The following is a 113,585-nucleotide window of genomic DNA, read 5'->3' as shown; positions in this document are numbered from 1 at the left end:
TGTTGCGAGCATACCATCCATCATGCACCACGCGACCCGCGAACTGGCCGAGGAGGCGGGTCTGGCGACGTGCCGAAGCCGGCTGGTGACCACGCATGAAACCTGCCTGCATGGTGCGACCAACCGTGTGCATCTGGTCGAGATCGGCACCAGCGGTGATCCGCAGCCTGATCGGCGGGAAATCGACGAAGCGCAGTTCTTCGCCTTGACCAGCCTGCCGGAACCGCTGGACCCGACCACTGACCGCATGCTCGCCCTGTGGCGGCAGGGGAGTGAAGATCTGGCGCTGGCAACAGGAAAATAGCCTTCATTTTCCGGCAAACTGCCTGCTTGCAAGTCGACTGTTTACAACAAGGTAAGTTGAGCCGGCGAAGCGCCCTCGGATTCCGCGATGTCGCCAAGCCGCGACAGGGTCAGCCCCATCAAACGAATGGGACGCGGCAAAGGCTGCATTTCGCACAGCAACGCATGACCGATCCTGGCGAACTCCGCTTTATCATTGACCACCCGCGGCAGGGAACACGCGCGGCTGCGGATCGTGAAATCATTGTATTTGAGCTTTATTGTAACGGTTCTGCCCACTGCGGCCGCACGCTCGATCCGCTCCCACACGACATCGATGATCGCATCCATCGCGCTTGTCAGCTGTGCTGGCGCAGACAGGTCTGCAAGGAACGTCCGCTCTCCGCCTATGGATTTGCGCACGCGGTGGGCGCGGACCTGCCGATGGTCGACGCCCCGTGCCGCGCCGAACAGATATTCCGCAAAGCTGCCAAAATGCGTGGCCAGGAACGGCAGATCACGGGCTGCCAGATCGGCGCCCGTCACGATCCCCAGTGCCGCCATCTTGCGGGCACCCACCGGCCCGATCCCATGGAATCGCGACACTGGCAGCCCGGCGACAAAGGCGGCGCCCTCTCCTGGCCGGATGACGCACATGCCATCAGGCTTGTTCTGGTCGGACGCCAGCTTGGCAAGGAATTTGTTGTAGGAAACTCCGGCGCTGGCCGTAAGCCCGGTGCGGGCAGCGATGTTCGCGCGGATCTCGCGCGCGATCCGCGTGGCTGACCCGATACGCTGCGGGTCTGCCGTGACATCCAGATAGGCTTCGTCGAGCGATAGCGGCTCCACCAACGGTGTGAAACTATAGAAAACCTCGCGGATCTGCTGCGATACCTCGCGATAGACGTCGAACCGCGCCTTGCAGAAGACCAGATCGGGGCACAGCCGCTGCGCCGTGACAGATGGCATGGCCGATCGGACACCAAAGGCCCGCGCTTCGTAACTTGCCGCTGCGACCACACCACGTCCTGTCGAACCACCGACCGCAACCGGCTTGCCGCGTAGCGCCGGATCATCGCGCTGTTCGACACTGGCGAAGAACGCATCCATATCGACGTGAATGATCTTGCGATGAGCAGGGGCTGTCCCGGCCTGACCCGCTGCCTGTTTGCGTGTGCGATCTGATGTCTGTTCTTCGCTGGGGTCCCGCGCCCGTTTCTCTGCCGTTTCGCCATGTCCGTGCGCGCCAGGTCTCATGCCCTGCCTTATGCCAGTTGCAACGCGCCGGCGAAAGCCGATGCATGATCCGATTGCCCGCTTTTACAGATAAACACCGCAGGGATGCGCGCCTTTGCAGATGGAAGGTTGTAGAGCAGGGCCGACATAGCCATTGACGGCAGGGTGAACAGATCCAGACGCAAGCCGGTTACGCTCGGCGACTTCGAATTCGTTACCATGCTGGCCATGCTGATGGCGCTGCAGGCGCTTGGCATCGACACCATGCTGCCGGCGCTTGGCGAGATCGCCGGCGATCTGGGTGCGGCCAATCCGAACGACCGGCAGCTCATCATTGGCACCTACATGATCGGCATGGGGATCGGCGCGCTGGCCTTTGGTTTCCTTGCCGACCGGTTCGGGCGCAAGCCAGTCCTCATGGCCGGCATCGGCATGTATTGCCTGTTCAGCCTTGCCTGCATGCTGGTGCAGGATTTTACCGTCATGCTGGTCCTGCGCTTTTTTCATGGCGTTGTCGCCTCTGCCGGCGCAGTGGTCGCCAATGCCGTGGTGCGCGACAGGTTCGAGGGGGACCGCATGGCGCGCACCATTTCGCTCATCGCCATGGTGTTCATGATCGTGCCGGTGCTGGCCCCCACCATTGGGCAGGCAATTCTCTTTGTGGCCGGATGGCACGTGATCTTCGGACTGCTGGCTTTTCTTTCTGCAGTCATGCTGGTGTGGACAGGGTTGAGGCTGTCGGAAACACTGCATCCCGAGGATCGGCAGACGTTGCAGCCAGGCCGCATCATGCTGAATTTCCGGCTGGTGCTGACGAACCGCGATGCGCTTGGCTATGTTCTCGGCGCTGCGCTGGTTTTCGGCGGGCTATATGCCTTCATCAATATGTCTGAACAGTTGATCGGCGGGCATTTTGCCCAGGGAGACAGGTTCCCGCTGATCTTCGGGCTGCTTGCCATTTCCATGGCGGCCACCAATTTCATCAACTCTCGCATCGTGGAACGGTTCGGCGCCCGGCCGGTCAGCCATGCAGCGCTGTTGGTGTTTGTGGCAGCAGGCGCGGGGCAATGGGCAGTATCGACGATCTATCCCGATTCGCTGCTGCTGTTCCTGCCTTTCATGATGGTGAACATGGCGCTGATTGGCTTTCTGGGAGCGAATTTCAGCTCGATCTCGCTTCAGCCATTTGCCCGCATTGCTGGCTCTGCATCTTCATTGCAGACTTCCATCAGGGTGGGCGGCGGCGCCGCGCTGGGAAGTCTTGTGGGGGCGCTTTACGATGGCACGGCGCAACCGCTTGGCGCAGCGCTGTTCCTGATGGGTTTTTCGGGGTTGATCCTGGTGATGTTCAGCGAAAAAGGACGTCTGTTTCGCCGGCGCAGCAGTACCATACCGCTGGTCTAGCGGCGCGTCGCTGATTTCATCCCAGGCATGATCCCGTAGCGGATTCAGCGCTGCGATCGAAAGCGAATATACACCGTTGAGCACCCGACCGCAGCTGGTTGCAAAGCACGTCCTTACATGTTGTCTGGCTACATTGCGCACTAAGTCACAGCCGCAATGCCAGAGCACTCCGCGCTTTTTCAGATCGATGGTCAAGACTGCCGCAGGTTCGAACAGAATGGCGATAGGGCCTCGACGAAGAACATGGCGATCAGCCGACCAGCAAGGTCATTTTTGCGCAGCAGCATTTGTGCAGAAGATGACAGCCATTCGCCATGTTTGACGAAGACCCCGCGCTAAAAGAACGATCCACATCGTCCCGAAACTCCGCTCGATACCGCACGCAAAGCTCCGGTTGTGCACGCTATTCCCCGCACCCCGTCACCGTGCAGAACCGGGTGATCTTTTCCTGCCTGACGGTGCGAAGGTGGGCGCCGCCATGCACGAAAGCATCGCCTGCGCCAGAGATCAGGCTATATCGCGCAGCGGTATGCTGACTGTTGTAACAATCAGCGCGTTGTCACTGCTACGCCGCCTTCAGCGGGCACAAAAGACATCATGGAACCCGACCGGCACGCCCGATGACAGCGCCGCAGCAGACATCCAGCTAGGCAAGAGCGCGAGGCGGCCCCAGCCCGGACCACAAAGCGGTGTCAGTCGGGTTCAGCGCCACCCCAGGTTCTTTAACCCGAAGGAGAACAGCACGGTATTGCCGCCAACGATATCGCCGGCATCGAAATTGTCATTCCGCCAGGTGACGGCAAACTCGAGGCAATCATCTTCGTACGCGACTCCTACTCGCGTACGCAGCGGTTCAAAACCGTCGGACATCTGGCTTGGATCTTCCGACGCGTCGGTAAGGTTGATCACCGTTGACCCGAACACCGACCAGAATCGTGCAAACGCATAGCGGCCGGCGAGGCGCAGTTCCTCACGATCGTTGAGATCCTCAAGCACCAGCGGCACATCGCGGTCCAGTTTTAGATAGCTTGCTTCTGCATAGGTTTCGCGTGTGCCGACGGCAATGTCGAACTCGTTGCGGCGAAAAGCCAGCTCATCCTTGTCGATGCGGAACCTGTGCGTGAAGCTGACGAAATCCTCCCACCGGATTTCGGCCCGGCCGACCACATCAGAGGTGCGGTCAGTCAGGCCCGTGCCGTCCGGCAGCAGCGTATTGTCGTCTGTGACCCGATAGCTTTGCCCGATATTGGCATCCACCCGCCAGCCCGGTGCCTGCCAGCGCCAGTCCAGCCCGTAGGTAAAGCGCACCCCGTCCTCCACCCGATCGTGGCCAGCAAAGCGGTTGAGCGCGAACAGGTTGCTGTCCTCCAGGTCGACAGAGCGCGAATCCTCGTTCGGAATGACAAGGTTGCGAATCTGTGGGCTGGCGACGAACTGCACGCGCGGGGTCAGCACCTGCGTGCCGCCCAGAAAGCTGCCCGTCAGCGGCCATTTCACGTCGACCGCGCCGATTGCCACTCCGCGCGTCTGCCAGCCTGGCTCCCCCCGATACTGGTCAATGCCCGTCAGGACATTTTCATCCGAATGGTAGAGGTCGCCGCGCACCATCGCGGTTGTGGTGATCTCCTGTCCCCACGACGTCAGCGTCCGCCGACTCCAGGTGGCACCCGCCAGCGCGCGCTGCGTATCCTGCCCCTCTGACCGGGCGAGCAGCAGCGTATTGGCTTCGAGCATGATTCGCCCGCCCAGCAGCGGATCATCGATCCGCCGGCGATATTCGACCAGCGGCAAGGCAAAAGGCACCAACCCCTGATCCTCCCCGGTCCGCAAGGTCTGGAACCCCCAGCCAGTGAAGCTGAAGAAAGTGTCATCATCTATATGCCGTATCGACAGCATCGAGCGCAGCCGATCGTCACGGCTGATATCATAGCGGCGCAGGAAGGTGCGGTCGCTCGCCAGCCGCAGCGAGCCGATGATGCTGAGCGTCGGGCTGAGATTATATTGCCCGTTGGTATCGAGATAGCCGCGGAACGCTTCCTGCTCTGTCTGCACCGTGCTGCTGCCGATCGGGATCCGCTTGCTGCTCGTGGCATAGCCGGTGATCTGATAAGCGCCCTGCGCAGTCAGGGAACGGTAGCGAGCAGTGACCATGGGCAGCACGTCGGTGAAGACACTGGCGCCCAGCGTCAGTTCGCGGTTTTGCGCAATGCGCCAGTAGTATTCGGCCGACAGTTCCACGCCATTGGCTTGACTTACGCGAATATCCGGGCTGGTGAGGCCAGATACAGCACGCCCGTCGGCAAAGATTGCAAGACCAGGCAATGGCACGGCAATCTTACCGAACAGTTCCAGCCGCGCCCCTGAAAACCGTACCTTTTGCGTGTCGGGGTTGTACAATACCTCGTGTGCGGTGACCCGCCACGTCGGTGTCTTGGGGCATCCGGCAGCAGTTTCGATGGCACAGGCGGAATACGCCCCGTCCTCAAGCCTGATCTGCCCATCATCGTCACGCGCTGCCCCCATGGCTGCCAGCCGCCCGCCTTGGGAGAGTACCAGCAGCAGATTTTCCAGCGCTCCTGCGCGCAGTTCCTCGGTCAGAGTGATCCGGTCGGTATAAAGGATGTTGCCCGCATCATCGACCAACCGCACATTGCCGCTGGCGACGATCTCACCACTGGTGCGGTTCCAGCTGACCCGGTCGGCGCGCACCTCCTGCGCTTCGCGACGTAACAGGACATTGCCAGTTGCCGCGACAGCCTGCGCTCCTGTGTCGTATTCCACCTCGTCGGCTGCAAAGCCGATGGTGCCGGAGGGTGGTTCGTCCAGCTGGAACGGGTCCGGCACCTCCCCTGCGCCATCGGGCCTGCTTTCCACTCCTTCAGGCGCGTTGTCAGGGTCGCCATCATCCCAGAACAGCGGAGCATCAGGCCCGGTCGCCTGCGCGGCAACCTGGCCGGGGAGCAGTGCCAGCAGCGGCCATGCGCAAGCCGCCATGGTACGACTGGCGACCATCAGGAAGCGCCGTGCAGGATGCCTTGGCGGACATGCTGCTCGCGCAACGGGCAGGATTGACAGCAAGCAGGCGCTGGGCGGCAGGATCAGGCGGGGCGGCATGCCTTGCCTATCGCACCGGCCATCCTTAACTGCAATCCACCATGATGCGGCCGTGACAGGAGCAATCCCTGACGCATCGTTCCATCAATTGCCGACCCGCAAGAGTGCCAAGCTTGCGGAAACCTACGTCTCTCGCTTGCAGGAGCAGCCATGAAGATCCGTTTCGAAACCAGCCTTGCCGCCGATATCCGCACCGTTGTCCGCATCGTCGATGAAGGAGCATTGCCTGGCGACATGTCGGCTGCGCAGCGCGAGGGCGCACGGGCCAGCCGCTTTACCGGCAAGGCGGGGCAGGTCTTCGAAGGATTCGAGGAGATCGATGGCACCGTGCGCCGCACCGTGCTTGCCGGCGCCGGCAAGCCTGCCGCCGACGATCGCCTGCCCGCACTGGAAAAAGCGGGCGCTGCGGTTGTCGCACGATATCTGTCGTCGGGAGAGACGGCGCTCGCCATTGATTTTGCACAATCGAACCTCGATGCAGCCGCGGTGGCAGCAGTGCTCATGGGTGCGCGGCTCCGGGCGTTCCGCTGGGACAATTACCGCACGACGCAAAAGGACGAGCAGAAGGCGACACTTGAAACAGTCGTGGCGCTGAACGCGTCCGATGGCAGCGAAGCTGCCTGGCAGGATGCCGCCGCAGTCGCCGCAGGTGTCGAATTCACCCGCGAACTGGTCACCGAACCTGCGAACATCATCTATCCCGAGAGCTTTGTCCAACGTTGTCAGGCCCGGCTTGAAGGAACAGGCGTCGAGATCACCGTCCTCAGCCCTGAAGAAATGCACAAGATGGGGATGGGTGCGCTGCTTGGCGTGGCGCAGGGTTCGGAAAAGCCGGCGCGGATCATCGCCATGCACTGGAACGGCGGCGGCGATGAAGCGCCGATCGCCTTTGTCGGCAAGGGCGTCACGTTCGATTCCGGCGGCATCTCGATCAAGCCCGGCGCGGGCATGGAAGACATGAAGTGGGACATGGGCGGTGCAGGCGCAGTGGCCGGCACCATGCTGGCGCTCGCCGGGCGCAAGGCCAAGGCCAATGTCGTGGGCATTTGCGGGCTGGCGGAAAACATGCCCGACGGCAAGGCGCAGCGCCCCGGCGATGTCGTCACCACCATGTCGGGCCAGACAGTGGAGGTGATCAACACCGACGCCGAAGGGCGGCTGGTGTTGTGCGACGCGCTGACCTGGACGCAGCAGCGCTTCAAGCCGCGCCGGATCGTTGATCTTGCCACGCTGACAGGTGCGATCATCATTTCGCTCGGCAACGAACATGCCGGGCTGTTCAGCAATGACGACACGCTCGCCGCCGAACTGACGAACGCGGGCAAGGCGGTCGGTGACAAAGTGTGGCGCATGCCGGTGGGTGCTGCCTACGACAAGCTCATCGATTCGCCCATTGCCGATATCCGCAATGTCGGCCCGCGCGGGGCAGGCTCCATCACGGCGGCACAGTTCCTCCTGCGCTTCATCGAGAACGAGACACCCTGGGCGCATATCGATATCGCCGGCATGGTCTGGGCAGACAAGCCGGGCGCAACTTGGGACAAGGGTGCAACGGGTTACGCCGTCCGCCTCCTCGACCGGTTCGTGCGCGACACCGAAGAAGCGTGAACGGCAGCGGGGCCATGCGGGTGGATTTCTACCATCTGACGCGTGACCCCGCGCCCGTCGCCATCGCCGAAATCGCTCGCAAGGCCCTGGCTGCGGGGCACCGCATGCTGGTCGTCAGTGACGACAAGGCGCAGCGGCGCGCTATTTCGGATGCGCTCTGGCAGGCAGAAGGCTTCCTTGCGCATGGCGAGGCTGCATGCCCTGAGGCGGGAGATGGTGGGGCGGGAGATCACAAGGCTGCAAATGATCATGATGGTGAGGCCGCGACAGACGCACGCCAGTCGCTTCTGATCGCCGGCGACACTAGGGCTGTCAACAACGCCTCGGTTGTCGTATTCGCCGATGGTATCTGGCGCGAGGATGCGGTGCGCTTCACGCGAGCCTTGCTGTTCTTCGATGAAAGCCGCATCGCTGCTGCCCGACAATGCTGGAGCCTGCTGAAACGGCAACAGGATGGCGAGCTCCACTATTGGAAGCAGGCCCAGAATGGCTGGAAGGAAGGGCCGTGAACCTGCTGCAGGGGCCTTTGACTGCAATGGTTGATACTTGCCGCACGCCCGCTGCACGGCTAAGGGCGCGCGCAAGCCCAGAAATGCATTTGCATACGTTCAAAGGATCGACATGGCCGTTTCCCGCACCTTTTCCATCATCAAGCCCGATGCCACCCGCCGCAACCTGACAGGAGCGGTCACCAAGATGCTTGAAGACGCAGGACTGCGCGTCGTTGCGTCCAGACGCATCCAGATGAGCCGGGAACAGGCCGAAGAATTTTATGGTGTTCATAAAGAACGTCCGTTCTTCGGCGAGCTTGTCTCCTTCATGATCAGCGGTCCGGTGGTGGTCCAGGTGCTTGAGGGTGAAGATGCGGTAAAGCGCAACCGTGACATCATGGGCGCCACCAATCCAGCCGATGCGCAGGATGGTACGATCCGCAAGAATTATGCTGAATCAATCGAGGCCAACACGGTGCACGGTTCAGACAGTGAGGATAATGCCCGCACTGAAATCGCGTTTTTCTTCACGCCCGAAGATATCGTCGGCTGACATCTGCATCAGGGTCGCTGTCACCAGGCAGCGCCCTTTTTGCTCGTTCCTGTCAATACTGGACGAGTGAGGCAGAGCATCGTTGCGGTCGGGTAACAACTCTGATCAGTTCAACCCGAACGCTGCGGGATTATGGCGTGCGCGCTGCTGCTGATCGGGCGATCGTTCCATGAGACGGCCCATCGATTGCAGCGCCTCCCTGCTACAGGGCAGGTCAATTTCGCGATAACAGCGGCGGATTGTTCCCTGCCAGTCGCGGTCGAACTCGTCGTAATCCACCTTGCTTAGGCGGCCTTGCCACTTCGTGAGCGCTGCCGACACCCGATCATCGCGCAGCTTCAACTTGCGACGGCATTCCGTGCCGATCCAGCGCGGGTCGACACTGTCGGACTGCACCGTCATCTGGTTGGCAATCAGTGAGGCCGCGCTTGCCAGCACTTCGTGATCGATACGGCTGATGACTACCACTCGCGCATCGGGAAACGCTTGCAGCAGCGTCGGCAGATCTTCCGCAAACTGCGGCACCTTCATCGCCCGCGGCGAAGCAGCGTTGCCATGATGTGCAGCATCGGTCGCCAGAATGCGGGCATATTCTCGATAGACAGGCGCTGCGTCACGTTCCTCGCTCCATGCGGTATAGGAAGGAATGTGCCACTGCACTTCCAGCGCGCAATGCGACAGCGCCGCCGTCAGCCAGCCAAGTTCCTCATCGGGCTGCGTCGCGCCGAACGGATGCAGCGCATCGAGCCGCGGGTGCAGCCGCCGGGCAATTGCCAGCCCGACCGCGCCGGAAGCCGGGCGCAGGTCGACGCCCACCGGCAGGGGGTTCCAGCTGTCGCAAAACCGGGTGGAACACAGCGCCGGATCCGCGGCCAGCAGCCGATGCAGTCGCGTCGTGCCGGCGCGCATCTGCCCAACGACCAGAACGGGCGCTGTAACCTGCGTGCGCGGCAGGCGCGGATTGTTCTTCCACAACAAGCCGAGCGAAAGATGCTGGCGGATCACCCGCACCAGCAGACCATGCGCGATTGTGCGGCCAAGCGGGTTCAGCCTCGCCTCTTCCTGAAGGGATGTGCACAGCACCTCCACCCGTTCTGCAAAATCCGCAACATCGGCTGAACTGCGACCACCGAACTCGCAACCTGAAGGGAAGCTCTTGCGCGCCTTGCGCCACAGGGCTTCGGGCGCAAGCGACGGGCGCTCCAGCCACCCCCTGGACCAGGATTTCGTCAGGCAGGCATTGATCCACCCGACCAGGCGTGTCCGGGTGAGCGGATCATGAAAGTCATTCGACATCGGACACTGAATGCATGATTACCAAGGCGGTTTCCCCCAACCTGCAAAAAATCTTCAGCCGACGGCCTCGCCACGCACCAGCTCGGCAAGGCATGCCGGGTACAATTGATGCTCCGCGATCAGAACGCGTGCCGCAAGGCTGACGGGCGTGTCGCCGGGCATGACGGCAATCCTGGTCTGCCCGAGCACCGGTCCATCGTCCAGTTCAGGCGTCACCAGATGCACCGAGCAGCCGGCTTGGCTATCCCCTGCTTCCAGCGCCCGGGCATGCGTGTCGAGGCCCTTGTGGCGCGGCAGGAGGGAGGGATGGATGTTCACCATCCGCCCTTCCCACGACTGGACGAAGGCGGCGGTCAGAATGCGCATGTATCCCGCCAACGCAACATATTGCACGTCCTGAGCACGCAGACGGGCATCCATTGCGGCATCATGCTCAGCCCGGCTCAGCCCTTTGTGCGCAATGGAAAAAGCCGTCACCCCTTCTGCCGCCGCCAGCTTCAGCCCGGCGGCATCCGGCTGGTTGGAGCCGACCAGCACGATTTCATAGGGGCAGTCGTGGCGCCGGCTGGCAAAGAGCAGCGCGGCCATGTTGGTGCCGCTGCCTGAGATCAGCACGGCAACCCGGGCTCGTGGGCGAGTGGAACCATTCATCGTCACAGCAGCCCCAACAGGATGGATCAGTCCGTTAACTCATGCGTCGCAGACCAGGCCTTGCGCGCCGACCATGCATGCTGCCCGCGCACGGTGCAGCCGCGCGTACCCTTATTAACAGTGCCGATTTGCCACACAGTCTCTCCTGCGGCCTTGAGCTCCTGCTGCAATGCATCTGCCTTGTCCGGGCTGACCACCAGCACCATGCCGATGCCACAATTAAAGGTGCGCGCCATTTCTTCGGGCTCGATATTGCCTTGCGCCTGCAGGAACGCCATCAGTCGCGTCTGCGGCCAGGCATCGGCGTCCACGGTCGCATGCTGACCGCAAGGCAGGACCCGCGGGATGTTTTCCAGCAATCCACCGCCTGTAATGTGCGCACAGACCTTGATGCGCCCGGCACGGATCGGATCGAGCAGGCTTTGCACATAGATCCGTGTCGGCGCCATGAGCAGGTCGACAAGCAGCGCATCCTGGTCGAACAGAGCAGGCCGATCCAGCCGCCAGCCTTTGTCGGCCGCCAGCTTGCGCACCAGCGAATAGCCGTTGGAATGCACGCCGGAGGAGGCGAGCCCCAGCAGGACATCGTCTGCGGCCACCTTGTCGCCGGTAAGCTGCCCGCCACGTTCCACCGCGCCCACGGCAAAGCCGGCAAGATCGTATTCGCCTTCCCTGTACATGCCGGGCATCTCTGCAGTTTCGCCGCCAATGAGCGCGCAGCCAGCTTGTCGGCAACCCTCGGCAATGCCTGCGACGACCCGCTGCGCAACATCATTGTCAAGCCGGCCGGTCGCGTAATAATCCAGAAAGAACAATGGTTCAGCGCCCTGCACGATCAGATCGTTGACACACATCGCAACCAGATCAATGCCGATGGTGTCGTGGCGGTCGTACTCTGTCGCCAGCTTCACCTTGGTGCCAACCCCATCGTTGGATGCGACCAGCAGCGGATCAACATAGCCGGCCGCCTTGAGGTCGAAAAAGCCGCCGAACCCGCCGAGTTCGGAAGTGGCGCCTGGTCGGGCGGTCGACTTTGCCAGGGGGCCGATCGCCTTCACCAGCGCGTTGCCTGCCGCCACCGACACGCCGGCACCTGCATAGCTGTAACCATTGCCGTCACCTTGCCGGCCGGAACTGCGGGAATCATCTTTGTCGCTCATCGACAGGCGCCTACTGCTTTCGCACTTGGATTTCCACGAGTGATTGGGCAAGGGAGCATCTGTGATTTTCCGATCATCCGAAATGCGCCCGACGCAACTGGCGGCAGGGCCTGCACAGCAAAGCATCCGGCAGGTGCTGACGCAAGCCACCTGTCAGGGTGGAGCAATGCGTGGATTGCAGCGCTTGGCAGGTTGGCGGCATACCCGCCTTCGCGTGATCCTGACAGCGGGGCTTGTCACTCTGCTGGCACTTGGCGGCTGGCGTCTTGCCGCGCAGGTTGAAGGCGACCGCGGCATCGCGCCGATTGCCAGCACCGGTGACTTCGAAGTGAGCGGCATTGCGGTAAACGCCAGCGGCGATACAGCCGAAGAAGCGCGGCAGAATGGCTGGCGCGAAGCCCAGCGCAAGGGATGGGAGCAGCTCTACGCCCGCACCAACGGCGGTGCCAAACCACCCGAACTGCCCGACAGCAGCATTGCGTCGATGGTGTCGGCCGTGGTGGTGGAACGCGAACACATCGGGCCTCGCCGCTATGTGGCGCGGCTTGGCGTCATCTATGACCGCACGCGCGCGGGGAACATCCTTGGCAGCACCGGCCAGCGCGCGCGTTCGGCCCCGATGCTGGTACTGCCGATCGTCTTTTCGGCAGGCGTTGAACAGCTCTACGAGACACGCACTCCGTGGCAGCGCGCCTGGGCCCAGTTCCGCGTATCGGAAAGCCCGATCGATTATGTCCGGCCCAGCGGGAGCGGGTGGGAGTCGCTGCTGCTCAATTCTGGTCAGATGCAACGACGAAGCCGCAGTTGGTGGCGGATCGTGCTTGATGAATTTGGCGCCTCCAACGTCGTCTATCCGGTAGCACGGCTCGAACGGCAATATCCCGGCGGTCCGGTCAGCGGCACTTTCACCGCGCGATTCGGTCCGGACAACACCTATCTGGATCAGTTCGCCTTGACTGCGCAGAACGAGGAAGCGCTGCCGGTGATGCTCGAGCAGGCCACATTGCGGCTGGACGCCATCTTTGCCCGTGCGCTGGCGCAGGGCAGGCTTGGCACTGATACCACGCTCGACTTCAAGGAAGAAGGGTTTGATGCCAATCTCCTGCGCACCCTTGCCCGTGAGATGGCTCCTGTGCGGCAGCCTGCTGCACCTGCCGTGCAGCCGCCTGCGCCGCCCGCCCAGCAAACCCAGACCCCAGCCGATCCGGTAGCACCTGCCGTCAGCTATGCGGTGCAGGTCGCCACGCCCGATGCACAGGCGATTGACAGCGCCCTGGCTGCTCTGCGGCAGGTCACCGGGGTGCAGAACGTCACCGTCGGATCGCTGGCAATCGGCGGCACCTCGGTCATGCGCATCGCTTATGCCGGAAGCCTTGCCGAACTGGGCGCAGCACTGTCGGCACGCGGCTGGCAGGTAACGCAAGGGACAGGCGCATTGTCCATTTCACGGTGAGCGCCCTGGCAAAGCAGATCGCGTTGCCCCTGCTGGTTGACAAGCCTGCCTCCGGGCTGCTGGTTGGTGCAGCCAACGCAAACGTCATCCGCAGCTGTGACGCCGCCGGACAATGGCCGTTTCACACCGCAGTGCTGGTGGGGCCGCAACGATCGGGTCGCTCCACGATCGCCCGCTGGTTCAGCGACAGTGGCCGGGGCATTGCCATGGACGACGCTGCGTTGATCGATGCTCATGAGCTGTTCCACGTCTGGAACCGTGCGCAGCAGACCGGCACGCCCTTGCTGCTCGTGGGTCCGTCGGCCGGTCAGGAGTGGTCGGTCGGACTGCCCGATCTTGCCAGCCGGATAGGCGCTGCGGCCAGGCTGGTCATCGATCAGCCTGATGAAGCCATGCTGGCGCAATTGCTCGACCTTCATGCGCGCAAACGCGGGCTGGTGCTGAGCATGGCGGCAGTCGATTACCTCGTGCCGCGCTGCACACGCAGCTTTGCCGCGGTAGAGGAACTGGTTGCAACGCTCGACCGTCTTGGACTTGAACGCAAGATGCCTGCCAATCTGTCCATCTGGCGCGATGCCCTTTCTGCATGTGCCATGTCCGACGCTGGCGGTTGACGATTGACCCGGCCGAACCGATGTGCAGCCGGTTACAGAATGTAAGACCGCCCCGGCAAGACGATTGCAGATTCCATTGCGACAGAGCCATTACCTGGCTTGCATCCGGCAATGGCAAGTGAAAGTATGTATGATGTTCGACAATCTTGTCGCCTATCTTGATTCAATCCGGGCCCGCGATCCGGCGCCGCGCTCGCGCTGGGAAATCCTCATCTATCCCGGTGTGCTTGCCCTGGGGTTGCACCGTGTCGCGCATTGGCTGTTTTGCGGCGGGCTGTTCCTTCTTGCCCGCTTTGTGAACCATTTCTCCCGCTTTCTTACAGCCATCGACATTCACCCGGGTGCACAGATTGGCCGCAATCTGTTCATTGATCACGGCTTTACCGTCATCGGGGAAACGGCCGAGATCGGCGATGACGTGACGATCTACCAATGCGTCACGCTGGGCGGCACCAATCCGACCAATGGCAAACCGGGCAAGCGGCATCCCACCTTGCTTGACGGCGCAATCATCGGATCGGGAGCGCAGATCCTGGGTCCGGTAACAATCGGCCGGCGTGCACGGATCGGTGCTGCTGCCGTTGTCACAGAAGATGTCCCCGACGGCGCCACCATGGTGGGAGTAAAGGCGCGTTCGACCCTGGTTCCGGTGGAAACCTACCAGCGACCGTTCATGCCCTACGGCACGCCGTGCCGCGATCAGGCTGAGGCACCTGCGTGCGACCGCGACATGGCAGCACGGCTGACGGCACTCGAAGATGAGCTGCGCTTGCTGCGCAGGCAGGCGGCTGCAAATCCTGCTGCGACACCTGATGACGCGGCACTGCGCCGCCGTGACGAAGCCGGTGGAGCATGATGGTCCGGTCGCACCGATTTTTCGCAGATAAGAAGCGGTAGAACATTGCCTGCATCATCAAATATCCTGCCTCTGCCCGGTACGCGGGCCATGCAGACCGGGTTCGAGCGCGGCGAACTTGCGCGGATCATGGACCTTTATGGCCGCATGGTCGCTGCTGGACATTGGCGTGATTACGCCATGAATTTCGAGCGCGATGCGGCAAGCTTCTGTGCGTTCAGCCGCGCGGCTGAACGACCGCAGATACGCGTTGAAAAGCGCCCTGCCCTGCGCAACCGGCAAGGCATGTGGACGCTGTTCGGTGAGCAAGGTCAAATTCTGAAACGCGGTCACGAACTGCCCGGCGTGCTGTCCGTGCTGGAGCGGCGCCTCCTGAAGCTGGTCGATTGATATCCAGTACTTTATGGCCTTGGGTACTGGCTCCGGCCAACCACTCGCAATGCGTGAAGATCCCGATCCGCCATACTCATAGACCGGGTGGATCGTCGGCGTGTCACAGGGCTGTCACTGGGCTGTCACTGGGCTGTCACAAATCCGGCATAGCTTTACGCCAGTCATCCTGCCAATTTCTACCCCGCCCCGCCCCATATTCTTGCAAGGCGGGGCAGCATGAAAGCGCTGCTCTTGATCTGTTTCCGACATGCCATTGCATTTGCCCTCTGCTGCGCCGCAGGATTGCTCACGCTGCCCGCGCATGCGCAGGAGACGGACGCCTCATCTGACGAGACTGCGGTACTGCGCGCCGAAATGAACGAATTGCAGGCGCAGTTGCGGCTGCTGGAGGCACGCGCGCGATCGTTGGAGGACAGGATCGACAACGTCGAAACCGCGGCGCTGGATGATCAATCCGACGCAGCACAACGAACCGACTTTGCCGTCGGAGCTCCTGCTGCGGCATCTTTCCTTGCCGGCTCTCCCGCCGTGCCGGACCCGCTCCTGGTCCTGCCCCCTCCTGCTGACCCGGGCGACACGAACTTGGCCGCAATAACGTGGAAAGGCGCGCCAGAACTTACCGCGCCAGGCGGCTGGAGCTTCAAGCCGCGGGGGCGCATCATGCTGGATGCCGGCACTGTGCTGGCGCCCGATGGGGTCGAGGACACGGCCCTTGGGTTCACCAGCGAAGCACGCCGGATCAGGCTGGGTGTGGAAGGCAACCTGCCGGGCAATTTTGCTTACCGCGCCGATTTCGACATTGCAGATGGTCTTCAACCTATCGACATCTATATCGATTACACTGCTGGCAACTTCAGGGCGCGCCTTGGCCAGCACAATCATTTCCAGGGACTGGAGGAGATGACCTCCAGCCTGTTTGCCAGCTTTCTTGAACGCGCGGCCTTCAGTGATGCTTTTGGTTTCGAGCGCCGCCTTGGCGTGTCGGGCGAATATGGCGCAGGCGATCTGCTGCTGCAGGGCGGTGTGTTCACAGACGACATCGATGCGCTTGGTGACGATGGCAACAACGCCTACAGCCTTGATGCACGCGCCGTGTTCATGCCGAAACTGGGATCAGCACAGCTCCATCTGGGCGGGTCTGCACATTGGCGTGATACAGGCGATGCGTTGGACACCGTACGCTACCGCGTGCGGCCTTTGTTCCACGGCAGCGATGTTCGTTTCATCGATACGCAGGCGATTACCGCCGAGAGCGAAACCGGTCTGGGGCTGGAGCTTGCCGCGATTTCCGGCCCGTTTCACCTGGCGGCGGAGAGCTTCTGGCAGAAGGTGTCGCGCCCTGCCTTGGTCGACCCTGTCTTCTTCGGTGCAATGGTCGAAGCAGGCTTGTTCCTGACCCGTGGAGACAGCCGCGCTTACAAGCAGGGCGCCTTTGCGCGCATCGTGCCTGCCAACGGGCTACAGGATGGCGGTCCGGGCGCATGGCAGGCAAATGTGCGTTACGAACGGCTTGACCTCAATGATCAGGGCATATCCGGCGGCACGCAGGATGCTGCCATGCTGTCGCTGATCTGGACACCCACCACCTACACGCGGCTTATGGCGAATTATGCTCATATCCGCTATGAGGATGCGGCGCTTCTGGCTGGTCCTGCAGGAGCTGCGGATGCGACGCGCAATTACAGCGTGGATGTCATGGCCATGCGCGCGCAACTGGACTTCTGATCCTGCGCGTCAGAGCACGCGCAGCGCCGGCAGCAATTGCGCGTAGCTGTCGATGACGCGATCAGCGCCCAGTTCCTCGGCCGGCCGATCACGATAGCCGAAGCTTACCGCAATAGCCGTCTGCCCTGCCGCGCGTGCAGCACGGGTGTCGTAAATGGAATCGCCGACAAAAGCTGCCGGCTCACCTGCGCCGCAGGAGCGGACAAGCTGATGCAGCATGTCAGGCTTGGGCTTGGCCCGATCCGGTCCCAGCGTGTCCCCGCCGATGACACAGGCAAACCGGTCCGCAAGCCCGATGCTGTCGAGCAATTTTCTTGCCAGATGTTCCAGCTTGTTGGTGGCCACGCCAAGCATGATCCCCTGCCGGGCAAGAGCATCGAGCGCCGGCCCGACCCCGGGATAGATGCGTGATGCAACACAGATGTTCATCGAATAATGGTCGAGCAAAGCTGCATACAATGGGTCAAGCACGGCAGCGTCAACTCTTTCCTCCGTACCCTCTGCAAGCGCCTGTGCGAGCAGGCGTTTTGCGCCGCCGCCCACGAGCGCGCGCACCTTGTGCAGTTCAAGCTGGGGACGGCCGGCGAGCAGCAGCGCATGATTAAGCGCATTGGCAATATCGGGCACGGTGTCGATCAAGGTCCCGTCCAGATCGAAGCCGATCGTGCGAAAGCGGATTGCAGGTAAATCTGTCATGAAGAGGGCCATGGCGCAAAACCGCCGCGTGTGACAGCAGGAGATTGTCAGGCCAGCGTCCCTTGCTGTCAGGTGACATGCAGCTTGCGGACAAGAGGCATGACGCCTGCGGCTTGCTATGGAAACGGCAGCGTTTTGCTGGCAAGGGCGCATGGATGACACAACTTGCCACCATTATCCTTGCTGCCGGCAGAGGCACCCGCATGCACAGCGCCCTGCACAAGGTGCTGCACCCCATAGCGGGACGGCCGATGATCCTGCATCTGATGGACAGGGCCGCTGTCCTGTCTCCGCAGCGCACAGTGCTGATCGTGGGCGACGGCGCACAGCAGGTCCGCGACGTTCTGGGCAAGGAGGTGGAGTATGCAGTGCAGGACCGGCAGCTTGGCACCGGGCATGCCGTGTCGCAGGCCAGGGACATGCTGCGCGACTTTTCCGGCGACGTGCTGGTTCTGTATGGCGACGTGCCGTTTGTCCGCGCAGATACGCTGACGCGCCTGCGCAAGCGGCTGCATGCGCCTGATCAACCAGCGGTGGCAGTGCTGGGTTTCCGGCCGGCAGATACGCGTGGCTACGGGCGGATCATTGCCGATGGTGCCGGACACATCGAGCAGATGGTAGAGCACAAGGACGCCGATGATGCACAGCGGGCCTGCACGCTGTGCAATTCAGGCGTCTTGGCAGCGCGGGCTACCGATCTGTTCGCTCTGCTTGACCGCATCGGCAATGACAACGCACAGGGTGAATATTACCTCACCGACATCGTGAACCTTGCAACGTCCGATGGACGGGCATGCGCTGTAGTAGAGACAGCCGATGCGGCCGAGGTTGCAGGCATCAATGATCGTGCCGAGCTTGCCAGGGCAGAAGCGCAATGGCAGGAAACCAGCCGGCAGGAGGCGATGGCAGCAGGCGTGACGATGCGCGCGTGCGAGACCGTGTTCCTGAGCTGGGACACAAGGTTCGGGCGTGACGTGACCATCGAGCCTCATGTCGTATTTGGCCCGGGTGTTCATATCGCGGACAATGTCACCATCCGCGCCTTTTCGCACATCGAAGGTGCCCGCATCGAAAGCGGCGTCGAAGTGGGGCCGTTTGCGCGGCTGCGGCCAGGATCGGTTCTTGAAGAAGGATCGCGCCTGGGTAATTTTGTCGAGATGAAGCAGGCAGTGCTCGGCAAGGGGGCAAAGGCCAACCATCTATCCTACCTCGGCGACGCGCACATAGGCGCCAATGCCAATATCGGCGCGGGCACGATAACCTGCAATTACGATGGCTATTTCAAACATCGCACGACGATCGGCGAGCGGGCGTTCATCGGCTCCAACAGCGCGCTTGTCGCGCCGCTGACAATCGGAGCCGATGCGATCGTTGCGGCCGGCAGCACCGTCAGCCGCGATGTGGCCGATGGCGAACTGCGCATGGTACGCGCCGACCAGCTGATCAAGCCGGGTTGGGCGGACCGTTTCCACGACCTCATGCGCAAGAAGAAGCAGGCGAGAAACAAGTGAACCGCACCAGAACGGGAAAGCATGCCGCATGTGCGGGATAATCGCGATCGTAGGACAGACAGCAGTTGCAGACCGGCTCATCGACGGGCTGCGCCGCATGGAATATCGCGGCTATGACAGCGCGGGGCTGTGCACCCTCACGACAGAAGATACCCACGGCGGATCACCCGGTCCGCAGCTGATCCGCCGGCGCGCCGAAGGAAAGCTTGCCAATCTGGTGGCCGAGGTCGCACGCGATCCTGCGCCCGGCAACACCGGCATTGCGCATACCCGCTGGGCGACCCATGGGGCGCCGACCCGGGCGAACGCCCATCCCCACGCCACGCCTGAAGTGGCGCTGGTCCACAATGGCATAATCGAGAACTACCGCAGCTTGCGTGCCGAACTTGCTGCCCGCGGCCGGATCTTTCAGAGCGAAACCGACAGCGAAGTGGTGGCGCATCTCGTCTCCGAACAGGTCGAGTGCGGCGCAACGCCCTGGCAAGCAGTGCAAACCGTGCTGCCGCTCCTGCGCGGTGCATTCGCGCTGGCCATCGTCTTTCGCATGCACCCTGGCCTGGTCATCGGCGCGCGGCAGGGATCGCCGCTGGTCGTGGGCTTTGGTGACAGGGAGGCCTATCTGGGTTCCGACGCTCTGGCACTTGCGGCGCTCACCCAGAAGGTCGCTTATCTGGAAGAAGGCGACCGGGTGATGATGACCCCGGACGAGGTGAAGATCTACGACAGCGAGAACCGCCCCGTCAGTCGGCCAATCACCTTCTCGGGAGTGTCCGCTGCCGCGACGGAAAAAGGCAACTACCGCCATTTCATGCAGAAGGAGATTTTCGAACAGCCGATCGTGGTCGCACAGACCCTGACGTCCTACATCCGCCAGATCGATCGAACCGTGGCCCTGCCGCAGCTGGATTTCGACCTGTCGGGCGTCAAGCGCATCACCATCGTGGCATGCGGCACCAGCTATTATGCTGGTATGGTCGCCAAATACTGGTTCGAACATTTTGCGCATGTGCCGGTCGATGTCGATGTGGCAAGCGAATTTCGTTACCGCGACCCGGTGCTTGAGCCCGGCGGACTGGCGTTGTTCGTGTCACAAAGTGGCGAGACCGCCGATACGCTGGCAGCGCTGCGCCACTGCCGCGCTGCGGGGCAGGTGATCGCAGTGGTCGTGAACGTGCCGACAAGCTCCATGGCGCGGGAAGCCGACCTCGTCCTGCCGACTCACGCCGGACCTGAAATCGGCGTTGCCAGCACGAAGGCGTTTACCTGCCAGCTTGCGGTGCTCGCTGCGTTGGCGGCTCGTCTGGCACGCGTAAAAGGCAGGCTGGATGCCGATGGAGAAGCCGACATCGTGCGCCATTTGCTGGAAGCACCTGCCTGTCTTACAGCGGCGCTGGACAGCGACGAGGCCATTGCCAGTGTCGCGCAACTGATCGCCCCTGCCCGCGATGTGCTGTACATGGGGCGCGGTCCCGATTACCCGCTCGCGCTTGAAGGTGCGCTCAAGCTGAAGGAAATCAGCTACATTCATGCCGAAGGCTACGCGAGCGGCGAGATGAAGCATGGTCCCATCGCGCTGGTGGATGACCAGGTGCCGATCGTCGTCATCGCGCCATCAGGGCCGCTGTTCGACAAGACCATCTCCAACATGCATGAAATGCAGGCGCGCGGTGGCAGGATCATCCTCGTTTCCGACGCGCAGGGTATTGCCGAGGCTGGCGAAGGCTGCGTCGCGACGCTTGCCATGCCCCGCGTCCATCCGCTGATCGCACCGCTGGTCTATGCCGTGCCGGTGCAATTGCTGGCATATCACACCGCCTGCATCAAAGGGACCGATGTGGATCAGCCGCGCAATCTGGCAAAATCGGTAACGGTAGAATAGCCGGCGGTTTTCATGCCGCCGGCATCATTGCCTGAGGCGTTGCCGATCGCGGTAAGCGATGGGCGATCAGGAGGGCGGCGCCACCGAGGTGTCGAACGGGGTCTGCTGATGCTGGACGACTTTCCATTCCTCGTGGGACAGCCGCCTCAGCGTGCTGGTGCAAAGCGCGTGATAATGCTCTTTGCCGCGTGATGCCTTGGCGCGATAGGCTATCACGATCAGTCCTTCCTCAGGCCGAGCGACGGCCTTGTCAGCAAAGATCACCTCGTCCCACTGCGGAGTGTTCTTGACCCCTTCCTTCGCCGCAGTGCCGGTGAACACATAAGGTCGTTCGGGCAGTGCCATCAGGCAATCATCGCTGACCTTGCGATCGTAAGCATCCTTTCCTCCGACCCAGAGTTCCTCTTCGAAGTTCCAGATGCGCGCATCATCCATGATCAAGACCTTTGCTGTAAAACCGTTCTCACGACATAATGCGGACAGAAGCGATAGTTTCCCTGAAATGCAGCCTGCCCGCCAATGGCAATGCCAAGCGACACCATAGCCTTGGCACCTGTGCTGGCGCTGGCGGCCACGTGGGACGGCGGCAATATGGACAATGATCGACGGGCCAAATGGCGAACTTGGCGGCAGCATGGCGATGCAGGTCAGCTGCGGATCTTGCTCATGCCCTTCATGGCAAGTCAAATGCCTTCATCACCAAGACCCGCGTCCTTCACCCCCGCCATCAGGCATGCAGTCGACCCGGTATAACGGCACATCGTTGACCACGACGCCACCGATTCCCAGTCTATCCCATGCCGAGAGCACCAAGGGCAGATCGCGTATGATTGTGCCGGCTTGATGACCGCCGCGTTCCCGCCAAACTCGAAGACCATCTTCTTTCTGCCGGCGATTGCCTTCAGCGCCCTACCTGCCTGCGGGCTTCCGGTAAACGAAAGCAGCTTGAGCCAGTCATCCCGGCTTAGCAGGGCCGCTGCAGCGCGCGACGCCGGCAGAATGGAAAAAGCTCCTGGACAAGCAGGTTCCCGCCAGCAGCTGGCCACTAAGCAGCGCGCCAAGCGGTGCGCGCGACGCCGGCTTCAGCACGAACGGGCAAATCATGGCACCGGCAGGCGCAATCTTGCGCGCGGCAGGATTGAGCGGAACGTTGAACGGGCTGATGAAACTGCGTGGCTCTACAGGCATCCGTTTCCAGATGCCGGACGCGCCTTTCGTCCGCTTGGCAATGTCAAGCGGCTGCATCTCGCCAGACATGCAGGTTCCTTCTGCTGCGATGCGAAAGGTGTCGATCAGACGGGTCACTTCCCTTCAGCGTCGTTGATCGGCTTGCCTGCCTCCACACACAGGACATGGACCAGATCGTCGAACCTTTGCCTGAACTGTTCGACGCCTTTTCCGAGCACCTCTCTATGAACGTTGGCGCCAAGCTAGACCATGGGTGCTCTTGCCGTGACCGCCCCTAAGCCGCCCCTGCAACCGCCCTGCAGCCGCCTTGTCGATCATCGTCTCTTCGACGAGTGCGGGTTTCAAAGGCTGTGTTACCCGTGTGTTTATCAGTCACCTCCACCGCCGCGCTGGCAAATTACACGCGATTGTTCAGGTAAAAGCGGGTTGATGCAAGTAGGGCCCGGATCCTCCTTGCCTCATCTTTTGCCATTCCGGTCGCCGTCATGACGCACGACCTTGGCCGCAGGTGCCCCCGACGCATTCATGTGTCTATGCCTGCTCATGTGACGCGGCAGCGCTCTCTTACTTGACGAACGCTGCAACAGCGGCAATTTGGCGGTCGGTTCTTCTGCCATGTGCAAAAGCCGGATGGGGAAAAAGGCCAGGTCGAGAAGAAGCCGGGTCGAGAAGAGGATGGATAATGCCAAAGCGCAGATCACTGGCCGTCAAAGTCACAGGGGCACTGGGCCTTGCCCTTGGCCTGCCTCTTGCCGGATGCGCAGGCACGGGCAACCTCGATGGTGCCCGCACTGCCGCCGGCACAGGCATTCCTTACGCGTCCACCTACGCTGCTTACCCGGGAGTTGCCACCGCGTTGGTCGGTGCGACGATTTTCGACGGTAACGGCGGGCGGATAGACGATGGTGTCGTCCTGTTCGAAGATGGCAGGATCGTGGCAACAGGCGAGCGCGCCATGGCGATTCCGGATCAATATCAGCGGATCGACGGCACGGGTAAATTCGTGACCCCGGGCATCATCGACGTCCATTCGCATCTGGGCGATTATCCGTCTCCTTCCGTCGATGCCCATTCTGACGGCAACGAGGCGACGTCGCCCACCACCCCCGAAGTGTGGGCCGAGCATTCGGTATGGCCGCAGGATCCTGGCTTTTCACGCGCTCTTGCCAATGGCGGGGTGACCAGCCTGCAGATCCTGCCCGGATCTGCCAATCTGATGGGGGGGCGTTCCGTCACATTGAAAAACGTGCCGTCGCGCACCGTGCAAGGCATGAAGTTTCCCGGCGCACCTTACGGCATGAAGATGGCATGTGGCGAAAATCCCAAGCGGGTTTATGGCAGCCGCAACACCATGCCATCCACACGGATGGGCAATTTTGCTGTCAATCGACAGACCTGGATCGACGCGCGCGCCTATGCCGATGGCGACATGAAAAAACGCGATCTGGGCAAGGAAACCCTGGCCGGTGTCCTAAACGGCGACATTCTGGTGCACAATCACTGCTACCGTGCCGATGAGATGGCGCTCGTCCTCGATATGGCCAAGGAGTTCGGCTACCGCGTGACGGCTTTTCACCATGCGGTCGAAAGTTACAAGATCGCCGATCTGCTGCGTGAAAACGACGTGTGTTCGGCAATCTGGGCTGATTGGTGGGGCTTCAAAATGGAATCCTACGATGGCATCCCCGAAAACGCGGCGCTGGTGCACAACGGCGGAGCCTGTGTCATTATCCATTCCGACGACGCCAACGGAATTCAGCGGCTCAATCAGGAAGCAGCCAAGGCACAGGCCGCCGGCCGCCGCATGGGTGTGGAGATATCCGACGCCGAGGTTGTCCGCTGGCTGACCGGCAATGCGGCCAAGGCGCTGGGTGTCGCCGATCAGACCGGAACGCTACAAAGCGGCAAGATGGCAGATGTGGTCTTGTGGAATGCCAATCCGCTGTCGGTTTATGCCCGTCCTGAGAAGGTCTGGATCGACGGGTCGCTGATGTACGATGCAACCGATCCGCGCCGCCGTCCGGTCAGCGATTTCGAACTGGGTCAGCCCGGCGAGGGAGACACGAAATGAGCAAGTTCACACGTCGGCTGACGCTCACACTTGCCGCTGCGACCGCTCTTGCAAGCGCGGCAACGCCGCTCGTTGCGCAGGATTTCGCCGTCACCGGAGCAACGGTTGCTACTGGCGACGCGCGCGATCGGGTCGGTCCCGGCACGGTGGTGGTGCGCTCCGGCAGGATCGTGGCAGTGGGACCGGATGTCGCGGTTCCCGCTGGCGTCACCGTCATCGACGGGACAGGCATGTGGATTACACCGGGGCTGTTTGCGCCTCTTACCGATCTTGGCCTGTTCGATGTAGGCGGTGTGCAGGAAAGCAACGATCGGGCAGCGAGAAACTCGACCTTTTCCGCAGCTCTTGACTATTCGGTCGCGGTCAATCCCATCAACCAGCACATCATGACCAGCCGCGCAGGGGGCGTAACCCGTGCTTCGGTAGTCGGTTACCCCGCCGGGTCCATCTTTGCAGGACAAGGCGCGCTTATCGATCTTGGTGCCGATCCGGACGTTGTGACGCGCGCACGCGCATTCCAGATGATCGCCATCGGCGAGACAGGTGCAAGGCTCGCCGGCGGCAGCCGCGTTGCTGTTCATGCGTTGTTGCGCAACGCTTTACGCGAAGCGCGGGAGTTCGGCGACCGCGCGCAGATCGCAGGCTCTGCCTCCCGGCCTGCGGAGATCCGCCGTGGCGACGATCTTCCTCTGGACCCACGTCTTGTCGACGATCTTGCGGAACGTGGCGATGATGTCGAGTTGAGCCGGTTTGATGCAGCCGCGCTCAGGCCGGTGGTCCAGGGCACGCAACCGCTCTATGTCGTCGCCGACCGCAGCGCCGATATCCTGCAGGCACTCGCCCTGCGGCAGGAATTTCCGAAACTGGACCTTGTGCTTGTCGGCGCGGCCGAAGGCTGGATGGTGGCTGATCGCATCGCTGCTGCCGGTGTGCCGGTCATCGCGCCGCCGCTGATCGACCTGCCCGAGCGGTTCGAACAGCTTGCAGCGACGCAGAGCAACATTGGCCGCATGGTCGATGCAGGCGTGACAGTGGCGCTCGGCCCGTTCATGGACATGGAGCAGCCGCGCAATGCCCCTCAATATGCAGGCAATCTCGTGGGTCTGCAGAACGTGCCTGGCGCAACCGGACTGACCTGGTCAGAAGCGTTCGCCGCCATCACCTCTGTTCCTGCGCAGATTTCGGGCATGGGTGGCCAGGCCGGCGTGCTTGCACCCGGGGCCCTTGGCGATGTGGTGATATGGGATGGTGACCCGCTGGAAGTGTCATCGACACCGGTACGGGTGTTCGTCGACGGCGTTGAACAACCGCTCACGAACCATCAGACCCGCCTTCGCGAACGTTACCGCGATCTCGACGAACAGACGCTGCCCAAGGCTTATAGCCACTGATCCGTCTGCACCCGCAGTGCGGGCGTCGGCCTTTTAGCATGCCGCAAGCTTTCAAAGGCCTGCGGCATGCGCGAAGGCCGGTTCAGACCCGCATCGGCATCAATACGTAAAGCGCAGGATTGTCGGAGCTCTGGCGGATGAGCGTGGGCGCGCCTGCATCGGCCAGGTGAAGCTCCACATTGTCACCCTCGATCTGCCCGAGGATATCTTTCAGATAATTGGCGTTGAAGCCGATCTCCAGTCCTTCTGCACCATAATCGGCGGCAATCTCCTCAGCCGCGGTGCCGTTGTCCGGGCTGGTGACCGACAGAGTTACGCGATCCTTGTCCAGCGTCATCTTGACCGCGCGGGTCTTTTCAGTGGCAATCGTCGCCACGCGATCAACGCCGGAAAAGAAGCTTTTGGGATCAAGCCTGAGCAATTTGTCGTTCGCGGTGGGAATGACCCGGCTGTAATCGGGAAATGTGCCATCGATCAGCTTGCTGGTAAGCACGATGCCGGCCTTGCCACTTGTGCGCGTCTGTTCACTCTCGTTATTTACAGCTTCGCCATCAACGCCGGTTGCGTTCGCGTTCGCACCATCGTGGCCAAGCACGAACCGGATCTTTGCTGCCGACAGGTCGATCCGCACGTCGCTGTCCTGCCATTCGTCAAGCAGCTTGCGCAATTCCAGCACGCATTTTCGCGGTATGATGATATCGGGCATGCCTTCTGCGCCATCGGGCCGCGGCAGGGTGAACCGCGCAAGCCGGTGCCCGTCAGTCGCGGCGGCTTTCAAGGCCGGCTGTCCGTCAGCGCCATCGTCAGTGACATGAAGGAAAATGCCATTGAGGTAGTACCGCGTCTCTTCTGTCGAAATGGCAAAGCGCGTCCGGTCGATCAATTGCGCCAGAACCGTCGTCGGCATGCGGAAGGAGGTCGGCAGATCGCCTTCGACGATGCTGGGAAAATCGTCTCGCGGCAATGTGGGCAGCTGGAAACGGCTGCGGTTTGCCTTGACTGTCATGCGGCTGTCGACATTGTCCAGACTGACCTGCGATCCATCCGGCAATTTGCGTATGATATCGAACAGCAGATGCGCTGAAACGGTAATCGCGCCGGGGTTTTCCACTTGGGCATCGCTCACCATCTCCACCACCTGCAGGTCAAGATCGGTCGCGGTGAGGCGCACGCCGCCATCAGCCGACGCCTCGATGAGCACGTTGGACAGGATCGGTATGGTATTGCGCCGTTCCACCACCGACTGCACATGGCTGAGGCTGTGGAGCAGGGTTGCGCGTTCTATCCTGGCCTTCATCAATCAGATCCCCTTTCGCCCGCATCATCCTGAGATGCGCAGCAAGTTCATTGCGGCCAGACTTTCTTAGCGGGCGGCCCGGGCGGAACAAGGCAAACATACCGGGAACACCGCGAACAGGAGGGGATAAAAGCTGCAAACACCACCGCTGCGTTCCCGGTCAACGAAGCATGTCGTCTTCCTGGCAACAGCCACAACAGCACCTTTGATGGCTGCGACTGTTCGGCTGATCTTGTTTGAACAGGATCAGGGCGGTGTTCTGCCCGATCAGTCGCATAAGATGGTTCAGAAGCTGTTGCGCACGCTCAAAGCTCACCGAGCCGTAACCGGATGCCGCCGTTCAAGGTAAATCCGTCAAGCGGCTGCCAGGCATCTACCGTCCATCTGCCGCTTGGGTCGCGTTGTGGCAGCAACAGCGGGTCGAATCTGGTCTGGCGGTTATTGAGCAGGTTCTCCGCATTGACGAACAGGCTGACGCGGCCAAGCACGATTTCACCCAGAATGCCCAGATGAACATAAGGACGGCTGCGCGTGCGATATGGGTTGTCGTCCAGCGTCTGCCTGCCTGTGTAATATGCCTCTATGCCGATGCGGCCCTTGCCATGTTCCTCCCACATGCCGACGAGCCCAGCCGTGTGGCGCGGGGTCAAAGGCACTTCGCGCCGGCCGATACCGGACGGATCGGGTTCGCTGGAATCCACAAAGACGTAGCTACCGGTGACAGTGAACCCGTCCTCTTTGTAACGCAGGAGAACCTCCGACCCGCGCACACGCGTGGTTCCGTCCACATTGACGAGACGCACACGGTCAGCGGCGGTTTCCACCAGTCGCGTGGCGTTTTCGATATTCGCCCCGAACCCAGTGACGCTGACTTCGAAGGGGCCGCGTGCATAGCCGACATCGAGCGAGGCTGTTGCCGCAGTTTCTGCCTCGAGCGCGCCCAGCGGTTCAAGGCGCGACAATCCTGCGGCCTCGATCTCGTCTACAAATGGCGTCGGAGCATAGAACCCGCCGCCAAGCGACCCGCGAACAGTCCAGAAACCCGGTCGGTAAAGCGCGGAAAGGCGCGGGCTGAACTGCGTGCCGAATTGGTCATGAAAATCAATGCGGCCGCTGCCGGCCAGGGTCAGATTGGGTGTGACCTCGCGCTCTACCTGCCCGAAAATGCCCGGAACATCATAGCTGTAATTGAAAGCCGGAAAAGTATCTGAATAAAAGCGGTCGGATTGAAACGCAACGCCGCCGACCCAGGCCGTTGCTCCGTCAGCACCGGAAACAGAGGTTTCTGCAAACAGGTTTTCATGCCGGTCATCTTCGACGACCGAGCCAAACCGATGAAGATGATCCTGACGCATTGCGGACGCGCGCAGATGCAGGATGACATCTTCGGCCACGGGCATTTCTGCAACCACGCCGGCATCGAAACGATCCGTATCCTGCGTCTGTGCAAAGGGAGTGCCGTCAGGAACGGTACCACCTGGTGCGGTGCCGCCAATGCGTTCTTCCATCATCGCGCCGAGCGTCAGGTAGACCGAACTGCCATCATCGCCGTCCCACTGCAGGCGCGGACGGGCCGTCAACCGATCATAGGCGGCAAGATCATACCACCCGTCACCATCTATATCCTGCCCCGTCTGGCGATGCGCCCCTGCGGTAAGCGACACCCCCATGTTGGTGTTAAGCGGCGCGGCGACATATCCGGTCAGATCCTGCCCGTCGCGCGTGGTCGCATTGGCCAGCACTTCGGCTTCGAAAATATCGCCGGGACGTTTCGACACCAGATTGATGACGCCGCCAAGCGCCGAAGGCCCATACAGTGCCGAGGCTGCACCCTTGATGATTTCCACCTGTCCCAGATCGGTTGGCGGGATCTGCAACAGCCCGAGCGATGCGGCCTGCCCGCCATAAAGTGGCAGCCCGTCGGCCAGCAATTGCGTGTAGCGCCCCTCCAGCCCTTGAATACGGATGTTTGCCGCACCCAGCGCAGGCGAGGTGACCTGCACCCTTACACCGCCTGTTTCGGCAACCAGCATGGCGATGTTGCCGGGGCGCATGATCGCCTTTTCCTCGATCTCCTCCCTGACGATCACTTCCACGCGGATCGGTTCGTCCTGCACGCGCCTGCGCGTGCGGGTGCCCTGGACGATGATGATCTCTTCGGCCTCATCATCTTGGTGAAGACCGGCGCCGTGCTCCTCATCGGCGACACCGATGGCAAGGCCCTGACCCAAGGCTGTCCCTGTGCAAAGCGGCGCGGCGAACAGTGCCGCAGCCGAACCGGCGAGTGCAACACGCAAAGCAGCGCAAGTCATGTGTTATCCTTAAGACCGACCTTGTGATTGGATCCGTCAGCCGTCGACGTCAGCTCCTTTCGAGCCTGCGCAAACACGTCGATGCTTCCCCAGACCGCCAGCCCCGCCATGATGCACGCAACCAGCAGATCGGGAACGGCGCTGCCTGTTCCAAACACGCCAAGCGCCGCCACCAGCACGGCGATATTGCCAATCGCATCGTTGCGCGAACAGATCCAGGCCGAGCGCATGTTGGCATCGCCATGCCGGAACCGCAGCAGCAGAAGCGCAACCACGATGTTGACGACCAGCGCGAGCGTGCCGATCAGCCCCATCGTCTGCGGTTCGGGGTCGGAACCGACGAAAAAGCCATAGATTGCGTAGCCGATCACCCACAGCCCGAAAGCCAGCATGGTCGCGCCCTTGAGCAGTGCAGCACGCGATCGCCAGTGCAACGCCATGCCGGCGACAAACAGGCTGATCGCATAATTGGCTGAATCGCCAAAGAAATCCAGCGCGTCCGCTTGCAGAGCGCGGGAATCGGCAGCAACACCAGCCACGATCTCGACCCCGAACATCGCTGCGTTTGCGAACAAGGCGAACCACAGCACCCGGCGCCATTGCGGATCATTGTTGCTCTCGCCTGTTGCTTCGGGGACTTCGCAGCAGGATTTCGCCATCATCAAGACTCTTGCAGTGGTGAACTGCTACGCCATATGAACCCTCTAGCAACTACAGGGTCAAGCGATGCGTATCGGCAAATTGGCAAAGGCCACCAACACCAAGGTTGAAACGATCCGGTTCTATGAACGCGAAGGCATTCTGCCTCCTGCCGATCGGACTGATGCGAACTACCGCGACTATTCCCCGTCGCATCTGGCGAAACTGACTTTCATCCGCCGCTCACGAAATCTGGGATTCAGCATGGCGCAGGTTCGATCGCTGCTGAAACTGTCCGACAACGACAATCATCCATGCGCGCAGGTGGACGCCATGGCGCGTGACCATCTTGAGGAAATCGATCGCAAGATCGCGGACTTGACCGCGTTGCGTGCCGAACTGGCGCATCTGCTCGGTTCGTGCAACAGCGACCGCATTGGCGAGTGCCGCATCGTCGAAGCACTGGGCTCGGCATGATGAGTTCAGTGGGCGAGGCAAGAGTATCAAAGAAAGCGCATAAACGGTGAGCGCGGCAGCCCAGACACAGACCTACACCATGGCCATCCCGCCGTTCACGTGCAGCGTTTGCCCGGTGATGTAGCCTGCCTCCTTCGACGCCAGGAATGCGACAGCGGCGCCGATGTCCGTGCCTTCTCCCATGCGGCCTGCAGGAATGCGGCGGTTCAGATCGTCCTTCTGCGCTTCCGGCAGATCCCGGGTCATGGCCGAGCGGATGAAGCCCGGTGCGACACAATTGGCCGTGATGCCGCGCGTGGCGAGTTCCTGCGCCAGGCTTTTGGTCATGCCTGTCAGTCCTGCCTTGGCTGCCGCGTAATTCATCTGCCCCGGATTGCCAGTAGTGCCGACCACACTGGTGATCGAGATGATGCGGCCAAATCGCGCCTTCATCATGGGTCGGGTGGCGGCGCGCATCAGACGGAAGGCCGCTGTCAGATTGATTTGCAGCACCGCGTCCCAATCCTCGTCCTTCATCCGCATCATCAACCCGTCACGGGTGATCCCGGCATTGTTGACCAGAATATCGATGCCGCCCAGCGTGTCGATGGTGGCAGGCACCAGCCGTTCCACGCTGTCACTGTCCGACAGGTCGCAGGTGATTTCGACATGATCGCCGCCATCCTCGTTCAACTCCTCGCGAAAGGTGCGCAGCTTGTCTGCATTCGATCCCGACAGCGCCAGCCGCGCGCCCTGAACAGCCAGGGCACGGGCAATTGCAGAGCCTATCGCGCCAGAGGCGCCAGTCACCAGCGCATTCATCCCGGTAAGATCGAACATCGTCAAAGCTCCTTTGCCAGCGTTTCGCAATCCTGCATCGTCACGATGCTGCGGGACTCGCAATCCTGCGTCGAGCGCGCAATCATCGGCGACAGCACCTTGCCGCCCAGTTCGACGAAATGTGTTACACCGGCAGCCGCCATACCCATTGCGCTTTCGCGCCAGCGAACCCTTCCTGTGACCTGTTCGACCAGGAGCCGGCGGATCTGGTCAGCATCGGCGACAGGCTGGGCAGTGACATTTGCAAACAATGGCAGATGCGGTGGCGCTGGCGCGGCAATCGCCAGCGCGTCTTCCATGGCGCGCGCCGCCGGTGCCATGAGCTCGCAATGAAATGGCGCAGAAACCGGCAGCAGCACGGCCCGGCGCGCGCCGAACTCCTTTGCCATGCCGATCGCCCGTTCGATGGCGGACACGTGGCCGGACAGGACGACCTGCGTGGGATCATTGTCATTGGCGACGGTGCAGACCTCGCCCTGCGCCGCAGCATCGGCAAGCTTTCCGGCGGTATCGACGTTTGTGCCGAGCAAGGCGCACATTGCGCCGATACCCACCGGCACAGCTGCCTGCATGGCCTGGCCGCGCAAACGCAGCAGCCGGGCAGTTTCGGCAAGGCTGAAAGCGCCTGTTGCGCAAAGTGCGCTGTATTCGCCCAGGCTGTGCCCGGCGACATATTCGCCCTTTTCCACCAGCGAAACACCAAATTCGTCTTGCAGCACCCGGACGATCGCCAGCGAATTTGCCATGATGGCAGGCTGGGCATTCTGCGTCAGCGTCAGTTGATCTTCTGGGCCGTTGCGCATGATCGCTGACAGCTTTTCTCCCAGGGCGTCGTCGACCTCTTCGAAAACATCGCGCGCGGCGCTGCTTGCCTCCGCCAGATCGGACCCCATACCGATTTTCTGGCTGCCCTGCCCTGGAAAAACGAATGCTCTCATTATCGTCTCCTGTATTCTTGCCGGGATTTTTGCCCGGTTATGGCGCGTCGCCTGTCGGAGCAAGCCCCCAAACATCACGCGCGCCGAACGGTACGATGCGATTGGCGCAGTCATGGCCGATATTCGCCCGGCCCAGGAACGGAACGCCGGCACGCCCGCACCAATATCGCGCGATGTCTTCCGCGTCCGCGCCGAACGGGCGGTCATTGTGGGGCACCTCGCTCACCCGGCCGAGCCGCAGTCCGGCAAGCTTCATCGCCGGCATCGCCGCGGCAAGGTGAAAGAACAGGCGGTCGATGGCGTAAAGATGTTCGCTCACCTCCTCCACCATGACGACATGTCCCGCCAAGTCCGGCATCAGCGGCGTGCCCACCAGCATGGCCAGCGTCGTCAGGTTGAACGCCGCCGCCGGACGCCCATCAAGCGTGGGTTCCAGCGTCGTGCAGTCCCCCGCCAAGAACGCAAACACCCGGCTAATTGCCGCGTTGCCATCGGCCCGTTCGACGTCGACCGGCATTGGCGCGTGGACCGGACGGCCGATGCCGTTGCGATACAGCCCCGCCAGCAGGTAACCCGCGTCCGAGCAGCCCAGATAGGCCTTGCCCCGCGCCGTCTCATCCATGCGGGCCAGCGCCTGTTCGGCAATGCGGCAGGCGCCATATCCGCCGCGGGCGAACCACACCGCATCATAGTCAGGGTCATTGGCGCAGGCGACCAGCGCGGCGACACGTTGCGCATCCGTGCCGGCGAAATGCCCCGCCCGCGCGAAGCATTGTTCATGGAATACAAGCGTGATGCCGGGTTGATCGCGTGCGAAATGTTCGACTTTGGCCGCGCTGCTGCGTTCGAACGGTCCCGATGGTGCGCAGACGACGATTTTTGTCATGTCGCCGGTGCTACTGCGCCGCTGCACGATTGCCAAGCGGCAGTGGAGGCAATAGCGCAGCGGTCATGACAGATGATGCCGACACTGACGCCCTCTTGTCCCGACCGCTGTTCCTGTGCGGGATAGGCGGATCAGGGATGTTGCCGCTTGCCATGATCCTTAAAGGGATAGGAGCCGACGTCGCAGGATCGGACCGTGGTTTCGACCAGGGGCGCGACGCTGCCAAATTCGCCTGGCTGGAAAGTCAGGGGATCATGCTGTTTCCGCAGGACGGCAGCGGCATTCGCGACCCGCGCCAGATCCTGGTGGCAAGCGCCGCGGTCGAGGACACTGTTCCCGAAGTCGTCCGTGCGCAAAAGCTTGGCTGCACGCGGCATTCCCGTGCAGAATTGCTGGCCCGATTGTTCAATGCCGCGCCGGAGCGGATCGGGATCGGCGGCACCAGCGGCAAATCGACCGTAACCGGCATGATCGGCTGGATCCTCGACCAGGCGGGACGCGACCCCACGGTCATGAACGGCGCGGTCATGAAGAACTTCGTCTCTGACCAGGCGCCATTTGCCAGTGCCCGCGTCGGCAAAGGCGATGCATTCGTTTCCGAAGTGGACGAAAGCGACGGCTCCATCGTGCTGTACCGCCCGTCAGTCGCCGTGCTGCTCAACATCAGCCATGACCACAAGAGCATGGCCGAATTGCGCGATCTGTTTGCGCGCTTTGTCACTGGCGCTGCAAAGGTTGTGATAAACGCCGATGATGACGAGATTGCGGCGCTGCCTCTTGCCGGGACGCAGGCCACGCGTTTCGCCATTGCCGATGCCGGGGCGGAGATCGGAATTGCCGCCGGGTCGATCGTTCACGAGCCTGCCGGCATCACAGCGACGGTGGAAGATCGGCGCACCGGCACCCGTCATGCCCTCCGCCTGCGCGTGCCCGGCATGCACAACCTTGCCAATGCGCTGGCTGCCATTGCGGCGGCAGATGCCACAGGCGTTGCAGTGAACGCATCTGTTGCAGCGCTTGCCGGTTTTACAGGGCTGCGGCGGCGGTTCGACATCATCGGCACATCGCCTGGCGGCATCACCGTCATCGATGATTTCGGCCATAATCCGGAAAAATGCGCGGCAACGTTGCGGACATTGAAAACGCATGAAGGCCGGGTACTCGCGTTCTTCCAGCCGCACGGGTTTGGTCCGCTGAAGCAGATGGGGCGCGAATTGGCATGCGTGTTCGCGCATGAGCTTGGCAAGGATGATACCGTGTTCCTGTGCGATCCTGTCTATTATGGCGGCACGGTGGACCGCTCCTGCGGTTCAGCGCAAGTGGTCGCCGCCATCAACCAACAAGGCGGCTGCGGCGAATATCTGCCTGACCGCAACGCCTGTGCAGACCGGATCGTGGCTCTGGCCCGACCGGGCGATCGGATCGTGGTAATGGGCGCACGCGATGATACGCTTGGCCGCTTTGCACAAGAGTTGCTGGACAGGTGCGCCTGAGCCGCCATAGGCATGCGCGTCTTGTCTGAAAAAGGAACGAAAGCTTGGCAACCGGCCTTGTAGCACTGCTTGACGATATATCGGTAATCGCAAGGGCGGCGGCGGCATCTGTCGACGATGTCGGCGTTGCGGCATCCCGCGCCGGGGCCAAGGCCGCCGGCGTGGTCATCGACGATGCCGCCGTTACGCCATCATACGTGACGGGGCTTACACCAGACCGCGAACTGCCGATCATCGCGCGGATCACGCGCGGCAGCCTCATCAACAAGCTGCTGATCCTGTTGCCCGCCGCGTTGCTGCTGAGCGAATTCTTCCCCTGGGCGATCACGCCGGTGCTGATGCTGGGCGGGTGCTATTTGAGCTATGAAGGCGCGGAAAAGGTGCTGGAAAAGCTCAGCGGCGTGCAGCACGGCGAAACGCTGAGTGGCCCTATCGAGGATGTCGCAGCCTTTGAAGAACAGCGCACCAAATCCGCGATCCGCACCGATCTCATCCTCTCGGCCGAAATCATGGCCATCACGCTGAATACGGTGGCCGCGGAAACGCTGTTTGCGCGTGCTGCGGTACTCGCCATCGTCGGCGTGGGCATTACCGTGCTTGTCTACGGGGTGGTCGCGATCATCGTGAAGATGGACGACATCGGCCTTTACCTTGCCCGCAAGAGCAGCGCTGCGGCCCAGCGTGTCGGCCGCTTCCTCTTGTCGGCAATGCCCCGCTTGCTGGTGGCGCTGTCCGTCATCGGCACCATCGCCATGTTGTGGGTGGGCGGGGGCATCATCCTGCACGGGCTGGAGGATCTTGGCCTGACTGCCATTCCCGATGTCGTCCACAATGTGCAGCATCATGTGCAGATGACCACCGGATCGTTGAGCGGCGTGCTGGGCTGGGTTACCTTTGCCGTGATCAGCGGGCTTGTCGGACTGCTGCTGGGCACGGTGATCTTCGTTATTCTGCACAAGGTGCTGCGTATCGGCGCGCATTGAGGCGATGCGCCTTGTATTTTGCACGTTGGCCTGTATGGCCGCGACAGCTTCTGCGACGCAGGGCTGATGAAGAAAGCCGGAGGGGTCCCGCAATCGTGCGGCAAGACCAGCGATCGGTTACAGTGACAAGGACAAGCGCATGCCGCTTTACGAGCATGTGTTCCTCGCGCGTCAGGATCTGAGCCAGGCTCAGGTCGACACGCTTGCGAACACCGCCACCGAAATTGTCGAGGCGAACAAGGGCAAGGTCACCAGGACCGAGACCTGGGGCCTCAAGAATCTAGCCTACAAGATCCAGCGCAACCGCAAGGCGCATTTCGTCATGTTGAACATCGATGCCCCGGCGGGTGTCGTCGCGGAACTGGAACGCCAGACCCGCATCAACGAGGATGTGATCCGCTACATGACGGTCCGCGTCGACGAGCATGAAAGCGAACCATCTGTCATGATGCGCAAGAACGATCGCGACCGCCGTGGTGGCAGTGGCGGCAACCGGAGGGAGAACCGCTGATGGCACGCCCGTTTTTCCGCCGCCGCAAGAGCTGCCCGTTTTCCGCAAAGAACGCACCGCCGATCGATTACAAGGACGTGCGCCTGCTGCAGGGCTTCATGTCCGAGCGTGGCAAGATCGTGCCGTCTCGCATCACCGCCGTCTCGGCAAAGAAGCAGCGCGAATTGTCCAGGGCGATCAAGCGCGCGCGTCACCTGGGCCTGTTGCCCTACATCGTGAAGTGAGGAGGACCGGCACATGAATATCATCCTCCTCGAACGTATCGAGAAGCTTGGCGGGATCGGCGATGTCGTCACCGTCAAGGACGGCTACGCACGCAATTTCCTGCTGCCCAACAAGAAGGCCTTGCGTGCCAATGACGCCAACAAGAAGGTGTTCGAGGCCAATCGCGAACGGCTGGAACAGGAAAACGCCGAAAAGCGGACGGAAGCCACGGCAAGCGCGTCCGGGATCGAAGGCGCAGAGATCGTCCTGATCCGTGCGTCGTCCAATTCGGGCCAGTTGTATGGTTCTGTCAGCGTGCGCGACATCGCCGCTGCGCTCACTGACAAGGGGCACGAGGTCAACAAGTCGCAGATCGTGCTGGACCGCCCGATCAAGACATTGGGCGTGTTCGACGTGCGTGTCGTGCTGCACCCGGAAGTCAGCGTCACGATCAAGGCCAATGTGGCCCGTTCTGACGATGAAGCCGAGTTGCAGGCACAGGGCGTCGACGTTATGGCGCAGATGTTCGACGAAGAAGCACGCGATGTGGGCGGCTTTACTGAAGAACGCGATCCCAACGCGGAACCGGGCGAGCTTCCCACCGAAGCGGAGCCGGAGGAAGACGCAGGCGAGACCACGGTCGAGAACGACGCGCAGGGCTGAACGCCTGCGCATACATCGTCGCGAACCGAAAAAGGGCGCGGGTGCAGGATTGGTCCTGTGCCCGCGCCTTTTTCTTTGAGCCATCGGGCGCAAAATCGCCCGACATGCGATCAGATGGGCGGTAGGAGCGGCGTCGCCACCGCCCCTCTGCCGCGTTTGTTACCAGCCGGCGGTCTGACCCCGGTTCTGCTCATCCAGCCATTGCTTGAGCGGCGCGAAATAATCGACCAGCGGCTGCGCGCTCATCCGGCTGCTGCCGGTAAAAGTCTGCAACGTCTGCGGCCAAGGCTGCGATGCGCCCTGCTCCAGCATCGCGTTCAGCTTCTGCCCGACCTGCTTGTTGCCGTAAAAGCTGCAGCGGTGCAGCGGCCCGGTCCAGCCCGCCTGTTCGCAGGCCGCCTTGTAGAACTGAAACTGCAAGATGCGGGCCAGGAAGTAACGGGTGTAAGGCGTATTGCCGGGAATGTGATATTTCGCGCCCGGATCGAAGGCGTCTGCCGGGCGATCGACAGGCGGGGTGATGCCTTGATATTCCTGTCGCAGGCCGGTCCATGCCGTGTTGTAGTCAGCAGGGCTGATCGAGCCGTCGAACACACCCCAACGCCAGCGGTCCACCAGAAGGCCGAAGGGCAGGAACGCGATCTTGTCCATGGCCTGGCGCAGCAGCAGGCCGATGTCCTTGTCGGCACTCGGCACCTTGTCGCGATCGAGCAGCCCGATCTGCACCAGATATTCAGGCGTGATGGAGAGGGCGACGAAATCACCGATCGCTTCGTGGAAGCCATCATTGGCGCCGTTCAGGTAGAGGAGCGGCTGCGCATTATAAGCCCGCTGGTAGTAATTGTGGCCAAGCTCGTGATGAATGGTGACGAAATCGTCGGCGTTGACCTTGATGCACATCTTGATGCGGATATCGTCCACATTGTCGATGTTCCACGCGCTGGCATGGCACACGACTTCGCGATCGGCGGGCTTGGTGAACAGGCTGCGCTGCCAGAATGTTTCGGGCAATGGCTTCAGACCGAGCGAGGAATAGAACCCCTCGCCGATCCGCACCATGTCGATCGGGCCCTTGCCCTGCGCCTTCAGCAGGTCGCCGATGTCGTAGCCCACGTCCCCTGCACCTTCGGGCGCGACAAGCGGGTAGATGCCGCCCCACTCCTGCGCCCACACATTGCCCAGGAGATCAGCGCGGATCGGTCCCGTCGCCGGTTGTACCGCAGCACCATATTTCTGGTTGAGCCGATTGCGCACGTAGGTGTGCAGCGACACGTAAAGCGGCTTGACTTCCTGCCACAGCCGTTCGGTTTCAGCCGCGAACTGGTCGGGCGTCATGTCGTAGCCCGACCGCCACATCGCGCCGACGTCGGCAAAGCCCAGTTCCTTCGCGCCTTCGTTGCCGATCGCGACCATGCGGGCGTAATCGTCCTTCATCGGCGCACCGACATTGTCGTGCCAGCTTGCCCACATCTCGGCGAACTGTGCCGGGGTGTGATCGAGGTTGCTCATTTCGGCCTCGATATCGCTGCCCGATATCGGCTGCCCGTTCAGCATGCCCCGGCCCTTGCCGTATTGCGAGTTGAGGTCAGTGGCGATCTCGTTCAGCTCCGTCGCGGCGCCAGCTGTCGTCGGCGCAGGCAGGACAATGCCGTTGCGCATCATGTCAAGCTTGCGGGCGACATCAGGATCGAGCCCCGGAACACGGGCATATTGCGCCGCTGCAAGCGCGTAGCGCACCTGCTTTTCCGTTCCGATCGCGCCGCTTTGCGCGGCCAGCGCATCGGTATCGGGTGTGATATAGGTCGCGTTGACCCACGCGATCCGGCTGGCATCGACCGTGTAATCAAACAGGTCCGCTTCTGCTGTAGCGACGAACTGCGCCGCTCCCTGCGCTGTCATGGGAAATCGCGCGGCTTCCTGAGCGTCGGTCGTGACAGGATCGCTGTCGAGTGCCGTTTGCGCCATGGCCTGTCCGGCAAGGCCCGTCGCCAACGCAACAGCCGCCGCGGTCGTGAGAAGTTTCATCGACATTTTTCCTTGCATCCCGTTCCAGTTGCAACCGTTCTGACGTGCTGCCGCCCGTTTTTCAAGTGGCGAGGAAGCGGACCAGCGCGTCGCCGAGCGCACCTTCGGCAACGCTGCTCATATGCGTGCCGGGGATCGTGGCGCGTCGCGCATCCGGCAGCGCACGCACCAACGCATCGGGCGAGCCGTTGTCATCGTCCTTGTCGCCGCACATGACGAGCGTGGGCATGGTCACCGCCTCGAGCGCTGCGGGAGCGATATCAGTCATCGTGCCAAGCAGCAGCCGTGCGGCGACGCGGTCGATCTTCATCGTCTTCATGAACGACACCGCCATGAAAGCGCGGTCGCCCATGCGCACATTATCGAAGCGGTCGATGGCGTCGAAGAAGAATTCAGCACGCCGGTTCCAGTCCGACAAACCTTCAAGCCCCATGCCGATGATGGCAAGTCGGCGCGGCGCAATACCGCCAACAACCGCTCTGAGCGCGGTACGCGCACCGAGCGAGAAGCCAGCCAGATCATATTCGCCATTGCTCTCTGTCAGCCCGAACTGGCCGATCATATCTTCCAGATCCGTCATCAGCACGTCTGCGTGATAGCATGATGGATCATGCGGTGCCTCGCTGTCGCCATGCGCGCGCAGATCGGGCATCAGCACCTGAAACCCCGCCTTGGCAAGCTTTGCAGCATGACCAAACTTGATCCAGTTGGTGTAAGCGTTCGAAAACACGCCGTGGAGCAGAATGACTGGCGCCCCCTCCCCCATCAGATGCACCACAAGCCTTGTTCCGTCACGGGCGGCAAATGTCTGCGTGGTGTCTTGTGTCATCGTGAAAATCTCCTGGTCGTGCCCCGATAGAGGGATTTGGCGCCCGCTGCATGTTCATGTGCAACTGCGCTCTTGAACATCGTAAGGTTGCTTACCATAAGGGCATCTGTAATGAACAACATCGGCTATCTTCTTTCCGACTGCGCACGCAGCATGCGGCGCGTTTTTGACGAACGCATGCGCAGCAGCGGGATCACCGGAGCGCAGGCACGTCTCCTCCTGCTCGTGCAGCATGATGAGGGGCAACAGCAATCCCATTATGCAAGCAAGCTCGATGTGGAGCCGATCACGCTTTGCCGCATGGTCGACCGCCTCGAAGATGCGCAATTGCTGGAACGCAGGTCAGATCCTGTCGACCGTCGCGCCAGGCTGACGTTCTGCACGCCCAAGGGTCGCGCGCTGGCGGGCGGGCTGACGCAGCAGGTCGATCAGTTTATTGCCGATCTGAATGCCGGGCTTACCGGGATGCAACGTGACGCGCTGCACGACGGCCTGATCGGCTTGTCGGTGCGGCTTGCCGAAATGGAACTGGTCGCAGGTCAGGCGCAAAAGGATTTGGAAAATCATGGCTGAAGCTGATCTGATGATGGAAAGACCGGCAACAGAAGCATTGCATGCGCCTGTACCCCGGCGATCAGGGGTCACGCGCGTACTGATGTTTGCAGTGCCGCTGATCATCGTGGCGATTGCAGCCTTCCTTTACTGGCAAGGCCAGCAGGGTAAGGTCTCGACCGACAATGCTTATCTGAAGCAGTATTCGGTGGGCGTTACCACTGAAGTGGCAGGGCCGATCGCGGAAGTATTCGTGCAGGAGGGTGATGAGGTTGCCAAGGGCGACCTGCTCCTTCGCATCGACCAGGAGCCGTTCCGGCTGGCGTTGCAGCAGGCCAACGCACGGCTGGCGAGCGCGCAGGCCAACGTCACAGCGCTCAGCAACGATGCCAATCTATCGGGTAGCGATATTGGCGCAGCGCGCGAGAATATTTCCTTCGCGCAGAGCCGGCTCGACCGCCAGGAAGCCTTGTGGCAGCGTGGGTTTACCACCAAGGCCGATTACGAAGCTGCCCAGCACTCGGTCGAACAGGCGCGTGACGAATTGCGCAGCGCCGAGGCACGCCAACGCGAAGCCCGGTCGCGTCTTGCAACCGGAACAGCGGTGCCTGGAGTAAACCCCCAAGTGGCCAGTGCACTGGCGCAGCGGGCCGAAGCCGAGTTGAACTTGCGCCGCACCGAAATTCGCGCGCCTGCTGCTGGCCAGATCGCAGAAGCGGATCGCCTGCTGGTAGGGGAGATGGCGGTAACAGGCCTCCCGCTGCTCCAGATCGTGAGCCGGCAAGGCACCTATGTCGAGGCCAATTTCAAGGAAACCGAACTTGACCACATCCAGGTCGGACAGCCGGTGGAAATTCGCATCGATGCCTATCAGGATGTAAGGCTGAAAGGGCGCGTCGTGACCATTGGCGCAGGCACCGGCTCTGAATTTTCCGTGTTGCCGGCTCAGAATGCAAGCGGCAATTGGGTCAAGGTGACGCAGCGGGTGCCGGTCCGGATTGCCATCGACAGCCAAAGTCCGCGCAAGCTGATTGCCGGCCTGTCTGCTTCTGTCACCATTTTCACCGGGAACTGAGCCTGTGGCCAGCAGCGTGGACGCTGGATCGAGGACGCGGTCAGGAGCCGTGGCAAGCGGGTCGCCTGCTAAGGAGCCGGGCGTCGGTAAAGCGGGCAGCGGTGGGGTTGGTGGGGCCGATATCGCGCACGTCGTGGTCCCCAACCGCGGCATTGTGTTTTTCGCTGTCATGCTGGCCGCCATGCTGCAGGTGCTCGACACGACCATTGCCAATGTCGCGCTGCCGCACATGCAGGCATCACTTGGCGCGACAAGCGATTCCATTACCTGGGTGCTGACCAGCTACATCGTTGCTTCTGCGATCGCGCTCCCGATCACCGGTTTTCTGGCGGCGCGTTTTGGCACACGCCGGCTGTTCATCGTGTCGGTGGCGGCTTTTGTCTTGTTCTCCATGCTGTGTGGCCTGTCGACCAGCCTGCCGGCGATGGTGATGTTCCGAATTGGACAGGGTATTGCCGGCGCTTTCATCATTCCGCTCAGCCAGTCGATCATGCTCGACATCAGCAAGCCATCCAAACACGCTCTTTCCATGTCGATCTGGGGGTTAGGCGTGATGATTGGCCCCATCCTTGGACCGATCATCGGCGGCTGGCTGACGGAAAGCTACAATTGGCGGTGGGTGTTTTTCGTCAATGTGCCACTCGGCGCGTTGGCTCTCTTCCTGCTTGTCACCCAATTGCCGCACTGGCCGGCGCGGCGCCCCCGGTTTGACATTACAGGGTTTCTTCTCGTCGGCCTTGCCATTGCCAGCCTTCAGTTATTGCTCGACCGTGGCCAGCATGTCGACTGGTTCGACTCGCCAGAGGTGTGGATCTATACCGTCGTCGTCCTGTGCGCCGGATGGGCAGGCGTGATCCACCTTGCCACGGCCCACAATCCGATGTTCGACCGGGAGCTGTTCGCGGATCGCAATCTGGTGGTGGCCATGATCATCATGATCATTGTCGGTGTCGGCATCTTTGCGACACTGGCACTGCTTCCCCCGCTGCTGCAGAACCTCATGGGCTATTCTGTCCTGCAGACCGGTTTTGTCCTTGCCCCGCGCGGCGTCGGCGTGTTGCTTTCCATGCAATTGGCAGGACTGCTGGTGCGCAAGGGGCTTGATGCGCGCATATTGGTCGGCACCGGCTTCATCGTAACTGCTGCGTCCATGTTCGAAATGGCGCACTGGTCCCTTGGCGTCGACAGTTTCCACATCGTCAGTTCCGGAGTGGTTCAGGGCGTCGGGCTGGGGTTGATCTTCATCCCGCTCAATACAGTCGCCTTTGCCACTCTGCGCCCGCAACTGCGGACCGATGGGTCAAGCATTCTCAACCTCTCCCGGTCGATCGGTGCTTCGCTGGGCATCTCCATCGTCACCACGCTTCTGGCGCGTAACATTCAGATAAGTCATAGCGAGGTTGGTGCCAATCTCACCGCTGCAACCCTGCCGATCTTCAACATCGGCGCACTCGATCGTTACGGCCAGGTTGGTGAAGCTGCGTTGCGCATGATCGACGCAGAAGTGAACCGGCAAGCTGCGATGATTGCCTACATCAACGATTTCTGGCTCATGGGCTGGATTTGCCTGCTCGCCACTCCGCTGGTGCTCCTTATCAGGCCGCCACGCGGAAATGCCCGCGATCTGCCGCCGCCCGACCTTGGACATTGATGGCTTTACGCGCGACAATCTGCGCAAGTTCAAACAACGCGCGCCGGTGGTTACCCCTTTTTCAGCAGTCGTCGGCCCAGCAGTTCGGCGATCTGCACCGCGTTGAGCGCCGCACCCTTGCGCAGATTGTCAGACACGCACCATAGCGCCAGACCATTTTCCACCGTCGGATCGTCGCGGACGCGGCTGATGTAAGTCGCACCGTCCCCTGCCGCTTCGACCGGCGTGACGTATCCACCGTCCTCCCGCTTGTCCACCAGCATGCAGCCCGGCGCCTCGCGCAGGATATCCTGTGCCTGCTCGGCCGACAATTCATGCTCGAACTCGATGTTGATGGATTCGGCGTGGCCGACAAACACCGGCACCCGTACGCAGGTTGCCTGCACCTTGATCTTGGGGTCGAGGATCTTTTTCGTCTCGACCACCATCTTCCATTCCTCTTTCGTCGATCCGTCGTCGAGGAATACGTCGATATGGGGAATGACATTGAATGCAATCTGCTTGGTAAACGTTTTGGTTGCCACCTGGTCGCCAACAAAGATCGCGCGGCTCTGCTCGAACAGTTCGTCCATGCCTGCCTTGCCTGCACCCGATACCGATTGGTAGGTCGAGACCACCACGCGCCGGATCGTCGCTGCGTCGTGCAGCGGCTTCAAGGCTACGACCATCTGCGCTGTCGAACAATTGGGGTTGGCGATGATCTTGCGCTTCGTGGCCTCTAAAATCGCCTCCGGATTTACTTCGGGCACGATAAGCGGAACATCCGGATCCATGCGATACAGCGAGGAATTGTCGATGACCATGCAGCCTGCCGCCGCAGCCTTGGGCGCATAGTTTTTCGCGGCATCCGATCCTGCGGCAAACAAGGCAATGTCCCAGCCGGCAAAATCAAAATGTTCAAGGTTGCGGCACTTGGTCGTGCGACCCGTTTCTCCGATCTCGACTTCGGTGCCGACTGATCGCGACGATGCCACAGCGGCAAGCTCATCATAAGGGAACTCGCGTTCCGCCAGGATGTTCAGCATTTCTCGTCCGACATTGCCGGTCGCACCAATTACGGCGACACGATAGCCCATTGCCCAACTCCCCATTCCAACAGCAAGACGTCGATCTGCCCGCCGCAGCGCACGACTAACGCTGCATCAATGCCCTGACAAGCGGTGCAGCCAGTGATTGTTGCCTCGTCACGGCGCCGTGCGCAACGGGCTTGCTTCGGCCAGGATCACCATGAAACGTTCATCACCGTCGGTCCAGCGGGTGATCGGCGTCCAGCCGCCGGCCAGCAGGAGAGCTGCCGCGCTGCGCCGATCGTATTTGTGGCTGTTTTCCGTGTGGATTGTTTCGCCCTTGGCCATGAAGAACGACTGCTCGCAAATGGAAAACTGCAACGGTTCAACTGCCTCCAGGTGCATTTCAATCCGCGCGATGTCATCGTTCCACACGGCGCGGTGCACGAATTTGTCGACTGGCAAATCACCGCCCAGTTCATTGTTGATGCGGGTCAGAAGATTGCGGTTGAAGGCGGCCGTGACGCCGCCTTTGTCGTCATATGCTGCGATCAAGATGTCGGGGTCCTTGATCCGGTCCATGCCGATCAACAGCTGTGCACAGGCTTGTCCGCTCCCGTCATTGCCAAGCGTGTCGCGCATCTGGCGCAGCAGATCGACCGCAGTGCGCGGAACCAGATTGCCAATGGTGGAGCCGGGGAAAAAGCCAAGACGCGGCATCCCGGCAACGGCAGCCGGCAAAGTGACCGGCTTGGTAAAATCCGCCTCGATCGGAAACGTCGCCAGATCGGGAAACGCCTGCGCCAGGCTTTCAGCGGATTCGCGCAGGAAATCACCCGAAATGTCTATTGGCACATAAGCGGCAGGTGCTATGGCCTCAAGCAGCAGCGGTGTCTTGGCTGAACTGCCGGAGCCAAACTCGACCACTGCCCGGCCGGCGCCTACCCGCGACAGAAACTCCACTCCCGCAGCGCGCAGGATCTCGGTTTCGGCACGGGTCGGGTAATATTCCGGTGTTCGCGTGATATCCTCGAACAGACGGGAGCCTCGCGCATCGTAAAACCATCGCGCGGGCACGGCCTTCTGCACCTGCGACAACCCTTTCAGGACGTCGTCGCGAAATGCGCGATCGATGCCGCTTGCGTCTTCATCGACAATGCGGACTGCCTGCTCCAATGCCATTGCCGTTCCTTCAGATATCCCTGGCGAGCCGCAGCCCGGTAAACTGCCAGCGCATGTGCGGGTAGAAAAAATTGCGGTAACTGGCTCGCAGATGTCCTCGCACGGTTGCGCAGCTGCCGCCTTTCAGCACGAGTTGTCCTGACATGAACTTGCCGTTGTATTCGCCCACTGCACCAGCAGCCGGCTTAAATCCCGAGTAAGGCAGATAAGCAGAGCGCGTCCACTGCCAGCATGAGCCGAACATGCCGCCAGACTGCACCGGGTGGACAGCGCAGGCGGTGTCGAGCTGCTGCCCCGACGATGGGTCATCGCCCGCTGCGGCAGTTTCCCACTCCGCTTCAGTAGGCAGCCGTGCGCCTGCCCAGGCTGCATAGGCATCAGCTTCGTAGTAGGAGATATGCGTGACGGGCGCATCGGGATCACGGGGCAGATATCCTGCCAATGTGAACGCTTTGTCATCACGCCAGTACAGAGGCGCAGCAATGCTGTTTTTGCATACCCACGCCCAACCATCGGACAGCCAGTGCGCAGGATCACGATAGCCCCCTGCGGCGATGAACGTTTCCCATTGCCGATTGGTGATTAAGCGGCGCAAGATGGCGAAAGGCTCCAGCCAATGGCGGTGACGCGGAGTCTCACAATCGAACGCAAAGCCATCGCCTGCATGGCCAATGTCCACCAGACCGCCGGCATGTTCAGTCCAGCCGGACGCATCGCCATCAGCGTCGCTATCATGCGTGCAATTCAAGGTGTCGCTTTCAAACAGTGCCGGCCCAAGCGGATTGAGCGACAATGCATGCTTGATGTCGGTAAGCAGCAATTCCTGATGCTGCTGTTCGTGGGCAATGCCGAGTTCGATCAGCCTTGCACAATCCGCTCGGTCGAGCAGTGCTTCCATGGCAGCATCGACGAACCGACGGTAGCCCAACACATCGTCAAGCGGCGGACGCGACAGCATGCCACGCGAAAAACGGGCAATTCGCTCGCCCTCGGCTTCGTAGTAGGAATTGAACAGGAAGGGATAGACAGGATCATAAAGCGCGTGATCGTCACAGAAATCGCGCAGTAGGAAGGTTTCGAAAAACCAGGTCGTATGCGCAAGATGCCATTTGGCAGGGCTGGCATCCTCCATCGACTGGATGGTCGCATCGGCGTCCGAAAGGTGTCTTGCCAAATCCAGACTGAGCTTGCGTGTACGCCGGAACTGCTGCGCAAGATCATCGGGCAATGGCTGCACCACGGCTGGCTCATCGGCGGACGAGGCAGGCTGCGGCTGACGGGAAAGCAGGTTCATATCCTGGTACAATGCTCATGAAGGCAAGAAGTGCCAGCGTTGGACATCCATGCAGCTGCGTACCCGTACGCTATCGCGGCAAGGTAGCAGCTCAGGCGGCCTGCGCCTTGGCGGTGCCGCTTTCCAGGTTCAGCATTTCAGCCAGCAGAAAAGCAAGCTCGATTGACTGCGCGGCGTTGAGGCGCGGATCGCAATGGGTGCGATAACGATCGCCCAGCGCCTCGTCCGTTATGGCGACCGCGCCACCGGTGCATTCGGTCACATCCTGCCCCGTCATCTCGACATGGATGCCGCCGGCGTGCGTGCCTTCTGCCCGGTGGACGGCGAAGAACCCCTTTACCTCGGCCAGGATGCGATCGAAGGGACGCGTCTTCAATCCGCTTGGCGATTTCACGACATTGCCGTGCATCGGATCACAGGACCACACGACCGGGTGCCCTTCCCGTTTGACCGCACGCACGAGCGGGGCGAGTCCCTCCTCCACCTTGTCGGAACCGAACCGGCTGATCAGTGTAATGCGGCCGGCTTCGCGCGCAGGGTTCAGCGTGTCGAGCAGATCAAGCAGCGCATCGGGCGCAAGCGATGGGCCGCACTTCATGCCGATCGGATTATCCACGCCGCGCAAGTACTCGACGTGCGCCGATCCTGCAAAACGCGTCCGGTCGCCGATCCACAGCATATGCGCCGAAGTATCGTACCAATCACCGGTCAGCGAATCGCGCCGGGTCAGCGCCTGCTCATAGGGCAGCAATAAGGCCTCATGGCTGGTGTAGAAGCTGGTTCCCTGCAATTGCGGCACCGTGCGTGGGTCAACTCCGCAAGCCGCCATGAAGTCCAAGGCTTCCGAGATGCGGTCTGCCATTTCGGTAAACCGCGCACCCCAGGGCGAACTGCCGATATGGTCGAGCGTCCATTGATGCACCTGCCGCAGATTGGCATAACCACCGCCTGCAAAGGCACGCAGCAGATTGAGGGTTGCAGCATTCTGGCTGTAGGCGCGAACCATGCGTTCCGGGTCCGGCCGCCGCCCGGCATCGTCAAACGCTATGTCGTTGATGATGTCGCCAAAATAGCTTGGCAGCTCCCGATCGCCCTGGTTTTCCACCGACGCGGAGCGCGGCTTGGCAAACTGCCCCGCCATGCGGCCGACTTTTACCACCTTCTGCTTGCTGGCAAAGGTCAGCACCACCGCCATCTGCAGGATGACGCGAAACGTGTCGCGAATATTGTCAGGATGAAATTCGGCGAAGCTTTCCGCGCAATCGCCACCCTGCAGCAGGAAACCGCGCCCGCTTGCCACCTCGGCAAGATCAGCCTTGAGCGCGCGGGCCTCGCCGGCAAAGACCAGCGGCGGAAAATTGGACAGGCGATGCTCCACCTCGGCCAGAGCAGCGCTGTCGTCGTAGACGGGCAGATGCCGGCCTTCGTATTTTTTCCAGCTTTGCGGATCCCAGTTGCTTGCCACTTGAATACTCCAGGCTTCAATCATGTCGCCAGTCATCAGAACCGGGAAACCTGCGATCCCGTTGTTCACAAGGACCCGGCATCTCGTCGTCTGTTAAAGCTTCTGCCAGACCGCACGCCCCTGCACGGCCTGTCGCGTTAGCCAGTTCATCCCCGCTTTGCAAAGGTTACAGATGCAAGCTTCAGAGGCAGGCCCAGTCCGCCTCGAGCGCCTTTCGCTTACCCGGCGACGTCGGAAGCACCACTCTGGCCCTGTGGCAGGACGCTCAGCTTGAACGTCTTGCCATCCCCCAGAAAACGTCGCGCCAGCGTCTGCATCATTTCAGGCGTGGTGCGCGAATAATCGGTGAGGATGGAGCGCACCTGCTCGAACCGCGCAGGATCGCGGGCCGCGCCGCCAAGCTGGTTGAGCCAGAAGCCATTGCCGCTGGCCGAGCGGCTGACAAGCTGGCGCAGCGGCTCCGTGACCCGAGCGATCTCGATTTCTGCAGGTGCGGTTTGCGCAAGATCGGCGGCAATCCGCTCTGCCTCTTCGTAAAAGGCCGGCACGTCCTTTGGCTGCAATTGCGCCATGGCCACGATCATTCCACCCTCTTCGCGGTCGAGCGGCCATTGCGCCCGCACTCCGGGTGCATAGCTTGCGCCCAGCCGTTCGCGCATTGCATCGAACAGCCGGTTGTTGAACAGCTGCGCCAGGATCTCGACCTGTCGTGACAGGCGGATCTGCTCGCGTCCGCCGCCGGTCGGCCAGCCGATCACGGCCGCTGCCTGATTGGCGTCGCCACGATGAGCCAGCACAACAGGCGGTCCCCCGGTCACCGGCAGCACGGACAATTGCGGCAGCGCCGGCGTGCTGCTCCGCTTGTCCATCGCACCGAACGTGCGTTCCAGCGCCGCCATGGCTTGGGCACGATCGAAATCACCGAAGATTTCTACCGACACCGGACCGCTGGCCAGGATGGGCTCCCAGACATTCTGCAATCCCTGAGGAGTAAGCGCATCGAGTTGCGCGGTCGTGCTGCGCTGGAAGCGCGGATCGCGGCCGCGCAGCAGATATTCCAGATCGCGCTCGATCACCCCTTGGGGGCTGGTCGCAAAGGCGGGATAGCTCAGGCCCAGTGCCGCGCGGGCGCGTAGAACCGGGTTTTCATCCCAGCGCGGCTGCACAAGCTTGGCTGCAAACAGATAAAGCTGATCCTCCAGATCGGCAGCGCGCGTCTCTGCGCTCATCAGGAAACTGTTCTCCTCGATCCTGAACCCCAGGCCCAGCTTGCGTCCCGTCGCCAGCCGGTCGAGCGCATCCTGCCCAAGATCGCCGATCCCCATTCCCATGATCGCCGCTTCGCCAAGATCCGCATAGGCAGCGCTGTCGGCATCAAAGGCGCCATAGCCGTTGCCAAAGCGCACCCGCACGCTGACCCGCCCTGCTTCGGCATCATTGGCCCACAACATCGCTCGCACACCGTTCGACAAGGTCAGCGTCTCGATCCCGAGCAAGCCGGCCGCACCGGCTTCGACGACCTTGCCTGGCTTACCGAGCGGCGGCAGGTCGGCAAAGGAGGGCAGCGGCTTTGCTTCCGCATTGGCGGCGGCGGCATCGACCGGCGCAAGCATGGCCGTGCGCAGGGTGGCTGCATCAGCTTGGGAAGCCTGCGGAACTGTCATGAGCGCTCGCAGCACTGTTCCTGCAAACAGGGCGCGGGTATGGCGCAGAACCGCGTCGGGTGTCACTTTGGGTCTCATGCCGCGCAGCACATTGAGCACTGTGTCGGGAGCCGCGACCGTTTCGCGGATGTCGACCGCCTCGACAATGTTGTTGGCCAGATCGGTTGCCTGCTGCACCGCACTGGTTTCGACGCCGATGGCAAAGGCGTTTTCAAACTCGGCCAGTTCACGCGCGATCTCGTCGTCGCGCGGCGGATTGTCGAGCGCGGCGGCGATGGTGGCGCGCACGTCAGCAAGAGCAGCCTGCCAATCTTCAGTGAGCGGGGTGATGGAAACAAAGGTCACATCGGCGGAACGGTTGATATCGTCCTGCCCCACCTGGGCTGCGAGGTAATCGGCACCAGCCCGCGCCCGCGCCTCCAGCCGGCGATTGAGCACCGACAGGGCCAGCTGGTCGAGCAGCAGGGCTTCATTGTAGGCGATGGTGTCGGCAACCTGTTGCCATGGGCGCAGCACGGCATAGCTGATGTTGCGCGGCAGGTCCGGTTCGACGAGGATCCGTACCTCGCCCACAGGTGCCAGCGCACCTTGCGCCATCAGTGCATCTGGGCTGGCAGCAGGCTTGCCGAAATCAGGGGCACGCACCGGCTTGCCTCGCACTTTCCAGCCGCCGAAATGGGTTTCCAGCATCTGTTCAAGCACAGCAGGGTCAACGTCGCCCGCTATGGAGATCACGGTATTTTGCGGACGATACCAGCGCTGGTGAAAGGCCCGGACCTTGTCCCTGGTAGCTGCCTGCAGGGTTTCTTCAGTACCGATCGGTGCTCGCACCGCCAGCTTCTGTCCGGCAAAAAACGTCTGGCGCGTGGCTTCTGCGACCCGCAGTGCAGCGCCGCCCCGTTCGCGCTTTTCCGCAAGCACGATCGGCACCTCGGCACGGACCCCCTCCTGCGACAGGGTTGGTGCAGTGATCATGCCCGACAGCAGCCTGAAAACTTCTGCGATCTTGGCACTGTCCACGTCAGGCACATCAAGCTTGTAAACCGTTTGCGTGGGGGTGGTCTCGGCGTTGGTGTCGCTGCCGAACGTCGCGCCAAGCTGTTCCCAGCGCGGGATTGTCTCGCCTTCTGCCAGATATTTCGATTGCCGGAACGTCAGATGCTCCAGCAGATGGGCATAGCCTTGCTCGTCGTCGCGTTCATGCAAGGAACCTGCATCGATCCGCACCCGGATGGAAAGCTGGTCCTGCGGGACTTCATTGAAACGCACCGCATAACGCAAACCATTGGCAAGCTCGCCAAAGCGCCATTCAGGATCGGGCGGCACGTCGCTGCCGCGATAGATCCAGGGCCGGTCGAGCTCCACCTGCGGCCAGTCACGCGCTGCTTCGGCAGCAGGAGCGGGCTGCGCAGCGGCGGCCGGCAGAAATATTGCAGGCAAGCCAAGGGCGATCAGCAAAGTCGCGCCAAATTGCCCGATGCGGACCGGAACGAAAGGAGGATGGATCATCGCATGTCTATACGAAGCAGCCGCATGAAGCGCCACTGAATAGCGCCAGCTGCAGCCACCTGTCTGCATGACGGAAGCTGCACGACGGAAAATCATGGAGCCAGAAGCCGGCCAGCGTTTCGCGCACAGACGCTTGCGGCGGCAATAGCGCTTGAACGAACAGCCGACGCGCCTTATTTCAAACCGATGTTCATAGAAACCGAAACCACCCCGAATCCGGCCACACTGAAGTTCCTGCCAGGACAGCAGGTGATGACCGCCGGCACACGCGAGTTTACCGACTGGGAAGCGGCAGAGGCGTCACCGCTTGCCACTGCGCTGTTCTCGCTCGGCGATGTTACCGGCGTGTTTTTCGGCACCGATTTCGTTGCAGTAACGGCGGCAACGGGAAGCGACTGGTCCGCGCTCAAGCCGCAGGTCGTTGCGGTGCTGCTTGATCATTTCGTTTCACAGACGCCGCTGTTCGCAGGTGGGGAAGCGTCGGACATTTCCGTTCCTGCCGACGAGCTGCTCATGGAAGACGATCCGCAGGATGCCGACATTGTCCTGCAGATCAAGGATCTGCTTGAAACGCGCGTTCGGCCCGCAGTCGCTTCTGACGGCGGGGACATTGTGTACAGGGGGTTCAGCGAGGGTGTGGTTTATCTTTCCATGCATGGTGCCTGCGCCGGCTGCCCCTCGTCGACAGCAACGCTCAAGCATGGCATCGAGGGATTGCTGAAGCATTACGTTCCCGAGGTGCGTGAAGTTCGCGCTGCGTGAGTGTTGGGACCTGAATACCGGGGCCTGAAGACTGGTGCCCTTGACAGCGGCCCCTCGCACTGGCGCCCGGCCGGCGTGTCAGCACCTCAGCCTGTCTTGTGGGCCACATTTTCATCTGATGATAAAGGTTTTGGCCATGACTGATCCGGATCTGCCCCAGCCGCTTGACGAGCGGGCGCTTGATCGATTGTTCCACAAGGCGCGGACCATGAACGGCTATCTCGACCGGCCAGTGGACGAGGCAATCCTGCACCGCATCTGGGATCTGGTGCGGATGGGGCCAACATCTGCAAACCAGCTTCCCGCGCGGCTGATATGGTGCCGGACGCGTGATGCACGTGATCGGCTGGCCGATTGTGTCAGCGCAGGCAATGCCGACAAGATCAGGAACGCACCGGTCAGTGTCATCATCGCGATGGATCTCGATTTTCATGAGCAGCTGCCCTGGCTGTTCCCGCATGATGATGCACGATCGTGGTTTGCTGATGACGAGGAAGCGCGGGCGCAGAGCGCTTTTCGCAATTCGACGCTGCAGGGCGGGTACTTCATCATGGCAGCGCGGGCGTTGGGGCTCGACTGCGGACCGATGTCCGGCTTCGACGCCGACAAGATATGCGCACAGTTCCTGGCCGATCAGCCGCGCTGGCATCCAAACTTTATTTCCACGCTGGGTTATGGCGACATGTCGAGCACCTTTGCTCGCAGCCCGAGACCCGATTTCGATGTGTTCAACACAATCCTGTGAGAGCATTTTTATCGCCGGACCGGCTTGAACAGCGTGGCAGCCGCAGATGAGAACGCTCGCCATCGACAGTGCGACAGAAGCCTGTTCCGTTGCATTGTTCGACGATGACCGGCTGATTGCCGGAGACTATGAACTGCTTGGGCGCGGGCATGCCGAACGGCTCGTGCCAATGATCGCCGCACTCCCTTCCAAAGGTCGTGCGGATCGCATTGCGGTGGCGCTTGGTCCCGGCAGCTTTACCGGCATTCGCGTCGGTGTTGCAGCAGCGCGGGCGCTGGCTCTCGCCTGGCGGGCGGAACTTGCCGGCTATCGCACCCACGACCTGCTCGCGGCGATGACGTTTGACAAGGCTCGCCAGCGGGGCCGGGCCGATGAAATTGCAGGGGTTGCCGAGGCGGATCTGATGCAAGGCATCGCGGTTTGCAACACCGCCGGGCACGGCCAATGGTATGTGCAGCAGTTCTCGTCATCCGGTGAACCGATCGGCGATGTCGCCGCACTGGATCCTGATCAGGCTGCGACATCAGTCCAGGCGCATCTTGTCGTTGGCAGCGCGGCCGAGGCTCTGATCGGCAGGCGCGGGTTTGGTATAGCTTCCCCATCATGGCCGGACGCACGGCTTTTCATGAGCATGAACCCTCTACGGTTGACCGGCGACGTCAGTCCCGTTTACGGCCGCCCACCCGATGCAAAGGTAGCGGCGCCCAAGACCTATCACAGGTGAAGATCATCCGAATGAACGAAGTTGCGGTTGGCCAGATGATGGAGATCATGAAGGCCGGTTTTGATCCCCTGTTCGGTGAGGCCTGGAACCGCCGGCAACTTTCGTCGGCGCTGGCGATGCCCGGCACGCAACATGCCCTTATCGATGTAGACGGCTTCATTGCGCAAATCGTGCAGCGCCCTGCGGCAGGTTTCTGCCTTTCGCGCAGAGTGGTCGACGAGGAAGAACTGCTGCTGATCGCGGTCCGGCCGGATCAGCGGCGGCGCGGCTTTGGCGGCCGCCTGCTCGCCCATCTGCTGCGCACCGCCAGCGAGGCAGGGGTAACAGACCTGCACCTCGAGATGCGCGCGGACAATCCGGCGGCCAGCCTCTACCGCGCTTTCGGCTTTGTTCCTGTCGGCGGACGCAGCGGTTATTACAGAGGCAGCGACGGTATCATGCGCGATGCGGTGACATTCTCCCGCTTTCTGCGTTTCGGCCAAGACGAGATGCCGCAGCATTGACTGGGTGTCCCGCACATGATTTGCTGATCCAGGGCTAGAGTAAAACCGCGCATTAGCTACCTTTTTGCAGCTATGTTCTTGTATGGTCACCGACAGGACCTATTTGCACTAACAACAGACCGGATTGTGCATGAATTGCAACCGGTTAATTTTTAATCACATTGCAGTGCAGGAGCACATGATGGAAACGTCCGATATGGGCATCAATGAAACGCTGGTGACACTTACTTCCGATATTGTCGCGGCCCATGTCAGCAACAATGCGGTCGATGTCGATCAGATGCCGGCTTTGATTACAAAGGTGTATTCGGCCCTGGCAGGTCTTGGCGACGAACTCGCGGAAGAGGAAGTGCCACCTGAACCTGCCGTTCCGATCCGCTCGTCCGTCAAGCCCGACTACATTGTCTGTCTTGAAGATGGCAAGAAGCTGAAGATGCTCAAACGCCATCTGATGACGCATTACGGCATGACCCCTGATGATTATCGTCAGCGGTGGGGGCTCGCTTCCGACTACCCGATGGTGGCACCAAATTATGCAGAACGCCGCCGCGAACTGGCCAAGAAGATCGGCCTTGGTCGCAAGCCTGGCAGCGGCAAGAAGGGCTGATCCTCAGCCCGGCCATTGCCACCGCGATTACATGGTGCGTGAACGACGGCACCGCGGCGATATGCCAGGTGCGTGGCGCTGGCCGGTTCCGCTACCCGGTTCCGCTACCCGGTTCCGCTACCCGGTTCCGCTGGCCGGTTGCGTTGGCCGGCAGGTAGACTATGCTGGTTTGGCGACATCTTCGAACGAGAGTTGAGCCTTGCCCCACACCATCGACATTGAAGCCATCTGTGCCGAGCGCGGCCTTCGCATCACCGAACAAAGACGGGTGATTGCCAAAGTCCTGTCGGACAGCACCGATCATCCCGACGTGGAAAAAGTTCATGAACGTGTTGCCGAGATAGATCCGCGCATATCGATCGCGACGGTCTACCGCACGGTGCGCCTGTTCGAAGAGGCAGGCATTCTGGACCGGCACGATTTCGGCAATGGCCGTGCCCGGTACGAAGCCACTCCGGAAGCGCACCACGATCATCTGATCGACGTGGAAACCGGCAAGGTGGTCGAATTTGTCGATCCCGAACTGGAAGCGCTGCAAAAGGAAATCGCCCAGCGACTGGGCTTCCGACTGGTCGATCACCGCATGGAGCTTTACGGCGTCAGGTTGGAACGGGACTAGAGCCCGCGATGCGGCAGGCCTGATATAGACGTGGTCTGATGGCCCTGGTGCGCATCATCATGCGATTGGCTGCAATGGCCGGCTGGCTGGCGATATGCCTGCCGATGCATATCGTTTGTACCGTGCTGGCCCGCCGCCTTGCCATTTCCAACCTATTCATTTCCCGCCTGTTTCTGGGTGGCATTGCCCGGATCGCAGGCGTGCGTATTCACACGCTGGGTCAGCCCGCAACCGGACGGCGCATCATCCTTGCCAATCATATGAGCTGGATCGACATACCGGTTCTGGCCCGCACTTGCGGGGCGGCATTTGTCGCCCACGAGGGGCTGGCCGCGCATCCGCTACTCAAGATCCTGTGCGAGATGAACGACACTGTGTTTATCGCGCGCTCCCGGAGGTCCTCTGTTACACAACAGATCCGGCAGCTCCGCGATGCCATGCGGGCCACTGAAACGCTGGTCCTGTTCCCTGAAGGCACTACCGGCGACGGCACGGCTTTCCTGCCGTTGAAATCCGCGCTGCTGTGCGCAATGGATCCTCCGCCTGCCGAAGTGGCCGTGCAGCCGGTGCTGCTTGATTACGGCAGCGATGCGTCAGCCATTGCCTGGACAAATGGCGAGCCGGGTCCGACCAATTTTCTCAGGCTTCTTGCCCGTGCCAAACCGATCGAGGTCGCCGTGCACTTTCTCGCCCCTCTCGAACCCGACAAGCTGCAAGGCCGCAAGGCCATTGCAGATGCGGTGCTGGCGCGATGGCAGCGACGGATGCACGATGTGCGTGCGGGTTCCATTTCGGCGCCCGATCGCCTAGATGCCGGAGCATGACCGCACCTCAGAGTTTCCGCATCAAGAACTACGGCTGCCAGATGAACGTCTATGACGGTGAACGCATGGCCGAAATGCTGGATGCGCAGGGCCTTGTTGCCGCACCTGACGGCGAGGAGCCTGATCTGGTGGTGCTCAACACCTGCCACATCCGCGAAAAAGCAGCGGAAAAGATGTATTCCGACATCGGTCGTATGCACAAGAAGTCTGCCAAGCCGCCGATGATCGCGGTGGCCGGCTGTGTGGCGCAGGCAGAGGGTGAAGAGATCATCCGGCGCAGTGCTGCTGTTTCGATGGTCGTGGGACCGCAAGCCTATCACCGGCTGCCGGAAATGATCGAACAGGCACGCAAAGGGCGTCCGGTGATCGACACCGACATGCCTGCCAATGCAAAGTTTGGCGCTCTTCCTGCCCGCCGGAAGCAGGCTGCTTCGGCATTTCTCACAGTGCAGGAGGGATGCGACAAGTTCTGCACCTATTGCGTGGTGCCCTATACCAGAGGAGCGGAGATCAGCCGTCCGTTTCGGGACCTTGTCGATGAGGCGATGCGCCTGGTGGATGGCGGCGCGCGAGAAATCACTCTGCTTGGCCAGAATGTAAATGCATGGAGCGGCGAGGATCAAAAAGGGCGGTGGGTTGGCCTCGCTGGACTGATCCGGGAACTTGCCAGGCTGCCCGATCTGGTCCGCATCCGCTACACCACCAGCCATCCCAATGATGTCGAGCCCGGCCTTATTGCCGCACATGGCGAAGTGGCGAAACTCATGCCGTATCTGCACTTGCCTGTTCAATCGGGCAGCAATCGCATCCTGGCCGCCATGAACCGCAACCACACCGCCGAAAGCTATCTGGCGATCATCGACCGGTTCCGCGAGGCGCAACCCGATATTGCGATCTCCGGTGACTTCATTGTCGGCTTCCCTGGCGAAACCGACGCAGAGTTCGAGGCGACCATCGCGATGGTGAAGGCGGTTGGCTATTCTGCGGCCTACAGCTTCAGGTACAGTCCGCGCCCCGGCACACCGGCCGCGCTGATGGAAGGACAGGTTGCCGCTCCGGTCGCTGACGATCGTCTGCAAAGGCTGCAGGAAGCACTGCTGCAACAATCGCAGGCGTTCAATGAACGGCTGGTCGGTCGTCAGTGTGATGTCCTGGTGGAGCGAACTGGCCGCCGCGCGGGTCAATGGCTCGGCAAGACGCCTTGGTTGCAATCGGCATATTTTTCTGGCGATGCGGCAATTGGCGATCTGGTTCGTGTTGCTTTGGACACCGCCGGACCCAACAGCCTCGCCGCCCGGCGGGTCGATGGGGACGCAACCGAACCGTCGGCCTGCTAAACGAGCTGAGAAGACGGGAAGTCACCAACAATAGATTGCCGCACGAGCAACAGACGCATCCGCTTGCCAGTGCGGCAATCGCTCTTATCTTGGATACGACACGACTCGAACGGGATGGCCGTGCGGGCAAAAGACAAGGAAATTGAGTGAGCCGAAAGCAGGCGCGCAGTCCAACTGTCGACACTACAGGTGCAATACCGCCGACGCCGATGCGATCCCGTACGGAGCTGGAATTCGCCGATGCCGGGACACTGGCGGCCCTGTTCGGCCAGTTTGATGCCAATCTGGTCCTTATCGAAGACCGGCTGAACGTACACATTTCCGCCAGAGGAAACCGCGTGCAGATCGAGGGCAGTGAGGATGCGGTCAGCCATGCTCGGGATGTGCTGCAACAGATGAATGAACGGCTGCGCAACGGATTTGACCTTGACCGTGGATCACTGGAAGCATTGATCACCATGACCGGACAACCCATGCTCAAGGACATCGTGCGCGGCGATGGCGTGCGCGGGGATGCCGGTCACCCGCCGATCATGATCCGCACGCGCAAGAAAACCATTGCGCCGCGTTCTGCCATGCAGATCGATTACATGCGGGCACTGGCTTCAAACGAGATCATCTTCGCGCTTGGTCCGGCAGGTACCGGCAAGACCTACCTTGCAGTGGCACAGGCCGTCGCGCAGCTGATCACAGGGAGTGTGCAGCGGCTTATCCTGTCACGCCCCGCAGTCGAGGCAGGCGAACGGCTCGGCTTCCTGCCAGGCGACATGAAGGAAAAGGTCGATCCTTATCTGCGCCCGCTTTACGATGCCTTGTATGACTGCATGCCGCCTGAACAGGTCGACAGGCGGCTTGCCAGTGGCGAAATAGAGATCGCGCCCATCGCCTTCATGCGCGGGCGGACGTTGAGTGATGCTTTTGTCATCCTTGACGAGGCACAGAACACCACACCCGCGCAAATGAAGATGTTTCTCACTCGCTTTGGCCAGAACAGCCGCATGGTCGTGTGCGGGGACCCGCGTCAGGTGGATATCCCTGGCGGTGATGAGCGTAGCGGCCTTGCCGACGCAGTGAACCGGTTGGAGGATGTGGGCGGCATCGCCATGATCCGCTTCACTTCGGCGGATGTCGTGCGCCACCCGCTCGTCGGGCGGATCGTCGATGCTTACGAAGGGACGCAGCAGGGCTGATGCATATGCCGACCCTGGAGCTGGATGTCGATCCCGAGTGGGGACAGCATGTGGATTGGGAGGCGCTTGCTGCCCACGCGGCAGGCGCGGCTGCGAGCGTCGCGCCGGAGCTTGCCCGCTCCGAACTGCTGGTCAGCGTCGTGTTGTCAAACGATGACGAGGTGCAGGCACTCAACCGGCAATGGCGAGCGAAGGACCGCCCGACAAATGTGCTGAGCTTCCCGATGATCAGCCGCGAAGAACTCCTGAAAGCAGAGCAAAGTCCCGGTCAGCCGGTGATGCTGGGCGATGTCATCATGGCGTTTGGCGTTTGCTCTGCCGAGGCGGCGGACAAAGGCGTTGTGCTTGCAGAACATGCAACCCATCTGCTCGTGCATGGCCTGCTGCACCTGGCCGGTTACGATCACGAAACCGGCGCATCAGAGGCAGAATCGATGGAAAAACTCGAGATTGCTGCATTGGCCACGATCGGCATCAGCGATCCTTATGCCGACCATGACCCAACTTGCCGCGACGCGGCCGAACACAAGAGGTAGAAGGCACCATCATGCCGGACGACAGCAACGCAGGCGACGCCAGCAACCCGGAGCCTGACCGAAGACCGGAGCCTGATCACCGGAGCAGGAGTGAGACGGAACGGCCGGACCGCAAGGCACTCTGGCATCGGATCCGCGCCTATTTCGATCCGGAAGCCGAACGTTCCCTGCGCGAGCAGATCGAAGAGGCGCTCGACGAACACGAGGATGGCGAAGAGTGCGACGGTGCACCTGTCGAGAACGGCGATCTTTCGTCAACCGAGCGGCAGATGCTGCGCAACCTTCTTCATTTCAGCGAACATGATGCCGATGATGTCGCGATCCCGCGGCGCAGCATCATTGCGGTCGAACGTGGCGCGAGTTGGGCCGACCTGGTTGCGCTGTTTGCAGAACACGGCCATTCGCGGCTGCCGGTGTATTCAGGAACACTTGATCATGTGATCGGCATGATGCTGATCAAGGATGTGTTTCCCTTTCTGGCGACAGGCAAGCCGCCGCCGTCCGACTGGACCGTGCTGATGCGTCAACCTGTCTACGTGCCGCAGGCTCGCGGCGCGCTCGATGTCCTTGCCGACATGCGTGCACACAGGGTTCATCTTGCCATCGTGGTGGATGAATATTCCGGCACTGACGGGATTATCACCATCGAGGATCTGGTCGAGGAAATCATCGGGGAAATAGAGGACGAGCATGACGATGCACCGGTAGACCGCTTGGTCGCGATTGATGGCGGCATGTGGGATGCCGATGCCGGGGCCGAGCTTGATGAAGTTGCGCGCCGGATTGACCCTGCTCTTGCCGAAGTCGAGGAGGCAGTGGACACGCTGGGTGGGTTGGCGTTTGTTCTCGCTGAAGAAGTGCCCGCGGTTGGCGCCATTCTCGAACACCGCAGTGGCTGGCGTCTTGAGGTAATCGCCGGTGACGACCGCCATGTAGAACGACTGCGCCTGCACCCGCCTGCACCTGCCGGACCACACGTTTCTGCCGGAGCAGGTTGACAGATGCGCCGCCTCCCTCCCCTGCGATCGCTCGAGGCATTCATCCGGATCGTGCGACTGGGCTCTGCCAAGGCTGCGGCGGCCGAGCTCGCCTTGTCACCTTCGGCTCTGTCGCGCCGGGTTTCAGCGCTTGAGGATCACATCGCCAAAAAGCTGTTCCTGCGCCAGCATCAGGCCATGAAGCTCACTGAGGATGGTCAGGCCCTGTTCGATGCAGTGGCTCCGGTGCTCGACGAACTTGTCGAACAGCTCGAGGCGCAGACGGGTGACAACCGGTTGCTGCGTCTGCGACTGGCGGTGATGCCGCTGTTTGGTGAACAACGGCTCGTCCCGCGTCTGGCGGAATTGCGCCGGCTGCATCCGACGCTGCACATCGACATGGACTCCTCCGCCAATCCGGTGCCCAAGCTGGGCGATACGCTGGATGCCGCGATCATCCTTTCCATGGAGCCTGACCCCTCGCTTCACTGCGTGCAGCTCGATCAGAACTTCGTGCATGCGATCACATCGCGCGCGCTGGCCGACGAACTTGGCGCAGAGCCAAAGACCGATCTGCTTGCCCGGCAGAATTTCTTTGTCCATTCCGGCATGGAAGGCAGTTTCGAAGCGTGGCGCGAATCTGTCGGACTGACGACGAAGTACCGACCGATCGTCGACCATTACGACAGCGGAGCACTCATGCTGGAAGCTGCTGCGCAAGGGCTGGGGATCGCGATCATGCATGCCGATCATCTGGCGCGGTCAGGCGATGACCGCCTGTCTCCGCTCTACCCGCAGATCAAGGTTGCGAGCCCGTACAGCTACTGGTTCGTCTGCCGCCCGCGTGCGCTGGAAAACCGGCCGGTCCGCATGTTCATGAACTGGCTGATGGCTGCCCAGCTGTAGAAAAGCTGCCCGGCACACGCTGACGCGAGCCGGGCGCTCCTGCCTCAGGCGTGGGTCAGCCCACCACCGCCTTCACGATCTTGCCTGGTTGGGCCGGCGGCTCTCCTTTGGGCAGCGCATCGACATGATCCATGCCGCTTTCGACCTCGCCCCAGACGGTGTATTGCCGATCGAGGAACCGGGCATCATCGAAACAGATGAAGAACTGGCTGTTGGCGCTGTCAGGATCCTGCGTTCTTGCCATGGAACACGTGCCGCGCACATGCGGATGGTCGTTGAACTCGGCCTTGAGGTTAGCCTTGTCCGAGCCGCCCATGCCGGTGCCGTTGGGGCATCCGCCCTGCGCCATGAAGCCGGGAATGACACGGTGGAATTTCACCCCATCGTAAAACCCTTCGCCTGCGAGCTGCTTGATGCGTGCGACGTGATCCGGCGCAAGATCCGCTCGCAGCTTGATGACGACATCGCCGCCCTCGCCATTGCCGGTATCCAGCGTCAGTGTCAGTGTTTCGTCTGCCATATCATCTCCAACATCTTTGCGGGCCAGTCAGATCACCCTCCTGGCCCCGCGACGCTGCCGATATAGGCGATCCACTCGCAAAGTCATCCCCGCCTGAGATTGCGGCCTGCGATCTTCGGCATGTGATCTTCGGCCTGCGATCTTCGACCTGCCATCATCGGCTTCCGTCCGGTATCTTGCAAAGCAAGGCTGGCGTGCTCGGCGGTTGCTTTCACCGTCATGCCTTCTAGAGCGTGAACCCAATGGATGCACATGACGATAATCTGGCCACCGGAACCCTGCTTGAGGAGCAGCGCGAAGCAAGGCTGGACGAAGACGACCGCCTGAGGCCGCAGTTTGTCGAAGCAGTTCGTGACGCGCTGGAAGCGGGCGATGACACCCTCGCGCATGATCTGGTCGAACCGCTTCACCCGGCCGACATTGCCGATCTGTTCGAATTGTTCGGCAGGGATGAACGCCCGGCTCTGGGCCTTGCCATTGCCGAACTGATGAGCGGCGAAGTCATTGCCGAACTCAACGAGCATGTGCGCGACGAACTGCTTGAGGATCTGTCACCCGACGCTGTGGCGCAGATCGCCGGGCAGCTGGAAACCGACGATGCCGTCGCTCTCATCGAGGATCTGGACAACGCCGACCGCGATGCCGTCCTTGCCGGAATGGCGGCAGGCGACCGCGCAGCCATTGAAAATGCACTTTCCTTCCCCGAGGAATCGGCGGGCCGTTTGATGCAGCGCGATTTCGTGGCCGTGCCCGAACACATCACGGTTGGCGACCTCATTGATTTCCTGCGCGAAAACACCGGACTTGCGACTGATTTCTGGGAAGTGTTCGTTGTTGATCCGGCGATGCGGCCAATCGGCACCTGCCAGCTTTCGTGGATCCTGCGCACCCCACGCAATATCGCCATTGCCGATGTCATGAAGCGGGACCAGACCTTGATCCCGGCCGAAATGGATCAGGAAGAAGTCGGCCTGCGGTTTCAGAAATATGCGCTGATTTCCGCTGCGGTCGTGGACCGGTCTGGCAGGCTCATTGGCCAGATTACCGCAGATGACGTCGTGCACATCATGTCGGAAGAGGCCGGCGAGGACGCTTTGTTGATGTCCGGTGCAGGCGAAGGCGACATCAACCAGCCGATCCGCCAATCCTACCACGAGCGCGTGCGGTGGCTGATTGCCAATCTTGGCACCGCGCTTCTCGCTTCCTTCATCATCGCAATGTTCGAAGATGCGATCAAGACGCTGGTGGCGCTGGCCGTTCTGATGCCGATTGTTGCTTCCATCGGCGGCAATGCCGGCACCCAGACAATGGCCGTGACTGTGCGGGCGCTTGCAACCAACCAGATAACCAAGTCCAACACCAGACGTGTGTTGTGGCGCGAAATGCGGGTAGCCCTTCTGAACGGGGTGACGGTCGCCATTCTTGTTGGCATCGGCACCGCGCTTGTTTTCACCCCCTTGCTGGGGCTGGTCATTGCCATCGCAGTGGTGGTCAACATCATCACTGCCGGGATCATCGGCATGGTGGTCCCGGTAATCTTCGACAGGCTTGATCAGGATCCCGCGGTCGCTTCATCAGTGTTCGTGACGATGATGACCGATTCCATGGGGTTCTTCGCATTTCTGGGGTTGGCCGTTGCAAGCGGCATAACCGGCTGACGCGAAGACCTGCGATGGTGCAGCAGCCAGTTCACCACTGGCAAGAAGAGCTTCCAATCCCCAGCTTGTGACCATGCCGCTCAACATGACGAAGATCGCTTTTCGCGCACAAGGCGTCGAAGACCTGCGCAAGCGTATCGCCGCGCATTCTGCCGAGTTCAGGATCAACACCCGCTACATCCCACGCCGGCATGAGGAGATGATTGGCGGATCGCTGTTCTGGATCATCGACCATGTGATTATCGGGCGCTCTGCCATCCGGGCGTTCGAAAAGCGGGAAGATGGCCGTTGGGACGTGGTGCTCGCTCCTGAACTGGTGCTTGTGGCCGGGCGGCCCAAGCGCGCGCATCAAGGATGGCGCTACCTTGCCGAAGCGGATGCCCCGCCCGATCTGCCGCCGGGACAGGAAGCAGGAGAGGTTATGCCGGGTCATCTGTACATGCGGCTGTCAAAACTCGGGTTGGTCTGAAAAATCCTGCTCACGTTACTTGAAGCGGCAGGTATCGAGACCGATCAAAAGGTTGCATGGAACGCAAGGCTCATCTCGCCCGTTGAACGGGAAAGGAGATAATTATGCCCGAACGTCAATCACGCCATCCCGACAACGACATCATCGATGCCGCAGCAGAGCAGAGCACCCCCAGCCAGCAAGGGTCTGCCGGTGGCAATCTGGAGCGCAAGGTCGGCAAACGTGCTGAAGAGCACAATTTCGCTGCCGAAAACGAAGTGGAGCGCGTCCTTGGGCACGACCAGCCGGCGCAGGATGCCAAGAAAGGCCCTAAGACTCTGGCGAAGATCCAGGCCGACCGGGAAAGCTGACCGGTATTGTCACTGCGGCGCGCAAGTGCCGGTTGCCGCCAGCCATCGGGCAATCAGCCAATGAGCGATTGCGTAGGTTGGCGGCACGCTGACAGGTCCGGGGCCATTACCCAGCATCGCCTCTGACACCTGCGATCGGGAAAACCAGCGCGCATCCTCGAGTTCGTCAGAGTTGGTCGTGATTGCGCCGTCGTCGCATATGGCATGGCAACCGATCATCAATTGTGAGGGGAACGGCCACGACTGACTGCTGATGTAGCGGACATCCCGAACCGCAAGACCCGCTTCCTCATGCACTTCGCGCGCCACCGCAGCTTCGATCGTTTCGCCAGGCTCGACAAATCCTGCCAGCGCGGAATACATGCCGGGCGGGAAACCTGCCTGCCGGCCGAGCAGCAACTGCGGCTCACCCCCTTCTCCTGCCCATTCGACGGTCATGATCACCACTGGGTCGGTGCGCGGATAATGCACGGCAGCACATTTGCTGTTGGCGCAATTGCGTTGCCAACCGCCTTTGGCGACGGTCGTGGTAAAGCCGCAGCGGGAGCAGAAACGCTGCCGGACATGCCAGTCTAGCAGGCTGCGCGCCATGCTGTAGGCGCTGAAATCTCCTGCATCCAATTGTCCGGCAAGATCACGCACCGATCGCATTGACGCGCCATCGCTGGTTTGGGGGATGAGCGCAAAGCAGCCCCTGCCGCCATCCATTCCCAGGAACACCCGTTCGGCGTCGGCAGGAGCATTGGAAAGCCTGCTCCACGCAATCCGTCCGGCGGCATCGAACCGAGGCGTCAATCCATCGAGCAGCAGGAAAATGGCGCCATCCGAAGCGGCGGCTGCCAACAAGGAAGGATCGTTGCGGACATGATCTGCCCTGTCGAGACGCAGAACCTTGATGTCAGTCATCTGCTTTGCACTTCCTTTCCTCGGCGGCCGTTCATGACAAGACGAGCCGCTTTTGCATACAGCGTCGGCAGTCCCGCATCGTCGATCCTGACCAATGGCCACCACTGCGCCGCACTGTCGATTCGTGCGTGTACCAGCGACGGATCTGCGCCTTTATAGGATGCGATGCGCAGGTCGAGCCGCAGATGGGTAAACACATGCGCCACCCTCTCCTTGTGTAGTTGCCAAGGACCGGTTGCAGGCAGTTCACCCGACCCGTCGCTACGCGCGCTCCAGCCGTCATCCGGCAGTCCGCGCATTCCAGCCAGTATTCCACTGCCGCTACGCCGGACAAGAAGCACATGTCCATCCCGCTCAACCCAGAAGGCTGTTCCCGAGCGCTGCGGCTTCGGCGGCTTCACTTGCTTGCGTGGCAGGTCACCGGCCACATCGGACCTGTACGCCATGCACTCACCGGATAACGGACATTGCCCACACATAGGCGCGCGGGGTGTGCAAATCATGGACCCCAGATCCATCATCGCCTGCGCATGATCACCGGCGCGCATGTCTGGCGTGATGCTCTCGGCAAGGGTGCGGATCCTGCTGCGGGCACCGGGCAGCGGCTCCGCCACGGCAAAGAGTCGGGCGACCACCCGTTCCACATTCGCGTCCACGACCACGGCACGGCGTCCGAACGCAATGGCGGCGATGGCAGCAGCGGTATAGGCGCCGATACCGGGTAAGGCGCGCAAGGTTTCCTCATTGTCGGGAAACAAGCCACCTGATGCAGCGACCAGGCGCGCACATCGCACCAGGTTTCGCGCCCGGGCGTAGTAACCAAGACCCGCCCAGGCTGCCATGACATCCGCTTCATCAGTCGCAGCAAGTGCGCCGACATCAGACCATCGCTCAATAAACCTTTGAAAATAGGGGATTGCAGCTGCGACCGTGGTCTGCTGCAGCATGATTTCGGACAGCCAGACATGATAAGGATCAGGCAACGATTGGCTATGCGGTGGTACGCGCCATGGCAACGTCCGGGCATTGACCTTGTACCAATCATACAAAGCACTCGGCACCGCGCTTCTTAAGGCAGCATCTGTAGGCAAGCGGATCGAACTGGTCATCACCGACCGACCTATGCCATGGGACACAACCAGATGAAAAGCGACTCGTCCATGCCGCCCGAACACAAAGGGCCGTCCGCTCCCAGGCGTGCTGCCAAGCCTGCGGCAATCGGCGAAACCAGAGGCAGGGCTCGGGGCGGTTCAGCACAGCGCATTGCCGATCTCATGCCGGATATCGGCCGCACGGCGTTCCGTAAGTTCGGTTTTGTTCAAAGCAGCGTCGTGACGCGCTGGACCGAGATTGTCGGTGACCGGCACGCCAGCATCAGCGCGCCTGAATCTATTCGCTTTGCCGCCGGGCAGAAGGCGGATGGCGTTCTCAACCTGGTGGTGCTGCCGGCGCATGCACCGATGATGCAGCACGTCTGCCCTGAACTTATCGAGCGGGTGAACCGTTTTTTCGGATATCGTGCAATCATTCGTATAAAGATGCGCCAGGGAGCCATTCAGCCACGCGCAAGCGTTGCTGACACAAAGCCGGACCGGATCCGAGCATCGCAAGGCGCAAAAATTTCTGCAGAGATGGGCGATTGCCTGCGCGATGTTGCGGATCCTGAGCTGCGAAAGGTGCTGGAATCCCTTGCGCAATCCATGTGCAATGCGGCCAGCAATGACAGGGACAAAGATGATGCGTAGCAGGACCTTTCACTTCTTTGCGGCCTGCGCTGTTGTGCTCGGAGGCGCTTTGCCGCCTGTTATCGCTACAGCCGATACCAGCGTCAGCGAGGCGGCGCGCACTTCTTTTCAGGCGGGCGAAGCTGCGCCGCTGCCGGGGCATCTCGTTGGCAGGGAAGACGCGCCGGTAAGGCTGGTCGAATATGTCAGCTATACCTGCTCGCACTGCGCAGCGTTCGAGGCTGAAGCAGGCTCGGTGCTCAAGCAGGACTTCGCCGGTCAAGGCAGGATCTCGGTGGAGATCCGCCACCTTGTCCGCGATCCGATCGACCTTACCGTGGCGATGCTTGCAAATTGCGGCCCTTCGACACGCTTCATCATGAACCACTCCCGATTGCTGCAGGCTCAGGATCTTTGGGTCGGGAAGATCCGCGCGACTACGCCGGACCAGCGCGCACGCTATGATACCGGCAGTGCAGCAACCCAGCGGCAGGCGATCGCACGCGATGCAGGTCTGTATGATCTGATGCAGCAGTGGGGGTATGACGCCGCAGCGCTCGATCAATGCCTTGCCGACGAGGCGATGGCGCGCACGCTTGCCGAGCGTACGATCAACCACATGGCTGACGGGGTGACCGGAACACCCAGCTTTGCCATCAATGGCGAATTACTCCCTTCGACCCACGGTTGGCAGGCTCTGCAACCGCAACTGGAAGCACGGCTTGACGACTGACCGAGCCGGTCAGGAAACCGGAGCGTTTTGCGCAACTTTGCACATTGCCTGATGATCGCGTATGGCGCGGCACATTATCTAGAACGAGGATTGCGAAAAGAGGATGAGTGTCACTACTTCTGCCATGCGCCTGTCGATCAGTCTGCCGCTTGCGCTTGTTCTCGCCTCATGCGGATCTGACGTGGAAGCGCCAGCTGCAGGACAGGTGAGCGCGCAGCCGCTTGCCAACGTTCCCGCGCCGCAGGGCCAGAGATGGTCCGAGATGGTGACGCAAACCGCTGACGGAGGATATCTGGTCGGCAATCCTGATGCACCGGTCAAGCTCCTGGAATTTGGTGCAATGAGCTGCCCGCATTGTGCCGACTTCGTCGAAAACAGCTTCGAGCCGCTGATGAACACCTATGTTGACAGCGGCAGGGTAAGCTATGAGTTGCGTTTCTTCCTTCTGAACGCGCTCGACATGCCGGCCACCCTGCTGGCGACCTGCTCCACGCCGGAGACCACCCTTCCGCTGGCCAAGGAGATCTGGGCGAACCTGCCGCAGTTCTTCGATGCCGCAACGACAGCGGGTGATCCTGCTCTGCAGCAGGCAATGGCGTTGCCTGCACAACAACGTTTTACCCGGCTGGGCGATCTGCTCGGCATGACGCAGTTTGTCACCGCCCGCGGTATCTCTCGCGATCAGGCTGTTTCATGCCTCTCGAACGAAGCAAAAGCAGAAGAACTCGCCAACCGGGTAGAGGCCGAAGCGGCACGTTACGATATTACAGGCACACCCACTTTCCTCCTGAACGGCAGCAAGATTGATGCGCTAACCTGGCCGCAGGTTGAGACCGCGCTTCAAAACGCCGGCGCGCGCTGACGGCGCGCTTCATGCTGAGCCAGATGACAGTTACCGGTGTGCTCGACCTTCGCTGACAGTCGAAGCAGCGCGTCGACACTCGTCGCGGCTTGTAGGCCAACAAAGCGATGGTGCGTCGTTGAAGTTCATACGAGACGCCGAGTTGTGCAAGGTTGCTTCTGACGTCGCGCCGACGCCCCTCTTGCGGGAACATAGTTGTAAACAATGCTGGTCAGTTGCGGTTTTGGCCAACTCTCCGCAAACAATTAGCTGAACTATAATGTTTACGGATGAGTGCGCCGAACGCATGCGTCTTGAGTCTTGCGAAGAGGCAAGTCACGGACTGTCTGTTACAGCCACCTGAGCCTCTCTGGTGCACGGCACAGAGAAGATGCTGAGATGAACAAACCAGACGAATACGTCAGGAAGCAAAGCAGCATATATCCCGGCTTCTTTACCTTCCGCTAGGATACGGCGCAGTCACATACAACAACGCCATAACGAAAACAGGCGCCCGCATCACACGAGCGCCTGTCAGCTATTTGTATGCCGGTATGACTAAATCAGCAGACGCTGCAAGTCTCATTCCGATCAATCATACATTGGCAAAATCCCGCAATCAGTCGACGATCGCAACGAGATGCGGCAATTTGGCAATGGCGCCACGCACTTCCGGAGTATCGGTCAGTTCGACCACCCGGTGCATTTTGCCGAGGCCTAGGCCAACCAGCGTCTGGCGCTGGTGCTTGGGGCGGCGGATCGGCGATCCGATCTGCTTAACCCGCAGTGTCTTGCGTTCAGCCATAGTCGTTTACTCCACCACCGCCGCAGCTTCGGCTTCGGCTTCGGCGACATTGGCACCACCGCGACCGAGCAGGTCTGCTATCTTCTTGCCACGCCGCTGCGCCACTGATTTGGGCGACGACTGGCTGATCAACGCCTGGAATGTTGCGCGCACCATGTTGTAAGGATTGGAAGATCCTATCGACTTGGTCACGACATCAGAAACACCCAGACTTTCGAACACGGCACGCATCGGACCGCCAGCGATAATCCCGGTACCGGCTGGTGCAGTGCGCACATTCACCTTGCCGGCGCCGAAACGACCCTTGCCATCATGATGCAGCGTCCGGCCTTCCTTGAGCGGAACGCGAACCATTGCCTTCTTGGCCGCCGCAGTGGCCTTGTTGATCGCTTCTGGAACCTCACGTGCCTTGCCCTTGCCGAACCCGGCCCGGCCCTTGCCATCGCCAACAACAACCAAAGCTGCAAAGCCGAAGCGCTTGCCGCCTTTTACCGTTTTGGAGACACGGTTGATGTGCACTAGCTTCTCGATCAGCTCTTCACCATCGTCATTGGCGCGCCCGCCACGACGATCGTCACGGCCACCACGTCCCCGACCGCGCCCGCCACGGTCGTTGCCGCCGCGATCATTGCCGCGTCCGCGCCGCTGCTGCTCACGCGGCTGCGACGGATCGCCTGCTGCGGGAGACTGGTTATCTGCCGCTTCGGTGCTTGCCGGCGTAGACACCGGCGTGCTGCCAGCATTATCAAGGCTTGCACCTGCGCCATCAGCGCTGGTGCCGGCGTTGGGTGTGCTTGTATCATCCGCCATCATCAAAACTCCAGCCCACCTTCGCGTGCGGCATCAGCCAGCGCCTTGACGCGGCCATGAAAAAGAAAACCGCCGCGATCAAAAACAACGCTGGTCACGCCGGCGTCACGTGCCGCCGCGGCAATATCCCTACCGACCTGAGCGGCGGCATCGACATTGGCTCCGGTTGTTTCCCGGCCGAGAGTGGAAGCCGCCGCAATCGTCCGACCCTGTACGTCGTCGATGACTTGCACGTAGATGTGCCGGCCAGTTCGGTGAACCGAAAGGCGCGGCCGGCCCGATCCACGAGATCGGAGTGCAGTCCGTACCCGCTGGCGGCGGCGTTCGAATAGTGAAAGCTTTGCCATCCTACTTCTTCTTCCCTTCCTTGCGGAAGATATACTCGCCGCGATACTTTATGCCCTTGCCCTTATAAGGCTCCGGCTTGCGCCACTGGCGCACCACTGCGGCAAATTGTCCGACCGCCTGCTTGTCGATGCCACTGATCTCGACAGTTGTCTGATCCGGTGTTTTGACTTCCAGACCTTCGGGCACATCGAGATCGACATCATGGCTGAAACCAAGCTGCAACTTCAGCTTTCTGCCCTGCGCCTGTGCACGATAACCAACGCCTGTAATCTCAAGAACCTTGGTGTAGCCCTGGGTCACCCCCTCCACCAGATTTGAGACCAGCGTCCGCTGCATGCCCCAGAAGGCTTTCGCCTGCTTGCTGTCATTGGCAGGCTGCACGAAAATTCCGCCGTCCTTCACTTCGTAACGAACATCGTCCGCCAACCCCAGCGACAGCGTCCCCTTGGGTCCCTTCACCGACAGGACATCGCCGGCAATGTTCGCCTCGACATTGTCGGGGATGGCCACCGGCCGTTTGCCTATGCGACTCATCAGAACACCTCCGCGAGAACTTCGCCGCCGACATTTTCGTTGCGCGCCTCGGCATCCGAGAGCACGCCCCGGGGGGTCGACACGATCGTAATGCCCAGGCCGCCACGGACACTCGGCAATTCCTTGCTGCCGGAATATACCCGACGGCCAGGCTTTGACACGCGAGCGAGATGCTTGATCGCAGGCTCACCTTCAAAATATTTCAGCTCAATACGCAACGCTTTGTGCTTGCCGCTCTCATCCTCGGCGTAGCCGCGAATGTAACCCTCACGTTCAAGAACAGACAAAACATTGGCACGCAGCCTGGATGCCGGCGACAGGACGGAATCCTTCTTCGCTTGCTGGCCGTTGCGGATGCGGGTGAGCATGTCACCCAAGGGATCAGTCATTGCCATCTTCTAGATCCTCACCAGCTCGACTTTGTAATGCCAGGGATCAGGCCCTTGTTGGCCAAATCACGCAACTCGATCCGGTTGAGACCGAATTTCCGGTAATAGCCGCGTGGCCGCCCCGTCGTCGTACACCGGTTGCGGATGCGCGTCGGATTACCGTTGCGTGGAATTTCTGCCATCTGCAGGCGCGCAATCCAACGCTCTGACTCATCCTTTGTCTCGTCATCGGCAATCGCTTTCAGCCGCGCGTATTTCGCCGCATACTTCAGCGAAAGCTTCTTGCGACGTTCGTTCTTGTTTATGGAACTCAGTTTCGCCATGGACTTAAGCTCTCTTCTTCAAGCGGATCATGCCGCTGCTTTCTCTTCCTGTGCCTCTTCACCTTCGGGCACAGGAAACGGGAAACCGAACAGACGCAGCAGTTCACGCGCCTCATCATCGGTCTTAGCGGTCGTGGTCACGATAACATCCATGCCACGGACCTGGTCGATCTGATCGTAACTGATCTCGGGAAAGATAATCTGCTCTTTGAGACCCATTGCGTAATTGCCGCGGCCATCGAAGCTCTTGGGATTGAGACCGCGAAAGTCACGGATGCGCGGCATGGCAATCGTTACCAACCGGTCTACGAACTCATACATACGCTCACGGCGCAGAGTGACCTTGCAGCCGATCGGCATGCCTTCACGCAGCTTGAACTGAGCAATGGACTTCTTTGCCTTGGAGATCACCGGCTTTTGCCCAGCGATCAGCTCCATCTCGGCCGCTGCTGTTTGTACCTTCTTCTTGTCCTGGCTTGCCTCGCCCACACCCATGTTAAGCGTGACCTTGAGGAGCCGGGGGACTTCGAGCCGGTTCTTGTATCCGAACTTCTCGGTCATCGCCGGCACGATTTCTGAATCGTACATGGCGCGCATGCGTGGAACGTAATCAGCCATCGATTGTCTCTCCGGATCTTGCAGCAACCCGCACCTTGCTGCCGTCACGCTCTTCGAAGCGCACGCGGGTCGGCTTGCCGTCTTTCGGGTCGGCTACCGCGATCTTGGCTATCGCCATCGGCGCGGGGCGACGGTCAATGCCGCCCTGTGGATTGGCCTGGGTTGGCTTGCGATGACGTGTGGCAATATTGACACCGTCTACCAGCACCTTGCCGTCCTTGGGCATCACCTGCAGGACAGTTCCAACGGCTCCCTTGTCCTTTCCGGACAGGACTACGACGTTGTCGCCCTTCTTGATCTTTGCCGAAGCCATTACAAAACCTCCGGCGCAAGCGAAACGATCTTCATGAACCCGCGCGCGCGCAGTTCACGCACAACAGGGCCGAAGATCCGGGTGCCCAAAGGCTCCTCGTTTTTGTTCACAAGAACAGCAGCATTGCCGTCAAACCGGATTACGCTGCCATCAGCCCGCCGCACATCCTTGCGCGTGCGAACGATGACTGCGCGGTGAACATCACCCTTCTTGACCTTGGCGCGTGGCTGCGCTTCCTTCACAGAGACAACGATGATGTCCCCAACGCCAGCGGTCCGCCGCTTCGATCCGCCCAGCACCTTGATGCACTGGACGCGCTTTGCGCCACTGTTGTCTGCTACGTCCAAATTGGACTGCATCTGGATCATGGATCCAATTCCTTCTCGCTAGGCTTGCCGGAACATATGTCCGGCAGTTCCGAAAAATCCGCTCAGGCGGTTTCGCTGAGATCGGCCTCGATCGCAGTACCCTTGCCCGCAACCACCCGATCGATAACGCGCCATGTCTTCAGCTTGGACATTGGCCGGATCTCTTCGATCCGCACGACTTCACCAGGACGGTAAGCGTTCTGCTCGTCATGCGCATGATACTTCTTCGAGCGCCTGATGATCTTGCCGTAAAGCGGATGCTTCACCTTGCGCTCTACCTTTACGACCACAGTCTTCTCGGTCTTGTCAGACACCACTGTGCCTGTCAGGATTCGTTTAGGCATCAGGCGTTCCTTATGCGTTTGCCGCAACAGAACGCTCGCGCTCCGTCTGCAGGGTCTTGATACGGGCGATATCCCGACGGACTTCCTTGATCCTTGCCGGACGTTCGATCTGATTTGTCGCAGCCTGGAAACGCAGGTTGAACGCCTCCCGCTTCAGCTCGACCAGATCGGACGTAAGCTGATCATCGCTCTTTGCACGAAGATCCTCGATTTTTGCCATGATCCTACCTCCTATTCGCCACCAAGATGGGAACTATCGCCGAGGCGTGCCACCACCTTCGTCTTGATCGGCAGTTTCATTGCTGCACGCTCAAAAGCCTCCGCGGCCAGCGGGCCTGTCACACCGTCGAGTTCGAACAGGATGCGCCCTGGCTTCACCCGCGCCGCCCAATATTCAATTGATCCCTTGCCTTTACCCTGGCGGACTTCCGCAGGCTTTTTCGATACGGGTAGGTCGGGAAAAATGCGGATCCAGAGGCGACCCTGACGCTTGATGTGACGAGTGATCGCACGACGTGCGGCTTCGATCTGACGGGCTGTGATCCGCTCCGGCTCGAGTGCCTTCAGCCCGTAAGAGCCGAAGTTCAGCGTTGTGCCACCCTTTGCCTCGCCATGTATACGGCCTTTAAAGGCTTTGCGGAACTTGGTTTTCTTCGGTTGCAGCATGTTATCTACTCAGCTCCCAAGCTCTCAACGCGCCGGACGCACGCCGGAGGTCTGGGCTTCCATCATCAGGCGGTCCTGCGCCATTGGATCGTGGCCAAGGATCTCGCCCTTGAAGATCCAGCACTTTATACCAATGATCCCGTACGCTGTAAGCGCCTCGGCTTCGGCATAATCAACATTGGCCCGCAAGGTGTGAAGCGGAACCCGCCCTTCACGATACCATTCGACACGAGCGATTTCCGCGCCACCGAGCCGGCCGCCACACGTGATCTTGATGCCTTCTGCACCCAGACGCAGCGCAGATTGCACCGCACGCTTCATGGCGCGACGAAAGGCGATCCGCCGGATCAACTGATCCGCCACGCCCTGCGCCACCAGCTTGGCATCGATTTCAGGCTTGCGGATCTCGACGATGTTGAGCTTCACATCGCTCTTGGTCATTGAAGCAAGCTTGGTGCGCAGCTTTTCTATATCTGCACCCTTCTTGCCGATGATCACGCCAGGACGTGCGGCATAGATGGAAATGCGGCAAAGCTTCGCAGGACGCTCGATGACGATTTTCGAGATCGCCGCCTGTGGCAGAGTGTCCACAATATACTTGCGGATCTCAATGTCTTCCTTGAGCAGCTGCCGGTAGTCACGCCCTTCAGCGTACCAGCGGCTGTCCCACGTACGGTTGATCTGCAGCCTAAGGCCGATCGGATTGCTCTTCTGACCCATGGTTCAGGCCTCCTCCTCGACTTCGCGGACAACGATGCGCAAGCGGCTGAATGGCTTCAGAATACGCGTGCTCTTGCCGCGGCCACGGGTGTGAAACCGCTTCATGGTGATGGCCTTGCCCACACTGGCTTCGGCAACAACGAGCGCATCCACATCAAGGTTGTGGTTGTTCTCGGCATTTGCGATCGCAGATGCGAGCACCTTCTGCGCATCGCGCGCCATTGCCTTGTTTGAGAACGCCAGAATGTTCAGCGCTTCCTCGGCCTTGCGGCCACGGATCAGCCCAGCAACGAGGTTGAGCTTCTGCGCGGAACCCCTGATCGTGGTTCCCACCGCCAGAGCCTCATTGTCGCCAACCCGGCGGGGAGCGGATTGCTTACCCATCAGCGCTTGCCTTTCTTGTCAGCGGCATGACCGGGGAAGCTGCGCGTGGGCGCAAATTCGCCGAGCTTGTGGCCAACCATGTCTTCGTTGACGGAGACCGGGATGAACTTGTGACCATTATAGACGCTGAACGTCAGACCGACGAACTGCGGCAGAATCGTCGAACGCCGCGACCAGGTCTTGATGGCGCCACGTGTGGCACCATCCTGGGCAGCTTCCGCCTTCTTCAGAAGGTGCAGATCGACAAACGGGCCTTTCCAGACAGAACGGGCCATGGCTTACCTCTTCTTCTTCGCGTGGCGAGAACGGATGATCATCTTGTCCGTCTGCTTGTTCTTGCGGGTACGGGCGCCCTTGGTCGGCTTGCCCCATGGCGTAACGGGATGGCGACCACCGGACGTGCGACCTTCGCCGCCGCCGTGCGGGTGATCCACCGGGTTCTTTGCCACGCCGCGGGTCAGCGGTCGGCGTCCCATCCACCGCTTGCGCCCCGCCTTGGCAAGGGTCTGGTTCGAGTTGTCAGGGTTTGACACCGCACCGACAGTACCCATGCAGTCGCCGCGTAGGTAACGCTGCTCACCGGAGTTAAGCCGCACAATCACCAGTCCTCTATCGCGGCCGACGACCTGTGCGTAGGTGCCTGCCGAGCGGGCGATCTGCCCACCCTTGCCTGGCTTCATCTCGAGATTATGGCAGATCGTGCCAACCGGCATGGTCGACAGCAGCATGGCATTGCCAGGTTTAGTATCCGCCTTTTCAGAGGCAACAACCGTGTCGCCAATGGCAAGACGCTGAGGCGCGAGGATGTATGCCTGTTCGCCGTCCGCATATTTCACCAGGGCGATGAATGCCGTACGATTGGGATCGTACTCGAGCCGCTCGACCGTCGCCGGCGAGTCCCACTTGCGCCGCTTGAAATCGACGTAACGATACTTCTGCTTGTGACCACCCGCGATGCCGCGTGATGTCACATGACCCTTGTTGTTGCGGCCGCCGGTCTTGTGCTTGCCTTCGGTCAGCGCCTTGACCGGCTTGCCTTTCCACAGGCCTGACTTGTCGACCAGCACCAGACCGCGTCGGGCCGGACTGGTTGGCTTGTAATTCTTAAGTGCCATTGTTCGCGCCTCAGATCCCGCTGGTCACGTCGATGGACTGGCCCTGCGCCAGCGTCACCACGGCCTTCTTCATATCGGTACGGCGGTAGGGCTTGCCCTTCCAACGCTTGGTCTTACCCTTCTGCACCAGCGTGTTAACGCCTGTCACTTTCACGGAGAACAGCGCCTCGACCGCTTCCTTGATCTGCGGCTTTGTAGCCTCGCCGCTAACCTTGAAAACAACCGCGTTGTGCTCCGAAAGCAGCGTCGCCTTCTCTGTAATATGCGGCGCCAGAATTACATCATAGTGCCGAATATCTATGTTCTGCTGCTTAGCCATTGAACCGCGCCTCCAGCTTTTCGACTGCGGCGCGGGTGAGCACCAAAGTGTCATGGTTAAGTATATCGTAGACGTTGGCACCCACTGCCGGCAGCACGTCCATGTTCATCAGATTGCCAGACGCCAACCGGAAGTTGGTATCAACAGCATCGCCATCAATAAACAGAACCTTGCGGCCCAGCGTCATGCCGGACAGGACTGCCAGAAGCGCCTTGGTCTTCGCAGCTTCCACAGCAAGGCTGTCAACAACGATCACGCCGTCATTCTGGGCCTTGGAGGACAGGGCCATCTTCAGCCCAAGCGACCTGATCTTCTTAGGCAGAGATGGGTTGAAATCACGCTTGCGCGCACCGTGAGCCTTACCACCGCCAATAAAGATTGGGGCAGCGCGATCACCGTGCCGTGCCGTGCCGCCACCTTTTTGCCGTCCGAATTTCTTGCCGGTACGCGCAACGTCCGAACGCTCACGCGTCGGCCGCGCAGTGCCGCGTCGGTTTTCAAGCTGCCAGGTCACCACGCGGTGAAGAATATCGGCGCGTGGGGTGATACCGAAAACCGCATCGGCAAGCTCTACCTCGCCACCGGTCGTACCGTCGAGCGATGTTACATTGACCTTCACGCTCCGGTCTCCTTGCCAATCTGATCTGCTTCGCTTTCAGCCGATTCAGCCTGTGGATCAGCATCCACGCCGGCCTGCTGTTGGGCGAGCAGCGCTTCTGCCTCTGCTGCGGTCGGACCAGTGTTCATCTCGTGTTCTGCAGCACTATCGACCATGCCAGCGGGCGCACCACCCTGCTCGTCACGTCCATCGTTGCCTTGGAGGAGAGCGCCGGGGAACGGAGCACCTTCAGGAAGCGGCAGCTTGACAGCGTCCGTAACCATCAACCAACCGTTCTTAGCACCAGGAACCGACCCGCGCACGAACAGCAATCCACGCGCAGCGTCGGTGCGCACGATCTCCAGATTTTGCTGTGTGCGCTGGCGATCGCCCATGTGGCCCGCCATCTTCTTGTTCTTGAAAACCTTACCAGGATCCTGCCGCTGCCCTGTCGATCCATGCGACCGATGGGATACCGACACACCGTGCGACGCGCGCAAACCGCCGAAGCCCCAGCGCTTCATCGCGCCTGCAAAGCCCTTGCCCTGCGTGTGTCCGGTGACGTCTACCATCTGACCGGCAACGAAATGCTCGGCAGAAATCGCTGATCCGACAGGCAGCAACGCGCTCTCGTCATCAAGACGGAACTCGGCAACCTTCATCTTGAGCGAAACCTGTGCCTTGGCAAAGTGCTCGCGCTGCGGCTTGGCAACATTCTTCTGCTTGGCTTCACCCGCACCGAGCTGAACCGCGACGTATCCGTCACGCTCCATCGTACGCTGGGCGACAACCTGGCAATTCTCCAGCGCCAGAACGGTTACCGGAACATGCCGGCCGTCCTCCTGGAACAGGCGGGTCATTCCCACCTTCTTGGCGATCACACCACTACGCATGATCAATCTCCCGACAGAGGCCCACCAGACTATCCGGCAGGCGTGCTCGGCCCTTTCATCATACGTCGCCCCGCCCGGGCCAAAGCGCCTTCTTGCGAAGACAAGACGGGGGACGCAGCCCGGGCGATCGCCCGGCGGTATCCCGTTCCCCTCCCGAAGGAGAGACAGTCAATCAAGCAAGCTTGATCTCGACATTGACTCCAGCTGCCAGATCGAGCTTCATGAGAGCATCAACCGTCGCCGCGTTGGGCTGTACGATATCGAGCAACCGCTTGTAAGTGCGAACTTCGAACTGCTCACGTGACTTCTTGTCGATGTGAGGGCCGCGGTTCACGGTGAACTTTTCAATACGCGTCGGAAGCGGAATGGGGCCCCGCAGAAGTGCGCCGGTACGCCGGGCAGTTTCCGCGATCTCACCAGTCGCCTGGTCGAGAACACGATGATCAAACGCCTTGAGGCGAATGCGGATATTCTGAGCTTCCATTTCCAACTACCGATGCGAAAGAGCCAGACACGACAGCCGCCGCGCCAAAAAGAAACCGCCCCTTGTCTGCTGCCGAAGCCGGCATGCCGAGGGGCGGCATTCCTGAAAATTCCATCGGCCGAATCTCAGGGACCCGGCCGATGGAGCGCCTATATTACTTCGTGATCTTGCTGACAACCCCTGAACCGACGGTGCGACCACCTTCGCGGATGGCGAAGCGCAGACCATCGTCCATCGCGATCGGTGCAATCAGCTTGACCGAGAGCGTCACATTATCGCCGGGCATGACCATCTCGGTGCCTTCGGGCAGAACCACTTCGCCGGTCACATCCGTCGTGCGGAAGTAGAACTGCGGCCTGTAGTTGGCAAAGAACGGCGTGTGACGGCCACCCTCTTCCTTCGACAGAACATACACCTCCGCATCGAAATCGGTGTGAGGCGTGATGGAACCGGGCTTGCAGAGCACCTGGCCCCGTTCCACGTCCTCACGTGCGACGCCGCGAACCAGCGCACCGATGTTATCACCCGCTTCGCCCTGGTCGAGCAGCTTGCGGAACATCTCCACACCGGTGACCGTCGTTTTCTTGGTGTCCTTCAAGCCAACGATCTCGACTTCCTCGCCAACCTTCACGACGCCGGTTTCAACACGGCCGGTCACGACGGTACCACGACCGGAGATTGAGAACACGTCTTCCACCGGCATCAGGAACGGACGGTCGACCGGGCGAGCGGGCTGCGGAATATAGTCGTCAACCGCCTTCATCAGCTCGAGGATCTTTTCCTTGCCGATGTTGTCGTCACGACCTTCAAGGGCGGCAAGCGCCGATCCTGCGACGACGGGGATGTCATCGCCTGGATAGTCGTAGCTCGACAGCAGTTCGCGGATCTCGAGCTCCACCAATTCAAGCAGCTCATCATCGTCGACCTGGTCAACCTTGTTCATGAACACCACGAGAGCGGGCACGCCGACCTGACGGGCAAGCAGGATGTGCTCGCGGGTCTGCGGCATAGGACCATCAGCAGCGTTCACCACCAGAATGGCGCCATCCATCTGCGCAGCGCCAGTGATCATGTTCTTCACATAATCAGCGTGGCCCGGGCAATCGACGTGCGCATAATGGCGCGCTTCGGTTTCGTACTCCACGTGCGATGTCGAAATGGTGATGCCACGCTCACGCTCTTCGGGAGCCTTGTCGATGTTTGCAAAGCTGACCGCTTCGCCGGTGCCTGATTCGGCAAGCACCTTGGTGATTGCGGCGGTCAGGGTCGTCTTGCCATGGTCAACGTGACCAATAGTGCCGATGTTGCAGTGCGGCTTGTTCCGCTCAAATTTAGCTTTCGCCATGTTCAAAACCTTCTGTTCAGAATTGTGTTATTGGCTGCGGGCGGCCAGCGCCGGGGAAACGGGCGCCGACCAATCTGGCGCCGGCAAATCTGGCGCCGCCACTATACCGATCTTGCCGGTTAGGCAAGCTTCTCCTTGACCTCCGCCGCGACATTTGCCGGCACCTCGTCGTAATGCGAGAATTGCATTGAGTATTGCGCCCTTCCCTGGGTGAAAGACCGCAGTTCGTTTACATAGCCGAACATATTGGCGAGCGGCACGAATGCATCGACCGATTGCGCAATACCACGCGTGTCCGTGCCCTGGATCTGCCCACGACGGGAGTTGAGGTCGCCAATCACGTCGCCGAGATAATCGTCAGGCGTAATGACCTCGACGCGCATGATCGGCTCAAGCAGTTTGATGCCAGCCTTCTGCGCGACTTCACGCATTGCACCACGTCCGGCAATTTCAAAGGCAATCGTCGAGGAGTCGACATCATGATATGCGCCATCAACGAGCTTGATGGTGAAGTCGATAATAGGAAACCCGACCAGATAGCCGCTTGCCGCCTGCTCGCGGAAACCCTTCTCGACCGACGGAATATACTCGCGTGGGATATTTCCGCCCTTGATGTCGTCATCAAAGATCACGCCCTGTCCGCGCTCACCCGGAGTGACGGAAACTTTCACGCGTCCGAACTGACCCGAACCGCCCGACTGCTTCTTGTGCGTGTAATCAACATCGACCGCCTTAGCCAGCGATTCACGATAGGCAACCTGCGGCGCACCGACATTCGCCTCAACCTTGAATTCGCGCTTCATGCGGTCAACCAGGATGTCGAGGTGAAGCTCGCCCATGCCCTTGATGATCGTCTGACCCGATTCATGATCGGTGGTGACCCGGAATGACGGATCCTCGGCAGCAAGCCGGTTGAGCGCAACGCCCATCTTCTCCTGATCGGCCTTGGTCTTGGGTTCCACGGACAGTTCGATGACCGGCTCGGGGAACTCCATGCGTTCCAGGATGATAGGCGCCGATGCCGCGCACAACGTATCGCCCGTCGTGGTTTCCTTCAGACCAGCGATTGCAACGATGTCACCGGCGAAGGCCTCATCGATGTCTTCCCGATTGTTGGAATGCATCAGCAGCATGCGGCCGATCTTTTCCTTCTTGTCCTTAACTGAATTGAGCACCGATCCCTTGGCGAGTTGGCCGGAATAGATGCGTGTGAACGTCAGGGAACCCACAAAAGGATCGTTCATGATCTTGAACGCCAGTGCAGAAAACGGCGCATCGTCGCTGGACGGGCGCGTTTCTTCCTTGTCGCTGTCCGGCAGCACACCCTTGATCGCCGGCACGTCAACCGGGCTGGGCAGATAATCCACCACGGCGTCAAGCAGCGGCTGTACACCCTTGTTCTTGAAAGCGGAGCCGCAGACCACAGGCACGAACGCCTGCGCCAGCGTGCCCTTGCGGATGAGCCGCTTTATGGTTGCGACATCGGGGATCTCCCCTTCAAGGTAGCTTTCCATCACCGCATCATCCTGATCAACGGCAAGCTCGATCAACTTTTCGCGGTATTCTGCCGCCTTGTCAGCCATGTCGGCCGGGATGTCGGTATAGTGGAAATTCGCACCAAGGTTTTCATCTTCCCAGACGATCGCACGGTTGTTTACAAGGTCGACCAGGCCCTTGAGATCGGCTTCGACGCCAATCGGAAGATAAAGAACCAGCGGGACAGCGCCGAGCCGCTCGACGATGGAATCAACGCAATAATAGAAATTGGCACCGGTGCGATCGAGCTTGTTGACAAAGCACATCCGCGGAACCTTGTACTTGTCAGCCTGCCGCCAGACGGTTTCAGACTGCGGCTCCACGCCCGCCACACCGTCGAACACAGCGACAGCACCGTCGAGCACGCGCAGACTGCGCTCCACCTCGATCGTGAAATCAACGTGGCCCGGCGTGTCGATGATATTGATCCGATGCTTGGGGCCCTTGCCGTCTTCGGCAGCCCAGAACGTGGTGGTCGCCGCAGAGGTGATCGTGATGCCACGCTCCTGCTCCTGCTCCATCCAGTCCATCGTGGCGGCGCCATCGTGCGTTTCGCCGATCTTGTAGGATTTGCCGGTATAGAACAGAATGCGTTCGGTTGTCGTGGTTTTCCCGGCGTCGATATGCGCCATGATGCCAATGTTGCGATAGCGTTCCAGCGGATATTCGCGAGCCATGGAAATTCCTCAAATTAGCAAAAGCGGGAGCCCGACCGACTCAGGCCGCTTGCCTGAAAATTCAGCCAAGGATGGTGAGGCAGCACAAGATTGCACCGCCCCCATCGTCAGCTTACCAGCGGTAGTGGCTGAACGCGCGGTTCGCGTCTGCCATGCGATGTGTGTCTTCGCGCTTCTTGACAGCGTTGCCGCGATTGTTCGAAGCGTCCATCAGTTCACCCGACAGACGCGCCGCCATGGTGGTTTCGGGTCGATTGCGCGCGGCAGTGATCAGCCAGCGGATCGCCAGCGCCTGCGCCCGCTCCGGACGGACTTCAACCGGAACCTGGTAGGTCGCGCCGCCGACGCGGCGGCTGCGCACCTCGATCTGCGGCATGATGTTGTTGAGCGCATCATGGAACAGCTGCACCGGATCCGCCTTGGCGCGGGTTTCCACCGTCTGCAACGCACCATAGACGATCCGCTCGGCAGTGGACTTCTTCCCATCAAGCATGAGGTTGTTCATGAACTTGGAAAGGATCTGATCCCCGAACTTGGGGTCGGGCAGGATGATCCGCTTTTCGGGACGACGACGACGTGACATGTTCTTACCTCCAGGGGTAGCAGATGATCAGGGCAAGACGCCGCGTGACGATCATCCACAATGTGTATCTGCATCAAGGAGCCGCATCTGGCGCGGACCCCACGCCATCACTTGGGACGCTTTGCCCCGTATTTGGACCGGCTCTGCTTGCGATCCTTGACACCCTGCGTGTCGAGCACGCCACGAAGCACATGGTACCGCACACCCGGCAGGTCGCGCACGCGTCCGCCACGGATCAGCACCACGGAGTGCTCCTGCAGATTATGGCCTTCGCCAGGTATGTAGGAGATCACCTCGCGGCCGTTGGTAAGGCGCACCTTGGCCACCTTGCGCAATGCCGAGTTCGGCTTTTTTGGAGTGGTGGTATAGACGCGCGTGCAAACACCCCGCTTCTGCGGGTTCTGTTCCATCGCCGGCACCTTCGAATTCGCCTTCTGCGGAACGCGACCCATGCGCACCAGCTGATTGATTGTCGGCATCAAATTTGCTCCTGACTTCCGGAGCCGGGCTCCGGGAAAACTCTCATGCGGACAGGTCATCTACCAAATCAGCACATCTTCTTGACCACACAGGCGCCAAAGCCGCATCGCAGCGTCACATCGCACAAGGACGATGTGCCACAAAGCCAGGATCAGAAGCGAAGGTCACATTCCATATCGTCAGTAACACGCAGCACGCGTGGCATCTGTACCATACAGTCAGTGAGCCGAAACACTCCACCCTGCCGAGGGCAATGGTTACTTTGCCGGATAACCGGGCAGATGGTCATCTTCATGATCCATCCCGCCAATCGACTCACCGCCAATGTTCAGCTCTGAATGCGCAGGCCGGACGGATCCGGCCACTTGCCGCGCCCATGTACGCGCACGCGGCCAGACAGTCAAGCCAGCCTGCTGCCGACCATTACTGCGGCGCCGCAGGGGAAAAATCCGTCCAATGCGCCAGAAAGCCCAGAATATCGGAGAACTCCTCGATGATCTTTGACACAGGCTTGCCGCTGCCATGGCCGGCGTTGGTTTCAATACGGATAAGATGCGGCTTTTCACCGATGTCAGCGTGTTGCAGGGCAGCAGCATATTTGAAACTGTGTCCGGGCACCACCCGATCGTCAGTATCCGCAGTGGTCGTCAGCACCGCGGGATATTCCAGTCCGGAGCGGATGTTGTGATAAGGCGAATAGCCGCGCAATACGCGCCAATCCGCTTCCCTGTCCGGGTATCCGTAATCATCGACCCAGTACCGGCCGGCAGTCCAGCGGTCGAACCGCAACATGTCCATCACGCCTACTGCCGCATGCACTGCATCGAACAGATCAGGACGCTGGTTGGTCACGGCTCCCATCAGCAGTCCGCCGTTGGACCGCCCGTCGATTGCCAGCTGGTTTTCGCCGGTGATGCCATTGCTTTTCAGCCATTCGCCAGCAGCAATGAAGTCGTCAAACACGTTCTGCTTGTTCGCGCCACGACCGGCATCGTGCCATTCGGCACCATATTCGCCGCCGCCACGCAAATTGGCGAGTGCATAAACGCCACCGCCGCGAAGCCAGGCCATCCGACTTGCACTGTAAGATGGTGTCAGTGAAATATTGAACCCACCATAGCCGTAAAGAAGCGTGGGCGCCGGCCCGGTGACATCCTTGCGCTTTACGATGAACATCGGAACCCGGGTTCCGTCTTTCGACGAATAAAATACCTGCTCCGTTGCAAAATCATCCGGATCGAAGCTTGCTGCCACCGCGGCGAAATCCTGTACCCGCCCGCTGTTCGTGTCGAGCTTCAGAACGGTCTGGGGCTGAGTGAAAGAGGAATATGAAATCCACGCATCCTCATCGCCGGGTTCTCCGCTGATGCCGCCAGCTGTGCCAAACCCGCCGAGTTGCACCATGCCTTGCGGCTCACCATCCAGCGAGAACAGACGCAATCGCGAGGCGGCATCCTGCAAGTAGCTCGTGACGATCCGGTCCCCGACGATAGCGGCGCTTTCGAGATTTTCCTGCGCTTGCGGCACAACATCCGTAATCACGGGCGCATCACCCGACAGATCGACCAGCACGATTTTCTTGAGCGGCGCGTTTTTGCTGGTGACGAACCACAGCCGATCTCCGATGCCGTCGACAAGATCCCACTGGTCGGCCTGTTCGGCAACCAACGTGATCGGCGTCCAGCTCCCGCGCCCAATCGGCAGCAGTGTGACAATGCTTGCAGGATCAGTGCCTTCATTGCTGTTGATGACAACCCAGCGGCCGTCACTTGTCACCGACGCACCATGCCCGAGCTTCTGTGCATCTGGTGTTGCATAAACCTGCCGGTCAGACGATTGGGGCGTGCCAAGCTTGTGGTAGAACACTGCCTGATTGTAGTTCAGCGCCTGGAAGTCCTGGCCTGCGGCCGGTTCCGGGAAACGGGAATAGAGCACCGCGTCATTTCCGACCCAGGAGATCCCGGTAAACTTGGCCCAGTCCAGTTTGTCTTCAAGGACCTGCCCGTCGGCCGTGCTGACGAACCGCAAGGTACGCCAATCGCTCCCGCCTTTCTGCACCTGATAGGCAACAATCCCGCCATCCGGCGACGCTTTCCATCCGGCGAGCGCAGTGGTGCCATCGTCAGACCACTGATTGGGGTCGATGAGCGTGCGTCCAAGGCCATCGATGGTTGCCACATCAGCATCGACTATCTTCAGGACGTTCTGGTTCTGCAGCCCGTCGTTGTGCTCGAACAGCAAACGATCGCCAGCTTTTACAGGCGTGCCAAACCGCTCGTAATCCAGCAGTTCGGATAATGCCTGTTCGAAGAATGCCCTCTCCGGCAAGGTTTTCAGATATGTGTCGGCAAAGCTGCTTTGGCGTTTCACCCAGTCAGCAACTTTCGCGTCATTGCGGACATCCGCCTCGAGCCAGCGATAGGGATCGGCGATGCGCTCTCCGAACTGCTCCTCCACGACATTGTCCCGGCGGGTTTGCGGATAGGATTGCCGATCAAAGCCGGTCATCTGACGCTGCTCCCCGGGTTGGTGGTGGTCCGCTTGTGCAGGCACAGCTGCAAGCGAAAGAATTGAAGCAGCGGCAAGCAGCCCGGCGGCACGTTTGGCCATGATCATGTTCCTTACAAACCAGCAAGTTTTCTGCGCGGGATCTGCCCAAAGTGCCGGCGCTTTGCAAGGTTGCATATGCAACGACCCTGCCTCAGACAAAAGAAGGCGCCATGAACAAAGCCATGGCGCCTTCCTGTTACCAACACCCTGCTTCAGGCCGCTTCGAGCTCTTCTTCGCTTTCGACGCGCCCTGAATCCTGCCCGCGCGCCGCAACATCGCGGTCGACCAGTTCAATGATCGCCATGGGCGCCGCATCGGAAGCACGGAAGCCCGCCTTGATGATCCGCGTATAGCCGCCTTCACGTGTCGCATAACGTTCGGCCAACACGGTGAACAGCTTTACCAGTTGTGCATCATCGAGCAGGCGCGATTGCGCCAGTCGGCGATTGGACAGGCCGCCACGCTTTGCAAGCGTGATCAGCTTTTCGACATAGGGGCGCAGTTCGCGTGCCTTGGGCGTGGTCGTCTTGATCTGCTCATGCTTGATAAGCGCTGCGGCCATATTGCGCAGGAGGGCGGTACGATGACCGCTCTTGCGCTGGAGCTTGCGGCCGGAATGTCTGTGACGCATTGTATTTACCCTTCGTTCGTAAAGGGGCCGTATAGCCGGCAAGATCGCCGTCGCTGGTACCCCGGTACCGGCTGTTAACGGTCAGCCGCAAACCGATCCGGGCTGCACAAGCAGCGCAGCCCGTAAATCATCAGCCGAGCAGTTCCTGCTCCAGCTTCTTGGCCATGTCCTCGATGTTTTCCGGCGGCCAGCCAGGAATGTCCATGCCGAGCCGCAATCCCATGCTCGACAGCACTTCCTTGATCTCGTTGAGCGACTTGCGGCCAAAATTCGGCGTGCGCAACATCTCGGCCTCGGTCTTCTGAACCAGATCGCCGATATAGATGATGTTGTCGTTCTTGAGGCAATTGGCAGAGCGCACCGAAAGCTCCAGCTCGTCCACCTTCTTGAGCAGGTAGCGATTGAGCTGGTTTGCATCCGACTCCTCGGGCTGTGCCGACACACCCGAGGACTGCTGCACCGCCTGCGGAATGCCTTCCTCGAAGTGCACGAACAGCGAGAGCTGATCCTGGAGGATGCGCGCGGCATAGGCAACGGCATCGTCCGGCGTCACAGTGCCATCGGTCTCGATGGTGAGGTTCAGCCGATCATAATCGAGCTCCTGGCCGACGCGCGCGTTCTCCACCTTGTAAGAGACCTGCCGCACGGGCGAGAACAGCGCATCGACCGGGATCAGCCCGATCGGCGCATCCGCAGGACGGTTCTGCACGGCAGGAACGTACCCCTTGCCTGCCTCTGCCGTCAGTTCCATGTTCAGTGTCGCGCCCTCGTCGAGATGGCAGAGCACCAGGCTCTTGTTCAGCACCTCGATGTCGCCGCTTACCGCAATGTCCCCAGCGGTGACCTGCGCCGGACCTGTGGCGGAAAGGTTCAGCCGCTTTGCGCCTTCACCTTCCATCTTGAGCGCAATTTGCTTTATGTTGAGAACAATGTCGGTGACGTCCTCGCGCACGCCTGCAAGCGACGAAAACTCGTGGAGCACATTGTCAATCTTGATCGACGTGATCGCCGCTCCCTGCAGGGAGGACAACAGCACCCGACGCAGCGCATTGCCAAGCGTCAGCCCGAAACCGCGCTCCAGCGGTTCGGCGACGAAAGTGGCGCGCCGCTTGGCATCGCCACCGCTCTTGACTTCCAGGCTGTTGGGCTTCTTCAGTTCCTGCCAGTTCTTGTTGTTGACGGACATGGACTTCCCCTAGGGTTGAATAATGATGGCGGACGTCATGCACATGACGCCCGCTCTGCATTCGAGCCGAAGAGGAAGCGGACGATCCGGCCAGTACCTCTTCGTGCGGCAATCAGACGCGGCGCCGCTTGGACGGGCGCACGCCATTGTGCGGGATCGCCGTCACATCGCGAATGGAGGTAATGGTGAAGCCCACCGCCTGCAATGCACGCAGCGCACTTTCTCGGCCCGAACCAGGACCTTTTACCTCGACCTCGAGTGTGCGCACGCCATGCTCTGCCGCCTTCTTGCCGGCGTCATCGGCTGCGACCTGCGCTGCATAAGGCGTCGATTTGCGGCTGCCCTTGAAGCCCATCATGCCAGCCGAGGACCAGCTGATCGCATTGCCCTGCGCGTCGGTGATGGTGATCATGGTGTTGTTGAAGCTGGCGTTGACATGCGCCACGCCGCTGGAGATGTTCTTGCGCTCGCGCCGCTTTATGCGCTGGGGTTCGCGTGCCATGATGATATTCCTGTCGTAAGGTGGGAAAAGAAAGCTGCCAGGTGGCGCTTACTTCTTCTTGCCGGCAATCGGCTTTGCCTTGCCTTTGCGGGTGCGCGCATTGGTATGCGTGCGCTGACCGCGAACCGGCAGCCCCTTGCGATGACGCAGCCCGCGGTAGCAGGCCAAGTCCATCAAGCGCTTGATGTTCATGGCAGTCTCGCGGCGCAGATCGCCTTCGACGGTGTAATCCCCGTCAATCGCCTCGCGGATCTGCACAATCTCCTGATCGGTGAGATCCTGAACCCGCCGCGCATGATCGATTCCGATCCGGTCAGCGATGTCCTCGGCGGTCTTGGGACCAATGCCATGGATATAGGTAAGCGCCACAATGACGCGCTTGTTAGTGGGGATGTTCACCCCGGCGATACGAGCCAATTTTTTCTCCTGCTCCACAGACGCGGAACGACGTTATCCAGCTTCAGGTGATTTCCTTGCCGCAGGAACGCCGGTTGCGCCTATCTCATAGCGATGAAGCCTGGCAAATTCCGTTCTTCATGCGTGCTGGACGAAGCGCCAGACTGCGCAATTCGGGCCGGTTTCTGTCATGGCAAGCGGTGCGCATAGAAAGATTCGAAGCATTTGTCAATTGGCGACTGACGATCGCGGAAAGTGACCTGCGTCAGCTTTGCCCGTCTGCAGCAAGGACAAACTTGCACTGAGGCCCTATCACGCAGGGGTCCGACCCTGTCACCTGTTCAGGACAGCAGCGCTTCAATCTGTCGTGTGACTTCATCGATGTCAGCCATTCCGTCAATGCGGCTCACGATGCCACGCTGCTCGTAAATCGGCAGGATCGGCGCTGTCTTGGCCCGGTACTCGGCCATGCGGGTGCGGACTGTCGCCTCTGTATCATCAGGTCGGCGCTTGAACTGCCTGGCCCCACACACATCGCAAACACCGGCCACGGAAGGCCGTTCGAATGTCTCATGATACCCCTTGCCACACGCAGCGCAGGAATAGCGTCCGGTGATCCGCTCCACCAGCGCGTCTTCATCGACTTCAAGCTCGACGACATGGTGAAGCCTGCGCCCGTGCTCGGCCAGGATGTCGTCCAAGGCGCGGGCCTGCTCCGCCGTGCGGGGATAACCATCGAAGATCACTCCTGCATCGTTGCCGATGGCGAGCAGTTCCGCCGAGATCAGCGCAGAGACGATATCGTCGGATACCAGCCCGCCTGCTTCCATGACCGTCTTGGCCTGCATTCCCACAGGTGTCTGCGCCTTGACGGCGCCGCGCAGCATGTCGCCTGTCGACAATTGGCGCATGCCATGCCGAGCCTCGAGCCGCTGCGACTGGGTTCCCTTGCCTGCACCGGGAGGTCCAAGAAGAATGATGTTCAAGCCTGCCGCCTGCCTGGCGCCCTGATCCTGACTGTTCAACGTGGTCGCCCCCTGCCCTTGAGCTTCGCCTTCTTGATCAGATCGCCGTATTGATGGGCAAGAAGATGGCTTTGTATCTGTGCGATGGTGTCAACCGTGACGTTGACCACGATGAGCAGGCTGGTGCCACCAAGAAAGAACGGCAATCCTGTCTGCGCAATCACATATTCAGGCAATACGCAGACCAGCGTCAGATACATTGCGCCAATGACAGTGATCCGGGTCAGCACGTAATCGAGATAATTGGCCGTGTTGCGCCCCGGACGGATGCCCGGAATGAACCCGCCGTTCTTCTTCAGATTGTCTGCTGTTTCTTCAGGATTGAATACAACCGCAGTGTAGAAGAAGCAGAAGAAGATGATACCGGCGGCGTAAAGCAGCATGTAAAGCGGTGCGCCATGCTGGAGATACTGGTTGAGCGTCACCAGAACACCACCCGTCGCACTATCCGGAGTGACCGAATTGCCCGCAAATTGCGTTATGGTCAGTGGCAGCAGCAGGAGCGAACTTGCAAAAATGGGGGGAATAACTCCCGCCGTATTAAGCTTGAGCGGAAGATGGCTTCGGTCCGCCTGCATCATGCCTCGTTGCCCCGCCCGCTTGGGATATTGCACGAGCAGCCGCCGACTGGCGCGCTCCACAAAACAGATGAAGAGGATAAGCCCGACAATCACCAGGATCAGCGCGATGATGAGAAACGGCGAAATAGATCCTGAACGTCCGCCTTCGAACAATTGTGCCGTTATCGTGGGAAACTGCGCGACGATGCCGGCCATGATGATGAGCGACACGCCATTGCCGATCCCGCGTGAGGTGATCTGCTCACCGAGCCAGAGGAGGAACATGGTCCCGCCTACCAGACTGATAACTGCGCCGATCCGGAACAGCAGGCCAGGGTCCACGACCGCCTGCAACCCGCTGGCAGCGGCATAGCTTTCCAGACCAACAGCAAGGAAATAGCCCTGCACCGCCGTCAATCCAACGGTGCCGTAACGGGTGTACTGATTGAGCTTCTTGCGCCCGCTCTCGCCTTCTTTCTTCAAGGCCGCAAGCGCGGGATGCAGCGATGCGCCAAGCTGGATGACGATGGAGGCGGTAATGTAAGGCATCACGCCAAGCGCGATGAGGCTCATCCGCTCGAGGCTGCCGCCCGAAAAAGTGTTGAACAGGTCAAGCACGCCGCCGCGCGTCTGTGCATACAGATCCTGCAGGATCAGCGGATTGACGCCAGGCAGCGGCACGAAGCTGAGGAACCGGAACACCACCAAGGCGCCGATGGTGAACCAGATGCGGTTCTTGAGCTCGGTAGCCTTGGAGAAATTCGCCAGGCTCAGATTGCTTGCAAGATTATCGGCGCGTGATGCCATGATCGATCAGATGCCCTGCTGGGGCGCGGCGTGGCCGGTCACCCGTCATGCGACTGTCCTGTCAACAAGACAGGCTGGGAACGATCCGGACCGGAATGTCGCATTCCGCTCCGGATGCATTTTGTTCAGGCCGGCACGTCTGCCCGCTTTGCCGTTGCAACCTCAAGCGACCCGCCGAGCTTTTCAACAGCCTCGCGCGCACCTTTGGATGCGCCTGCAACCTTGAACGAGACCTTGGACGTCAGTGCACCCTTGCCGAGCAGGCGCACACCGTGCTTGCCGCCGCGCGCCAGACCTGCTGCTTTCAAAGCAGCGTGATCAATCGTGCCGCTTGCATCAAGCTTGCCAGCGTCGATGAACTTCTGGATCATGCCGAGGTTCACTTCTGCGTAATCCTTGCCGAACGGATTGTTGAACCCGCGTTTCGGCAACCGCATGTGCAGCGGCATCTGACCGCCTTCGAAGCCTTTTACCGCGACGCCGGACCGGCTCTTCTGACCTTTTTGGCCGCGGCCGGCAGTCTTGCCCTTGCCAGAACCGATGCCTCTGCCGACCCGCATACGTGATTTGCGGGCGCCGTCGTTGTCTCTAAGATCGTTAAGGTTCATTATCTGCACTCGCTTTCGCTTTGATTCGCGCGTTTCCGGGAAACGATGCCCCTAGCGATTGCACAAGCGGCTGTCACCCCCTCCCCAGCAACCTCGCTTGTCGCTGCGTGATCCGACCTCGTATGGCACTGAAGCCCGCACATCGCCGGAAACCGGGTGCCGACGAGAACAGCACGGTGCGCGAGCAGCTTTTGCTATTGACGAGCACTTGCAATAAGTTCAGGCGGCGGCAGACCAGAACAAGCCGGACCTTGCCGTGACCGCCAATCCCTCGCAAAAATCGTTTGAAGGCGCTGTCCGCGAGCGACGGCGGCCAGGCTTCTCCGCTTTCTGGGTCAAGCAGTTCCATAACTGGCACTGGATCAGTAGCGGCATGTGCCTTGTCGGTATGATTTTGTTCGCAATCACCGGGATCACCCTCAACCACGCCGCGGATATCGAGGCGCAGCCTTCCACCATTACCCGTGAAGCGCAACTGCCCGCAGAGATGCTGGTCTTGCTGCGCGAACCTGATACTGAAGCTGGCAACACCACGCCCACACTGGGTCAACCCGTCACTCAATGGTTGCGACAGGAACTGGCGGTGAACGTGACCCGCGCCGACGCGGAGTGGAGCGGGGATGAAGTCTATTTCGAATTGCCCGCGCCGGGGCTGGATGCATGGCTGTCCATCGACCTTGCGACAGGCGCGGTCGTGCATGAGAAGACCGACAGGGGCTGGATTGCCTACTTCAATGATTTGCACAAGGGCCGGGACGCCGGCGCTGCCTGGACATGGTTCATCGACATTTTTGCCGCTGCCTGCATCGTGTTCTGCCTGACCGGGCTCCTCCTTCTTCAGGTGCACGCCCGCAAACGCCCGGCGACCTGGCCGATTGTCGCGGGCGGCCTTATTGTCCCTGCACTGGTTCTCCTCCTTACCGTTCACCGATAGGCGAAAGCTTGCTCATGAAAAAGATACTGGCCCTTGCCGCTGCTGGAATGCTGGCCGTTCCTGCCCATGCAGAGGAACTGGAAGTAGCGCTGGAAATCCCGCGGCTCCGGATTGCGGAGTATCATCGTCCGTATGTGGCCATGTGGGTGGAGACAGAAAGCGGAAAGACCGCAGCGACCCTGAACGTCTGGTACGATACCGATGCAAAGGGAGAGGACGGTCGCAAATGGTTGCCGGACCTGCGTACCTGGTGGCGCCGGGCTGGCCGCGCAATGACCATGCCCGCCGACGGAATCAGCGGACCGACCAGGGCTCCCGGGCAATACCGCGTCCGCCACGCCTCAGGTTCGAAGCCGCTGAGCGCGCTTGCACCCGGAAATTACCGGCTGCAGGTCGAAGCTGCGCGCGAAGTCGGCGGCCGCGAACTGGTCACCATTCCTTTCCAATGGCCACCCAGACGCGCCGCTACTGCCTCGGCCCGCGGCACGACGGAGCTTGGCACCGTGCGCCTCATCACCAGACCCTGACAGGAAGTTTGACCATGCCGTTTACACATCATCTGTTCGTTCGCTCCTGCCTTGTTGCTGCCATTGCCGGTGCAGGGCTTGCCACACTGATGCCGCAATCAGCAGAAGCCCATCGGCGCTGGCTCCTTCCCTCCGCAACGGTGCTCGCCGGGGAGGATGGCATGGTCAGCGTCGATGCTGCAGCATCAAACGGCCTGTTCGTGTTCGAACACCGGCCTCTCCCGCTCGACACCCTTGTCATTACTGGTCCTGCGGGCGACACGGTCGAGCCGACCGTCATCGGCACCGGAGCGTATCGCAGCGTCTTCGACGTACCTCTGAAGCAGCAGGGCACTTACCGCATCGCACTCGCCAGCGACGGTTGGGCCGGCACTTATCAGCACGCAGGCGAACAGCACCGCTGGCGCGGAACACAGGCGGATATCGCTACTTCGATCCCTGCCGACGCAACCAATGTGGTGCTTGGTGAGACAAGCAGCCGAACCGAAACCTTTGTCACGCTGGGATTGCCCGACGCGCGCGCGCTTGCCTTGACTGGCAGCGGGATCGAGATGATTCCCGTCACGCACCCCAATGATCTGGTCGCAGGCGAGCCGGCACAGATGCGCATGATCGTTGACGGACAGCCCGCGCCGGGCTTGAAGGTCGAATTTGTACAAGGCGGAACGCGCTACCGCGACAATGCCGGTGTAGAGGAACTCACCACCGACGCTGACGGGATGCTGACGCTTACTGCGCCGCAACCAGGACTGTTCTATATGGAAACCGCGCATGAAGGTGTCAGTCAGAGCGGATCGCCGCGCCGGATGTCCTATACTGCGGTTCTGGAATTCCTGCCGCTTTGATTGCCTGCCCACCCGGCGGCGAAACTGAACGCCCACTCGACCTGCTGCTTGCGCCCGGGCAGCAGAGCGGGCCTGCGCCACCGATGCCGTTGCGCAATGAGTTGCGGCTTTCGGGCGAGACAATGGGCACGTGCTGGTCGCTGTGCGCCGCCTTGGTTCCTGGGGTCAACGCCGACCATGTGGAGGATCGGCTGCACACCGCGCTTGCCAGTATCATTGCGCAGATGAGCCAATGGGAACCTGCCTCGCAGCTCAGCCTCTTCAACGCCGCCGCGCAGGGCACCCGCCTCGCGATCGGCCCGCAATTTGTTACGGTGCTGCAATGCGCGCTGGCAATCGGCGAGGCGAGCGATGGCGCTTTCAATCCCGCGCTGGGTCGTCAGGCAGCGTTCTGGGGCTTTGGCCCAACACCGCTGCCCGCGCATGACCCCGCCTTCGCCCCCGCCTCCGCCCCGCCGGTTACAGCGATGTCTGAGTACGGGTGGGCGGCGCATGTGCAACAAGGCGCAATCATGCAGACTGGCGGAGTGATGCTGGACCTGTCGGGCATCGCCAAGGGATTTGCCGTCGATCATGTTCTTGCCCTGCTGCAGGAGATCGGAGTGCGTGATGCATTCTGCGAGATCGGCGGCGAGGCCAAGGGGATCGGCCAGCGCTCCGACGGTCTGCCATGGTGGGTCGATTTAGAAGTACCACCAGGCTCGGCTGCCGCCGCAGCGCGCATCGGACTTTCCGGATGGGCGGTCGCTACGACCGGCAATTACCTGCGCCGGCAAAGCCGCGGGGCATCTTCCTGGTCGCACACGCTCGATCCGGCAACGGGCTGCCCGGTCGATGATGGGATGATAGCAGTCAGTGTGCTGCACCCGGGGTGCATGCAGGCTGACGCTCTGGCGACCGCAATCATGGTAATGGGTGCCCGGCGCGGCATGGATTTCGCCACGCGCTGCGGCATTCCGGCACGGATCGTCACCTCGAACAAGGTCCTGCTCTCGCCAGCCTGGCAGCAATGGCTGAACTGAACAGCAACAGGAACGCAACGCCATGATGGTGAAGATCACAGGAGTGCTCGATGCAGCGGGCGTAAACGAGGTCCGCAGGATCATCGACAAGGGTCCATGGGTAGACGGGAACGAGACATCGGGGCACCAATCCCGCCAAACGAAGCGCAACATCCAGCTTCGGCAAGGGTGCGAGCAGGCGCATGAGGCCGGGCGCATCGTTCTCGATGCGCTTGGACAGACCCCGGAGTTCATCGCATCCGCTCTCCCGCTCAAAGTGTTTCCGCCGCTGTTCAACCGTTACGCCGGTGGTCAGGCTTTCGGCAATCACGTCGACAACAGCATCCGTACTCTGCCCGGCACGGATTTCCGGATCCGCAGCGATCTTTCCGCCACCCTGTTTCTGGAACCGCCCGAAGCTTACGACGGCGGCGAACTGGTCGTGCAGGACATGTTCGGAGAGCACCGGGTCAAGCTGGCCGCTGGCGATCTGGTGCTCTACCCGGCATCGAGCCTGCACCGGGTCGATCCTGTAAGCAACGGAACGCGCACTGCCTGTTTCTTCTGGCTGCAAAGCATGGTGCGAGACAACGGGGAACGTGAGCAGCTCTACCGGCTCGACCGCGCTATCCGCTTGCTGACGCAGGATCGTGGGGCGGAAGATGCAGCGGTGCTGGAGCTTACCAACCTGTACCATAATCTGATGCGTCGCTGGGCAGACGCCTGATTGAAAACCATCCTCCTGAGTTAATGAAACTGGTTCGCATTATTGTTGACAGGTTGAGAATCATTATTGATAGCGCTGCTGAAGACTTACGATGAAGGAACTGCCTGCGTGTCAGAAATGAAGATGGATGTTGCGTCAAACAACCCAACAGGATCGCGATCCAGGCGCTCAGGCTTGAGCTATCTCGCGCTGGGCTGCATCGGCTTTGTAGCCAGCGCCCATGTCTCGCCAGCAATTGCAGCGCAGGCAACGCCGGCGCGGCTGGAAGGTGAGCCCCGCCCCGCAGCAACCCGGCTGGAGGGCGTTACCGTGACCGATGCCGCCGTGCAGGACGGCTATCTGGCCGAGGAGCTTGCCTCACCCAAGATCACCGCGCCCGTCGTGGATACGCCGCGGATCGTCAACGTCGTGACTGAAAAGGTGCTGGAAGATACCGCCTCGTTTTCCTTTGAAGATGCCTTGCGCACCGTGCCCGGCATCACCTTGGGGGCAGGTGAAGGCGGCACTGCCAACGCGGACATCCCGCTCATTCGCGGTGTGGACGCAACCGGCGACGTCTTCATCGATGGCGTACGCGACATCGGCAGCCAGGCCCGCGAGATTTTCGCAATCGAACGGATCGAGGTGTTCAAGGGGCCGAGCAGCGCTTTTGGCGGACGCGGCGCGGCGGCGGGCGCAATCAACATTGTTACCAAACAGGCGCGCGAAGGCAACTTCGGCACCGCGACGGCAACTGCCGGCACAGACGATTTGCTACGGCTTTCCGTGGATGGCAACGCGCAGCTTGCCGACCGGCTGGCGGTTCGGCTTGCCGCAGTGTACCACGATGCGGACACGCCGGGACGCGATGCGGTGCAGAACGAACGCTGGGGCGTCGCGCCCTCGCTGACTTGGGGTCTTGGCTCCCCGACGACGGCAACACTCGGCTACTATCACTATGAAACCGACGGCATTCCCGATTACGGCATTCCGCTCACCTCACGCGAGCAATTGCCAGGTGGCGAGCGCGTTCCTGCGGATGTCGATTACGACAATTTCTACGGTCTCCTGGCGCGTGACTTCCAGAAAACGAAAGTCGACAGCGCGACCTTCAGCTTTGAACACGTGCTTGGCAATGGCTGGGTACTGTCCGATGTGGCGCGCTATTCACGGGCGAGAAACAACTACATCGTCACCAATCCTGATGACAGCGCAGGAAATGTGGCGAACAGCGTCGTCTGGCGGGCGGTGAAGAGTCGCAACTCCACCAGCGATTCATTCGCCAATAACCTCAATCTTGCCGGCGTGCTCGACACCGGCTCCATCGCGCACAGCCTCTCCCTTGGTGTGGAATTTGGCGTCGCCGATGCAGTGAACCGCCCCTATGCGGTGGACACCGGCAACCGGACCTGCCCCGAAGCGTCGTTCGAAGACAACAACTGCACCAGCCTTGCCGACCCTGATCCAAGCGATCCGTGGACCGGATCGATCGCGCCCGGTGCGCGCCAGCGTGCCAGCGCCAGCGACGTCAGCATCTATGCCTTCGACACCATCACTGTGCTGCCCCAACTGCTGGTGAATGCGGGAATTCGCTACACCGCCTTCGACACCGATGCGAAGGGAACAAGCAGGGGCGTTGCGTATGACGTGGAAGCGAACTCTGATTTTCTGAGCTATCAGGGCGGCGTCGTGTTCAAGCCCTCGGAACTGGCCAGCCTCTATTTCTCCTACGCCAATGCCAAGACTCCCCCGGGCACGACGATTGGCGAAGGATCGGTCAACATCAACGGATCCAATGCTTTCTACGAACCGCAGACCACGGAAAACTGGGAAGTAGGCGGCAAGGCGCAGATCTTTAACGGTGCGCTCCTGCTGTCGGCTGCCGCGTTCCAGGTCGACCGTGACAACATCATCGACGATGACCCGATCACAGGAGCAGTGCCCGTCGCCGACAAGGCCCGTCTGCGCGGTTTCGAGCTGGGCGCAAGCGGCCGCGCGGGGCCGGTGTCGATCTTTGCCGGCTACACCTTCGTTGACAGCGAATTGCGCGACGGGTCGGACAATGATGGCAACAGCCTGCCCAATACGCCCCGCAACAATCTCGCCGTGACCGGATCGTGGCAGGTAAGCCCGCGCTTTGAGGTGGGCGGCGGTGTCTACCATGCGTCGAAGCGCTATGCCGACCCCGCCAATCTCATTTCCGCGGATGGCTACTGGCGCTTTGACGCCAATGCTTCCTACGAACTCACCGACAGCCTCGGCATCAGGGTAAATGTGCAGAACATCGGCGACGAACGATACATCAAGAAACTGCGGAATCCGCATTTTGGCATTCCGTCCGACGGACGGCAGGCGCTGGTGTCCTTGATCGCGCGATACTGACGTGAAGCGACCATCAGGCAAGGCGTTGTCGAAGTGACAACGCCTTGTAGCAGCTAGGCGAACGGCATGTTTCTCAAGCTCAAACTTCCCGGCCAATCACTGCATTTGCGGTCGTTCAGGCAGCAGGCGAAACACGCTTGCGCACCCGCGCTCATGGAGCAAGGAGCAGCGGGCGAGGACGGTGCGCCGGGTGACTGGCGGGCTCCCGTCGCGCCGGGAGCAGGCAGTGCTTGTTCACAAAACCTCGAATCCGTGCAGGCCCATGCTCCTGCACCGCAAGCCATTCGCCCGGCGAAACCCGATGATCGCCCACGTGGCCACCAATCGTCCGGCTATAAAGCATCGGGTGCGGGTTTACGTTCGCTTGTGCTGGTAGCGGCGATCCATGCCGCTGCAATTGCCGGTCTTCTGGGGATGACGGTGGCCGGATCGCCAGACAATCTGCCGGCACCGCTGGCCGCATTCGACATCACTTTGCCGCCAACGCCCTCGCCAGCACCAGCGCCTCCGCCACCTGAGCCCGCAAAAGCAGCCCCTCCTCCGGCAGCACCCGTCGTGACACATGTCGCTGCGCCTCCTCGGAACGTAGTGGCGCCACAACCGGGCCCGGCGCTGGCCCCGCGCATGGCCTCTCCCTCTACGAACGCTGTCGGCAGCGACAGGGCTGTTGCAGCGCCCCAAGCCTCCGCACCTGTTCCAGTGACTCCGGTTCCCGTCAGCGCTCCCGATTTTGCCGCCGCGCAGCTTGGTAATGCGGGGCCGCGCTATCCCTATCTTTCACGCAAGGCGCGAGAAGAAGGGGTTGTGCTGCTCCGGGTCCTGGTGACCCCGCAAGGCCGTGCCGCCCGGCTGGAAGTGGAAACATCAAGTGGCTTTGACAGGCTTGACAAAGCAGCACTCGACACTGTGCGCAAATGGCGCTTTCTTGCCGCACGTCAAGGCGACAAGCCGGTCGAGGCCTGGGTGCTGGTCCCCGTTACTTTTGCTCTGAATGGCTGAACGCCGAAAAGTTGCACCACGAAACGCGAAGCTCGACCAGCACGGGTAGGAACACAGATGCCATGCCGCGCATTTATCCTTCATATCGCAGCTGACGAGGATGGATTTCATGAAGCACCTAGTTGCAATCGCTGGCGCAGCCGCGCTGCTCACCGGATGTGCCACGACCAATGACGGCATGCACAGCATGGCGGCGGGCGACGATGTCGCAACCGCGACCCTACGCACTGCCGATGGCACCGAGGTAGGCAAGGTCATGGCGATGAAAATGGGCGACGACCTTCATGTGCAGCTCAGCGCCTACGGGATGCCGGCCGGCACCCACGGAGCACACATTCACCAGACCGGCCGATGCGACGCGCCTGATTTCACGACTGCCGGGGATCATTGGAATCCTACCAATCAGCAGCATGGCACCATGGACGACATGCCTGGCGCACATGCAGGCGATCTTCCCAATCTGGTGATCGGAACTGATGGTTCAGGCTCCATCGATGCCACGACACCGGAAGGCTCATTTGCGCAACTGCTGGACCAGGACGGTGCCGCATTCATCGTGCATCGTGACCCGGACGATATGCGGACCGATCCTAGCGGCAACGCTGGCCCCCGCATTGCCTGCGGAGTTTTCTCCCGCAGTTAAGGCTGCGCAGCAGAAGCGTTGATCATTTGACCACAAGCGGAGCAGGCGTGTTGGCAAGCAGCGCCGTTGCTGCTGTCCACGCTGCTACGTTCTGGCGAAGCTGCACAGGGTCGATCTTGTCCAGCGTGTCATTGGCCGTGTGGTGCACGTCGAAATAACGTGTTCCGTCCTGCATGAGATCGACGACGGCAGTTTTTGTCCCTTCGATGAGCGCGGCAATATCCGCGCCGCCTCCGGCGGTACCATTTCCAGGAGCGATGCCCAGTGGCGCCAGCATCGCAGCCAGCTGTGCGGCAACTGCTGGTTCCATTCTCGCGGTATTGACCTGCCAGATCCTGTCGGCGCCGAAATCACTTTCCAACGCTACTGCGTGCGGAACTGCGCCATGCGCAGCGGCATAAGCCTTGCCGCCCCACACGCCGACTTCCTCTGCACCCGCGAACAGGACACGGATGGTGCGCAATGGCTGCTGGTGGCGTGCCGTATGCAAAGCCGCTGCCGCGACAATCCCGCAGCCTGAAGCATCGTCAATGGCGCCAGTGCCCAGATCCCAGCTATCGAGATGGCAGGCCAGCAGCACCATGGGAGCATCAGGGTCGCGGCCCACGATTTCGGCTATGACATTGCCCGACGGCATCTGCCCTGCAAAGGTCGGGGTCAGCACCATGCGGACCTCTATATCGCGCCCCCGCGCAGCCATGCGCTCGAGGTTTTCTGCGTCGGGCACCGACAATGCTGCGGCGGGAATAGCCGCCTGCCCATCGGCGAAACCGGTATTACCCGTATGTGCCAGCCGGTGATTGTCCGTACCGATTGACTTCACCAGCACCGCCTTTGCACCCTTGCTCGCCGCAAGCGAAGGTCCAACCCAGCGTGCCGGACCGGCAAAACCGTAGCTTGATCCGTCCTGCGAAGGCTCCATTGCATGCCCGATGTAGGCAATCTTGCCAGCAAGGCTGCCGTCAGCCGCGGCTTGCAAGGCGGCGATATCGGCAAACACCGCAACCGGCGCAGTCAATCCTTCTGGTGGAGTGGCGCCGCTGTTGCCCAGCGCAGTGAGCACAAGCGGCTGAGCATAAGGCGTAACCACCTCGGCGGTTTCAGCACCCCTGATCCAGGTCGGCATCATATATGGTTCGATGCGGACGTTGGCAAAACCTCGCGCACGCAGCCAGGCCACTGCCCAGTCGCGCCCGCGCGCCTCTGCTTCGGTTCCTGCCTGCCGTGGTCCCACCTCGGTGGTAATCCCCTCGACAAAGTTCCAGGCGATTTCATCCTGCGCCAACGCCCTGTCACGCAACATCGCAATGTCGTGGCTGGCTTGAGGTGACATGGCAGGCGCGGCGGCCGATTGCGCCACAGCAGGAGCGCTCGCGGCGGCAATGCTCACAAGGAGCGGCAGAAAAACAGCTTTCATGTCGTCGCTGCTATCGCGCCAGGCGCCCCTTGCCAAGCGTGACCTTCTGCAGCGCGACCTTGCCCTTGCCGCATTTGCGCCCTATTTGGCGCGAAACCCATTTCCCCTTACTGATCACGACCGACAAGGCGAGGACGACGCATGGCCGCCCAATACGCATATGTCATGAAGAACATGACCAAGAGTTTTCCCGGCGCCCAAAAGCCGGTGCTGTCCGATATCAACCTGCAATTCTATCAGGGCGCCAAGATCGGCATCGTCGGGCCAAACGGCGTCGGCAAATCGACGCTGATGAAGATCATGGCCGGTATCGACACCGACTACACCGGCGAAGCCTGGCCGGGCGAATACATCACGGTTGGCTATCTGGCGCAGGAGCCGGAGCTTGATGCGTCCAAGACTGTGCTGGAAAACGTGAAGGACGGTGCGCGCGAAACCGCCGATCTGGTCGATCGGTTCAACGAGATTTCAAACATCATGGCCGATCCGCCCGAAGACGCGGATTTCGACGCGCTAATGGAAGAAATGGGCACGTTGCAGGAAAAGATCGATGCGGTGGACGGCTGGACGCTCGACAACCAGCTTGAAATCGCAATGGAGGCCTTGCGTTGCCCGCCTGGCGACTGGTCGGTGGACAGCCTGTCGGGCGGTGAAAAGCGGCGTGTGGCGCTCACCCGGCTGCTGATCCAGAAACCATCTATCCTGCTGCTCGACGAGCCTACCAACCACCTCGATGCCGAAAGTGTCGAGTGGCTGGAAAACCATCTGAAGGAATATGCAGGCGCCGTGCTGATGATCACGCACGATCGCTATTTCCTTGATAATGTGGTGGAATGGATCCTCGAACTCGACCGGGGCAAGTACTTCCCGTACGAAGGCAATTACTCCACCTATCTGGAGAAAAAGGCCAAGCGGCTGGGACAGGAAGAGCGTGAGGAAAGCGGCCGGCAAAAGGCCCTGAAGGAAGAACTGGACTGGATCCGGCAAAGCCCCAAGGCGCGCCAGACCAAGTCCAAGGCCCGCATCCGCAAGTTCGAGCAACTTCAGGACGCGCAGGCCAACCGTAAACCCGGCAAGGCGCAGATCGTCATCCAGGTACCCGAACGGCTGGGCGGCAAGGTGATCGAAGCCAAAAGTCTGACCAAATCATACGGTGACAAGCTGTTGTTCGAGGATCTGTCCTTCACCCTGCCACCGGGCGGCATCGTGGGCGTGATCGGGCCGAACGGCGCGGGCAAATCCACTTTGTTCAAGATCCTGACCGGCAAGGAAACGCCCGATGACGGCGCGGTGGATATCGGCGACACCGTTCATCTGGGCTTCGTTGACCAGAGCCGCGACCAACTCGATCCTTCGCATAATGTGTGGGAGGAAATCTCGGGCGGTCACGATTACATGCAAGTGAACGGGCACGACACCTCAACCCGCGCCTATGTCGGTGCGTTCAATTTCAAAGGCGCGGACCAGCAGAAGAACGTCGGCAAGCTGTCGGGCGGTGAACGCAACCGCGTGCATATGGCCAAGATGCTGAAGGAAGGTGGCAATGTCCTGCTGCTCGACGAGCCGACCAACGATCTCGATGTCGAGACATTGGGCGCGCTTGAGGACGCGATCGAGAACTTTGCCGGTTGTGCCGTGGTCATCAGCCATGACCGCTTCTTCCTTGACCGGCTGGCGACGCATATCCTGGCATTTGAAGGCGACAGCCATGTCGAGTGGTTCGAAGGCAATTTCGAAAGCTATGAAGAGGACAAGCGCCGGCGGCTTGGTGACGCAGCCGACCGTCCGACCCGGCTTGCCTACAAGAAACTGACGCGCGACTGACGATCTGCGTGCCCTGCCGCATCGTCAGCCTTGACCCTGGCTGACGATGCGGTTCAGGTGCTCGACAGCGATGCCCGTTTATACCATCATTGCATGCAAATCGTGTCTTGCGATATGCAACGGGTGGAGAGCATCGAAATGCCGGACACGAGATACAGAACAATAGCAATGCTGGCCACTTTGGGCAGTGTTCTCATCTTCACGCCGGCGATCGCGCAGTCTTACGACACGCCAAGTCACCGGGCGAGCGTGGGACGCTCACCGGCAGGAACGGCTTTGCCCGAGCGTATCGATGCTCGCCCGTCATCACAACGCGAAAGTGCCCGCCGCCCGCAGCGCCAGGTGATGCAGGATAGTGTGCCAGTGCGCAACTGGCGGCAGGATCGCCCACAGCAACTCAATCAGCGGACATCAAGCCCTTCCGGAACGACGGTCATCGCGCCGCGCGATCGGCCGGCACGCGAGCTTCGGCAGGAACGATCCGATTACAGGCAGCAGCGCCGCGATCAACGCACGCAAACTCGCCAGGAATGGCAGGACAGGCCGGCTTGGCAAAACCGGGGCGATCGGCAGGACCGGCGTGACTGGCAGAACCAGCGTGACTGGCAGGACAGGCGCGAGCCGCGCTCCCAGTGGGGAAACAACTACCGCAACAATGATCATCGGTATGGCACTACAAATCGTTGGCGTCAGGACCGACGCTATGACTGGCAGCGCTACCGGCAGCAAAACAGGCATATTTATCGCCCCGGGCGCTATTACCCGCCTCATCGCGATTACCGCTACCGGCGGCCGTTTATCGGCATCACCATCGGCTCATCCTTTCTGCATCCCCGCTATGCACTGAACGATCCGTGGCGTTACCGGTTGCCGCCGGTGTCTGGTGCATACCGGTGGATCCGCTATTACGACGACGTGCTGCTGGTCAATGCATACAATGGCCGGGTGGTGGATGTTGTGAATGACTTCTTCTGGTAAAAGCGCAAACGCTACGGCCGCGAAGATAATATCGCGGCCGTAGTTCATCACACAAACTATCGCGCGGGGTTGACCACCCTGCGCAGAGCAGCGCATTGCGTAGCGATCTTCTGTCCTGATAGAGCAGCACATGGCCCGGCTTTCGCGCATTGACATGGAAAATCAGCAAGAGATTGCCGCCATGAACCGGCATGTGCTCACGCGCCTGCGTGGAGACGCCAGTGTCCAGCAGCTCGTGAACGAGGAACTGCAGCTGTTCGGCATCGCCGAGTTCTTCTCAATAGAGGAATGCGATCGGCTGCGCACATTTATCGATAAGGTGGCGCGTCCCTCACCTGTCTTCAATGTCGATTTTGGACGCGCGGCACGCACCAGCTACTCGGGCGACATGAACACCGACGACCCGTTCATCAGGATGCTGCACCGGCGGATGGACGATCTGCTCGGAGTCGATGGCTCGTTTGGCGAAACGCTGCAGGGTCAACGCTACGAACCGGGACAGGAGTTCAAGGCGCATCATGACTGGTTTGATGTCAATGAGGATTATTGGCAGGGTGAAGTCGCGGCCGGCGGACAGCGGGCCTGGACGCTGATGGTTTACCTCAACGAGGTCGAGGATGGTGGCGCTACGCATTTCCCGCGCGCGAACATTTCCATTCCGCCGCAGACCGGCACCCTGGTCGCTTGGAACAATGCCCTTGATGACGGCAGTCCCAATGCAGCGACGCTGCATGCCGGAACTCCCGTCAATGCCGGCGTGAAATATGTCGTCACCCGGTGGTACCGCAGCCGCAAATGGTACTGATGCTCAGTCGGTTGATGCCGCCTGTGTCAAGGCATTGTCGATAAGGCGTAAGGTGTTCTGCACGCCGTAAAGCGCTATGAAACTGCCCATGCGCGGGCCTTCCGAGCTTCCGAGCAGCACTTCGTAAAGCATCCGGAACCAGTCGCGCAGGTTGTCAAATCCGAGCTCTGGCCGCTTGCCGATTTCATAAACTGCGGTTTGCAGCGTTTCGGCCGTTACATCTTCATCCATCTTCCGCAATGCTGCGGACAGGGCCTGCAGTGCTACGGCCTCTTGCGCCTCGGGCGGGCGGCGGCTGATCTGGGGCAGCAGAAACGCACGATTGTAGGCAAGCGCACGATCAATAAGGATCTCCAGTTCGGGGTGTTGCTGCGGATCTGCGCCCGGGTGGTAGTTGCGCAGATAAGACCACATCTGATCCGCGTCGGCCTGCACGCCCAATACACTGACCAGATTCAGCAACAGGCCGTAAGTGACAGGCAAGGCATCGCCGGCACCGGGCGTGTCTGCAACATCACCTCGCAGATTTGCCCGCAGGAGATGCCATACGGGGTTGCCAACTTGCTGGTCCGGCGTCTGCTCGCCAAGCTTTTCCCGGAATTGCCAATATTCGTCCACCGCGCGGGGAATAACCCCCATGTGCAGCTGTTTCGCGCGCTTGGGCTCACGATAGATGTAGAAGCCCAAGCTCTCCTCACTGCCATAGGCAAGCCATTCATCGATGGTGAGCCCGTTCCCCCTGGACTTCGAGATCTTTTCGCCCTTCGCGTCGAGAAACAACTCGTAAATGAGCCCTTCGGGCTTGCGACCGCCGAGGACCCTGGCAATCTTGCCGGACTGGGTGCCGCTGTCGGTGAGGTCTTTCCCGTACATTTCGTAATCGACGCCAAGCGTTACCCAGCGCATCGCCCAATCGACCTTCCATTGCAGCTTGGCCTGTCCGCCGAGGATGCACTGCTCGACTGTCTGCCCTTCGTCTGCAAAGCGGATCATGCCTGTCTCGGCATCGAGAACCTCGACCGGCACTTGCAGCACCGCACCGCTTGACGGGCTGATCGGCAGGACTGGCGAATAGGTGGCAGCGCGTTCTGCGCGCAGGGTCGGGATCATGATATCCATGATGGCATCGAAATTACGCAGCACGTTCTTCAGCGCATCGTCGAACTGGCCGCTGTCATAAGCGCTGGATGCCGCGACAAACTCGTAATCGAAGCCGAAACGGTCGAGAAACGAACACAGCATGGCGTTGTTGTGCGCGGCAAAGCTCGCGTGGGTGCCGAACGGATCCGGAATGCGGCTTAGCGGTCTGCCAAGCCAAGCTTCAAGACCGGACGGATCGGGGACATTGTCAGGCACTTTGCGCAGCCCGTCCATGTCATCCGAGAAAGCCACCAGACGTGTGGGATGCCCGTCCGTCAGCGTTTCATACGCACGCCGCACCAGCGTCGTGCGCAATACCTCCTGAAAAGTTCCGATATGCGGCAGACCGCTTGGGCCGTATCCTGTTTCGAAGAGCACAGGGACCAGTTCCCCGTCGGCATCCCGCTTGCCATCGGGAAAACGCTTCAACACCCGGCGGGCCTCTTCGAACGGCCAGGCCTTCGATTGGGCGGCCACGTGCTGGAGCGGTACAGATGCAGGATTCATCTTCAGCTCAATGGCGCGAGCCCGGCGCAATAGCAAGCATGTGCCTATCGGGCAGGAACAGGCACGCACCACCTCGGTCGATCAGCTATTCGTGCAGGAAGAGTGTCGCTACCAACGAGACGGCATCTGCGCATGGCAAAGCGCCTTGGCAAGGACGGCGCGGGACATGTCTTCAAAGCGTCAGGAGCATGTAACGCGCATTACGGCTTCAATTCACCGTTAGGATGCGAGCGGAACTGATCGCAGCGCTGCAATCAAGCGTGCATTACCATGGCGGCAAGCCTCGCGCCTGTCGCCAAAGGGTTCGAGGATTGACAGATCAGAGCCGGGGGCATGGTCACTCCAGAACCTCAGGGCGAGGGATTGTGCATCAGTCATTCGCATCTTGATCTGCGGGCAACAGGGAACGCGCTTGTGCCCAAGCGGCGTGCGCAGATTGTCGGCCTGCCTGGAAAACCTGCCCTGTATCCCATTCGCTGAGTTGTAAGATGACGCTCCCAAATGCGCTGAACATATAATGGACGCATGACACAATCCCGCTGAACGGATTATTCTGGGCGATCGGCCTCACGTCGTTTCAGCACAAGCGGCTCCTTGAAGGTGTTCGTCACGTAAGGGAAAGGAATTTCGATCTGGGCATCGTCCAACGCCCGCTTGATCGCACGCACGATGCTGTCGCGTGTCGCACGCATGTCCCGTGCCGGTGATGCGGTCCACCAGCGAACAAGGAAATCCACCGAACTTGAATTGAACTCCTGCGCAAAGACATCGATCGCCCGATCCTGAGTGACATCGTCAATGGATCTGACTGCCGCTGCTATTATGCTTGCGGCATGGTCAAGGTCGGTATCGTAGGAAACCCCTACGACGATCTCGTCGCGCCGAACCACATCGTCGGTCAGGATCCGCACCGGGTTCTTGAACAGCATGGCGTTGGGCATGATCGTCAGCTCGTTCGAGAGCTGACGGATATGCGTTTCGCGCAAGGTGATGTTCTCAACCTTGCCGATCACCCCCTCCACTTCGATGAGATCGCCCATACGCATCTTTTCACGCAACATGATCAGCACGCCGGCAAGGAAGTTCTCAAACACATCCTGAAATGCAAAGCCGATCGCAAGCGCGCCAATGCCAAGCCCTGCGATCAGATTGGCAGGGTTGAGCCCAGGCAGGATAATGGTTGCTGCGATCATGACCCCGGCAATCCATATGCCCAGCTTCACCAGGGTTTCGATGAGCTTGCGCAGGCTCGGCCGCAAGGTGGTGCTGCCCGTGATCCAGTCAACGATGCGAATGGCAGAGCGCGCGATCAACCAGGTGATGATCAACACGACGATGGCTATTGCAAGGCTGGGCAAGGTGGCAATTGCCGCGCGCAGCATGGATTGCGTCTGTTCCTGCAAAGTCTGCATGTAGTTCAATTGCGCTGTCCCGTGATCCAGATGATGGCATCTGTTCCTGACCGCAGCAGACGCGCTTGGCAACCGGCAGCTTGAACAGGATGGAAAGGATCTACGCTGCCTGCGCCGCCGCAAGATGGCCCGGTCGCTAGTTTCAGGCTTCTGCGACCCACTCCTTTCGCAAATATCTGCCGGCCAGTGCCATCAAGGTGCCTGCCAGCAGGTAAAGCGTCAGCGAATACAACATGGAGTACCGCAGCGCCTCATCTGCGTACACCGGAGTTAACAAAGTGGACAGGGCGCCAAGCGCATAGATGCCACCGCCCAACCCGAGCAGATTGTTGATGAGCAGGAACAGCGCCGATGCAGTCGCCCGTTCCGGCGGAGGAACCAGATGTTGCACTGCAGTGAGCACAGGCCCGAGCCAGATATAGGCAAGCGCCTGTGGCAGCAGGAACATGGCAAACGCGAAACCAACATTGTCGCTGGCAATGCCAAGCGCGAACAGCGGCACGCCTGTCACATAGGCAATCGCCGGCAACCAGCCATACCAGGCCCGATCGCGCGTGCCCAGCCTGTCACCGAGCCATCCGCCGGCCAGAACCCCCGCAACCCCGCCAAGCAACAGTACCGCACCAAAGAACTGGGACGTCTCGACCAGCGACAGGTCGAAGCTTCGCTGCAGCAGGCTGGGCAACCAGAAGGCGATCCCATACCCGAGCATCGACCCGCTGGCTGCTCCAAGCGACAGCAACCAGAACGAAGGCTTGTGCGCCAGCGTTCCTGCCACCTGGCGCAAACTGCGCCCATTTGTCTCCTGTGTGACAGCAGCAGGCCTGGGCAAGTCCTTCACCAGAAGCTTGAAGAACGGAGCAATCACTATGCCGCAGATCCCGACCGCGAAAAACGCCAGCCGCCAGTCCAGCATCGCGGCGATGTAGCCGCCTGCCAGCACGCCGGCGGCAGAGCCGACCGGAATACCCAGCGAATAGATGGACAATGCGAATGCCCGCTGCCCGGAAGGAAAGTAGTCACCGATGATGGCATAGGAAGGCGCCACCCCACCGGCCTCGCCAACACCAACGCCAAGCCGCGCAAGGAATATCTGCCAGAAGGAACCGGCCAGACCGCACAGGGCGGTAAAGCCGCTCCACACCACAAGGCTGACGGTTATGACCCAGCTTCGGCTGGTTCGATCGGCAAGCCATGCAAGCGGCACCGCCAGCGTGGAATAGAGAATGGCGAAGGAGACGCCGCCCAGCAGCCCCATCTGTGCATCATCGAGGCCAAGTTCGGCCTGAACCGGCGCTGCGAGGATCGACAGGATCTGCCGATCAAGAAAATTGAAAATATAAACCAGCAACAGCATTGCCAGCACGACGCCGCGACGGCCTGCCACCTGTGGCGCGGGTCCGAGCGAAGCAGGCGCGGCAGCGCTCATCCGGCATGCCTTTGCAGGAAGGACCCGATGGCAGCCCGTGCCGCCGCTTCATCCAGCATGGGTGCATGGCCGACACCCGCGATCTCGACTGCTCGGAACGGTCCGGAATGCCGCTGCGCCATTGTGGCGACCGTCTGTGCTGACAACAGATCACTCAACGCGCCCCGCAGTGCCAGGATGGGCAGCGGGTCCAGCGCATCCCACAGCGGCCACAGATCGGCAGGCACAAGCCCAGCGCCGTGCTCATCGTCACCGCCGTCACTCTCCTGCTCCTGTCCGGCAATTGCAGGGTCATAGGCAAAGCGGATCTGTCCTGACGCAGTTCTCGTGCATGTGCGATGTGCGAACGCGAGCCAGTCTGCATCCCCCCATGAAGGGAATGCGTCGCCGTTGATCTCGGCACAGGCCTGTGCAGCCTCCCCCCAGGAACCAAAGGTACCGACAGGCCCGACATAGCCACGGATGCGATCAAGCCCCTCCTGCTCCACCTGCGGGCCGATATCGTTGAGCACGATGCACGACACCATCGCCGGTGCCGTGGTGCCCATCATCATGGCCATCAATCCGCCCATGGATGTTCCGATCAAGCCAGCCCTGCCGATATCGAGCTTTCCCATCAGCGCGAACATGTCCGATGCATAAACATCGAGCCGGTAGTTGGCAGGATCGGGATCGGGATCAGACAGCCCCCGCCCTCGCTGATCCGGCACAATCAGGCGGAACCTCTCATCCAGATGGCTGATGAGCGGCTCGAAATCCGCACTGTTGCGTGTCAGCCCGTGCATCAGCAGCAGCGTCGGGCCGTCGGCCGGATAATCGCGGGCGAACAGTTGGAGCCGGTCATCTGCGCTTTTGTAGCGGACGGGGATCCATTCACGCACAGCACGTCTCCTGCAGAGCCCGCTGCGGCTCAGAAATTGACCGTGGCCGATACGAACACCTGCCGCGGATTGCCGTAGAAGGCTGTCAATGTGCCTTCCTTGCCAAGCGTCGGAATGACCTGTCCGTTATTAAGCGCAAGATCGCCGGTGATCGGATCGGCAGCGACAAAAGTGTAACCCGAAGTCTTGTAACGCTTGTCCAGGAGGTTCTTGCCATGAAGGCCGATGCTGAACCGGTCACCTGGCGCGGTATAGACGATGTTGGCATCGAACAGGGCATAGCCGTCCTGGTCGAAGAACGGGTTGGGAATCTCGAACTGATAGGTTTTCGACCGGTACGATCCTGTGCCCGACACTGCCAACTCCCCGTCACCAAGATCGGTGGAGTAGGACAATGTCGCGCTGCCGGTAAATTCAGGCGTGTTCTGCACTTGCCTGAAATCGGCTACGTCCGTTGGTCCCAGACCTGCGATATTGGTGATGTACTCCTTGTATTTGGCATCGATGTAGCCCCCCGACAGCGCCAGGTTCATCCGGTCACCACCTGTCAGCAGATCGCGGGCCAAACGGGCATTGGCTTCGACCTCAACTCCCTGGAACCGGGCCTTGCCCGCATTAGAGACAACACCGCAGAACGTCGGGATGCCATTTGCGACGCAGGCGACGGAGCCTGGAATCTGCACGTCTGTATAATCCATGCGGAACGCGGCCAGTGCGACATACAGATCACCGTTGAGCAAATTGCCCTTGTAGCCGATCTCGTAGCTTTCCACCGTTTCAGGATCGAAGCTCAGAAAGTCGGAGATTTCCGCGTCGGACAGGAGGCTATTGCCATCGAGATCGGGCGCATTTACTCCGACACCGCGCGGATCGAAACCGCCGCCCTTGAAACCCTTGGAATAGCTTGCATACAGATTGTGATCGATCGTTGGCTGGAAGCTCAAGGATGCCCGCGGCGTGAATTTCCTGTAATCTTCCTTGCCATTGAAATTGGTCAGCGGACTTCCGAATGGAACGCCGGCTCCGCCAAACACGGGTGAGCCGCCGCCCAGGTAATTCTGGCGCAAGATGCTGCCGGTCCGCTCGTCCCAGGTATAACGCCCGCCAACCGACAGGCTGAATTGCTCGGTAAGATCGAACGTGAAGTCGCCAAATACAGCGTAGGTTTCGGTGTCCACATTCGCTTCTGTAAAGCCGGTCAGCCCGGCAAGGGTTGTAAACAGGCGAACGTCGAACTGTGTATCGGCCTTTGCATCGAGATAGTAAAACCCAATCAAGCCCTGCAGCGCGCCGCCGTCGTCATAAAGCAGCTGCACTTCCTGACTCAGCTGCTCGTTGCGGTAAAACGCAGGCACATCGACATCGACCGCAGGCAATGCGTCGAAATCAATGGGAGAAGCGCTGTCATCCTGGCGCCACGCGCTGATCGAGCGCAGCGTCAATCCTGCGCCAAGGTCGGCACTGACGTTCATCGACAGCCCATAGGCTTCGACTTCCTGCGCAGGATCGATCAATCCGCCGCGCGTGTCATAAACGTCGCTGAGCACAGGCGCATTGGAAAGCTGCCCGACGACCAGGCGATGGCCGCCGCGTGGATTGCTCTTGTCCTTGGTGTAATCGCCTGTCAGCCGGATCAGCACCGGCTCGCCATATCCGCCAAGCTCTACACTTGCGCGTCCCGCCCAGATATCCTTGTCGTAATTATCAAGACCGGTGGTCAGGTTCTCCCCAAACCCGTCGCGCGTCAATCGTGCCACCGAACCGCCCACCCGCACGATGTCGTTCAAAGGTGCCGACGCAGTGACGATGCCGTCGATCTGATTATAGCTGCCGTATGCCGCCCGCGCCTTCAGGGAGAATTCCTGCGGCAGCTGACGGGTCACGTATTTGACTGCACCACCAATGGTATTGCGGCCATAAAGCGTACCCTGAGGACCGCGGAGCACCTCGATCCGCTCAACTTCGTAAATATCCAGCACCGCTGCCTGTGGACGGTTGAGATAGACATCGTCGAGATAGATGCCGACACCCTGCTCAAACCCCGAGACAGGATCCTGCTGGCCCACGCCGCGAATGAAGGCAGTGAGAGTGGAATTGGTGCCACGTGACGCCTCGAGCGTCGTGTTGGGTGTGGTTTGCGCGATATCGGTGACATCGGTCGCTCCGCGTTGCAGCAATTGTTCCCCGCTGTAAGCAGTGACCGCAATCGGCACGTCGACCAGCCGCTCCTCGCGCCGCCGAGCAGTCACGATGATCGCACCCTCATCCTGAAATTCCTGGGCAGCATCCGCGCTGTTGGCGTCGGCGGCAATTTCCTGCGCCATGACCGGATTGGCAGCTCCACCCGCGAGGACTACCAGTCCGCTCATGCCTGTTGCCAGCACGATCATCTTTTTCATCATCAACTCCCCCGCAAACCATATTATCCCTGTTCGGGGTTAGTGAAAGGTGAACCGGTTTTCAACATTTAAGTTTGCCACAGCTCCCTTGCGAGATTAGCGGCAGATTGCATGGCAGTTTCCTCATCCTCTCCTAGGGACAGCACCCCTCGTGAGCCTCGCACGGAGCGCGGGCGCAGGACCTTGCGCAAACTTCTCGATGCTGCGGCAGCGGAATTCGGCGAGCGCGGTTTCCATGATGCATCCATCAGCGATATCACGCGCCGCGCAGGCATCGCGCTTGGCAGTTTTTACACGTACTTCGATTCCAAGAACGCTATTTTCAAGGCGCTGGTCAGCGACCTTAGCGCCCAGGTGCGCTCACGCAGCGCCAACAGTGTTGCAAGGGTTACCGGCGCGCTGGCAGTGGAGGAAGCCGCACTCGCGGGCTTTCTTGCTTTCTCGCGCGAGCAAAAGGAGATCTACCGGATTATCGATGAGGCAGAATTTGTCGATCCCGCCAGCTACCGTGAACATTACGAAAGCACCGCTGCCCGCATCCTTCAGCGGCTGCGCGCCGGAATGGAAACAGGTGAACTGCGTGCGGGGCTTGATGAAGACCATGCCTGGGCGATCATGGGAATGAATGTCTTTCTGGGCCTGCGATATGCAATCTGGGACGATGAGGCGCCAATCGAGAAAATAGCCAGGACAGCGAACGGGATCCTGCGCGATGGCATTGCCTGCAGCCACGGCCCGGATCAACGCCAGCCGCAATGACGCGGCTTATGGCTCCAGAATTTTCTTCAGGACGTTCAGCGCAGATGCCTTGATCTGGTGTACGCGCGGCACGCTCACTTCCAGTATGGCGGCAATCTCGGCAAGGTTCATCTCCTCGATGAAGTAAAGCTGCAGGACAAGCTGCTGCCGCTCCGCCAGGGTGGAGATTGCCCGGGTCAATAGCTGCCCGTCCTGATCCTGGCTGAGCAGTGTGAACGCATCCGGCGCGTCATCGGCAAAACCGGGCGCATGATCGTCGTAGCCATCGTCGAGCGACGTGATGTGTACAGGCTGGCTGTGCTGATCCGCGAGCACCGAGACATCGATGCAGAGCCGTTCGGCAACTTCGGTCTGGACCGGCTCGCGCCCCAGTTCCTGTCGCAGCTGATCTCGCGCATCCTGCTGCAGCCGATGCCGCCGGCGACCATTGCGTGATCCAGGCAACGTCCTGCGCACAAGATCGAACATCGCGCCACGCACGCGGATCTTGGCATAGGCGGCAAACCCGTCTTCCGTATCGCCGGTATGCCGCCTTGCACATTCCGTCAGCACGACCAGTCCAGCCTGCACCAGATCCTCGACCTCGAGCCCGTCACGACCGCCGCCATGGATGTGCCACGCCGCCTTGTGGACCATCGGCAGGAAGCGGCGGATACGATCTTCTGCCTTGTCCCGGCAGTTGTAACCGGCAACAGCAAGAAAAGCGGAATGGTTGTGCTTCATGCAGCAAGCTCCGTAGAGGGTTCGGGCGTGGCCAGCATCGTCGATGCGCCGCCGCCGCTGGCGCCGCCGATTACCGAAATAACTTCGATCGGCTGCGTCGCCGGCAGTTCAGGAAGGGAGAGCACCAAGCAGTCGGAGCCGCGTTGCCGCAACAACGCAGCAATTACCCGTCGAGCGGGCGGCTGCACGATCATCGCCAGCGGACGTCCTTCCCCCAATCCTGCTGCAATGGCACTCACGCTGTCGGCGATGCGTGCTGCAAGATCAGGCTCGATGAGGGGCTGTCCTGTTGCCGGATCGCGCAAACCCTGCAGGATGGAACTTTCCAGCTGCGCATCAAGCGTTACAACCGGCAGCCGATTGCCTGCCGGACACACC

The 113,585-nt window shown here is 60.7% G+C and carries 115 protein-coding genes and 2 pseudogenes (2 of these 117 running past the window's edge); 53 read left to right on the top strand and 64 right to left on the bottom strand.

All coding sequences use genetic code 11. From position 1 onward, the window contains the following. Positions 1–304: the 3' portion of an NUDIX domain-containing protein gene (locus RM533_RS01370; protein ID WP_311339692.1), read on the top strand. It extends 215 nt beyond the left edge of the window; the window shows 304 of its 519 coding nt (coding positions 216–519); the start codon falls outside the window, past its left edge; its stop codon occupies positions 302–304. A gap of 41 nt (positions 305–345) precedes the next feature. On the opposite strand, the gene dinB is transcribed toward RM533_RS01370, so the two are convergent. After that, positions 346–1,539 carry a DNA polymerase IV gene (gene dinB, locus RM533_RS01365; protein ID WP_311339387.1) on the bottom strand — a complete coding sequence of 398 codons (1,194 nt, stop codon included), beginning with the start codon at positions 1,537–1,539 and terminating at the stop codon, positions 346–348. Between the two features lie 144 nt (positions 1,540–1,683). Between dinB and RM533_RS01360 the strand changes: the two genes are divergently transcribed. Next, positions 1,684–2,922, top strand: coding sequence for a multidrug effflux MFS transporter (locus RM533_RS01360; protein WP_311339386.1), 1,239 nt, complete (start codon positions 1,684–1,686; stop codon positions 2,920–2,922). A gap of 702 nt (positions 2,923–3,624) precedes the next feature. On the opposite strand, the gene RM533_RS01355 is transcribed toward RM533_RS01360, so the two are convergent. Further along, positions 3,625–6,036, bottom strand: a complete 2,412-nt coding sequence (locus RM533_RS01355; protein ID WP_311339385.1) for an LPS-assembly protein LptD — start codon at positions 6,034–6,036, stop codon at positions 3,625–3,627. Between the two features lie 150 nt (positions 6,037–6,186). On the opposite strand from RM533_RS01355, the gene RM533_RS01350 reads away from it, so the two are divergent. The 3 genes from RM533_RS01350 to ndk all read left to right on the top strand — a co-directional run bounded on the left by RM533_RS01350 (position 6,187) and on the right by ndk (position 8,688). Next, positions 6,187–7,644: a leucyl aminopeptidase gene (locus tag RM533_RS01350; protein WP_311339384.1), complete on the top strand. Its 1,458-nt coding sequence runs from the start codon at positions 6,187–6,189 to the stop codon at positions 7,642–7,644. Continuing rightward, complete coding sequence (locus RM533_RS01345) at positions 7,641–8,153, top strand: DNA polymerase III subunit chi (RefSeq protein ID WP_311339383.1); 513 nt, start codon at positions 7,641–7,643, stop codon at positions 8,151–8,153. Before RM533_RS01350 ends, RM533_RS01345 begins: the two co-directional genes overlap by 4 nt. A gap of 112 nt (positions 8,154–8,265) precedes the next feature. Further along, a complete protein-coding gene (gene ndk, locus RM533_RS01340) occupies positions 8,266–8,688 on the top strand; it encodes a nucleoside-diphosphate kinase (protein WP_311339382.1) in 423 nt (140 codons plus the stop codon). A gap of 105 nt (positions 8,689–8,793) precedes the next feature. Here the strand turns inward: ndk and RM533_RS01335 are convergent, their stop codons facing one another. The 3 genes and pseudogenes from RM533_RS01335 to purM all read right to left on the bottom strand — a co-directional run bounded on the left by RM533_RS01335 (position 8,794) and on the right by purM (position 11,795). Next, positions 8,794–9,984, bottom strand: coding sequence for a sulfotransferase family protein (locus tag RM533_RS01335; RefSeq protein WP_311339381.1), 1,191 nt, complete (start codon positions 9,982–9,984; stop codon positions 8,794–8,796). Positions 9,985–10,050: 66 nt separating this feature from the next. Beyond that, positions 10,051–10,635, bottom strand: a pseudogene (purN, locus tag RM533_RS01330) (phosphoribosylglycinamide formyltransferase); the annotation flags it as partial. A gap of 26 nt (positions 10,636–10,661) precedes the next feature. Then, a complete protein-coding gene (gene purM / locus RM533_RS01325; protein ID WP_311339380.1) occupies positions 10,662–11,795 on the bottom strand; it encodes a phosphoribosylformylglycinamidine cyclo-ligase in 1,134 nt (377 codons plus the stop codon). Between the two features lie 61 nt (positions 11,796–11,856). Here purM and RM533_RS01320 point away from each other — a divergent pair, with 61 nt between their 5' ends. The 5 genes from RM533_RS01320 (at position 11,857) to RM533_RS01300 (ending at position 16,836) form a co-directional block, all read left to right on the top strand. Further along, the gene (locus tag RM533_RS01320; RefSeq protein WP_311339379.1) at positions 11,857–13,248 is read left to right on the top strand and encodes a heavy-metal-associated domain-containing protein; all 1,392 of its coding nucleotides are present in this window, start codon (positions 11,857–11,859) and stop codon (positions 13,246–13,248) included. Next, the gene (locus tag RM533_RS01315; RefSeq protein ID WP_311339378.1) at positions 13,245–13,862 is read left to right on the top strand and encodes an HdaA/DnaA family protein; all 618 of its coding nucleotides are present in this window, start codon (positions 13,245–13,247) and stop codon (positions 13,860–13,862) included. Before RM533_RS01320 ends, RM533_RS01315 begins: the two co-directional genes overlap by 4 nt. A 133-nt stretch (positions 13,863–13,995) precedes the next feature. Further along, positions 13,996–14,718, top strand: coding sequence for a serine O-acetyltransferase EpsC (gene epsC / locus RM533_RS01310; protein ID WP_311339691.1), 723 nt, complete (start codon positions 13,996–13,998; stop codon positions 14,716–14,718). Between the two features lie 90 nt (positions 14,719–14,808). Then, positions 14,809–15,108 carry a DUF2794 domain-containing protein gene (locus tag RM533_RS01305; protein ID WP_311339377.1) on the top strand — a complete coding sequence of 100 codons (300 nt, stop codon included), beginning with the start codon at positions 14,809–14,811 and terminating at the stop codon, positions 15,106–15,108. 219 nt (positions 15,109–15,327) lie between these two features. After that, entirely contained in the window at positions 15,328–16,836 is a 1,509-nt protein-coding gene (locus RM533_RS01300) for an OprO/OprP family phosphate-selective porin (RefSeq protein WP_311339376.1), read from the top strand. A gap of 9 nt (positions 16,837–16,845) precedes the next feature. On the opposite strand, the gene RM533_RS01295 is transcribed toward RM533_RS01300, so the two are convergent. Next, positions 16,846–17,532 (bottom strand): HAD-IA family hydrolase, encoded by a 687-nt coding sequence (locus tag RM533_RS01295; protein ID WP_311339375.1) that lies wholly within the window; start codon positions 17,530–17,532, stop codon positions 16,846–16,848. A 155-nt stretch (positions 17,533–17,687) separates the two neighbouring features. Between RM533_RS01295 and glmU the strand changes: the two genes are divergently transcribed. Together glmU and glmS are read left to right on the top strand one after the other, a co-directional pair. Further along, positions 17,688–19,043, top strand: coding sequence for a bifunctional UDP-N-acetylglucosamine diphosphorylase/glucosamine-1-phosphate N-acetyltransferase GlmU (glmU, locus tag RM533_RS01290; protein ID WP_311339374.1), 1,356 nt, complete (start codon positions 17,688–17,690; stop codon positions 19,041–19,043). Between the two features lie 28 nt (positions 19,044–19,071). Beyond that, the gene (gene glmS, locus RM533_RS01285) at positions 19,072–20,922 is read left to right on the top strand and encodes a glutamine--fructose-6-phosphate transaminase (isomerizing) (RefSeq protein WP_311339373.1); all 1,851 of its coding nucleotides are present in this window, start codon (positions 19,072–19,074) and stop codon (positions 20,920–20,922) included. Positions 20,923–20,988: 66 nt separating this feature from the next. On the opposite strand, the gene RM533_RS01280 is transcribed toward glmS, so the two are convergent. Next, positions 20,989–21,357 (bottom strand): DUF4440 domain-containing protein, encoded by a 369-nt coding sequence (locus tag RM533_RS01280; RefSeq protein WP_311339372.1) that lies wholly within the window; start codon positions 21,355–21,357, stop codon positions 20,989–20,991. Between the two features lie 407 nt (positions 21,358–21,764). Beyond that, a pseudogene (locus RM533_RS01275) lies at positions 21,765–22,492 on the bottom strand (aldehyde dehydrogenase family protein); the annotation flags it as partial. A gap of 300 nt (positions 22,493–22,792) precedes the next feature. On the opposite strand from RM533_RS01275, the gene RM533_RS01270 reads away from it, so the two are divergent. Next, positions 22,793–24,181 carry an amidohydrolase gene (locus tag RM533_RS01270; RefSeq protein ID WP_311339371.1) on the top strand — a complete coding sequence of 463 codons (1,389 nt, stop codon included), beginning with the start codon at positions 22,793–22,795 and terminating at the stop codon, positions 24,179–24,181. Beyond that, positions 24,178–25,572, top strand: coding sequence for an amidohydrolase family protein (locus RM533_RS01265; protein ID WP_311339370.1), 1,395 nt, complete (start codon positions 24,178–24,180; stop codon positions 25,570–25,572). Before RM533_RS01270 ends, RM533_RS01265 begins: the two co-directional genes overlap by 4 nt. Positions 25,573–25,654: 82 nt before the next feature. Here the strand turns inward: RM533_RS01265 and dnaN are convergent, their stop codons facing one another. From dnaN to RM533_RS01250, 3 genes are all read right to left on the bottom strand, one after another. Beyond that, complete coding sequence (dnaN, locus tag RM533_RS01260; protein ID WP_311339369.1) at positions 25,655–26,869, bottom strand: DNA polymerase III subunit beta; 1,215 nt, start codon at positions 26,867–26,869, stop codon at positions 25,655–25,657. A 305-nt stretch (positions 26,870–27,174) separates the two neighbouring features. Next, positions 27,175–29,181 carry a TonB-dependent receptor plug domain-containing protein gene (locus RM533_RS01255; protein WP_311339368.1) on the bottom strand — a complete coding sequence of 669 codons (2,007 nt, stop codon included), beginning with the start codon at positions 29,179–29,181 and terminating at the stop codon, positions 27,175–27,177. Further along, positions 29,178–29,840 carry a cation efflux transmembrane domain-containing protein gene (locus RM533_RS01250; protein WP_311339690.1) on the bottom strand — a complete coding sequence of 221 codons (663 nt, stop codon included), beginning with the start codon at positions 29,838–29,840 and terminating at the stop codon, positions 29,178–29,180. The genes RM533_RS01255 and RM533_RS01250 overlap by 4 nt, the downstream gene beginning before the upstream one ends. A 67-nt stretch (positions 29,841–29,907) precedes the next feature. Here RM533_RS01250 and RM533_RS01245 point away from each other — a divergent pair, with 67 nt between their 5' ends. Further along, the gene (locus tag RM533_RS01245) at positions 29,908–30,297 is read left to right on the top strand and encodes a MerR family transcriptional regulator (RefSeq protein WP_311339367.1); all 390 of its coding nucleotides are present in this window, start codon (positions 29,908–29,910) and stop codon (positions 30,295–30,297) included. Positions 30,298–30,369: 72 nt separating this feature from the next. On the opposite strand, the gene fabG is transcribed toward RM533_RS01245, so the two are convergent. From fabG to RM533_RS01230, 3 genes are read right to left on the bottom strand one after another with little or no spacing between them, the layout of a single operon-like run. Next, entirely contained in the window at positions 30,370–31,116 is a 747-nt protein-coding gene (gene fabG / locus RM533_RS01240) for a 3-oxoacyl-[acyl-carrier-protein] reductase (RefSeq protein ID WP_311339366.1), read from the bottom strand. 2 nt (positions 31,117–31,118) lie between these two features. Then, complete coding sequence (gene fabD, locus RM533_RS01235; RefSeq protein WP_311339365.1) at positions 31,119–32,054, bottom strand: ACP S-malonyltransferase; 936 nt, start codon at positions 32,052–32,054, stop codon at positions 31,119–31,121. 37 nt (positions 32,055–32,091) lie between these two features. After that, a complete protein-coding gene (locus tag RM533_RS01230) occupies positions 32,092–32,940 on the bottom strand; it encodes an LD-carboxypeptidase (protein ID WP_311339364.1) in 849 nt (282 codons plus the stop codon). A gap of 65 nt (positions 32,941–33,005) precedes the next feature. Here RM533_RS01230 and RM533_RS01225 point away from each other — a divergent pair, with 65 nt between their 5' ends. The 5 genes from RM533_RS01225 (at position 33,006) to rplI (ending at position 36,794) form a co-directional block, all read left to right on the top strand. Next, positions 33,006–34,433, top strand: a complete 1,428-nt coding sequence (locus tag RM533_RS01225) for a glutamate ligase domain-containing protein (RefSeq protein WP_311339363.1) — start codon at positions 33,006–33,008, stop codon at positions 34,431–34,433. A gap of 44 nt (positions 34,434–34,477) precedes the next feature. After that, positions 34,478–35,416 carry a DUF808 domain-containing protein gene (locus RM533_RS01220; RefSeq protein ID WP_311339362.1) on the top strand — a complete coding sequence of 313 codons (939 nt, stop codon included), beginning with the start codon at positions 34,478–34,480 and terminating at the stop codon, positions 35,414–35,416. Between the two features lie 139 nt (positions 35,417–35,555). Then, positions 35,556–35,927, top strand: a complete 372-nt coding sequence (gene rpsF, locus RM533_RS01215; protein WP_311339361.1) for a 30S ribosomal protein S6 — start codon at positions 35,556–35,558, stop codon at positions 35,925–35,927. Next, the gene (rpsR, locus tag RM533_RS01210; protein WP_311339360.1) at positions 35,927–36,151 is read left to right on the top strand and encodes a 30S ribosomal protein S18; all 225 of its coding nucleotides are present in this window, start codon (positions 35,927–35,929) and stop codon (positions 36,149–36,151) included. The genes rpsF and rpsR overlap by 1 nt, the downstream gene beginning before the upstream one ends. 13 nt (positions 36,152–36,164) lie before the next feature. Beyond that, positions 36,165–36,794: a 50S ribosomal protein L9 gene (gene rplI, locus RM533_RS01205; protein ID WP_311339359.1), complete on the top strand. Its 630-nt coding sequence runs from the start codon at positions 36,165–36,167 to the stop codon at positions 36,792–36,794. A 159-nt stretch (positions 36,795–36,953) separates the two neighbouring features. On the opposite strand, the gene RM533_RS01200 is transcribed toward rplI, so the two are convergent. Continuing rightward, on the bottom strand, positions 36,954–38,819 hold the full coding sequence (locus RM533_RS01200; protein WP_311339358.1) for a M2 family metallopeptidase: 1,866 nt from the start codon (positions 38,817–38,819) through the stop codon (positions 36,954–36,956). A gap of 61 nt (positions 38,820–38,880) precedes the next feature. Beyond that, the gene (locus tag RM533_RS01195; RefSeq protein ID WP_311339357.1) at positions 38,881–39,648 is read right to left on the bottom strand and encodes an alpha/beta fold hydrolase; all 768 of its coding nucleotides are present in this window, start codon (positions 39,646–39,648) and stop codon (positions 38,881–38,883) included. Positions 39,649–39,759: 111 nt separating this feature from the next. On the opposite strand from RM533_RS01195, the gene RM533_RS01190 reads away from it, so the two are divergent. From RM533_RS01190 to RM533_RS01180, 3 genes are read left to right on the top strand one after another with little or no spacing between them, the layout of a single operon-like run. Continuing rightward, positions 39,760–40,221: a MarR family winged helix-turn-helix transcriptional regulator gene (locus RM533_RS01190; protein ID WP_311339356.1), complete on the top strand. Its 462-nt coding sequence runs from the start codon at positions 39,760–39,762 to the stop codon at positions 40,219–40,221. After that, positions 40,214–41,275: an HlyD family secretion protein gene (locus RM533_RS01185; RefSeq protein WP_311339355.1), complete on the top strand. Its 1,062-nt coding sequence runs from the start codon at positions 40,214–40,216 to the stop codon at positions 41,273–41,275. Before RM533_RS01190 ends, RM533_RS01185 begins: the two co-directional genes overlap by 8 nt. 49 nt (positions 41,276–41,324) lie before the next feature. Next, the gene (locus RM533_RS01180) at positions 41,325–42,926 is read left to right on the top strand and encodes a DHA2 family efflux MFS transporter permease subunit (RefSeq protein WP_311339354.1); all 1,602 of its coding nucleotides are present in this window, start codon (positions 41,325–41,327) and stop codon (positions 42,924–42,926) included. A 50-nt stretch (positions 42,927–42,976) separates the two neighbouring features. Here the strand turns inward: RM533_RS01180 and RM533_RS01175 are convergent, their stop codons facing one another. The 5 genes from RM533_RS01175 to RM533_RS01155 form a co-directional block, all read right to left on the bottom strand. After that, entirely contained in the window at positions 42,977–44,002 is a 1,026-nt protein-coding gene (locus RM533_RS01175) for an aspartate-semialdehyde dehydrogenase (RefSeq protein WP_311339353.1), read from the bottom strand. Positions 44,003–44,110: 108 nt separating this feature from the next. After that, the gene (gene egtD, locus RM533_RS01170) at positions 44,111–45,115 is read right to left on the bottom strand and encodes an L-histidine N(alpha)-methyltransferase (protein ID WP_311339352.1); all 1,005 of its coding nucleotides are present in this window, start codon (positions 45,113–45,115) and stop codon (positions 44,111–44,113) included. A 10-nt stretch (positions 45,116–45,125) separates the two neighbouring features. Then, positions 45,126–46,409 (bottom strand): ergothioneine biosynthesis protein EgtB, encoded by a 1,284-nt coding sequence (gene egtB, locus RM533_RS01165; RefSeq protein WP_311339351.1) that lies wholly within the window; start codon positions 46,407–46,409, stop codon positions 45,126–45,128. A gap of 91 nt (positions 46,410–46,500) precedes the next feature. Continuing rightward, complete coding sequence (locus RM533_RS01160; protein ID WP_311339350.1) at positions 46,501–47,874, bottom strand: class II 3-deoxy-7-phosphoheptulonate synthase; 1,374 nt, start codon at positions 47,872–47,874, stop codon at positions 46,501–46,503. 218 nt (positions 47,875–48,092) lie between these two features. After that, positions 48,093–51,047, bottom strand: a complete 2,955-nt coding sequence (locus RM533_RS01155) for a M16 family metallopeptidase (RefSeq protein WP_311339349.1) — start codon at positions 51,045–51,047, stop codon at positions 48,093–48,095. Between the two features lie 186 nt (positions 51,048–51,233). Between RM533_RS01155 and RM533_RS01150 the strand changes: the two genes are divergently transcribed. From RM533_RS01150 to RM533_RS01095, 12 genes are all read left to right on the top strand, one after another. Further along, entirely contained in the window at positions 51,234–51,809 is a 576-nt protein-coding gene (locus RM533_RS01150; RefSeq protein ID WP_311339348.1) for a NifU family protein, read from the top strand. 136 nt (positions 51,810–51,945) lie between these two features. Further along, a complete protein-coding gene (locus tag RM533_RS01145; protein WP_311339347.1) occupies positions 51,946–52,554 on the top strand; it encodes a malonic semialdehyde reductase in 609 nt (202 codons plus the stop codon). A gap of 46 nt (positions 52,555–52,600) precedes the next feature. Further along, positions 52,601–53,278 (top strand): tRNA (adenosine(37)-N6)-threonylcarbamoyltransferase complex dimerization subunit type 1 TsaB, encoded by a 678-nt coding sequence (gene tsaB, locus RM533_RS01140; RefSeq protein WP_311339346.1) that lies wholly within the window; start codon positions 52,601–52,603, stop codon positions 53,276–53,278. A gap of 11 nt (positions 53,279–53,289) precedes the next feature. Then, the gene (locus tag RM533_RS01135; RefSeq protein ID WP_311339345.1) at positions 53,290–53,781 is read left to right on the top strand and encodes a GNAT family N-acetyltransferase; all 492 of its coding nucleotides are present in this window, start codon (positions 53,290–53,292) and stop codon (positions 53,779–53,781) included. 181 nt (positions 53,782–53,962) lie between these two features. Next, the gene (locus RM533_RS01130; RefSeq protein ID WP_311339689.1) at positions 53,963–54,388 is read left to right on the top strand and encodes a Ros/MucR family transcriptional regulator; all 426 of its coding nucleotides are present in this window, start codon (positions 53,963–53,965) and stop codon (positions 54,386–54,388) included. A 199-nt stretch (positions 54,389–54,587) separates the two neighbouring features. After that, a complete protein-coding gene (locus tag RM533_RS01125) occupies positions 54,588–55,007 on the top strand; it encodes a Fur family transcriptional regulator (protein ID WP_311339344.1) in 420 nt (139 codons plus the stop codon). A 38-nt stretch (positions 55,008–55,045) separates the two neighbouring features. Next, the gene (locus tag RM533_RS01120; protein WP_311339343.1) at positions 55,046–55,831 is read left to right on the top strand and encodes a lysophospholipid acyltransferase family protein; all 786 of its coding nucleotides are present in this window, start codon (positions 55,046–55,048) and stop codon (positions 55,829–55,831) included. Then, positions 55,828–57,168, top strand: coding sequence for a tRNA (N6-isopentenyl adenosine(37)-C2)-methylthiotransferase MiaB (miaB, locus tag RM533_RS01115; RefSeq protein ID WP_311339342.1), 1,341 nt, complete (start codon positions 55,828–55,830; stop codon positions 57,166–57,168). The genes RM533_RS01120 and miaB overlap by 4 nt, the downstream gene beginning before the upstream one ends. A 146-nt stretch (positions 57,169–57,314) precedes the next feature. Further along, the gene (locus RM533_RS01110; RefSeq protein ID WP_432265000.1) at positions 57,315–58,358 is read left to right on the top strand and encodes a PhoH family protein; all 1,044 of its coding nucleotides are present in this window, start codon (positions 57,315–57,317) and stop codon (positions 58,356–58,358) included. Then, the gene (ybeY, locus tag RM533_RS01105; protein ID WP_311339341.1) at positions 58,358–58,894 is read left to right on the top strand and encodes an rRNA maturation RNase YbeY; all 537 of its coding nucleotides are present in this window, start codon (positions 58,358–58,360) and stop codon (positions 58,892–58,894) included. Before RM533_RS01110 ends, ybeY begins: the two co-directional genes overlap by 1 nt. Before the next feature lie 11 nt (positions 58,895–58,905). Next, entirely contained in the window at positions 58,906–59,892 is a 987-nt protein-coding gene (locus RM533_RS01100; RefSeq protein ID WP_311339340.1) for a transporter associated domain-containing protein, read from the top strand. A gap of 3 nt (positions 59,893–59,895) precedes the next feature. Further along, positions 59,896–60,777: a LysR family transcriptional regulator gene (locus tag RM533_RS01095; protein ID WP_311339339.1), complete on the top strand. Its 882-nt coding sequence runs from the start codon at positions 59,896–59,898 to the stop codon at positions 60,775–60,777. 55 nt (positions 60,778–60,832) lie between these two features. On the opposite strand, the gene RM533_RS01090 is transcribed toward RM533_RS01095, so the two are convergent. Beyond that, on the bottom strand, positions 60,833–61,297 hold the full coding sequence (locus RM533_RS01090) for a peptidylprolyl isomerase (RefSeq protein WP_311339338.1): 465 nt from the start codon (positions 61,295–61,297) through the stop codon (positions 60,833–60,835). 242 nt (positions 61,298–61,539) lie between these two features. On the opposite strand from RM533_RS01090, the gene mgtE reads away from it, so the two are divergent. The 3 genes from mgtE to RM533_RS01075 all read left to right on the top strand — a co-directional run bounded on the left by mgtE (position 61,540) and on the right by RM533_RS01075 (position 63,774). After that, positions 61,540–62,955, top strand: coding sequence for a magnesium transporter (mgtE, locus tag RM533_RS01085; protein WP_311339337.1), 1,416 nt, complete (start codon positions 61,540–61,542; stop codon positions 62,953–62,955). Between the two features lie 73 nt (positions 62,956–63,028). After that, a complete protein-coding gene (locus RM533_RS01080) occupies positions 63,029–63,424 on the top strand; it encodes a DUF1489 family protein (protein WP_311339336.1) in 396 nt (131 codons plus the stop codon). Positions 63,425–63,528: 104 nt separating this feature from the next. After that, the gene (locus RM533_RS01075; RefSeq protein ID WP_311339335.1) at positions 63,529–63,774 is read left to right on the top strand and encodes a hypothetical protein; all 246 of its coding nucleotides are present in this window, start codon (positions 63,529–63,531) and stop codon (positions 63,772–63,774) included. A 9-nt stretch (positions 63,775–63,783) separates the two neighbouring features. Here RM533_RS01075 and nudC read toward each other — a convergent pair whose 3' ends face one another. Then, positions 63,784–64,680 carry an NAD(+) diphosphatase gene (nudC, locus tag RM533_RS01070; RefSeq protein ID WP_311339334.1) on the bottom strand — a complete coding sequence of 299 codons (897 nt, stop codon included), beginning with the start codon at positions 64,678–64,680 and terminating at the stop codon, positions 63,784–63,786. Beyond that, positions 64,677–65,789, bottom strand: coding sequence for an A/G-specific adenine glycosylase (locus RM533_RS01065; protein ID WP_311339333.1), 1,113 nt, complete (start codon positions 65,787–65,789; stop codon positions 64,677–64,679). The genes nudC and RM533_RS01065 overlap by 4 nt, the downstream gene beginning before the upstream one ends. Before the next feature lie 33 nt (positions 65,790–65,822). Here RM533_RS01065 and RM533_RS01060 point away from each other — a divergent pair, with 33 nt between their 5' ends. The 3 genes from RM533_RS01060 (at position 65,823) to RM533_RS01050 (ending at position 67,999) form a co-directional block, all read left to right on the top strand. After that, positions 65,823–66,425: a DUF721 domain-containing protein gene (locus tag RM533_RS01060; RefSeq protein ID WP_311339332.1), complete on the top strand. Its 603-nt coding sequence runs from the start codon at positions 65,823–65,825 to the stop codon at positions 66,423–66,425. 49 nt (positions 66,426–66,474) lie between these two features. Next, entirely contained in the window at positions 66,475–67,137 is a 663-nt protein-coding gene (locus tag RM533_RS01055) for a DsbA family protein (protein WP_311339331.1), read from the top strand. Positions 67,138–67,240: 103 nt separating this feature from the next. Continuing rightward, positions 67,241–67,999 carry a thioredoxin domain-containing protein gene (locus RM533_RS01050; protein ID WP_311339330.1) on the top strand — a complete coding sequence of 253 codons (759 nt, stop codon included), beginning with the start codon at positions 67,241–67,243 and terminating at the stop codon, positions 67,997–67,999. A 598-nt stretch (positions 68,000–68,597) separates the two neighbouring features. On the opposite strand, the gene rpmD is transcribed toward RM533_RS01050, so the two are convergent. The 32 genes from rpmD to rplO form a co-directional block, all read right to left on the bottom strand. After that, positions 68,598–68,783 (bottom strand): 50S ribosomal protein L30, encoded by a 186-nt coding sequence (gene rpmD, locus RM533_RS01045; protein ID WP_311339329.1) that lies wholly within the window; start codon positions 68,781–68,783, stop codon positions 68,598–68,600. 6 nt (positions 68,784–68,789) lie between these two features. Next, entirely contained in the window at positions 68,790–69,596 is an 807-nt protein-coding gene (gene rpsE, locus RM533_RS01040; protein WP_311339328.1) for a 30S ribosomal protein S5, read from the bottom strand. Continuing rightward, positions 69,596–69,940 (bottom strand): 50S ribosomal protein L18, encoded by a 345-nt coding sequence (rplR, locus tag RM533_RS01035; protein WP_311339327.1) that lies wholly within the window; start codon positions 69,938–69,940, stop codon positions 69,596–69,598. Before rplR ends, rpsE begins: the two co-directional genes overlap by 1 nt. 1 nt (position 69,941) lies before the next feature. Beyond that, on the bottom strand, positions 69,942–70,475 hold the full coding sequence (gene rplF, locus RM533_RS01030) for a 50S ribosomal protein L6 (RefSeq protein WP_311339326.1): 534 nt from the start codon (positions 70,473–70,475) through the stop codon (positions 69,942–69,944). Beyond that, the gene (gene rpsH / locus RM533_RS01025) at positions 70,475–70,870 is read right to left on the bottom strand and encodes a 30S ribosomal protein S8 (protein ID WP_311339325.1); all 396 of its coding nucleotides are present in this window, start codon (positions 70,868–70,870) and stop codon (positions 70,475–70,477) included. Before rpsH ends, rplF begins: the two co-directional genes overlap by 1 nt. 11 nt (positions 70,871–70,881) lie before the next feature. After that, on the bottom strand, positions 70,882–71,187 hold the full coding sequence (rpsN, locus tag RM533_RS01020) for a 30S ribosomal protein S14 (RefSeq protein WP_311339324.1): 306 nt from the start codon (positions 71,185–71,187) through the stop codon (positions 70,882–70,884). A 27-nt stretch (positions 71,188–71,214) separates the two neighbouring features. Next, positions 71,215–71,805 (bottom strand): 50S ribosomal protein L5, encoded by a 591-nt coding sequence (rplE, locus tag RM533_RS01015; RefSeq protein WP_311339323.1) that lies wholly within the window; start codon positions 71,803–71,805, stop codon positions 71,215–71,217. Beyond that, positions 71,798–72,118 (bottom strand): 50S ribosomal protein L24, encoded by a 321-nt coding sequence (gene rplX, locus RM533_RS01010; RefSeq protein WP_311339322.1) that lies wholly within the window; start codon positions 72,116–72,118, stop codon positions 71,798–71,800. The genes rplE and rplX overlap by 8 nt, the downstream gene beginning before the upstream one ends. After that, on the bottom strand, positions 72,118–72,486 hold the full coding sequence (rplN, locus tag RM533_RS01005; protein ID WP_311339321.1) for a 50S ribosomal protein L14: 369 nt from the start codon (positions 72,484–72,486) through the stop codon (positions 72,118–72,120). The genes rplX and rplN overlap by 1 nt, the downstream gene beginning before the upstream one ends. Before the next feature lie 62 nt (positions 72,487–72,548). Beyond that, positions 72,549–72,830: a 30S ribosomal protein S17 gene (gene rpsQ / locus RM533_RS01000; RefSeq protein WP_311339320.1), complete on the bottom strand. Its 282-nt coding sequence runs from the start codon at positions 72,828–72,830 to the stop codon at positions 72,549–72,551. Positions 72,831–72,840: 10 nt separating this feature from the next. Continuing rightward, positions 72,841–73,050: a 50S ribosomal protein L29 gene (rpmC, locus tag RM533_RS00995; protein WP_311339319.1), complete on the bottom strand. Its 210-nt coding sequence runs from the start codon at positions 73,048–73,050 to the stop codon at positions 72,841–72,843. An 11-nt stretch (positions 73,051–73,061) separates the two neighbouring features. Next, a complete protein-coding gene (rplP, locus tag RM533_RS00990) occupies positions 73,062–73,496 on the bottom strand; it encodes a 50S ribosomal protein L16 (protein ID WP_311339318.1) in 435 nt (144 codons plus the stop codon). Positions 73,497–73,520: 24 nt separating this feature from the next. Next, complete coding sequence (gene rpsC, locus RM533_RS00985) at positions 73,521–74,216, bottom strand: 30S ribosomal protein S3 (protein ID WP_311339317.1); 696 nt, start codon at positions 74,214–74,216, stop codon at positions 73,521–73,523. A gap of 3 nt (positions 74,217–74,219) precedes the next feature. Next, positions 74,220–74,600, bottom strand: a complete 381-nt coding sequence (gene rplV / locus RM533_RS00980) for a 50S ribosomal protein L22 (RefSeq protein WP_311339316.1) — start codon at positions 74,598–74,600, stop codon at positions 74,220–74,222. Then, complete coding sequence (rpsS, locus tag RM533_RS00975; protein WP_311339315.1) at positions 74,600–74,875, bottom strand: 30S ribosomal protein S19; 276 nt, start codon at positions 74,873–74,875, stop codon at positions 74,600–74,602. The genes rplV and rpsS overlap by 1 nt, the downstream gene beginning before the upstream one ends. 3 nt (positions 74,876–74,878) lie before the next feature. Next, positions 74,879–75,715, bottom strand: a complete 837-nt coding sequence (rplB, locus tag RM533_RS00970) for a 50S ribosomal protein L2 (RefSeq protein WP_311339314.1) — start codon at positions 75,713–75,715, stop codon at positions 74,879–74,881. A gap of 10 nt (positions 75,716–75,725) precedes the next feature. Beyond that, positions 75,726–76,034, bottom strand: a complete 309-nt coding sequence (locus tag RM533_RS00965) for a 50S ribosomal protein L23 (protein WP_311339313.1) — start codon at positions 76,032–76,034, stop codon at positions 75,726–75,728. Further along, the gene (gene rplD, locus RM533_RS00960; RefSeq protein WP_311339312.1) at positions 76,027–76,653 is read right to left on the bottom strand and encodes a 50S ribosomal protein L4; all 627 of its coding nucleotides are present in this window, start codon (positions 76,651–76,653) and stop codon (positions 76,027–76,029) included. Before rplD ends, RM533_RS00965 begins: the two co-directional genes overlap by 8 nt. Beyond that, complete coding sequence (gene rplC, locus RM533_RS00955) at positions 76,650–77,525, bottom strand: 50S ribosomal protein L3 (protein ID WP_311339311.1); 876 nt, start codon at positions 77,523–77,525, stop codon at positions 76,650–76,652. The genes rplD and rplC overlap by 4 nt, the downstream gene beginning before the upstream one ends. A 172-nt stretch (positions 77,526–77,697) precedes the next feature. Continuing rightward, positions 77,698–78,009 carry a 30S ribosomal protein S10 gene (gene rpsJ / locus RM533_RS00950; RefSeq protein ID WP_311339310.1) on the bottom strand — a complete coding sequence of 104 codons (312 nt, stop codon included), beginning with the start codon at positions 78,007–78,009 and terminating at the stop codon, positions 77,698–77,700. Between the two features lie 154 nt (positions 78,010–78,163). Continuing rightward, positions 78,164–79,354: an elongation factor Tu gene (gene tuf, locus RM533_RS00945; protein WP_311339309.1), complete on the bottom strand. Its 1,191-nt coding sequence runs from the start codon at positions 79,352–79,354 to the stop codon at positions 78,164–78,166. Positions 79,355–79,473: 119 nt separating this feature from the next. Continuing rightward, positions 79,474–81,567: an elongation factor G gene (gene fusA / locus RM533_RS00940; RefSeq protein WP_311339308.1), complete on the bottom strand. Its 2,094-nt coding sequence runs from the start codon at positions 81,565–81,567 to the stop codon at positions 79,474–79,476. A gap of 112 nt (positions 81,568–81,679) precedes the next feature. Beyond that, a complete protein-coding gene (gene rpsG, locus RM533_RS00935; protein WP_311339307.1) occupies positions 81,680–82,150 on the bottom strand; it encodes a 30S ribosomal protein S7 in 471 nt (156 codons plus the stop codon). Between the two features lie 107 nt (positions 82,151–82,257). After that, positions 82,258–82,629, bottom strand: a complete 372-nt coding sequence (rpsL, locus tag RM533_RS00930) for a 30S ribosomal protein S12 (RefSeq protein WP_311339306.1) — start codon at positions 82,627–82,629, stop codon at positions 82,258–82,260. A 424-nt stretch (positions 82,630–83,053) separates the two neighbouring features. After that, entirely contained in the window at positions 83,054–85,240 is a 2,187-nt protein-coding gene (locus RM533_RS00925; protein ID WP_311339305.1) for a prolyl oligopeptidase family serine peptidase, read from the bottom strand. Positions 85,241–85,392: 152 nt separating this feature from the next. After that, positions 85,393–85,812, bottom strand: coding sequence for a 50S ribosomal protein L17 (gene rplQ, locus RM533_RS00920; RefSeq protein WP_311339304.1), 420 nt, complete (start codon positions 85,810–85,812; stop codon positions 85,393–85,395). 130 nt (positions 85,813–85,942) lie between these two features. Then, positions 85,943–86,998, bottom strand: coding sequence for a DNA-directed RNA polymerase subunit alpha (locus RM533_RS00915; RefSeq protein WP_311339303.1), 1,056 nt, complete (start codon positions 86,996–86,998; stop codon positions 85,943–85,945). A gap of 112 nt (positions 86,999–87,110) precedes the next feature. Then, positions 87,111–87,500 carry a 30S ribosomal protein S11 gene (rpsK, locus tag RM533_RS00910; RefSeq protein WP_311339302.1) on the bottom strand — a complete coding sequence of 130 codons (390 nt, stop codon included), beginning with the start codon at positions 87,498–87,500 and terminating at the stop codon, positions 87,111–87,113. A 48-nt stretch (positions 87,501–87,548) separates the two neighbouring features. Next, positions 87,549–87,917 (bottom strand): 30S ribosomal protein S13, encoded by a 369-nt coding sequence (gene rpsM, locus RM533_RS00905; protein WP_311339301.1) that lies wholly within the window; start codon positions 87,915–87,917, stop codon positions 87,549–87,551. 320 nt (positions 87,918–88,237) lie between these two features. Then, a complete protein-coding gene (locus tag RM533_RS00900; protein ID WP_311339300.1) occupies positions 88,238–88,882 on the bottom strand; it encodes an adenylate kinase in 645 nt (214 codons plus the stop codon). Positions 88,883–88,917: 35 nt separating this feature from the next. Beyond that, positions 88,918–90,288 carry a preprotein translocase subunit SecY gene (secY, locus tag RM533_RS00895; RefSeq protein WP_311339299.1) on the bottom strand — a complete coding sequence of 457 codons (1,371 nt, stop codon included), beginning with the start codon at positions 90,286–90,288 and terminating at the stop codon, positions 88,918–88,920. Positions 90,289–90,413: 125 nt separating this feature from the next. Further along, positions 90,414–90,896, bottom strand: a complete 483-nt coding sequence (gene rplO, locus RM533_RS00890) for a 50S ribosomal protein L15 (RefSeq protein WP_311339298.1) — start codon at positions 90,894–90,896, stop codon at positions 90,414–90,416. 256 nt (positions 90,897–91,152) lie between these two features. Here rplO and RM533_RS00885 point away from each other — a divergent pair, with 256 nt between their 5' ends. The 8 genes from RM533_RS00885 (at position 91,153) to RM533_RS00850 (ending at position 98,933) form a co-directional block, all read left to right on the top strand. Beyond that, positions 91,153–91,830: a PepSY-associated TM helix domain-containing protein gene (locus RM533_RS00885; protein WP_311339297.1), complete on the top strand. Its 678-nt coding sequence runs from the start codon at positions 91,153–91,155 to the stop codon at positions 91,828–91,830. Between the two features lie 14 nt (positions 91,831–91,844). Continuing rightward, positions 91,845–92,357 carry a DUF2271 domain-containing protein gene (locus RM533_RS00880; RefSeq protein ID WP_311339296.1) on the top strand — a complete coding sequence of 171 codons (513 nt, stop codon included), beginning with the start codon at positions 91,845–91,847 and terminating at the stop codon, positions 92,355–92,357. A gap of 14 nt (positions 92,358–92,371) precedes the next feature. Next, complete coding sequence (locus tag RM533_RS00875; RefSeq protein WP_311339295.1) at positions 92,372–93,202, top strand: DUF4198 domain-containing protein; 831 nt, start codon at positions 92,372–92,374, stop codon at positions 93,200–93,202. Between the two features lie 83 nt (positions 93,203–93,285). Continuing rightward, positions 93,286–94,224 carry an FAD:protein FMN transferase gene (locus RM533_RS00870; RefSeq protein WP_311339294.1) on the top strand — a complete coding sequence of 313 codons (939 nt, stop codon included), beginning with the start codon at positions 93,286–93,288 and terminating at the stop codon, positions 94,222–94,224. Between the two features lie 22 nt (positions 94,225–94,246). After that, a complete protein-coding gene (locus RM533_RS00865; RefSeq protein WP_311339293.1) occupies positions 94,247–94,930 on the top strand; it encodes a Fe2+-dependent dioxygenase in 684 nt (227 codons plus the stop codon). A gap of 174 nt (positions 94,931–95,104) precedes the next feature. Then, complete coding sequence (locus RM533_RS00860) at positions 95,105–97,291, top strand: TonB-dependent receptor (protein ID WP_311339292.1); 2,187 nt, start codon at positions 95,105–95,107, stop codon at positions 97,289–97,291. Between the two features lie 153 nt (positions 97,292–97,444). After that, a complete protein-coding gene (locus RM533_RS00855) occupies positions 97,445–98,290 on the top strand; it encodes an energy transducer TonB (RefSeq protein ID WP_311339291.1) in 846 nt (281 codons plus the stop codon). A 109-nt stretch (positions 98,291–98,399) separates the two neighbouring features. Continuing rightward, positions 98,400–98,933: a superoxide dismutase family protein gene (locus RM533_RS00850; protein WP_311339290.1), complete on the top strand. Its 534-nt coding sequence runs from the start codon at positions 98,400–98,402 to the stop codon at positions 98,931–98,933. 22 nt (positions 98,934–98,955) lie between these two features. Here the strand turns inward: RM533_RS00850 and RM533_RS00845 are convergent, their stop codons facing one another. Then, positions 98,956–100,350, bottom strand: a complete 1,395-nt coding sequence (locus RM533_RS00845; protein WP_311339289.1) for a M28 family peptidase — start codon at positions 100,348–100,350, stop codon at positions 98,956–98,958. Between the two features lie 141 nt (positions 100,351–100,491). On the opposite strand from RM533_RS00845, the gene ettA reads away from it, so the two are divergent. The 3 genes from ettA to RM533_RS00830 all read left to right on the top strand — a co-directional run bounded on the left by ettA (position 100,492) and on the right by RM533_RS00830 (position 103,957). After that, entirely contained in the window at positions 100,492–102,174 is a 1,683-nt protein-coding gene (gene ettA, locus RM533_RS00840; RefSeq protein ID WP_311339288.1) for an energy-dependent translational throttle protein EttA, read from the top strand. Between the two features lie 138 nt (positions 102,175–102,312). Continuing rightward, the gene (locus RM533_RS00835) at positions 102,313–103,152 is read left to right on the top strand and encodes an RcnB family protein (protein WP_311339287.1); all 840 of its coding nucleotides are present in this window, start codon (positions 102,313–102,315) and stop codon (positions 103,150–103,152) included. A 130-nt stretch (positions 103,153–103,282) separates the two neighbouring features. Further along, entirely contained in the window at positions 103,283–103,957 is a 675-nt protein-coding gene (locus RM533_RS00830; protein ID WP_311339286.1) for a prolyl hydroxylase family protein, read from the top strand. Positions 103,958–103,960: 3 nt separating this feature from the next. Here the strand turns inward: RM533_RS00830 and RM533_RS00825 are convergent, their stop codons facing one another. The 5 genes from RM533_RS00825 to RM533_RS00805 form a co-directional block, all read right to left on the bottom strand. After that, positions 103,961–105,604 carry a lysine--tRNA ligase gene (locus tag RM533_RS00825; protein WP_311339285.1) on the bottom strand — a complete coding sequence of 548 codons (1,644 nt, stop codon included), beginning with the start codon at positions 105,602–105,604 and terminating at the stop codon, positions 103,961–103,963. Between the two features lie 548 nt (positions 105,605–106,152). After that, positions 106,153–107,016 (bottom strand): mechanosensitive ion channel family protein, encoded by an 864-nt coding sequence (locus tag RM533_RS00820; RefSeq protein WP_311339687.1) that lies wholly within the window; start codon positions 107,014–107,016, stop codon positions 106,153–106,155. Positions 107,017–107,158: 142 nt separating this feature from the next. Next, positions 107,159–108,445 carry a spinster family MFS transporter gene (locus RM533_RS00815; protein ID WP_311339284.1) on the bottom strand — a complete coding sequence of 429 codons (1,287 nt, stop codon included), beginning with the start codon at positions 108,443–108,445 and terminating at the stop codon, positions 107,159–107,161. Further along, positions 108,442–109,326, bottom strand: coding sequence for an alpha/beta fold hydrolase (locus RM533_RS00810; RefSeq protein ID WP_311339283.1), 885 nt, complete (start codon positions 109,324–109,326; stop codon positions 108,442–108,444). The genes RM533_RS00815 and RM533_RS00810 overlap by 4 nt, the downstream gene beginning before the upstream one ends. Before the next feature lie 29 nt (positions 109,327–109,355). Continuing rightward, a complete protein-coding gene (locus RM533_RS00805; protein ID WP_432265011.1) occupies positions 109,356–111,725 on the bottom strand; it encodes a TonB-dependent receptor in 2,370 nt (789 codons plus the stop codon). A gap of 111 nt (positions 111,726–111,836) precedes the next feature. Between RM533_RS00805 and RM533_RS00800 the strand changes: the two genes are divergently transcribed. Next, complete coding sequence (locus tag RM533_RS00800; RefSeq protein ID WP_311339282.1) at positions 111,837–112,484, top strand: TetR/AcrR family transcriptional regulator; 648 nt, start codon at positions 111,837–111,839, stop codon at positions 112,482–112,484. 6 nt (positions 112,485–112,490) lie between these two features. On the opposite strand, the gene RM533_RS00795 is transcribed toward RM533_RS00800, so the two are convergent. Both RM533_RS00795 and RM533_RS00790 read right to left on the bottom strand, forming a co-directional pair. Next, entirely contained in the window at positions 112,491–113,207 is a 717-nt protein-coding gene (locus tag RM533_RS00795; RefSeq protein WP_311339281.1) for a sigma-70 family RNA polymerase sigma factor, read from the bottom strand. Further along, on the bottom strand, positions 113,204–113,585 hold the end of the coding sequence (locus RM533_RS00790; protein WP_432264999.1) for a flagellar biosynthesis protein FlhA. Its footprint extends 1,766 nt past the window's final position; only the last 382 of its 2,148 coding nucleotides appear in the window; the start codon falls outside the window, past its right edge; it ends in the stop codon at positions 113,204–113,206. The genes RM533_RS00795 and RM533_RS00790 overlap by 4 nt, the downstream gene beginning before the upstream one ends.

Source organism: Croceicoccus esteveae, assembly GCF_031846435.1.
GTDB lineage: Bacteria > Pseudomonadota > Alphaproteobacteria > Sphingomonadales > Sphingomonadaceae > Croceicoccus > Croceicoccus esteveae.
This window is presented reverse-complemented; position numbering and strand designations above follow the sequence as displayed.

Excerpts from the sequence above, each read along its gene's own strand:
- RM533_RS00855 (WP_311339291.1), top strand. The coding sequence starts at position 97,445 with ATGGAGCAAGGAGCAGCGGGCGAGGACGGTGCGCCGGGTGACTGGCGG.
- rplC (WP_311339311.1), bottom strand. The coding sequence starts at position 77,525 with ATGCGTAGTGGTGTGATCGCCAAGAAGGTGGGAATGACCCGCCTGTTC.
- RM533_RS01155 (WP_311339349.1), bottom strand. The coding sequence starts at position 51,047 with ATGATCCATCCTCCTTTCGTTCCGGTCCGCATCGGGCAATTTGGCGCG.
- RM533_RS01355 (WP_311339385.1), bottom strand. The coding sequence starts at position 6,036 with ATGCCGCCCCGCCTGATCCTGCCGCCCAGCGCCTGCTTGCTGTCAATC.
- RM533_RS00825 (WP_311339285.1), bottom strand. The coding sequence starts at position 105,604 with ATGAATCCTGCATCTGTACCGCTCCAGCACGTGGCCGCCCAATCGAAG.
- egtB (WP_311339351.1), bottom strand. The coding sequence starts at position 46,409 with ATGAACCTGCTTTCCCGTCAGCCGCAGCCTGCCTCGTCCGCCGATGAG.
- rpmC (WP_311339319.1), bottom strand. The coding sequence starts at position 73,050 with ATGGCAAAAATCGAGGATCTTCGTGCAAAGAGCGATGATCAGCTTACG.
- RM533_RS01050 (WP_311339330.1), top strand. The coding sequence starts at position 67,241 with ATGAGTGTCACTACTTCTGCCATGCGCCTGTCGATCAGTCTGCCGCTT.
- rplF (WP_311339326.1), bottom strand. The coding sequence starts at position 70,475 with ATGAGTCGCATAGGCAAACGGCCGGTGGCCATCCCCGACAATGTCGAG.
- RM533_RS01190 (WP_311339356.1), top strand. The coding sequence starts at position 39,760 with ATGAACAACATCGGCTATCTTCTTTCCGACTGCGCACGCAGCATGCGG.
- fusA (WP_311339308.1), bottom strand. The coding sequence starts at position 81,567 with ATGGCTCGCGAATATCCGCTGGAACGCTATCGCAACATTGGCATCATG.
- rplR (WP_311339327.1), bottom strand. The coding sequence starts at position 69,940 with ATGGCAAAGCTTTCACTATTCGAACGCCGCCGCCAGCGGGTACGGACT.
- rpsH (WP_311339325.1), bottom strand. The coding sequence starts at position 70,870 with ATGGCAATGACTGATCCCTTGGGTGACATGCTCACCCGCATCCGCAAC.
- rpsK (WP_311339302.1), bottom strand. The coding sequence starts at position 87,500 with ATGGCACGCGAACCCCAGCGCATAAAGCGGCGCGAGCGCAAGAACATC.
- ettA (WP_311339288.1), top strand. The coding sequence starts at position 100,492 with ATGGCCGCCCAATACGCATATGTCATGAAGAACATGACCAAGAGTTTT.
- RM533_RS01255 (WP_311339368.1), bottom strand. The coding sequence starts at position 29,181 with ATGACTTGCGCTGCTTTGCGTGTTGCACTCGCCGGTTCGGCTGCGGCA.
- RM533_RS01075 (WP_311339335.1), top strand. The coding sequence starts at position 63,529 with ATGCCCGAACGTCAATCACGCCATCCCGACAACGACATCATCGATGCC.
- RM533_RS01280 (WP_311339372.1), bottom strand. The coding sequence starts at position 21,357 with ATGGATGATGCGCGCATCTGGAACTTCGAAGAGGAACTCTGGGTCGGA.
- RM533_RS00865 (WP_311339293.1), top strand. The coding sequence starts at position 94,247 with ATGATGGTGAAGATCACAGGAGTGCTCGATGCAGCGGGCGTAAACGAG.
- RM533_RS00870 (WP_311339294.1), top strand. The coding sequence starts at position 93,286 with ATGCCGTTGCGCAATGAGTTGCGGCTTTCGGGCGAGACAATGGGCACG.
- rplN (WP_311339321.1), bottom strand. The coding sequence starts at position 72,486 with ATGATCCAGATGCAGTCCAATTTGGACGTAGCAGACAACAGTGGCGCA.
- RM533_RS01270 (WP_311339371.1), top strand. The coding sequence starts at position 22,793 with ATGCCAAAGCGCAGATCACTGGCCGTCAAAGTCACAGGGGCACTGGGC.
- RM533_RS00820 (WP_311339687.1), bottom strand. The coding sequence starts at position 107,016 with ATGCAGACTTTGCAGGAACAGACGCAATCCATGCTGCGCGCGGCAATT.
- rplV (WP_311339316.1), bottom strand. The coding sequence starts at position 74,600 with ATGGGTAAGCAATCCGCTCCCCGCCGGGTTGGCGACAATGAGGCTCTG.
- rplP (WP_311339318.1), bottom strand. The coding sequence starts at position 73,496 with ATGCTGCAACCGAAGAAAACCAAGTTCCGCAAAGCCTTTAAAGGCCGT.
- rplX (WP_311339322.1), bottom strand. The coding sequence starts at position 72,118 with ATGGCTTCGGCAAAGATCAAGAAGGGCGACAACGTCGTAGTCCTGTCC.
- miaB (WP_311339342.1), top strand. The coding sequence starts at position 55,828 with ATGACCGCACCTCAGAGTTTCCGCATCAAGAACTACGGCTGCCAGATG.
- RM533_RS01145 (WP_311339347.1), top strand. The coding sequence starts at position 51,946 with ATGACTGATCCGGATCTGCCCCAGCCGCTTGACGAGCGGGCGCTTGAT.
- RM533_RS00795 (WP_311339281.1), bottom strand. The coding sequence starts at position 113,207 with ATGAAGCACAACCATTCCGCTTTTCTTGCTGTTGCCGGTTACAACTGC.
- glmS (WP_311339373.1), top strand. The coding sequence starts at position 19,072 with ATGTGCGGGATAATCGCGATCGTAGGACAGACAGCAGTTGCAGACCGG.
- RM533_RS00800 (WP_311339282.1), top strand. The coding sequence starts at position 111,837 with ATGGCAGTTTCCTCATCCTCTCCTAGGGACAGCACCCCTCGTGAGCCT.
- dnaN (WP_311339369.1), bottom strand. The coding sequence starts at position 26,869 with ATGAAGGCCAGGATAGAACGCGCAACCCTGCTCCACAGCCTCAGCCAT.
- rpmD (WP_311339329.1), bottom strand. The coding sequence starts at position 68,783 with ATGGCTGAACGCAAGACACTGCGGGTTAAGCAGATCGGATCGCCGATC.
- rplQ (WP_311339304.1), bottom strand. The coding sequence starts at position 85,812 with ATGCGTCACAGACATTCCGGCCGCAAGCTCCAGCGCAAGAGCGGTCAT.
- rpsJ (WP_311339310.1), bottom strand. The coding sequence starts at position 78,009 with ATGGAAGCTCAGAATATCCGCATTCGCCTCAAGGCGTTTGATCATCGT.
- ybeY (WP_311339341.1), top strand. The coding sequence starts at position 58,358 with ATGCATATGCCGACCCTGGAGCTGGATGTCGATCCCGAGTGGGGACAG.
- RM533_RS01225 (WP_311339363.1), top strand. The coding sequence starts at position 33,006 with ATGACAGATGATGCCGACACTGACGCCCTCTTGTCCCGACCGCTGTTC.
- RM533_RS01100 (WP_311339340.1), top strand. The coding sequence starts at position 58,906 with ATGCCGGACGACAGCAACGCAGGCGACGCCAGCAACCCGGAGCCTGAC.
- rpsF (WP_311339361.1), top strand. The coding sequence starts at position 35,556 with ATGCCGCTTTACGAGCATGTGTTCCTCGCGCGTCAGGATCTGAGCCAG.
- fabD (WP_311339365.1), bottom strand. The coding sequence starts at position 32,054 with ATGAGAGCATTCGTTTTTCCAGGGCAGGGCAGCCAGAAAATCGGTATG.
- rplI (WP_311339359.1), top strand. The coding sequence starts at position 36,165 with ATGAATATCATCCTCCTCGAACGTATCGAGAAGCTTGGCGGGATCGGC.
- RM533_RS01090 (WP_311339338.1), bottom strand. The coding sequence starts at position 61,297 with ATGGCAGACGAAACACTGACACTGACGCTGGATACCGGCAATGGCGAG.
- RM533_RS00850 (WP_311339290.1), top strand. The coding sequence starts at position 98,400 with ATGAAGCACCTAGTTGCAATCGCTGGCGCAGCCGCGCTGCTCACCGGA.
- RM533_RS01060 (WP_311339332.1), top strand. The coding sequence starts at position 65,823 with ATGAAAAGCGACTCGTCCATGCCGCCCGAACACAAAGGGCCGTCCGCT.
- RM533_RS01080 (WP_311339336.1), top strand. The coding sequence starts at position 63,029 with ATGCCGCTCAACATGACGAAGATCGCTTTTCGCGCACAAGGCGTCGAA.
- RM533_RS01300 (WP_311339376.1), top strand. The coding sequence starts at position 15,328 with ATGAAAGCGCTGCTCTTGATCTGTTTCCGACATGCCATTGCATTTGCC.
- epsC (WP_311339691.1), top strand. The coding sequence starts at position 13,996 with ATGTTCGACAATCTTGTCGCCTATCTTGATTCAATCCGGGCCCGCGAT.
- tuf (WP_311339309.1), bottom strand. The coding sequence starts at position 79,354 with ATGGCGAAAGCTAAATTTGAGCGGAACAAGCCGCACTGCAACATCGGC.
- RM533_RS01200 (WP_311339358.1), bottom strand. The coding sequence starts at position 38,819 with ATGAAACTTCTCACGACCGCGGCGGCTGTTGCGTTGGCGACGGGCCTT.
- RM533_RS01230 (WP_311339364.1), bottom strand. The coding sequence starts at position 32,940 with ATGACAAAAATCGTCGTCTGCGCACCATCGGGACCGTTCGAACGCAGC.
- RM533_RS01245 (WP_311339367.1), top strand. The coding sequence starts at position 29,908 with ATGCGTATCGGCAAATTGGCAAAGGCCACCAACACCAAGGTTGAAACG.
- ndk (WP_311339382.1), top strand. The coding sequence starts at position 8,266 with ATGGCCGTTTCCCGCACCTTTTCCATCATCAAGCCCGATGCCACCCGC.
- RM533_RS00835 (WP_311339287.1), top strand. The coding sequence starts at position 102,313 with ATGCCGGACACGAGATACAGAACAATAGCAATGCTGGCCACTTTGGGC.
- RM533_RS01065 (WP_311339333.1), bottom strand. The coding sequence starts at position 65,789 with ATGACCAGTTCGATCCGCTTGCCTACAGATGCTGCCTTAAGAAGCGCG.
- RM533_RS01185 (WP_311339355.1), top strand. The coding sequence starts at position 40,214 with ATGGCTGAAGCTGATCTGATGATGGAAAGACCGGCAACAGAAGCATTG.
- rpsL (WP_311339306.1), bottom strand. The coding sequence starts at position 82,629 with ATGCCGACAATCAATCAGCTGGTGCGCATGGGTCGCGTTCCGCAGAAG.
- rplE (WP_311339323.1), bottom strand. The coding sequence starts at position 71,805 with ATGGCTGATTACGTTCCACGCATGCGCGCCATGTACGATTCAGAAATC.
- rpsE (WP_311339328.1), bottom strand. The coding sequence starts at position 69,596 with ATGATGGCGGATGATACAAGCACACCCAACGCCGGCACCAGCGCTGAT.
- tsaB (WP_311339346.1), top strand. The coding sequence starts at position 52,601 with ATGAGAACGCTCGCCATCGACAGTGCGACAGAAGCCTGTTCCGTTGCA.
- RM533_RS01150 (WP_311339348.1), top strand. The coding sequence starts at position 51,234 with ATGTTCATAGAAACCGAAACCACCCCGAATCCGGCCACACTGAAGTTC.
- RM533_RS01295 (WP_311339375.1), bottom strand. The coding sequence starts at position 17,532 with ATGACAGATTTACCTGCAATCCGCTTTCGCACGATCGGCTTCGATCTG.
- rpsN (WP_311339324.1), bottom strand. The coding sequence starts at position 71,187 with ATGGCGAAACTGAGTTCCATAAACAAGAACGAACGTCGCAAGAAGCTT.
- rpsG (WP_311339307.1), bottom strand. The coding sequence starts at position 82,150 with ATGTCACGTCGTCGTCGTCCCGAAAAGCGGATCATCCTGCCCGACCCC.
- RM533_RS00845 (WP_311339289.1), bottom strand. The coding sequence starts at position 100,350 with ATGAAAGCTGTTTTTCTGCCGCTCCTTGTGAGCATTGCCGCCGCGAGC.
- rpsC (WP_311339317.1), bottom strand. The coding sequence starts at position 74,216 with ATGGGTCAGAAGAGCAATCCGATCGGCCTTAGGCTGCAGATCAACCGT.
- glmU (WP_311339374.1), top strand. The coding sequence starts at position 17,688 with ATGACACAACTTGCCACCATTATCCTTGCTGCCGGCAGAGGCACCCGC.
- rpsR (WP_311339360.1), top strand. The coding sequence starts at position 35,927 with ATGGCACGCCCGTTTTTCCGCCGCCGCAAGAGCTGCCCGTTTTCCGCA.
- fabG (WP_311339366.1), bottom strand. The coding sequence starts at position 31,116 with ATGTTCGATCTTACCGGGATGAATGCGCTGGTGACTGGCGCCTCTGGC.
- RM533_RS00805 (WP_432265011.1), bottom strand. The coding sequence starts at position 111,725 with ATGAAAAAGATGATCGTGCTGGCAACAGGCATGAGCGGACTGGTAGTC.
- RM533_RS01305 (WP_311339377.1), top strand. The coding sequence starts at position 14,809 with ATGCAGACCGGGTTCGAGCGCGGCGAACTTGCGCGGATCATGGACCTT.
- RM533_RS01250 (WP_311339690.1), bottom strand. The coding sequence starts at position 29,840 with ATGGCGAAATCCTGCTGCGAAGTCCCCGAAGCAACAGGCGAGAGCAAC.
- RM533_RS01335 (WP_311339381.1), bottom strand. The coding sequence starts at position 9,984 with ATGTCGAATGACTTTCATGATCCGCTCACCCGGACACGCCTGGTCGGG.
- rpsQ (WP_311339320.1), bottom strand. The coding sequence starts at position 72,830 with ATGCCTAAACGAATCCTGACAGGCACAGTGGTGTCTGACAAGACCGAG.
- secY (WP_311339299.1), bottom strand. The coding sequence starts at position 90,288 with ATGGCATCACGCGCCGATAATCTTGCAAGCAATCTGAGCCTGGCGAAT.
- RM533_RS01265 (WP_311339370.1), top strand. The coding sequence starts at position 24,178 with ATGAGCAAGTTCACACGTCGGCTGACGCTCACACTTGCCGCTGCGACC.
- RM533_RS00815 (WP_311339284.1), bottom strand. The coding sequence starts at position 108,445 with ATGAGCGCTGCCGCGCCTGCTTCGCTCGGACCCGCGCCACAGGTGGCA.
- purM (WP_311339380.1), bottom strand. The coding sequence starts at position 11,795 with ATGAGCGACAAAGATGATTCCCGCAGTTCCGGCCGGCAAGGTGACGGC.
- RM533_RS01095 (WP_311339339.1), top strand. The coding sequence starts at position 59,896 with ATGCGCCGCCTCCCTCCCCTGCGATCGCTCGAGGCATTCATCCGGATC.
- RM533_RS01135 (WP_311339345.1), top strand. The coding sequence starts at position 53,290 with ATGAACGAAGTTGCGGTTGGCCAGATGATGGAGATCATGAAGGCCGGT.
- RM533_RS01175 (WP_311339353.1), bottom strand. The coding sequence starts at position 44,002 with ATGGGCTATCGTGTCGCCGTAATTGGTGCGACCGGCAATGTCGGACGA.
- RM533_RS01130 (WP_311339689.1), top strand. The coding sequence starts at position 53,963 with ATGGAAACGTCCGATATGGGCATCAATGAAACGCTGGTGACACTTACT.
- mgtE (WP_311339337.1), top strand. The coding sequence starts at position 61,540 with ATGGATGCACATGACGATAATCTGGCCACCGGAACCCTGCTTGAGGAG.
- RM533_RS00830 (WP_311339286.1), top strand. The coding sequence starts at position 103,283 with ATGGCCCGGCTTTCGCGCATTGACATGGAAAATCAGCAAGAGATTGCC.
- RM533_RS01120 (WP_311339343.1), top strand. The coding sequence starts at position 55,046 with ATGGCCCTGGTGCGCATCATCATGCGATTGGCTGCAATGGCCGGCTGG.
- RM533_RS01195 (WP_311339357.1), bottom strand. The coding sequence starts at position 39,648 with ATGACACAAGACACCACGCAGACATTTGCCGCCCGTGACGGAACAAGG.
- rplO (WP_311339298.1), bottom strand. The coding sequence starts at position 90,896 with ATGAACCTTAACGATCTTAGAGACAACGACGGCGCCCGCAAATCACGT.
- RM533_RS00880 (WP_311339296.1), top strand. The coding sequence starts at position 91,845 with ATGAAAAAGATACTGGCCCTTGCCGCTGCTGGAATGCTGGCCGTTCCT.
- rpsS (WP_311339315.1), bottom strand. The coding sequence starts at position 74,875 with ATGGCCCGTTCTGTCTGGAAAGGCCCGTTTGTCGATCTGCACCTTCTG.
- RM533_RS01350 (WP_311339384.1), top strand. The coding sequence starts at position 6,187 with ATGAAGATCCGTTTCGAAACCAGCCTTGCCGCCGATATCCGCACCGTT.
- RM533_RS00915 (WP_311339303.1), bottom strand. The coding sequence starts at position 86,998 with ATGTCCGTCAACAACAAGAACTGGCAGGAACTGAAGAAGCCCAACAGC.
- RM533_RS00965 (WP_311339313.1), bottom strand. The coding sequence starts at position 76,034 with ATGGCTAAGCAGCAGAACATAGATATTCGGCACTATGATGTAATTCTG.
- RM533_RS00875 (WP_311339295.1), top strand. The coding sequence starts at position 92,372 with ATGCCGTTTACACATCATCTGTTCGTTCGCTCCTGCCTTGTTGCTGCC.
- egtD (WP_311339352.1), bottom strand. The coding sequence starts at position 45,115 with ATGGCATTGGAGCAGGCAGTCCGCATTGTCGATGAAGACGCAAGCGGC.
- nudC (WP_311339334.1), bottom strand. The coding sequence starts at position 64,680 with ATGACTGACATCAAGGTTCTGCGTCTCGACAGGGCAGATCATGTCCGC.
- rplB (WP_311339314.1), bottom strand. The coding sequence starts at position 75,715 with ATGGCACTTAAGAATTACAAGCCAACCAGTCCGGCCCGACGCGGTCTG.
- dinB (WP_311339387.1), bottom strand. The coding sequence starts at position 1,539 with ATGAGACCTGGCGCGCACGGACATGGCGAAACGGCAGAGAAACGGGCG.
- RM533_RS00925 (WP_311339305.1), bottom strand. The coding sequence starts at position 85,240 with ATGGCCAAACGTGCCGCCGGGCTGCTTGCCGCTGCTTCAATTCTTTCG.